The organism is Bacillus salitolerans (assembly GCF_042680805.1).
In the GTDB taxonomy this organism is placed as follows: domain Bacteria; phylum Bacillota; class Bacilli; order Bacillales; family SA4; genus Bacillus_CJ; species Bacillus_CJ salitolerans.
On the sequence record NZ_JBHUEM010000007.1, the window covers coordinates 1 to 115,343 of the forward strand.

General features: G+C 35.7%; 120 protein-coding genes, 6 pseudogenes and 1 other annotated feature (1 of these 127 running past the window's edge). Of the genes and pseudogenes, 17 read left to right on the plus strand and 109 right to left on the minus strand.

Annotation, left to right across the window (positions count from 1 at the left end; translation table 11 throughout):
• Positions 1–736: 736 nt before the first annotated feature.
• From ACFSCX_RS06940 to ACFSCX_RS06955, 4 genes and pseudogenes are all read right to left on the minus strand, one after another.
• The gene (locus ACFSCX_RS06940; protein ID WP_377927450.1) at positions 737–1,393 is read right to left on the minus strand and encodes a Type 1 glutamine amidotransferase-like domain-containing protein; all 657 of its coding nucleotides are present in this window, start codon (positions 1,391–1,393) and stop codon (positions 737–739) included.
• 225 nt (positions 1,394–1,618) lie between these two features.
• Positions 1,619–2,032: a DUF6376 family protein gene (locus ACFSCX_RS06945; protein WP_377927451.1), complete on the minus strand. Its 414-nt coding sequence runs from the start codon at positions 2,030–2,032 to the stop codon at positions 1,619–1,621.
• A 282-nt stretch (positions 2,033–2,314) separates the two neighbouring features.
• Entirely contained in the window at positions 2,315–2,797 is a 483-nt protein-coding gene (locus ACFSCX_RS06950) for a hypothetical protein (protein WP_377927452.1), read from the minus strand.
• Positions 2,798–2,932: 135 nt separating this feature from the next.
• Positions 2,933–3,421, minus strand: a pseudogene (locus tag ACFSCX_RS06955) (GNAT family N-acetyltransferase).
• 613 nt (positions 3,422–4,034) lie between these two features.
• On the opposite strand from ACFSCX_RS06955, the gene ACFSCX_RS06960 reads away from it, so the two are divergent.
• Positions 4,035–5,339 carry a phytoene desaturase family protein gene (locus tag ACFSCX_RS06960; RefSeq protein WP_377927453.1) on the plus strand — a complete coding sequence of 435 codons (1,305 nt, stop codon included), beginning with the start codon at positions 4,035–4,037 and terminating at the stop codon, positions 5,337–5,339.
• Positions 5,340–5,359: 20 nt separating this feature from the next.
• Positions 5,360–5,959 (plus strand): TetR/AcrR family transcriptional regulator, encoded by a 600-nt coding sequence (locus ACFSCX_RS06965; protein ID WP_377927454.1) that lies wholly within the window; start codon positions 5,360–5,362, stop codon positions 5,957–5,959.
• A gap of 182 nt (positions 5,960–6,141) precedes the next feature.
• Here the strand turns inward: ACFSCX_RS06965 and ACFSCX_RS06970 are convergent.
• Positions 6,142–6,456: pseudogene (locus ACFSCX_RS06970) on the minus strand (DUF2199 domain-containing protein); the annotation flags it as partial.
• A 385-nt stretch (positions 6,457–6,841) separates the two neighbouring features.
• On the opposite strand from ACFSCX_RS06970, the gene namA reads away from it, so the two are divergent.
• Positions 6,842–7,858, plus strand: a complete 1,017-nt coding sequence (gene namA, locus ACFSCX_RS06975) for an NADPH dehydrogenase NamA (RefSeq protein ID WP_377927455.1) — start codon at positions 6,842–6,844, stop codon at positions 7,856–7,858.
• Positions 7,859–8,099: 241 nt separating this feature from the next.
• Here the strand turns inward: namA and ACFSCX_RS06980 are convergent, their stop codons facing one another.
• From ACFSCX_RS06980 to ACFSCX_RS07005, 6 genes are all read right to left on the minus strand, one after another.
• Positions 8,100–8,435, minus strand: a complete 336-nt coding sequence (locus ACFSCX_RS06980; protein WP_377927456.1) for a hypothetical protein — start codon at positions 8,433–8,435, stop codon at positions 8,100–8,102.
• A gap of 11 nt (positions 8,436–8,446) precedes the next feature.
• On the minus strand, positions 8,447–8,749 hold the full coding sequence (locus ACFSCX_RS06985) for a YciI family protein (RefSeq protein WP_377927457.1): 303 nt from the start codon (positions 8,747–8,749) through the stop codon (positions 8,447–8,449).
• Between the two features lie 2 nt (positions 8,750–8,751).
• Positions 8,752–9,297 carry a histidine phosphatase family protein gene (locus ACFSCX_RS06990; RefSeq protein ID WP_377927458.1) on the minus strand — a complete coding sequence of 182 codons (546 nt, stop codon included), beginning with the start codon at positions 9,295–9,297 and terminating at the stop codon, positions 8,752–8,754.
• Positions 9,290–10,228: a ribonuclease Z gene (rnz, locus tag ACFSCX_RS06995; RefSeq protein ID WP_377927459.1), complete on the minus strand. Its 939-nt coding sequence runs from the start codon at positions 10,226–10,228 to the stop codon at positions 9,290–9,292. The genes ACFSCX_RS06990 and rnz overlap by 8 nt, the downstream gene beginning before the upstream one ends.
• Before the next feature lie 13 nt (positions 10,229–10,241).
• Positions 10,242–11,492: a DNA polymerase IV gene (locus tag ACFSCX_RS07000; RefSeq protein ID WP_377927583.1), complete on the minus strand. Its 1,251-nt coding sequence runs from the start codon at positions 11,490–11,492 to the stop codon at positions 10,242–10,244.
• Between the two features lie 196 nt (positions 11,493–11,688).
• A complete protein-coding gene (locus ACFSCX_RS07005) occupies positions 11,689–12,156 on the minus strand; it encodes a chemotaxis protein CheW (RefSeq protein ID WP_377927460.1) in 468 nt (155 codons plus the stop codon).
• A gap of 209 nt (positions 12,157–12,365) precedes the next feature.
• On the opposite strand from ACFSCX_RS07005, the gene adh reads away from it, so the two are divergent.
• Positions 12,366–13,886, plus strand: coding sequence for an aldehyde dehydrogenase (adh, locus tag ACFSCX_RS07010; RefSeq protein WP_377927461.1), 1,521 nt, complete (start codon positions 12,366–12,368; stop codon positions 13,884–13,886).
• 1 nt (position 13,887) lies between these two features.
• Positions 13,888–14,247, plus strand: coding sequence for a DUF779 domain-containing protein (locus ACFSCX_RS07015; protein ID WP_377927462.1), 360 nt, complete (start codon positions 13,888–13,890; stop codon positions 14,245–14,247).
• A 25-nt stretch (positions 14,248–14,272) separates the two neighbouring features.
• On the opposite strand, the gene ACFSCX_RS07020 is transcribed toward ACFSCX_RS07015, so the two are convergent.
• The 7 genes from ACFSCX_RS07020 to mce all read right to left on the minus strand — a co-directional run bounded on the left by ACFSCX_RS07020 (position 14,273) and on the right by mce (position 20,348).
• Positions 14,273–15,091 (minus strand): SPL family radical SAM protein, encoded by an 819-nt coding sequence (locus tag ACFSCX_RS07020; protein WP_377927463.1) that lies wholly within the window; start codon positions 15,089–15,091, stop codon positions 14,273–14,275.
• Positions 15,066–15,530: a VanZ family protein gene (locus ACFSCX_RS07025; protein ID WP_377927464.1), complete on the minus strand. Its 465-nt coding sequence runs from the start codon at positions 15,528–15,530 to the stop codon at positions 15,066–15,068. Before ACFSCX_RS07025 ends, ACFSCX_RS07020 begins: the two co-directional genes overlap by 26 nt.
• A 93-nt stretch (positions 15,531–15,623) precedes the next feature.
• A complete protein-coding gene (locus tag ACFSCX_RS07030; protein WP_377927465.1) occupies positions 15,624–16,064 on the minus strand; it encodes an SRPBCC family protein in 441 nt (146 codons plus the stop codon).
• A 42-nt stretch (positions 16,065–16,106) separates the two neighbouring features.
• Positions 16,107–16,904 (minus strand): helix-turn-helix domain-containing protein, encoded by a 798-nt coding sequence (locus ACFSCX_RS07035; protein ID WP_377927466.1) that lies wholly within the window; start codon positions 16,902–16,904, stop codon positions 16,107–16,109.
• Between the two features lie 329 nt (positions 16,905–17,233).
• On the minus strand, positions 17,234–18,352 hold the full coding sequence (locus ACFSCX_RS07040; protein WP_377927467.1) for a tripeptidase T: 1,119 nt from the start codon (positions 18,350–18,352) through the stop codon (positions 17,234–17,236).
• Between the two features lie 20 nt (positions 18,353–18,372).
• Positions 18,373–19,923, minus strand: a complete 1,551-nt coding sequence (locus ACFSCX_RS07045) for an acyl-CoA carboxylase subunit beta (protein WP_377927468.1) — start codon at positions 19,921–19,923, stop codon at positions 18,373–18,375.
• Between the two features lie 23 nt (positions 19,924–19,946).
• A complete protein-coding gene (gene mce, locus ACFSCX_RS07050; protein WP_377927469.1) occupies positions 19,947–20,348 on the minus strand; it encodes a methylmalonyl-CoA epimerase in 402 nt (133 codons plus the stop codon).
• A gap of 228 nt (positions 20,349–20,576) precedes the next feature.
• On the opposite strand from mce, the gene prli42 reads away from it, so the two are divergent.
• Both prli42 and ACFSCX_RS07060 read left to right on the plus strand, forming a co-directional pair.
• Positions 20,577–20,669 (plus strand): stressosome-associated protein Prli42, encoded by a 93-nt coding sequence (prli42, locus tag ACFSCX_RS07055; protein WP_377927470.1) that lies wholly within the window; start codon positions 20,577–20,579, stop codon positions 20,667–20,669.
• Positions 20,670–20,969: 300 nt separating this feature from the next.
• Positions 20,970–21,131 (plus strand): hypothetical protein, encoded by a 162-nt coding sequence (locus ACFSCX_RS07060; protein WP_377927471.1) that lies wholly within the window; start codon positions 20,970–20,972, stop codon positions 21,129–21,131.
• 58 nt (positions 21,132–21,189) lie between these two features.
• Here ACFSCX_RS07060 and ACFSCX_RS07065 read toward each other — a convergent pair whose 3' ends face one another.
• Positions 21,190–22,440, minus strand: coding sequence for an MDR family MFS transporter (locus ACFSCX_RS07065; RefSeq protein ID WP_377927472.1), 1,251 nt, complete (start codon positions 22,438–22,440; stop codon positions 21,190–21,192).
• Between the two features lie 103 nt (positions 22,441–22,543).
• Here ACFSCX_RS07065 and ACFSCX_RS07070 point away from each other — a divergent pair, with 103 nt between their 5' ends.
• Positions 22,544–24,199, plus strand: coding sequence for an ABC transporter substrate-binding protein (locus ACFSCX_RS07070; protein ID WP_377927473.1), 1,656 nt, complete (start codon positions 22,544–22,546; stop codon positions 24,197–24,199).
• Between the two features lie 204 nt (positions 24,200–24,403).
• Here ACFSCX_RS07070 and ACFSCX_RS07075 read toward each other — a convergent pair.
• The 3 genes and pseudogenes from ACFSCX_RS07075 to ACFSCX_RS07085 form a co-directional block, all read right to left on the minus strand.
• A pseudogene (locus tag ACFSCX_RS07075) lies at positions 24,404–24,699 on the minus strand (maltose acetyltransferase domain-containing protein).
• Positions 24,700–24,712: 13 nt separating this feature from the next.
• Complete coding sequence (locus tag ACFSCX_RS07080) at positions 24,713–25,513, minus strand: carbon-nitrogen hydrolase family protein (RefSeq protein ID WP_377927474.1); 801 nt, start codon at positions 25,511–25,513, stop codon at positions 24,713–24,715.
• 76 nt (positions 25,514–25,589) lie between these two features.
• Entirely contained in the window at positions 25,590–26,516 is a 927-nt protein-coding gene (locus ACFSCX_RS07085) for a zinc-dependent alcohol dehydrogenase (protein WP_377927475.1), read from the minus strand.
• Between the two features lie 396 nt (positions 26,517–26,912).
• Here ACFSCX_RS07085 and ACFSCX_RS07090 point away from each other — a divergent pair, with 396 nt between their 5' ends.
• Positions 26,913–28,169: a DUF3221 domain-containing protein gene (locus ACFSCX_RS07090; RefSeq protein ID WP_377927476.1), complete on the plus strand. Its 1,257-nt coding sequence runs from the start codon at positions 26,913–26,915 to the stop codon at positions 28,167–28,169.
• Between the two features lie 260 nt (positions 28,170–28,429).
• A complete protein-coding gene (locus tag ACFSCX_RS07095; RefSeq protein ID WP_377927477.1) occupies positions 28,430–28,591 on the plus strand; it encodes a hypothetical protein in 162 nt (53 codons plus the stop codon).
• A 123-nt stretch (positions 28,592–28,714) separates the two neighbouring features.
• Here ACFSCX_RS07095 and ACFSCX_RS07100 read toward each other — a convergent pair whose 3' ends face one another.
• The 4 genes from ACFSCX_RS07100 to ACFSCX_RS07115 all read right to left on the minus strand — a co-directional run bounded on the left by ACFSCX_RS07100 (position 28,715) and on the right by ACFSCX_RS07115 (position 32,185).
• Positions 28,715–29,665 (minus strand): phosphotransferase family protein, encoded by a 951-nt coding sequence (locus ACFSCX_RS07100; RefSeq protein WP_377927478.1) that lies wholly within the window; start codon positions 29,663–29,665, stop codon positions 28,715–28,717.
• A 248-nt stretch (positions 29,666–29,913) separates the two neighbouring features.
• Positions 29,914–30,564: a zinc dependent phospholipase C family protein gene (locus tag ACFSCX_RS07105; protein ID WP_377927479.1), complete on the minus strand. Its 651-nt coding sequence runs from the start codon at positions 30,562–30,564 to the stop codon at positions 29,914–29,916.
• Between the two features lie 298 nt (positions 30,565–30,862).
• Positions 30,863–31,216 carry a VOC family protein gene (locus tag ACFSCX_RS07110; protein ID WP_377927480.1) on the minus strand — a complete coding sequence of 118 codons (354 nt, stop codon included), beginning with the start codon at positions 31,214–31,216 and terminating at the stop codon, positions 30,863–30,865.
• A 39-nt stretch (positions 31,217–31,255) separates the two neighbouring features.
• Complete coding sequence (locus ACFSCX_RS07115; protein WP_377927481.1) at positions 31,256–32,185, minus strand: RNA polymerase sigma factor; 930 nt, start codon at positions 32,183–32,185, stop codon at positions 31,256–31,258.
• 285 nt (positions 32,186–32,470) lie between these two features.
• On the opposite strand from ACFSCX_RS07115, the gene ACFSCX_RS07120 reads away from it, so the two are divergent.
• Positions 32,471–33,244 carry a Cof-type HAD-IIB family hydrolase gene (locus ACFSCX_RS07120; protein ID WP_377927482.1) on the plus strand — a complete coding sequence of 258 codons (774 nt, stop codon included), beginning with the start codon at positions 32,471–32,473 and terminating at the stop codon, positions 33,242–33,244.
• Between the two features lie 130 nt (positions 33,245–33,374).
• Here the strand turns inward: ACFSCX_RS07120 and ACFSCX_RS07125 are convergent, their stop codons facing one another.
• The 6 genes and pseudogenes from ACFSCX_RS07125 to ACFSCX_RS07150 form a co-directional block, all read right to left on the minus strand.
• Entirely contained in the window at positions 33,375–33,902 is a 528-nt protein-coding gene (locus ACFSCX_RS07125; protein ID WP_377927484.1) for a hypothetical protein, read from the minus strand.
• Between the two features lie 82 nt (positions 33,903–33,984).
• Complete coding sequence (locus ACFSCX_RS07130; protein WP_377927485.1) at positions 33,985–34,497, minus strand: hypothetical protein; 513 nt, start codon at positions 34,495–34,497, stop codon at positions 33,985–33,987.
• Between the two features lie 45 nt (positions 34,498–34,542).
• Entirely contained in the window at positions 34,543–34,989 is a 447-nt protein-coding gene (locus ACFSCX_RS07135; protein WP_377927486.1) for a hypothetical protein, read from the minus strand.
• A 136-nt stretch (positions 34,990–35,125) separates the two neighbouring features.
• The gene (locus ACFSCX_RS07140; RefSeq protein WP_377927487.1) at positions 35,126–35,596 is read right to left on the minus strand and encodes a DinB family protein; all 471 of its coding nucleotides are present in this window, start codon (positions 35,594–35,596) and stop codon (positions 35,126–35,128) included.
• A 150-nt stretch (positions 35,597–35,746) separates the two neighbouring features.
• Positions 35,747–36,582 (minus strand): annotated as a pseudogene (locus tag ACFSCX_RS07145) (AraC family transcriptional regulator).
• An 85-nt stretch (positions 36,583–36,667) separates the two neighbouring features.
• Complete coding sequence (locus ACFSCX_RS07150; protein ID WP_377927488.1) at positions 36,668–36,964, minus strand: hypothetical protein; 297 nt, start codon at positions 36,962–36,964, stop codon at positions 36,668–36,670.
• A 501-nt stretch (positions 36,965–37,465) separates the two neighbouring features.
• On the opposite strand from ACFSCX_RS07150, the gene ACFSCX_RS07155 reads away from it, so the two are divergent.
• Together ACFSCX_RS07155 and ACFSCX_RS07160 are read left to right on the plus strand one after the other, a co-directional pair.
• A complete protein-coding gene (locus ACFSCX_RS07155; RefSeq protein WP_377927489.1) occupies positions 37,466–38,044 on the plus strand; it encodes a sigma-70 family RNA polymerase sigma factor in 579 nt (192 codons plus the stop codon).
• Entirely contained in the window at positions 38,034–39,095 is a 1,062-nt protein-coding gene (locus tag ACFSCX_RS07160) for a DUF3600 domain-containing protein (protein ID WP_377927490.1), read from the plus strand. Before ACFSCX_RS07155 ends, ACFSCX_RS07160 begins: the two co-directional genes overlap by 11 nt.
• A 113-nt stretch (positions 39,096–39,208) precedes the next feature.
• Here the strand turns inward: ACFSCX_RS07160 and ACFSCX_RS07165 are convergent, their stop codons facing one another.
• The 44 genes from ACFSCX_RS07165 to ACFSCX_RS07380 form a co-directional block, all read right to left on the minus strand.
• Positions 39,209–39,697, minus strand: coding sequence for an HIT family protein (locus ACFSCX_RS07165; RefSeq protein WP_377927491.1), 489 nt, complete (start codon positions 39,695–39,697; stop codon positions 39,209–39,211).
• 92 nt (positions 39,698–39,789) lie between these two features.
• Entirely contained in the window at positions 39,790–40,152 is a 363-nt protein-coding gene (locus tag ACFSCX_RS07170) for an NUDIX hydrolase (RefSeq protein ID WP_377927492.1), read from the minus strand.
• Between the two features lie 119 nt (positions 40,153–40,271).
• On the minus strand, positions 40,272–42,014 hold the full coding sequence (locus ACFSCX_RS07175) for a S41 family peptidase (RefSeq protein WP_377927493.1): 1,743 nt from the start codon (positions 42,012–42,014) through the stop codon (positions 40,272–40,274).
• A gap of 95 nt (positions 42,015–42,109) precedes the next feature.
• Entirely contained in the window at positions 42,110–42,457 is a 348-nt protein-coding gene (locus ACFSCX_RS07180) for a hypothetical protein (RefSeq protein ID WP_377927494.1), read from the minus strand.
• A gap of 243 nt (positions 42,458–42,700) precedes the next feature.
• A complete protein-coding gene (locus tag ACFSCX_RS07185) occupies positions 42,701–43,228 on the minus strand; it encodes a GNAT family N-acetyltransferase (protein ID WP_377927495.1) in 528 nt (175 codons plus the stop codon).
• 160 nt (positions 43,229–43,388) lie between these two features.
• On the minus strand, positions 43,389–43,934 hold the full coding sequence (locus ACFSCX_RS07190) for a hypothetical protein (protein WP_377927496.1): 546 nt from the start codon (positions 43,932–43,934) through the stop codon (positions 43,389–43,391).
• A gap of 502 nt (positions 43,935–44,436) precedes the next feature.
• Positions 44,437–45,561 carry an N-methyl-L-tryptophan oxidase gene (gene solA, locus ACFSCX_RS07195; protein ID WP_377927497.1) on the minus strand — a complete coding sequence of 375 codons (1,125 nt, stop codon included), beginning with the start codon at positions 45,559–45,561 and terminating at the stop codon, positions 44,437–44,439.
• 68 nt (positions 45,562–45,629) lie between these two features.
• On the minus strand, positions 45,630–46,220 hold the full coding sequence (locus tag ACFSCX_RS07200; RefSeq protein WP_377927498.1) for a YdcF family protein: 591 nt from the start codon (positions 46,218–46,220) through the stop codon (positions 45,630–45,632).
• A 56-nt stretch (positions 46,221–46,276) separates the two neighbouring features.
• Positions 46,277–46,753 (minus strand): Cys-tRNA(Pro) deacylase, encoded by a 477-nt coding sequence (ybaK, locus tag ACFSCX_RS07205; protein WP_377927499.1) that lies wholly within the window; start codon positions 46,751–46,753, stop codon positions 46,277–46,279.
• A 190-nt stretch (positions 46,754–46,943) separates the two neighbouring features.
• A complete protein-coding gene (locus ACFSCX_RS07210) occupies positions 46,944–47,441 on the minus strand; it encodes a hypothetical protein (RefSeq protein ID WP_377927500.1) in 498 nt (165 codons plus the stop codon).
• 377 nt (positions 47,442–47,818) lie between these two features.
• Positions 47,819–48,457 (minus strand): O-methyltransferase, encoded by a 639-nt coding sequence (locus ACFSCX_RS07215; RefSeq protein WP_377927501.1) that lies wholly within the window; start codon positions 48,455–48,457, stop codon positions 47,819–47,821.
• 46 nt (positions 48,458–48,503) lie between these two features.
• Positions 48,504–48,860, minus strand: coding sequence for a hypothetical protein (locus ACFSCX_RS07220; protein WP_377927584.1), 357 nt, complete (start codon positions 48,858–48,860; stop codon positions 48,504–48,506).
• A gap of 216 nt (positions 48,861–49,076) precedes the next feature.
• Positions 49,077–49,331, minus strand: coding sequence for a hypothetical protein (locus tag ACFSCX_RS07225; RefSeq protein ID WP_377927585.1), 255 nt, complete (start codon positions 49,329–49,331; stop codon positions 49,077–49,079).
• 88 nt (positions 49,332–49,419) lie between these two features.
• Entirely contained in the window at positions 49,420–49,890 is a 471-nt protein-coding gene (locus ACFSCX_RS07230) for an NUDIX domain-containing protein (RefSeq protein ID WP_377927503.1), read from the minus strand.
• Between the two features lie 386 nt (positions 49,891–50,276).
• The gene (locus tag ACFSCX_RS07235) at positions 50,277–50,945 is read right to left on the minus strand and encodes an NAD(P)H-binding protein (protein ID WP_377927504.1); all 669 of its coding nucleotides are present in this window, start codon (positions 50,943–50,945) and stop codon (positions 50,277–50,279) included.
• 190 nt (positions 50,946–51,135) lie between these two features.
• A complete protein-coding gene (locus tag ACFSCX_RS07240) occupies positions 51,136–51,396 on the minus strand; it encodes a hypothetical protein (RefSeq protein ID WP_377927505.1) in 261 nt (86 codons plus the stop codon).
• A gap of 90 nt (positions 51,397–51,486) precedes the next feature.
• A complete protein-coding gene (locus tag ACFSCX_RS07245) occupies positions 51,487–51,669 on the minus strand; it encodes a hypothetical protein (RefSeq protein ID WP_377927506.1) in 183 nt (60 codons plus the stop codon).
• A 31-nt stretch (positions 51,670–51,700) separates the two neighbouring features.
• Positions 51,701–52,123: a DUF5694 domain-containing protein gene (locus ACFSCX_RS07250; RefSeq protein WP_377927507.1), complete on the minus strand. Its 423-nt coding sequence runs from the start codon at positions 52,121–52,123 to the stop codon at positions 51,701–51,703.
• A gap of 65 nt (positions 52,124–52,188) precedes the next feature.
• Positions 52,189–52,569, minus strand: coding sequence for a hypothetical protein (locus ACFSCX_RS07255; RefSeq protein WP_377927508.1), 381 nt, complete (start codon positions 52,567–52,569; stop codon positions 52,189–52,191).
• A gap of 155 nt (positions 52,570–52,724) precedes the next feature.
• Positions 52,725–53,210, minus strand: coding sequence for an NUDIX hydrolase (locus ACFSCX_RS07260; protein ID WP_377927509.1), 486 nt, complete (start codon positions 53,208–53,210; stop codon positions 52,725–52,727).
• Positions 53,211–53,335: 125 nt separating this feature from the next.
• Positions 53,336–53,572 carry a hypothetical protein gene (locus tag ACFSCX_RS07265; protein WP_377927510.1) on the minus strand — a complete coding sequence of 79 codons (237 nt, stop codon included), beginning with the start codon at positions 53,570–53,572 and terminating at the stop codon, positions 53,336–53,338.
• A gap of 68 nt (positions 53,573–53,640) precedes the next feature.
• Positions 53,641–53,955: a YdcF family protein gene (locus ACFSCX_RS07270; protein ID WP_377927511.1), complete on the minus strand. Its 315-nt coding sequence runs from the start codon at positions 53,953–53,955 to the stop codon at positions 53,641–53,643.
• A gap of 199 nt (positions 53,956–54,154) precedes the next feature.
• The gene (locus tag ACFSCX_RS07275) at positions 54,155–54,913 is read right to left on the minus strand and encodes a GNAT family N-acetyltransferase (protein ID WP_377927512.1); all 759 of its coding nucleotides are present in this window, start codon (positions 54,911–54,913) and stop codon (positions 54,155–54,157) included.
• 459 nt (positions 54,914–55,372) lie between these two features.
• Positions 55,373–55,888, minus strand: a complete 516-nt coding sequence (locus tag ACFSCX_RS07280) for a GNAT family N-acetyltransferase (RefSeq protein ID WP_377927513.1) — start codon at positions 55,886–55,888, stop codon at positions 55,373–55,375.
• A gap of 279 nt (positions 55,889–56,167) precedes the next feature.
• Positions 56,168–57,076, minus strand: a complete 909-nt coding sequence (locus tag ACFSCX_RS07285) for a hypothetical protein (protein ID WP_377927514.1) — start codon at positions 57,074–57,076, stop codon at positions 56,168–56,170.
• Positions 57,060–57,602 carry an RNA polymerase sigma factor gene (locus ACFSCX_RS07290; protein ID WP_377927515.1) on the minus strand — a complete coding sequence of 181 codons (543 nt, stop codon included), beginning with the start codon at positions 57,600–57,602 and terminating at the stop codon, positions 57,060–57,062. The genes ACFSCX_RS07285 and ACFSCX_RS07290 overlap by 17 nt, the downstream gene beginning before the upstream one ends.
• Before the next feature lie 683 nt (positions 57,603–58,285).
• Complete coding sequence (locus ACFSCX_RS07295) at positions 58,286–59,467, minus strand: sulfite reductase subunit alpha (protein WP_377927516.1); 1,182 nt, start codon at positions 59,465–59,467, stop codon at positions 58,286–58,288.
• Between the two features lie 264 nt (positions 59,468–59,731).
• On the minus strand, positions 59,732–60,235 hold the full coding sequence (locus tag ACFSCX_RS07300; protein ID WP_377927517.1) for a L,D-transpeptidase: 504 nt from the start codon (positions 60,233–60,235) through the stop codon (positions 59,732–59,734).
• A gap of 56 nt (positions 60,236–60,291) precedes the next feature.
• A complete protein-coding gene (locus ACFSCX_RS07305; protein WP_377927518.1) occupies positions 60,292–61,245 on the minus strand; it encodes an aromatic acid exporter family protein in 954 nt (317 codons plus the stop codon).
• A gap of 160 nt (positions 61,246–61,405) precedes the next feature.
• On the minus strand, positions 61,406–62,128 hold the full coding sequence (locus ACFSCX_RS07310; RefSeq protein ID WP_377927519.1) for an amino acid ABC transporter ATP-binding protein: 723 nt from the start codon (positions 62,126–62,128) through the stop codon (positions 61,406–61,408).
• Positions 62,121–62,783 carry an amino acid ABC transporter permease gene (locus ACFSCX_RS07315; RefSeq protein ID WP_377927520.1) on the minus strand — a complete coding sequence of 221 codons (663 nt, stop codon included), beginning with the start codon at positions 62,781–62,783 and terminating at the stop codon, positions 62,121–62,123. The genes ACFSCX_RS07310 and ACFSCX_RS07315 overlap by 8 nt, the downstream gene beginning before the upstream one ends.
• A 34-nt stretch (positions 62,784–62,817) precedes the next feature.
• Positions 62,818–63,585, minus strand: coding sequence for a transporter substrate-binding domain-containing protein (locus tag ACFSCX_RS07320; RefSeq protein WP_377927521.1), 768 nt, complete (start codon positions 63,583–63,585; stop codon positions 62,818–62,820).
• Between the two features lie 922 nt (positions 63,586–64,507).
• Positions 64,508–64,939 (minus strand): BrxA/BrxB family bacilliredoxin, encoded by a 432-nt coding sequence (locus ACFSCX_RS07325; protein WP_377927522.1) that lies wholly within the window; start codon positions 64,937–64,939, stop codon positions 64,508–64,510.
• Between the two features lie 130 nt (positions 64,940–65,069).
• Positions 65,070–66,149, minus strand: coding sequence for a methylmalonyl Co-A mutase-associated GTPase MeaB (gene meaB, locus ACFSCX_RS07330; protein WP_377927523.1), 1,080 nt, complete (start codon positions 66,147–66,149; stop codon positions 65,070–65,072).
• Positions 66,106–68,274: a methylmalonyl-CoA mutase gene (gene scpA / locus ACFSCX_RS07335; RefSeq protein ID WP_377927524.1), complete on the minus strand. Its 2,169-nt coding sequence runs from the start codon at positions 68,272–68,274 to the stop codon at positions 66,106–66,108. The genes meaB and scpA overlap by 44 nt, the downstream gene beginning before the upstream one ends.
• The gene (locus tag ACFSCX_RS07340) at positions 68,261–70,126 is read right to left on the minus strand and encodes a methylmalonyl-CoA mutase family protein (RefSeq protein ID WP_377927525.1); all 1,866 of its coding nucleotides are present in this window, start codon (positions 70,124–70,126) and stop codon (positions 68,261–68,263) included. The genes scpA and ACFSCX_RS07340 overlap by 14 nt, the downstream gene beginning before the upstream one ends.
• 681 nt (positions 70,127–70,807) lie before the next feature.
• Complete coding sequence (locus ACFSCX_RS07345; RefSeq protein ID WP_377927526.1) at positions 70,808–72,109, minus strand: dihydrolipoamide acetyltransferase family protein; 1,302 nt, start codon at positions 72,107–72,109, stop codon at positions 70,808–70,810.
• Between the two features lie 40 nt (positions 72,110–72,149).
• Positions 72,150–73,133 carry an alpha-ketoacid dehydrogenase subunit beta gene (locus tag ACFSCX_RS07350; protein WP_377927527.1) on the minus strand — a complete coding sequence of 328 codons (984 nt, stop codon included), beginning with the start codon at positions 73,131–73,133 and terminating at the stop codon, positions 72,150–72,152.
• 17 nt (positions 73,134–73,150) lie between these two features.
• Entirely contained in the window at positions 73,151–74,143 is a 993-nt protein-coding gene (locus ACFSCX_RS07355) for a thiamine pyrophosphate-dependent dehydrogenase E1 component subunit alpha (protein WP_377927528.1), read from the minus strand.
• A gap of 67 nt (positions 74,144–74,210) precedes the next feature.
• Entirely contained in the window at positions 74,211–75,632 is a 1,422-nt protein-coding gene (lpdA, locus tag ACFSCX_RS07360) for a dihydrolipoyl dehydrogenase (RefSeq protein WP_377927529.1), read from the minus strand.
• 20 nt (positions 75,633–75,652) lie between these two features.
• A complete protein-coding gene (gene buk / locus ACFSCX_RS07365; RefSeq protein WP_377927531.1) occupies positions 75,653–76,762 on the minus strand; it encodes a butyrate kinase in 1,110 nt (369 codons plus the stop codon).
• A 127-nt stretch (positions 76,763–76,889) separates the two neighbouring features.
• Positions 76,890–77,993 (minus strand): branched-chain amino acid dehydrogenase, encoded by a 1,104-nt coding sequence (bcd, locus tag ACFSCX_RS07370; RefSeq protein ID WP_377927532.1) that lies wholly within the window; start codon positions 77,991–77,993, stop codon positions 76,890–76,892.
• A 25-nt stretch (positions 77,994–78,018) separates the two neighbouring features.
• Positions 78,019–78,921: a phosphate butyryltransferase gene (gene yqiS, locus ACFSCX_RS07375; protein WP_377927533.1), complete on the minus strand. Its 903-nt coding sequence runs from the start codon at positions 78,919–78,921 to the stop codon at positions 78,019–78,021.
• A gap of 157 nt (positions 78,922–79,078) precedes the next feature.
• Entirely contained in the window at positions 79,079–81,133 is a 2,055-nt protein-coding gene (locus ACFSCX_RS07380; protein ID WP_377927534.1) for a sigma-54 interaction domain-containing protein, read from the minus strand.
• Positions 81,134–81,259: 126 nt separating this feature from the next.
• Between ACFSCX_RS07380 and ACFSCX_RS07385 the strand changes: the two genes are divergently transcribed.
• Complete coding sequence (locus tag ACFSCX_RS07385; RefSeq protein ID WP_377927535.1) at positions 81,260–81,499, plus strand: DUF2627 domain-containing protein; 240 nt, start codon at positions 81,260–81,262, stop codon at positions 81,497–81,499.
• A gap of 5 nt (positions 81,500–81,504) precedes the next feature.
• On the opposite strand, the gene ACFSCX_RS07390 is transcribed toward ACFSCX_RS07385, so the two are convergent.
• Positions 81,505–82,236, minus strand: coding sequence for a glycerophosphodiester phosphodiesterase (locus tag ACFSCX_RS07390; RefSeq protein WP_377927536.1), 732 nt, complete (start codon positions 82,234–82,236; stop codon positions 81,505–81,507).
• A 101-nt stretch (positions 82,237–82,337) separates the two neighbouring features.
• On the opposite strand from ACFSCX_RS07390, the gene ACFSCX_RS07395 reads away from it, so the two are divergent.
• Entirely contained in the window at positions 82,338–82,472 is a 135-nt protein-coding gene (locus ACFSCX_RS07395) for a YycC family protein (RefSeq protein WP_377927537.1), read from the plus strand.
• 148 nt (positions 82,473–82,620) lie between these two features.
• Here the strand turns inward: ACFSCX_RS07395 and ACFSCX_RS07400 are convergent.
• From ACFSCX_RS07400 to ACFSCX_RS07415, 4 genes and pseudogenes are all read right to left on the minus strand, one after another.
• Positions 82,621–82,797: pseudogene (locus tag ACFSCX_RS07400) on the minus strand (sporulation initiation factor Spo0A C-terminal domain-containing protein); the annotation flags it as partial.
• Positions 82,798–82,944: 147 nt separating this feature from the next.
• Complete coding sequence (locus ACFSCX_RS07405) at positions 82,945–83,703, minus strand: DUF4145 domain-containing protein (RefSeq protein WP_377927538.1); 759 nt, start codon at positions 83,701–83,703, stop codon at positions 82,945–82,947.
• A gap of 25 nt (positions 83,704–83,728) precedes the next feature.
• Positions 83,729–84,538 carry a HEAT repeat domain-containing protein gene (locus ACFSCX_RS07410; protein ID WP_377927539.1) on the minus strand — a complete coding sequence of 270 codons (810 nt, stop codon included), beginning with the start codon at positions 84,536–84,538 and terminating at the stop codon, positions 83,729–83,731.
• A 204-nt stretch (positions 84,539–84,742) separates the two neighbouring features.
• Positions 84,743–85,312: a recombinase family protein gene (locus tag ACFSCX_RS07415; RefSeq protein ID WP_377927540.1), complete on the minus strand. Its 570-nt coding sequence runs from the start codon at positions 85,310–85,312 to the stop codon at positions 84,743–84,745.
• 219 nt (positions 85,313–85,531) lie between these two features.
• Between ACFSCX_RS07415 and ACFSCX_RS07420 the strand changes: the two genes are divergently transcribed.
• Positions 85,532–86,362, plus strand: a complete 831-nt coding sequence (locus ACFSCX_RS07420) for an NHL repeat-containing protein (protein WP_377927541.1) — start codon at positions 85,532–85,534, stop codon at positions 86,360–86,362.
• Between the two features lie 549 nt (positions 86,363–86,911).
• Here ACFSCX_RS07420 and ACFSCX_RS07425 read toward each other — a convergent pair.
• The 16 genes from ACFSCX_RS07425 to accB all read right to left on the minus strand — a co-directional run bounded on the left by ACFSCX_RS07425 (position 86,912) and on the right by accB (position 103,595).
• Positions 86,912–88,003 (minus strand): hypothetical protein, encoded by a 1,092-nt coding sequence (locus ACFSCX_RS07425; RefSeq protein WP_377927542.1) that lies wholly within the window; start codon positions 88,001–88,003, stop codon positions 86,912–86,914.
• A 113-nt stretch (positions 88,004–88,116) separates the two neighbouring features.
• Entirely contained in the window at positions 88,117–89,097 is a 981-nt protein-coding gene (locus tag ACFSCX_RS07430; protein WP_377927543.1) for a tyrosine-type recombinase/integrase, read from the minus strand.
• Positions 89,098–89,254: 157 nt separating this feature from the next.
• The gene (gene spo0A, locus ACFSCX_RS07435; RefSeq protein WP_377927544.1) at positions 89,255–90,043 is read right to left on the minus strand and encodes a sporulation transcription factor Spo0A; all 789 of its coding nucleotides are present in this window, start codon (positions 90,041–90,043) and stop codon (positions 89,255–89,257) included.
• A gap of 341 nt (positions 90,044–90,384) precedes the next feature.
• Positions 90,385–91,674, minus strand: coding sequence for a SpoIVB peptidase (spoIVB, locus tag ACFSCX_RS07440; protein WP_377927545.1), 1,290 nt, complete (start codon positions 91,672–91,674; stop codon positions 90,385–90,387).
• A gap of 124 nt (positions 91,675–91,798) precedes the next feature.
• On the minus strand, positions 91,799–93,529 hold the full coding sequence (gene recN, locus ACFSCX_RS07445) for a DNA repair protein RecN (RefSeq protein ID WP_377927546.1): 1,731 nt from the start codon (positions 93,527–93,529) through the stop codon (positions 91,799–91,801).
• A gap of 18 nt (positions 93,530–93,547) precedes the next feature.
• The gene (gene ahrC, locus ACFSCX_RS07450) at positions 93,548–93,997 is read right to left on the minus strand and encodes a transcriptional regulator AhrC/ArgR (protein ID WP_377927547.1); all 450 of its coding nucleotides are present in this window, start codon (positions 93,995–93,997) and stop codon (positions 93,548–93,550) included.
• A gap of 116 nt (positions 93,998–94,113) precedes the next feature.
• Positions 94,114–94,959: a TlyA family RNA methyltransferase gene (locus ACFSCX_RS07455; protein ID WP_377927549.1), complete on the minus strand. Its 846-nt coding sequence runs from the start codon at positions 94,957–94,959 to the stop codon at positions 94,114–94,116.
• A gap of 4 nt (positions 94,960–94,963) precedes the next feature.
• A complete protein-coding gene (gene dxs / locus ACFSCX_RS07460) occupies positions 94,964–96,856 on the minus strand; it encodes a 1-deoxy-D-xylulose-5-phosphate synthase (protein WP_377927550.1) in 1,893 nt (630 codons plus the stop codon).
• An 11-nt stretch (positions 96,857–96,867) separates the two neighbouring features.
• The gene (locus ACFSCX_RS07465; RefSeq protein ID WP_377927586.1) at positions 96,868–97,476 is read right to left on the minus strand and encodes a hypothetical protein; all 609 of its coding nucleotides are present in this window, start codon (positions 97,474–97,476) and stop codon (positions 96,868–96,870) included.
• Positions 97,477–98,222: 746 nt separating this feature from the next.
• Positions 98,223–99,116, minus strand: a complete 894-nt coding sequence (locus ACFSCX_RS07470; protein ID WP_377927551.1) for a polyprenyl synthetase family protein — start codon at positions 99,114–99,116, stop codon at positions 98,223–98,225.
• Entirely contained in the window at positions 99,117–99,353 is a 237-nt protein-coding gene (locus tag ACFSCX_RS07475) for an exodeoxyribonuclease VII small subunit (protein WP_377927552.1), read from the minus strand.
• Positions 99,346–100,704, minus strand: a complete 1,359-nt coding sequence (gene xseA / locus ACFSCX_RS07480) for an exodeoxyribonuclease VII large subunit (protein ID WP_377927553.1) — start codon at positions 100,702–100,704, stop codon at positions 99,346–99,348. The genes ACFSCX_RS07475 and xseA overlap by 8 nt, the downstream gene beginning before the upstream one ends.
• A 27-nt stretch (positions 100,705–100,731) precedes the next feature.
• Entirely contained in the window at positions 100,732–101,124 is a 393-nt protein-coding gene (nusB, locus tag ACFSCX_RS07485; protein ID WP_377927554.1) for a transcription antitermination factor NusB, read from the minus strand.
• 166 nt (positions 101,125–101,290) lie between these two features.
• Positions 101,291–101,698, minus strand: a complete 408-nt coding sequence (locus ACFSCX_RS07490; protein WP_377927555.1) for an Asp23/Gls24 family envelope stress response protein — start codon at positions 101,696–101,698, stop codon at positions 101,291–101,293.
• Between the two features lie 25 nt (positions 101,699–101,723).
• Positions 101,724–103,073 carry an acetyl-CoA carboxylase biotin carboxylase subunit gene (accC, locus tag ACFSCX_RS07495; protein WP_377927556.1) on the minus strand — a complete coding sequence of 450 codons (1,350 nt, stop codon included), beginning with the start codon at positions 103,071–103,073 and terminating at the stop codon, positions 101,724–101,726.
• Between the two features lie 12 nt (positions 103,074–103,085).
• Positions 103,086–103,595, minus strand: a complete 510-nt coding sequence (accB, locus tag ACFSCX_RS07500; RefSeq protein WP_377927557.1) for an acetyl-CoA carboxylase biotin carboxyl carrier protein — start codon at positions 103,593–103,595, stop codon at positions 103,086–103,088.
• A gap of 1,152 nt (positions 103,596–104,747) precedes the next feature.
• On the opposite strand from accB, the gene ACFSCX_RS07505 reads away from it, so the two are divergent.
• Positions 104,748–105,371: a methyl-accepting chemotaxis protein gene (locus tag ACFSCX_RS07505; RefSeq protein WP_377927587.1), complete on the plus strand. Its 624-nt coding sequence runs from the start codon at positions 104,748–104,750 to the stop codon at positions 105,369–105,371.
• 47 nt (positions 105,372–105,418) lie between these two features.
• Here ACFSCX_RS07505 and ACFSCX_RS07510 read toward each other — a convergent pair.
• From ACFSCX_RS07510 to spoIIIAA, 12 genes and pseudogenes are all read right to left on the minus strand, one after another.
• Positions 105,419–105,598 (minus strand): annotated as a pseudogene (locus tag ACFSCX_RS07510) (DinB family protein); the annotation flags it as partial.
• A gap of 75 nt (positions 105,599–105,673) precedes the next feature.
• A complete protein-coding gene (locus ACFSCX_RS07515; RefSeq protein WP_377927558.1) occupies positions 105,674–106,666 on the minus strand; it encodes an HD domain-containing protein in 993 nt (330 codons plus the stop codon).
• Positions 106,667–106,678: 12 nt separating this feature from the next.
• Positions 106,679–108,367, minus strand: a complete 1,689-nt coding sequence (gene argS, locus ACFSCX_RS07520) for an arginine--tRNA ligase (RefSeq protein WP_377927560.1) — start codon at positions 108,365–108,367, stop codon at positions 106,679–106,681.
• 43 nt (positions 108,368–108,410) lie between these two features.
• Positions 108,411–108,633: a binding site (T-box leader), on the minus strand.
• A gap of 232 nt (positions 108,634–108,865) precedes the next feature.
• Positions 108,866–110,035: a stage II sporulation protein P gene (gene spoIIP / locus ACFSCX_RS07525; RefSeq protein WP_377927561.1), complete on the minus strand. Its 1,170-nt coding sequence runs from the start codon at positions 110,033–110,035 to the stop codon at positions 108,866–108,868.
• Positions 110,036–110,156: 121 nt separating this feature from the next.
• On the minus strand, positions 110,157–110,762 hold the full coding sequence (locus tag ACFSCX_RS07530) for a SpoIIIAH-like family protein (protein WP_377927562.1): 606 nt from the start codon (positions 110,760–110,762) through the stop codon (positions 110,157–110,159).
• Positions 110,763–111,440 (minus strand): stage III sporulation protein AG, encoded by a 678-nt coding sequence (gene spoIIIAG, locus ACFSCX_RS07535; protein ID WP_377927563.1) that lies wholly within the window; start codon positions 111,438–111,440, stop codon positions 110,763–110,765. It lies immediately after the preceding gene.
• The gene (spoIIIAF, locus tag ACFSCX_RS07540; protein WP_377927564.1) at positions 111,441–112,070 is read right to left on the minus strand and encodes a stage III sporulation protein AF; all 630 of its coding nucleotides are present in this window, start codon (positions 112,068–112,070) and stop codon (positions 111,441–111,443) included.
• A 26-nt stretch (positions 112,071–112,096) separates the two neighbouring features.
• Positions 112,097–113,266: a stage III sporulation protein AE gene (gene spoIIIAE / locus ACFSCX_RS07545; protein WP_377927565.1), complete on the minus strand. Its 1,170-nt coding sequence runs from the start codon at positions 113,264–113,266 to the stop codon at positions 112,097–112,099.
• 26 nt (positions 113,267–113,292) lie between these two features.
• Positions 113,293–113,688, minus strand: coding sequence for a stage III sporulation protein AD (gene spoIIIAD / locus ACFSCX_RS07550; protein WP_377927589.1), 396 nt, complete (start codon positions 113,686–113,688; stop codon positions 113,293–113,295).
• A 5-nt stretch (positions 113,689–113,693) separates the two neighbouring features.
• Positions 113,694–113,900, minus strand: coding sequence for a stage III sporulation protein AC (gene spoIIIAC, locus ACFSCX_RS07555; RefSeq protein WP_377927566.1), 207 nt, complete (start codon positions 113,898–113,900; stop codon positions 113,694–113,696).
• A 22-nt stretch (positions 113,901–113,922) separates the two neighbouring features.
• Positions 113,923–114,438 (minus strand): stage III sporulation protein SpoIIIAB, encoded by a 516-nt coding sequence (gene spoIIIAB / locus ACFSCX_RS07560; RefSeq protein WP_377927567.1) that lies wholly within the window; start codon positions 114,436–114,438, stop codon positions 113,923–113,925.
• A protein-coding gene (gene spoIIIAA, locus ACFSCX_RS07565; RefSeq protein WP_377927568.1) for a stage III sporulation protein AA crosses the window boundary here: on the minus strand, positions 114,435–115,343 show its 3' portion. It continues 24 nt past the right edge of the window; the window shows 909 of its 933 coding nt (coding positions 25–933); its start codon lies beyond the right edge, outside the window; it ends in the stop codon at positions 114,435–114,437. The genes spoIIIAB and spoIIIAA overlap by 4 nt, the downstream gene beginning before the upstream one ends.

Sequence of the window (115,343 nt, forward strand, 5' to 3'; positions counted from 1 at the left end):
AGCACCCTTTAGTTCAATAACAAAAAATTTGTTTAATAGGCTTTTTCCATTAACTCATAAATCTTATTGCTTAAATTTTCTTTCATTTTCCCATGTTCTTTATCGGAGTATTGATATTCAGAATTACGCCACTTTTCACCAGAATATTGCCAAACAGGATAGGGAATTCGTTCTTCAGGTTCCCAATTATATCGAGGAAACACATGGGCATGTAAATAAGCATCTGTATTCCCATATTCCTATAAATGTTTTTTTAATCCTTCTTATTTAACAATCCTGCACCGTTAGCACAGAAGCGACTGCTCTTATCGACAATCACTACCGTTATGGAATTTTATTTTAAGAAATTCCGAAAGACATCAATAATCAAAGGTATTCCACAAGCTACCATCAAAACAAACCCACTATATCGAAATATTACTTCTACATTATCCGTAACGTCTTTCCAAAAGAAAAAATAAGGTATAGGTAAAATCAGTAATACAAAACCAACCATAAACCCATAAAAGAAAGTTCTTTGTTTATCCAAATTTTATTTTCCTCTCTATAATACTCTTCTTCAACAAACCTGCTCCAATAGTTAAATAGCGACTGCTACTTGTTCAGCAATAGCTCTCCGTTAGTAGAAAAAATAAACGCATATTCAACACTCGCGCCAGTTCTCCTTCACTATATTTAAAATAGAGACGGTGCATAAAGAAATTTATTCAATTACGCCATTAGCGATTCGCTACAACTAGAGCGTCTCATCCAATCTCTGAATCTTTGAGTTGGAAATTAAATAAACATTGCCAAAAACGTCGATTTTGTCTCCTTTTACACGTACAGCGCAATCTTTGTTCGACGCATAAATATTTATTTCTTCCGATAGGGGAGATAGTTCGCTTTGAACCAGTGCAATGTTATTTTCAAGATCAAAATGAGACAGGACGGAAAAATTGTCAAGACCGATTCCGTCGTAAACAGAACTTATTTCAATTTCATCTCCAAAGTTTTTCGAGCGTAACCATTTAGCGGACATGTTGATTGCTCCAGCGCTTGCTCCCATCACAACGGCGCTGCTTTTTTTAATCGAATCCGATAATTCATATTCCATCAAAAAACAATTTTGATTAAGAATATTGCCACCCAACAAGAAAATGACGGAAGCATTTTGAATTATCGTTTGGGCATCTTCCTTCTGTACGCGGTAATTAATTAAATGATACTCATCAAACATAATGCCAGCCTGATCGAGCCACGAGCGTTCAGTAGTACCATCATCTTCATAAATAGATGGATTCGAGCTAATCATAACAAGCGATTTTCTATCAGTTATATCCTCTTGTAACACCCTCCCCAGATGCTCTGGAAAAAAATTGTCAAACCAACCTAAATAATAGTGAGTTTTCATAAGTACCCCCTCAGCAAAGTGTAAATAACATTTATTCCTTGCGTCACTCATTCTGTTTTCTGTCACTCTCAATATCCCCGATTGTTAAACATAATTTAAACAACACTCTTCAACTATCCTGCTTCGTTACTTCAATAGGAAGGTGCGAAAATCCTTCATGAAACAACGTTCATGAGCCATCTTTAACTTGTTTCTTTTCCAGTATCAAATATTTTATATGGTGAGTTAAATTATTTTGAACGGCGGTGATATAATCCCCCATAGATAATCTTTTGATAGTTCGGAAATGAATTTTCCACTTTTCATTTCCAGTAAAGATTTATTCAGTAAAGATTCAATAGATCTATTATAGGTAAGTAGAGCGTCATGCTCATTTTTTAAGCCTTCAGGTGGATTTAAACTTTTGAACAGCTCGATTTTTGTTTTCATTTGCTCGATTCTACCTTCAATGCGGTTGATCTTCGACAAATCCCTTTTGTTATTTTGAACAATTTTAGTGATATCTTTTTTAAAATTATCGATCTCATGAAGGTATTCCTCGGCACTTACAAAATAATCCTTATAATCATCTTCGCTTTGACACCCTATAGTAAGTATTGAAAATAATATTAAAACGAATAAAATAAAAAAATTTTTCATTATTAACCCACCTCCGTATACCGTATAATGTTACTTATTAAAGAAACATTCTCCGTTAGTGCAACAAGCACTACTTCGTTAATGTGCATAATTTTAATATACATACATTTTTCGTGAGTATCGATAATGAAAAGACAAACAGTGGTTGCATTATCCTTAATACCATCATATACATTCTTCCATAAAAAAGGGAAGTCCTTAACTGGAAAAAAGCGTTTCATTTTATCAAGCAAAAACTGTGTCATCTGTTTCAAGCGGTCACATTAAGCCTCTATAGTAACATCATAACTTATTTCCTTCTTTATCTAGAAAAAGTAACTCCTTGCTTTTAAAATACTTTTTAGTAGTATTATGAAGTATCCAAACCTGCATACTTGTCCCTTCTAAAAGTATCAATTCAGCTTCATATGTACCTAATTTAACTTTTGAGACGTTTGACATTGTACCGCCCATATAGAAATCTTTACTTCCTACGTAATCTCCTTTTCTAAGTGTCTCTATAGGTCCTAAACCTATCATGTCAGCATATTTCCAACCGTATTTATTTCTATTAAACCTTGCTACTAATACCATATCATCTTCTAATGGGTAAAATACAATATAAGCAGTATTTGTTTCTTCAAGTATTCTTGTTTCGACCACTTCCCCAGCTTCAGCCTTAGGATTACTTATATTTCTGAGAGCCTCTTCTGGAGTAGAGTATGAGTATAATTTTTTATGTACCTCTATAAATATAAAAACACTTGCTATTAAGATAAGTGCCACTGCAATACTCACAATTCCTTTAATAAATATTGCTCCCCTTCCTTATAATTCAAATTTAACATTATGCTTCTATAGTTCAATAAAAGAACCTCTAATCTTTCTTGAATTAGAGTCCCCTATGTTGAATTACTACTTTTATAGTTGAAAGGCTTGAACCAAACATTCTTCTCCATCTACAATTTGCTTTTTTTCTTCAAAGTCTATATTTAACTCACTAAAAATTTTTCTCCAAAATATAATGGCTGGAATATTCTTAGCCAGTACTATAAGAAAGTAGATTCCCTTTTTTTGTTTAAATAATTCTCTTAATAATGAAATTGCAATACCTTTGCTTCTATATTTTTTCAACAAGAAAATATCATTAATACTATAATCATATTCCTTTGTTAAGAAAGGTCTTTCTAAAATTAGTAAAAATCCTACAATTGTTTTATCTTTTTTTAGAAAATATGGTGTCAGCCCTTTCCTCTCCCAAATTAATTCAAATGAATCAAATACGAAGGAACCATCCGTTTATATGTCAAATCCCTCGGTAAACTCCGAAAGATCATGTAAATATAGGGAATATAAATTCTGAAGAATGAGCTTTTCATCTTTGGAAATTGAGTTTAATGAAACCGTCATTGTAATACCTCTTTTACAATCATTTAAAGCTATTAATTGTTTAATTTCTACATAGAGTTTCATTTGTCCTTCTTGCACTAAACGAACCAATAAAGAAATGGGATCAGCCACAGCTGATCCCATTTTGTTATTCAAAATTCGCAACCCGATAGTTTAATAAGTAATTCCACAATTAATATAGTTAAAATTAGTAATTCTAGATATGTATTAATGTATTACTTATAAATTCGCGGAGCATTGAATTTTGTGTTCTTCAATTTAAATCGATATTTCGTTTTTCCAAAGTATAGTACTTAATTTGGTTTTGTATATTTGCATAAAGTTCTATTTTCTCTAATTCTGCTATTGGTATCCATTTAACACCTGTCTGATTAGGGTCAGGATTTTCAGGTAGTTTAGGAAAGGAACCTTTTTGTTTTTCAGATTGATAATATCCTCATGTGGTAACCGGCTCTATAGTAATTCTCCTTATCTAACTTTCCCCTTTTAACAGATTGTTTAATAAAACTGTAATAACAATACAGGTTAATTCATTATATAACTATTAGTTATTGACTTAACTAACTAGTTAGTCTAAATTAAAATTAACAAATTATTCCACGGGGTGATGTTAATGAAAAAGGTTATTGTTGTTGGAGCAGGTTTAGGCGGGTTATTTACAGCAGGTTTATTGGCAGGAAGGGGACATCAAGTCACAGTAGTTGAACGATCACCTATTTTAGGTGGCAGGTCTCACGTCTTAAAAAAGGATGGTTTTACCTTAGGTTATGGAGCCCATGCCATCTTGGCACCAAAAGCACACCCCGTCAAAAGTATCTTCAAAGAGTTAAACATTAATTTAACCTATAATAAAGCAAGTCTATCTAAATTCAAGCTCTTTAAGGATAGCAAATTACTCTCTACCCCTTTAGGATCAGGACTTCTAACATCACCTGCCATTCATGGGATGATGAATCATTTTGTGTTTTTAAAAAAATTCATCCAAATGGTGAAAGCAAAGCCTACGTTCGATCCTAATGTAACAGTAGAGGATTGGATAAACGAAAACATAAAAGATGGAACTATAGCAAAGGTAATCAAGGCATATGCAACTCTATCCGTCTATGATGGAGCATTGGATTGTTATTCCATGAACGCTTTCGTCGAACTTGCAAACTGTGAATATTCAAACATCGAGCCACTTGCATATGCAGCATATGATGAATTATTGGATAAGTTAAAAACACATATTATGGCAAACGGTGGAGAAATCCAATTGGGTTGTAAGGTCGAAGCGCTTATTATTCAAGATGGAAAAGTGGTAGGGGTTGAAACAAATGAACAAAACTTATATGCAGATAATGTTGTATTGAACTTGCCTCCTCAAGCTATAGAGAATATGATTAAAAATGATTCTTTAATAGATGAACTTAGCCCTTATTTTAACCAAACACCACAGTTTGTATATGTTTATGATTTAATGCTATCTAAGCCTTTAAGAAAAGATATAACAAACATATTGGATCTTGACGAAAACGTATATATAAATGATTACACCTTAAATGTTCCTTCATCGGTTACAAATAACGGGCAGCTACTCTCTTGTTTAAAGTTTTTAAGCAAACAGGAGCAGCAAGACGATTGCCATGCAGAGCAGTCCAAAGAATCAGTAGAAAGAATTCTCGATAGCGTCTATACCGGATGGAGACAGCACACTGCCCGAGCAAGAATAATAAATAGGGCTATGGTGAACGGAATTGCAAGACATACTGGTAATAAACTCCTTCCATTTGAAAGTAAGAATGTGGAATCCCTCTATTTTGTTGGAGATTCTACGTCTGGTCGTGGAGGCCTAGGATTGCCAGCATATGAGAGTGCTTGGCTAGTTTCGGAGAAGATTGATATAAAAAATTCAATTAAGCATGTTAGTAATGTCTAATCAAAGGAAGATCAGTACAAATGACAGATACAATTCCTGGTAAAGAAAAGATTTTGGAGACGGCATTAATTGAATTTGCCGATAAGGGTTATGAAGGGGCCAGAGTGGATCGGATTGCAATTGAAGCTGGCGTAAATAAGGCTTTAATTTATTATCATTTTAAAAGCAAAGAAGAACTTTATGTATCAACGATTAACTATTTGTTTAAAAAAGCAGCACCTACAGAATTAAAAATACCCTCTTCTTTAACTGTTAGAGAAAAAATGTTACTTTTAATACGGCACTTCACAACGTTTATTCATTATAACCCGATTTTTGTAAAAATCATGGATCAAGCTGTTAATAAAGGCAATAGCCTTTTTGACAATTTATACGAACAAAACCTCTATTTTCAAATGGTTATGGCATTATACTTTGAGGGAGTCACAAAAGGAGAAATTAGAATCATTGATGAGCCAGTCGATTATTTGGTTTCCCTTTTAGGTTCTTGTTACTTCTTCTATTCCCACCGAAATGCCTTATATAAATTTTATAGTAGCCATTTGGATGAAAAGGAGTTTCTTGAAATGCGTATCCGGACAGTGCAGGATATTGTAGATCGGGTTTTATTTCAAAAATAAAGGATACCCTTGTATTTTTTCCAAACCAAAAGAACGAGAAAAATTAAAAGGCATTATGCATCGAACTGCACCCTGTCAAGTGATCCGTGGAGGCTTCAGCTCTGTTAAAAAGGGCTGAAGCCGTTTAGTTGTTTTTAATAAATTCCCTGATTATTTAATTCTTTAGTCATACCAATTGCAAGTCATTCACTATCGTTATTTTCGCAGTATTGTTCTTCAATCTCTTGAACACGATTAATAGTTAATCCATCTCTAAATTCAATAGCTAAAGGATGTTCAGTTGGTTCAAGTTCAATGTAAGGTCTTACTCCATCTCCTCTATAATGTACTAATGCTTTTAAATTCACAGTTTCAGGATAAAAAGCCAGAGCAGTAGATATCCAACCAAACGTTGGTTCCAATAGTTCTTGGTTATCCCAGTGTTATTCTACCCTGTAAAAGTTATCTCTACTTAATTAAACCCATACACGACCCCATATCAGGTTTTCATCAGTTCCTTTAACTAGAAAGTTCGACTAGCATTTTTAATCACAATTTTTTCAAACACCCTTTAGTCTATTATCAATAATTAATTTTAAAAGCTAATCCTTCCTGAATCAATGCTCCAAATTGATTCCTTCTTCAACTAACCGATCCTATATTTTAAGTACATCTATTCACAATCTTTTTCAAAGTTAACAATTCAGAATAAAGATCATCACACATCAAAAAAGATGTGGTTTTTTATCAAGACTTGTGATGAACGAACAACCTCTATTTATCAATGGGTATATTAGAATAATACACAGTATACTCTCGCACAATTTTTAACAGGCAATATATTCGTTTAAGAAAATGTTAAATGCTATAATTTAGGAAATCGAAATAATTAGGAGGATCCAGGTGGAGACAAAACTATTTAGCCCTTATACAATTAAAAACGTTACATTAAAGAACCGAATTGTAATGTCCCCTATGTGTATGTATTCATCTCATAATCAAGATGGACATGTACAAAACTGGCACTATACCCATTATGTGAGCCGTGCTGTTGGTCAAGTAGGACTTATTATGGTTGAGGCCACAGCTGTCACACCACAGGGTAGAATTTCTGCGGAGGATCTTGGTCTATGGAATGATGAGCATGTAGAAGGACTCAGTAAGCTTGTCGGAATGATTAAGGAACAAGGATCTCATGCAGCCATTCAAATTGCTCACGCCGGTAGAAAAGCAATGGTAGATGGAGAAATCATAGCACCTTCCCCTATAGCGTTTAGTGAAAAACTAAAAATGCCAAGAGAAATGACATATGATGACATTCAAGAAACCATTAGAGCCTTTCAAGCAGGAGCATTACGTGCGAAGAAGGCAGGGTTTGATATTATAGAAATTCACGGTGCGCATGGGTATTTAATCAATGAGTTCCTATCACCACTTGCGAACAAGCGTGAGGATGAATATGGTGGTAGCACAGAAAATCGCTATCGTTTCCTACGTGAAGTCATTGACTCCGTAAAAGAGGTTTGGGATGGTCCACTTTTTGTGAGAGTTTCTGCGCATGATCACCACCCAGATGGTTTGACGGCAGAAGATTATGTTACATATGCAAAGTGGATGAAAGAACAAGGAATTGATTTAATCGATGTAAGTTCAGCAGCGGTAGTCCCAGTTCCGATAAAGGTTTACCCTGGATATCAAGTTGGCTACGCAGAGACGATTAGACATGGTGCAGAGATTCCAACAGGTGCTGTCGGATTGATCACAACAGGAAATCAAGCAGAAGAAATATTACAAAATAATCGTGCTGATCTTATATTCGTTGCAAGAGAATTACTAAGAGATCCATACTGGCCAAGAACTGCTGCCAAACAGCTAGGTGTGTCAATTGAAGCACCTAAACAATATGAGCGTGGGTGGTAAGGTCAAGAGGCAGAGACGAGCTAATTAAGATACCCAACTAAATCACAGGCCCTCATGCAACGTTATGCTGCACTACATCTTGAAGACAGCAGGCAGAGAATATGTTTTATCATAACAAGGCGGTTCGCCCCTTTAATTCGTGGTAGGTTACTAAACGCTTCTAGGGTTACATTCCCAAAACATGAAAATACGAAATAGCCTAATACTAACTTATTTGCTAAAAAGGGAACGGAAGTATATTTTACTTTCGTTCCCTTTTATATTGTTTCCGCTTACCAACATAATGACCAATACCAAAGCTGATTATGGTATTTAGTAAAAACACACTTACGATTCCAAGGTGATTCTTGATATATTCAGTCCCGGTCATAAGGTGTTCTTGCAATCTCAGTGCCGAAAAGAATTCATGGATTTTATCGGCTTCGTATAGATAGTAGAAATAAACAATCAATCCTCCTAGGAGTAAGAAAAACGTCGTTCTTATTAATCTAATTAAGAGAGTATTTGATTTTGGAGAGGATGGTGTACGTTTATTTGCTTTTCCTTTTCTTTTTCGAATGATATGTTGAACTGACATATTCTCACCCTCTACTTGGGTAATGCAATACGAAATGGAAATAATGTTGCTGTCATTATGCCTTCTTTGACCGCTGGGTCTGATTCCATAATCTTAATCGCTTCTTCTTCTGACTCCACTTCAAGAATGACAATCCCGAATCCATCTGGATCCATATTTAATGTTCTACCAGCTAGTGCTACAATCCCTTCCTGACAAAGTAACTGAAGCTGATCGAAATGTTTAAGAACGATGTTATTCTCTTTTTCTGTCCAGTTAGATTCATCTAATAAGCTAGGGATAAGCTTCAATTGATATAGATATTGCTCCTTCATGCCTATTCCTCCCATATACGCTCTACTAGATGCGTATTTTCCTTCATGTTTATCATAAATACATCTGGGTTCGACATTGCTTGCCATTCTTCAAATCCATATTTCTCATCAAACATTCTCAATAGTAAGGTGGTTAAATTTCCGTGACTAACTAAGGCGATATGCTCGTCATTATCCATTACTAATTCCTGAATTAATGACTGCAAGCGAACCATCGCTTCCTTAGAGGATTCACCACCTTCAAAGGAAAGGTTTTCATCGTCAAACGATGCTTCTAAATTTTCTAACCAATTTGAAAGAGGAGGATCGCTCAATATTCGTTCAACTAATCGAGGATCTTCGATTATTGGAATTCCTTGTTTTTCTGCATAAGGTTTGATTGTTTCAACAGCCCTTACATATGGACTAGAAATGATTTTCTTAATCGGGTATTCATTTAAGAATTCTGCTAACTGCTTTGCCTGTTCTACCCCTTCAGTAGTAAGAACCGCTTCCTCTTCCTGTCCCGTCGCCTTGCAATGACGAATAACATAAAGAATTTTATTCACTAGATCCACCCTTCCTTTCTATACGAGTTGTGTAAAAATCATATGCAATATCAACCGTCTGAAAAATTTCCTTAGCTTCCTTTTCTAGTTGAACCGAATCTTCTCTTTGATACCTAGCACTAATATGATTCAGTACTAACTTTTTAGCATTTGCTATTTTGGCTACTTCGGCTGCTTGTGTTGTTGTTGAATGGAAATAATCATGGGCAAGCTTTCCTTCATGGCTAGCAAAGGTTGCTTCATGTATCAACATATCAGCATTTTTTGCAAGCTCGATACTTTTTTGACAATACCTTGTATCACCTAAAATGGTGACAATTCTTCCAGGTTGACTAGGACCAAGATAATCCTTTCCATTTAATGTAATGCCATTCTCTAATGTAATCGTCTCCCCTAATTTTAGCTTCTTGAATACAGGTCCTGGAGTCACACCTAGCTCTATTAAATTGTCTACTAATAATGCACCAGGGAGATCCTTTTCTGTAATACGATATCCATAACTAGGAAGTCCATGATCTAGTAATCCTGCTTCTACTCGAAAATAACGATCTTCAAATAGTATTCCCTCTTCTATTTCTACAATCTTAAGCGGATATTTTAAGTGTGTTTTGCTTATTTTCAAACAAATTTCTATGTAATCTTTAATACCTTTAGGACCATATACGGTTACAGACGTCTCTCCTCCTTGAAATGAGCGACTACCTAATAATCCTGGCAAACCAAATATATGGTCTCCGTGCAAATGCGTGATGAAAATTTTCTCGATTTTTCGTGGGCGAATAGACGTATGTAAGATTTGATGCTGAGTTGCCTCCCCGCAATCAAAGAGCCAAACAGCTCCAATTTCTTCTACTAATTGAAGAGCGATGGCTGATACATTTCTTTCTTTTGCCGGCAAACCTGCACCAGTACCCAAAAAAGTAATCTCCATGTTTCGCCCTCCTTTACCTATCTGTTTTTGGGTTTTGTAAAAAATCCTTATTGAAACTTGTTCCCTTAGTATTGGATTCCTTATCAACAATGGATAATCCTTTTTTTATTGCATGATTTCCATATTTTGATTGTAGCTTCTCGATTGTATCGTATAAAGGCTCATTTTTAGCATCCTGCTCAAACGAAAACAGATCAAGTTGTTTATAAGCATCCTTCTTATCGACAAGATCTTGAGCGGTAACACCTAATAAACGAACAGGATCCTCGGTCCAATGCTTTTTCCATAACTGCTCTATAATATTCATCAAATCAATTGATTCAACGATGGGATTCTCAAGCTTCTTACTTCTTGTGATTGTTTTTCTATCATCGTAACGAATCATTAACTGAACTGTAAGTGCAACCATTTCTTTTCGCTTTAACCTTCTCGATACGGAATCTGATAACTTCTTTAGCACATCGAAGATTTCATGCTCATCAGTCGAATCCTCTCGAAGCGTAGTTGAGTTCCCGATGCTTTTAAACTCATATATGGCATCTGGGTCAACAGGTCTACTGTCAATCCCATTTGCTCGACTCTTTAACCGTTCACCATTTATCCCTAGCAGTTTTTTTAATTGGATAGAATCAGCTTTTGCTAAATCACCAATCGTAAGAATTTGAAATGGTCTTAGTTTCTGGGCTGTTTTCTCGCCTACTCCATGCATTTCTTCTACTGGCAATGGCCAAAGTACTTTTTCTACATCTCTTTTCCTTATCACTGTAATTCCTAGAGGTTTTTTCATATTGGAGCCCATTTTTGCTAGAAATTTATTGGGCGCAATTCCAATACTACATGGAAGAAGTAGGTTTTCTAGCAGTTCGTTTTGGATTTTTCTTGCCACCTCAAGAGGTGATCCCATCCGAAAACATTCCGTAATATCTATGTATCCCTCATCAATTGAAACTGGTTGAACGAGAGGTGTATACGTCCGTAAATAGTCAAACATAGCGAGCGAGGCTTTACGATAACGGTCAAAATTCGGTGTTTTCACGATTAGACCTGGACATAATTTTTTCGCTTCCCACAATGGCATAGTTGCCTTTATTCCTTTAGCCCTTGCCTCATAGCTACAAGTTACAATAATCCCTCTTCGTTCTTCTGGGTTTCCCGCTATTGCGAGCGGCTTTCCTCTTAATGATGGATCATAAGCAACCTCCACCGAAGCATAGAAACTATTCATATCAACATGTAAAATAACCCGTCCATTTTTCGGATACATATTTTTCAAGAAGATTCACCTCAAACCCTATCAATACAAAATGCTACGGACTACTTCTATCATAAATCCTACAATATAATTGATGCAAATATGGAACGATGATGAATAGAAAAATTGGCATACTCCTAGAAATGATACTTAAGACAAATGCTTACTATTATGGTAAACACCAAAAGAAAAAGGCCCTACGCGGACCTTATTTTAAATGTTGCTTTATTTCTCGCATTTCATCTAGTGATTGAAGAAGCTTGGAAGGATCGATTAAAGTAAGCAATCGATTCGTAAGGTTTGCAACACCCATTAAATACGAATTCTGACCATAGGACATTAAGCCTACTTGTTGTATGGAGTCATTTGGAATATCAATTATTTCCTTTGCATCATCGACAATTAGACCAAATGAAAATTCGTTTGTATGAACAACGATCATTCTAGTCTTATCAGATACTTCCGATGCCTTTTTATATAGAACTTGATTCGAATCAAGAATCGGTGTTACATCTCCACGAATTGTCGTTACACCATTCATATAATAAGGCATATTTGGAACAGATGTTAAAGGTTGCATCTTTTCAATCGAAACAACATACTGAATCGGAACACCATACTCTTCTTCCTGTGTTTGAAAAACAACCACCTTATCTAAAGCTACTGCCTCACTCATAAGTACAACCCCCTCATTAATAACTACTAGTTTTATCTATCATACTATATTTTCTCTCTAACATATAGGTTTTTATAGTACAAAATCACTATTCCCTTCCAAGGAATAATTATATTTTTATCACTCTAGTTCTTAAAACTAGTAAAACGCATACATTACTAATACAGACTTAATTACTTCTAGGTAATAATTTCAAGGAGGAATGAAAGATGATTTATGCAACGCCTGGACATGCGGACTCAAAAGTAAGCTTTAAAAAACGCTATGATAATTATATTGGAGGGAAATGGACTCCTCCAGTAAAGGGTGAGTACTTTGAAAATGTAACACCTGTTACTGGACAAGCATTTTGTGAAGTAGCAAGATCTAACGCTGAAGACATAGAATTAGCATTAGATGCTGCACATGAGGCAAAAAATGCTTGGGGAAAGACGTCTGCAGCTGAGCGTGCGAATATCCTTAACAAGATTGCAGATAGAATGGAACAAAACCTAGAAATGTTGGCAGTTGCGGAGACATGGGATAACGGGAAGCCTGTTCGTGAAACGTTAGCAGCAGACCTTCCACTTGCCATTGACCATTTCCGTTATTTTGCAGGTTGCGTAAGAAGCCAAGAAGGAACAATATCTCAACTCGACAACGATACTGTTGCTTACCACTTTCATGAGCCATTAGGTGTTGTTGGACAAATTATTCCGTGGAATTTCCCGCTATTGATGGCGACTTGGAAGCTTGCTCCTGCCCTTGCAGCTGGCAATTGTGTCGTGTTAAAGCCTGCTGAGCAAACACCTACATCCATCATGATATTCATGGAATTGATTGAAGATTTAGTTCCTCCTGGAGTTATTAATATTGTAAACGGTTTCGGGGTAGAAGCTGGTAAGCCTCTAGCATCAAGTAAACGTGTTGCTAAGGTTGCCTTTACAGGAGAAACAACAACAGGTAGATTCATTATGCAATATGCCTCTCAAAACTTAATTCCTGTCACTTTAGAGCTTGGCGGAAAATCTCCTAATATCTTTTTTGAAGATGTAATGGCTCAAGATGACGAATTTTTGGATAAAGCGATAGAAGGATTTGTAATGTTTGCTTTAAATCAAGGAGAAGTATGTACATGCCCGTCCCGCGCGCTAATCCACGAATCTATTTATGAAAGGTTCATGGAACGAGCACTATCTAGAGTTGAACAAATTAAACAAGGTAATCCACTTGATACAGATACAATGATTGGGGCACAAGCTTCTACCGAACAGCTTGAGAAAATCCTCTCTTATTTAGATATCGGAAAACAAGAAGGCGCAGAGGTTCTTATTGGTGGTGACAGAACCTACCTTGAAGGAGAGCTTGAAGGTGGCTATTACGTTAAACCTACGGTGTTTAAAGGACATAACAAAATGCGTATCTTCCAAGAAGAAATCTTTGGTCCAGTTGTCTCTGTTACAACCTTTAAAACCCCAGAGGAAGCATTACAAATTGCAAACGATACTTTATATGGACTAGGGGCAGGTGTGTGGACTAGAGATGTAAATACAGCATACCGATTTGGTAGAGAAATCGAAGCTGGTAGAGTATGGACAAATTGCTACCATGCTTATCCTGCACACGCAGCATTTGGAGGCTATAAGGCATCTGGAATTGGTAGGGAAAACCACAAGATGATGCTAAGTCATTACCAGCAAACTAAAAATCTACTTGTTAGCTATAGCCCTCAAAAATTAGGATTCTTCTAAAATGACTTCAATTGACAAGGTCACTGCAACAAAAGAAGCCCTTCAACTAATTGAAAGACTAAAGGTAAAACATGGTGAGCTACTATTCCATCAATCAGGTGGATGCTGTGACGGAAGTTCTCCAATGTGCTATCCAAAAAGTGAGTTTTTCATTGGTGATGTTGATGTTTTACTTGGATATATCGGCAACTGCCCTTTCTATATGACAGAGGCTCAATATGAATATTGGAAGCATACTCAATTAATAATTGATGTCGTAAAAGGTAGAGGTGGTATGTTTTCATTAGAAGGGCCAGAGGGGTTGAGGTTTTTAACGAGGTCTAGAGTATTCACTGAAGAAGAACAAAGAAACTTAAAATAGATTCCCGTTTAGGGAATCTATTCTTCTAATTGACTGGTGGTAAAAATCCTTCTTTACTAATAAATATAGCTTCATTTGGAAAATATCTTTGTAGTGCTACAACTAGTTGCTTGTACTTCTCACGATTATACCACTCCTGAAGATTCATCTTCTCATATATCTTATATATCCCCATTGTTTTTGTCCTTTTCCCTTCACTTCCATCGCCTTGGAAATAGTCATCAACTGTTATTCGATTGACTACTTTTGAAAGCAATTCTGAAAAAGAATTTGTTGAAGGAAGAAGAGGAGCAATGGCTACCTGTGTTTTGATTCCACTCTTTCCAATTTGATCAATGGCTTTTAGCCTAGCCGATATAGGTGGTGCACTAGGTGAGAAAAGCTTTCGAATATCTTCTCTATCTGTTTCAACTGTCATACTAACTAGCACATTTAACTGCTTTAGTAATTCAATATCCCTTGTCACTAAAGGACTTCTTGTTTGCAAAAATAAAAAATCAGGCGGCTCTTTTACCATGGCTTCGAGGATAGATTTTGTTATTTCATTTTTATACTCAACTGGTTGGTATGGATCAGTACTAGATGACATAAAAATCGAAATGGAAGGATACTTCTTTCTAGCCTTTTTAATTTCAGCTTGATATCTATCTGCAGCATTTGCCTTAATATCAACCCATGTACCCCAGTCTTCTTTTCGGAATAATCCAACAGGGCTTTTTCGAACATAACAATAGCTACAGGCAAAAGCACAACCAGAATAAGGATTTAAGGAAAACGTATATCCTTCAAGAAACCCACTTGCTGGAGTCAACAATTGTTTAGTATGTTTTTCTACGATATTCATGTTTCACCTTCCAATCAGTAAGTAGTCTACTTATGCTCGAGAAAATAAGAAAGCCAATTACGCCACCTGTTGTATTTAAAACAATATCATCAACATCAAATGCTCCCGCTCTTATAAGAACTTGGGTAACTTCAATCGCGAATGAAAAGAAAAAAGATAAACCAACAACCTTCAGGAACTGTTTTTCAATAAAATAAGCGATAAAGAATCCAAAAGGAACAAATGCAAAAATATTGCCAAAAAAGTTATCAGTGAGTAACCTCCAACCAAAACCATTGAAATGCATGATATAATCTGAGATTGACTTAAACGGAATAACATTATAAGCAAGCGTTCCATAAACGGATTGACGATAACTAGATAAAAATAACAAATACATTAGTATGATAAAATTAATACAAAAACAGCCTACCATTATTTTACGAATGAAAATAGTCATTTATAAATCTCCGTAAAAAGAAAAATAAAAAGAAGATGTGCATGAAGCAATTCCTCTTTTAATCTAACATATTTCAAGCAGAGATATCATTTTTTATTTTTGGCTTTCTAGGATTTTCTTGATCGTTACTAGATCCTTCATATTAGCTTTTTTCATCATTGATGACATAAATGGTGTAAAAAGCTTAGAGAATCCAGAAGGGACTCCTTTATTTCGAAGCTTCATTTTTGTTTCATTTTGACCTAGCTTCTCCCACGTATATGTTGTCTCCATTGGAAAGGGTCCATTGGCTGTTCTCATCACTAGTTTTTTCCCAGGGAGCCACTCCACAATTTCATAAATATACGCAAGTTCTCTTCCTAAGAAATGCGCCTTAAATGCCACTTTAGACCCAATCTCTAAAGGCTTTGGTGTTTGCCAAACTGCTGATTTTATATTTACATACCATTCTGGTGCATTATCAGGATTTGTTGCATAGTCAGCTACCTTTTCGATAGGGCTGTTGATTAAAATTTCTGTTTTAACATCTACCATTTTTCTAGCTCCTCTATTTTATTTTAGTTGAATGTTCTGCAATTATTGATTTTCTTTGTAACCTTTCCCATTCTCAACATATGTCTTCAAGAATTTACCTAATAATTCTTCCCATCCATTTCGATGCGCCTCCTCCCAGTTAGGGTCGATGAGACCAACTGCATGGTGTGAAAGCTTCAGAATTGTATCCTCTCCTCTTTCTTCTAGTTTAAAAGAGAAAGCGCTATTTACTGCCCCTTTCATTCCGAGTAAACCATTAAGTCGAATTTCGTATGGAGCATTTATAAAAGTAATAGTCCCCCATAATGCACCATGCTCATGGTCCACAATTTCAACAAACTTCCCTCCTACTTTTGGTTCAAGTGATAGTTTTGAACGATCACCTAGTAAACGATAAGCCCACCAATCATTAATATTTTCAGTCAATGCTCCAAACACAAGATTTATCTTCCCTTTAATCGCAATTTCTTGTTCGATCTCAAATGATTGTTTCCAATTATTTTTACTCATGGTATTATTTTCTCCTTCAATATTTGATTTTAATGTAAATAAGGATTGTGCCATTATAGACTGATATTTTGTCACCCATCTATCTGATAAATATTCAAGAGGAACAATATTGATATAGTTAAGGCGATTTCTTCCCTCTCTTCTAATTAGAACAAGATTGGCATCTACAAGCTGATTTAAATGCTTCATAATCGCAAATCGACTTACTTCATCAAATTGATCACTAATATCATTTGTAGTTTTAGGTCCATTTTTTAGTAAATCAAGTATAGTTCGTCTGATCGGGTGACCTAGTGCCTTAAATAAATCATTTAGATTGTCCTCATTCAATTGGTATCACCTTCTAATTATACATGTTACTAAAAGGTAACATATAATATGTGACCAAATAGTAACATATTTATTTATGTTAAGTCAACAACAGAACAAAAGGCTCAAGGCGCTCCGTTTAGCCTAAGGCAGAGCAAATGTTCCTAAATGAGAGAAAAGGGTGCTTTCCCCTTTTACTCATTTAGGGTTATTTGACTAAGGAAAAAGTGATTTTTCTTTTTCCCTCGAGTGGCTGGGTGCTGGAGCTGGATTCCATGTCACTAGCCCATTCTCTTGCTGTAAACTTAAAAATAATTAAGAAAAGGTGCAGAATCTGCACCTCCGTCACTTTAATTTGAAACTTCTTTAATAATAGATACTACAAGTTCAGCTGTTTTCACTAGCTCTTCAACAGGCATTCTTTCATTTGTTGTATGAATTTCTTCATAGCCAACAGCTAAATTAACTGTTGGAATCCCATGACCTGCAATAACGTTAGCGTCACTTCCGCCTCCACTTTGTTGCAATTCAGAAGTACGGCCAATATTCGCAACTGCTCTACGTGCAATTTCTACTACATGGTCACCTTCTCCAAATTTAAATCCAGGGTACATTACATTTACCTCTACCTCTGCTCGGCCACCCATTTTCGTAGCAGTTTGTTCAAATGCTTCTTTCATTTTTCGAACCTGTTCTTGCATTTTCTCAGGAATCAATGAACGTGCTTCTGCAAGGATATCAACACGATCACAGACGATATTCGTTTGTTTTCCACCTTCAAAACGGCCAATATTGGCTGTTGTTTCCTCATCAATTCTGCCAAGCGGCATGTTGGAAATCGCTTTTGCAGCAATTGTAATAGCTGAAACCCCTTTTTCAGGTGCAACACCTGCGTGTGCTGTCTTTCCAAGTATAGCTACTTTTAATTTTGCTTGAGTTGGAGCAGCAACAATAATATTTCCAACTTTCCCATCACTATCTAATGCATAACCGTATTTAGCCGTAATTTTGGAAGGGTCTAATGCTTTCGCACCAACAAGACCTGACTCTTCCCCGACTGTAATAATAAACTCGATAGTACCATGAGGGATATTATTTTCTTTTAATACTTTGATTGCTTCTAACATAGCCGCTAAACCAGCCTTGTCATCCGCACCTAAAATTGTCGTTCCATCCGTCACAATATATCCGTCTTGAATCGAAGGTTTTATTCCTTTTCCTGGAACTACCGTGTCCATATGAGAAGTAAAGTAGATCGTATCTACCCCTTCTTTTGTTCCAGGTAATGTACAGATTAGATTTCCAGCACCATGTCCTGTGATCTCTGTTGTATCATCTTCAAATACTTCCACACCTAACGCAGAAAATTTATCTTTAAGTACTTTACATATTTCAGCTTCAAATAATGTCTCAGAATCTACCTTTACAAGCTCTAAAAATTCGCTTACTAAACGCTCTTGATTAATCATTAATATTCCTCCTAGTTGTCTTAGAGTGGGATGTTTCCATGTTTTTTTCTAGGGCGGTCTTCTCGCTTGTTTCGTAGCATATCTAACGCCTGAATAATCTTTATCCTTGTTTCTCTTGGGTCAATCACATCATCGACCATACCCATTTTCGCAGCGACATATGGATTAGCAAATTTTTCGCGATACTCCTCAATTTTGTCCGCTCTTGTTTGTTCAGGGTTTTCACTTTCAGCAATTTCTCTTGCAAAGATTATATTGGCAGCACCTTGAGGACCCATAACGGCAATCTCAGCATTGGGCCAAGCAAAAACTAAGTCAGCACCGATAGCTTTACTGTTTAATGCAACATAGGCGCCTCCGTAAGCCTTTCTCAAGATAACGGTTAACTTTGGAACCGTTGCTTCTGAATATGCGTAAAGGATTTTAGCACCGTGTCTGATGATTCCCCCGTGTTCTTGTTTAACGCCTGGGAAGAATCCTGTCACATCTTCGAATGTAATGATTGGAATATTAAAGGAATCACAAAAACGAATAAATCTAGCCGCTTTATCTGACGAATCAATATCTAGACCTCCCGCCATCACCTTTGGTTGATTACAAACTAAGCCTACGACTTCACCCTTTACACGAGCTAGTCCAACAACAATATTCCTAGCAAAATCCTTATGTACTTCTAAAAAAGAATCTTTATCTACTACTTGATGGATCACCTTTCTTACGTCATATGGACGTATCGCATCAAAAGGGATTGTTTCTGTTAACTCAGGGCGATAATCATCCTCTTGATCTGCCTCTTCTAATCTCGGTGGCTTCTCTTCATTATGCTGAGGTAAGTATGAAAGAAGCAAACGAACATGTTCTAAAACGTCCTGTTCAGTTTTCCCAGAGAAGTGAGCATTCCCATTAATAGAATTATGTACAGCTGCGCCACCTAAGTCTTCAGATGAAATCTTTTCCCCTGTTACGGTTTCGATGACCTTTGGACCTGTAATAAACATTTGGCTCGTTTTTTCAACCATGAATACAAAGTCTGTAATAGCTGGAGAATATACAGCTCCACCTGCACACGGTCCCATGATAACAGAAATCTGTGGTACGACACCAGAGTAGATCGCATTTCGATAGAAAATATGGCCATAACCATCTAATGATACCACACCCTCTTGAATACGCGCTCCGCCGGAATCATTTAGCCCAACTATAGGGGCACCGTTCTTCGCTGCTAAGTCCATAATATTAGAGATTTTCTTTGCATGCATTTCACCCAATGCCCCACCAAACACTGTAAAATCTTGTGAGAATAAATAAATTGGACGACCATGAACTTTTCCATAACCCGTTACTACACCATCACTTGGTCCTTTCTTATCACCAAGTCCGAAATCTTGAGAGCGATGCTCAATAAAAGGATTCAGTTCTACAAACGATCCAGGATCTACAAGTAGATCAATACGTTCTCTCGCTGTTAATTTTCCTTTTTCATGTTGCTTTTCAATACGGTCATCTCCGCCGCCAAGTTCAACTTCTCTACGTCTGTCATATAAGTCATTAATTTTTTCGTAAATATCCATGCTGAACACTCCTTTAGTTCACACTACTTTTTCTCACATAGCTCGAGTAATACACTACCTGTTGACTTCGGATGCATGAAGGCAATTTGTGCCCCTCCTGCACCAGGCTTTGCTTGATCATGAATCATACGAATTCCATTCTCTTTCATATAGTGAATTCTTTCTTGAATCGAATCGACTCCAAGTGCAACATGGTGAATACCTTCGCCCTTTTTTTCAATAAATTTCGCAATTGGACTTTCTTCTGTTAACGGCTCTAACAACTCTAGTTTTGTTTCACCAGCTTTTAGAAATGCCACTCTTACTTGTTCCGATTCTACTTCTTCTATTCCTTCTAGTGTAAGCTCTAAAATATCAACGTACAATTTTAATGATTCCTCAATTGAACGAACAGCAATTCCAATATGATCTATTTTTTTTATCATCTAGATCCTCCTCATAAAAAAGAAAACGCATACATCTAATATTAGAATAAATTAGACAAGACTTCTAATGTTATTTCACCAAACTTAGCCATTTTCCTTCCTTTTTTTACTTAGAGACATATATTAGGGTACATTTTACATATAATTGTTTGTAATTACTTCTTGTCCCAAAACATATTTCCACGTTAAAATATATAAAGAGAATTTTATAGAGGGGGAAACGTGAACATGACCCGTAAGACGCAAAAAATTATCGTTTATATCATGATTGCTTCTATGTTATTATCAACTTTATTTGCTGGGGCCGCAATGCTCTTTTAAATCGATAAAAAGCATGCATGAAGAAATTGAAGGTACAATATAGTTAAAAATCAATGTATTCACATAACATATTGTTTTTGAAAAAATATCAATTTAATTAACCTTAAAGTAGAGCTTAGGATTTAACCTAAGCTCTCTTTGATATTCCTTACTGTTCAATTCATTATTGATTCTATCGTTACTAAACGATATTTTACATATCTTCTATAGTAAGCAAAAAAGTTTACGTTAAAGTCTGTAAAAAACAAAATTTAGGTCACACTATACATTGACTCTAGCTTTGTAAAAAGGAGATTATATATGGTAAACCAAGACTTTGACAAATTTAGAAAAGAACAAGAGGAGCATCAAGCCAAGTATATTGGAAGTAACAAGATTCATACCCAATCCTCCAATGATCCGAACTATAATAACAATGAGGAAACGGATAAAGCTCCTGGATTAACGGGTAGAGAAATTTAATTAAAATAGCTTTTCACTATGAAAAAAGAGATTGGGAGGCAACCCAATCTCTTTTTTTTCATGAAACTTTATTTTCTCGACTCGTATTAGAAGCTCTACTACTAATGAAAAAACCAGTATAAATCAAAAACGTTCCTATCATTATGATGATTCCTATATATACTGACATCATCATCGGCATTAAAAAAGCTCCTATAATAATAGTAGATCTTGCAATCAACTCTGCTCCACTAAAAGAAAGATTTGAAAATGCTGAATAGGAACCTCTCTTATCACTTGGTATCATATTTGCCTTTTCTGCCTCCTTAATTGGAGAATAAATAAGCTCTCCTAATGTCGCAATCAGATTAAACAGAAGTAAAATGTACCAAGTATTAGCTGACGTTATGGTTGCATAACCAATTCCATAAAGAATAAGACCAAGTAGTATAGCCTTTCTTTTACTCAATCGATCTGTCAATCGACTAATGAAAAAGGTTAAGCACACAACTAAGAGCATATTCTGGATATTTAGCATACTTAACATCCTAACCCCATCTATTCCAAGATTCCCAATTGTAATTGAATCAAACGTTTCCGCTAATCGAATGCCGATGTAACTGTTCAAAGAGAACTCGGCTGCAAAAATAAATGTCGAACCCAATACAACCTTGACAAATGCAGAATCTTTTATAGCCACATTATAGTTACTGATGAGATCCATAAACAAATTATCATGGGTCTTCTTTGAAAACTCAGTAAAACGATCACGAAGCCAAATCCCATAAGCGATTGGGATAATTGTTGAAGTAAAGGTCAGCAACATGAATAGTTCCTTTTGATAATTTACATATAAAAGTCCACCAAGTGCTGCCCCAATGGCCATGGATAGATTAATAAACCAATAATCCAATGCATAGACTGCCTTTCGATTCTCTGGTGTTGTTGAATCCATTATGATTGCATGCATTGCAGGTCTACCTAAACTACTTGTTATAATAAAGCCAATATACGCGACTGCAAATAACCAGATAATATTTGAAGCAGGTAATAGGCTAAGTGTCATCAAGAAAAACATGAATGCCGAACCACTTGCTGTTAATAAAAGAACTTTTTTTCTAGGAAAACGATCTGATATGTACCCTCCTATTAAATTCACCATAAATCCAATGATCACTGTTAGTATCAAAAACATTCCTGCCCAGACTTTATTTATCTCTTGTGCAAAAAATAGAGCCATAAAAGGCATAACCGCTGATGAAACGGCCCGACTAAAGAAAGATGTAATTAATCTAACTTTAATATTTTGTGGATACTCTTTCCATCCCATGTTGTTCCCTCCCTTTGTCTATTGTAATATTAAACTAGACCCAAAAACTTAAAAATAGACAGATCACAAAAGTGTGTCTACTTTTATTGAAGTGAGGATTAGCATGGACAATAAGTTACTATTGCTGTCTAGATCTTTTCCATCTGGCAGCGTTAAAATCGAAGACATGGCAGAAATACTAGAAATAAGTCATAGACAAACATCAAGATCTCTCAAAAAATGGTCTGATGAAGGTTGGTTGAGCTTTACTCCTGGGAGAGGGAGAGGGAATGTATCTCAATTACTTTGGTTACGAAACGTAGAAGAAGAATATGAAGAACAAGTCATGAAACTTCTCGATACAGAACCGGTTGAACGGATTAGTAAATACTTGATGTTTGATTGGTCTTCGGGTAGCAAAATGAGATTAATCAAAAAGTTTGATACGAAATTTGGTTACTTTACACAAACGAAAGATAAGTTAGTTGTACCAAAAAGATACCCATTTCTAACCATGCATCCATTAGAAGCAGCAGATGCTCATAGTGCCCATTTAGTAGCAAATGTTTTTAATCGTTTAGTGTCGATTACCGATACTGGCAGTATCGTCCCAGAAATTGCGCATAGCTGGGACGTTTCCGACACAAAGCTGAGATTATATTTAAAAAAAGACGTCATGTTTCATGATGGGTCCATTCTAAGTGCTAAGGATGTAGTGGATTGTCTAGAAAAACTACGTGTACATAAGCACTACAAAGCACTTTGGTCGCCTGTAGAGAAAATTGTCGCAACCTCTACCGTAGTAGTGGATCTTCACTATCCTGATGGTTGCAGCTATATTATACAATTATTAAGTATGATGTCAGCCAGTATTTATAAGTTAAACCATGATCGGCTAATAGGAACAGGTGGATTTTTAATTGGAGATAACAATAAGCAGAAGACAACGTTAGTTGCCTTTAAGGAACATTTTGGGGAGAGACCATTATTGGATGTGGTTGAGTTCATCCAAGTACCGAAGGATTTCAAAATGGTGTATCACTCGACAGTTGACCAAGACAATCCAAATTCTACATTTCAAGTAGAGAGTGATTCTGGTTTTGGAGTTGTAATGATGAATACAAACCGTCATTCAATGGTGCAGAATAAAGAAGTTCGCCATTTCCTTCATTATGTTATTGCCAAAAACCGGCATACCATTACTCAATATGAACCTCGGGCATTTCCAAATGATAAGAGCTGCTTCATTGGACAAGATCAGCGGATTCAGGCTCCAACTGTTGTTCGTCCGTCATTTGATGCTCCTATTGTCGTAAGAGTAGCCGACCATACAGAAAGGACCTCTATGTGGCTGAAAGAAACATTAGAGAAGGAAGGCATCCCTGTTGAGATGAAACGAGTAACATTTGAGCAATCCATTCATAATGATGTCATCAATCAAGAGGTTGATCTCTTTGTTCATGGAGAAATATTCGAAGCGAATCAAGATCTTTCTTTTTATAACTTTCTTATAAACGGCTTCTCTCCCTTAATTCGTATATTACAAAAGGATAAACACTGGATTCAGCATTTAGAAACATATAAGCATATTCCGTTTTCGAAGTGGAGATCCCTAAATCTAGTGACCGAGAAAAAATTAATAGAATCATCCATTATGATTCCTCTTTACTACGAGAAACGACAAACCCCGTTTTCTGGAGATATTATGAATATCAAAATCAAGCATTTTGGATATGTAGATTTTTCTAAGTTATGGGTGAGGCCTTCTATTGAAAACTAGAAGAATAAAAAACTGTATTTACTGATGCAACTGTATTCAAATACAGTTTTTTCTGTCAAATTACGGAAATGTCCGGGAAATTGAATTTTTTGGACATTTCATTTCTCTCATCTGCAAAATGTCCGGCGTTAGACTGACTTTTATCGACATTTCCAGCCCGATTTCTTCGCCAAAATGTCTTTGTGATGGCTTGTCTCAGACATTTCACTTCCATTTCTTCACCAAAATGTCTTTGAGGTTGACTCTCTCAGATATTTTTTCTCTCCAACAAATATGTTGTATCCGTAATCGAACCTTTACAATAGGCTCGATAATAACGTTTTTTCCTGTTCTGCCTAACAATTCGTTTAATATTACATTGCGTTTATCTACTTCTGTTTCCGTTGTTTCATTGTACATCCTACAAGTCTTCTTGTGTTTTCTCGGTCCTTTACTAATTTTGGATTTGTCGAGTCATACATTTCACCGTACAACATCTTTTCCGTTACTGTTCTCATCATTGTCTCTCCCTGTTTATATACTTCTCCTTGGATTAGATGTCATTTTTTCAACACTAACTAAATCCGTTCTACTTTGACTTAAATACCAATTTGAAACCTCCATTAAATCAACATGAATTCTTTCAACTGTCTCTTCTATACTATTTAACTGCTTGATTACTTTACCACTAGGTGATACAACCATTGATGAACATCCCTGTTCTTCATGAGCAATGTTGGAAGAAATAATAAATCGTTGATTTTCTGCTGCACGACTTATTAGATGCGCATTCCAAATGGCAAGCTTTTCATGACCGATAACATTGGTTAAATAGAAAATTAATTCTGCACCATTCAACGACAATAATTTCCATTGTTCAGGAAATCTTATTTCTCTACATAGCTGAATCGCGACTTTTACCTTTTTTTCACCAAGTTCAAGATGAAAACAAGACAGCTCCTTACCTGCCTTAAAGAAATCTCTTTCATGCATCGCTAAATTTACTTTCTTATAAATCTGTTTATTTCCACTTGGAGAAATGTAAAGACCAGCATTATACCAATCCCCATCTTCAAAGATACAAGAGCCAAAAATAAGATGTAGCTGATGTTTTTTTGAAACAGCTTGAAGCTTTACGATAGCCTTTTCAACATCTCGAGCAACTTTTTGAGTAAGAAAATCAAAGCGATCGGAATAACCTGATAAACACCCTTCTGGCATAACCATAATATCGTTCTCTTTTTTTGAAGAAAAAACCAATTCTAGCATTTTCTGAAGATTTGCTTCCACACTAAGTGTTGGTTTAAACTGCGCCAATGAAATAGTTATTTCCATTTTCTATACCTCATCCCCTTTATCATTTTAAGCTAGTTATCTATACTTTCTGTCACAAATCCCCATAAGCCCTCTACTAATAGGTAACCAAGACTTTTAATGGATTTATCCTACCTTCACTCAAATCTTCAAAACATTGAATAAGGTCTTGTTTTGAAATTGTTTCTTCAAATAGCTTATGTAAAAAAGGAGTCTTCTTAGTTTGAGTAAAAAACCATTCTGCATGTTTTCTATAATCATAGCCATCACTCGATCCAACTATTTTCAGTTCTTTCTCATAAAAAGCTGGTTCTAATTGGAGCTTGTCTTTATTGCCATCTGAAAGAATACAAATCGAACCATCTTTTACAAGGGAATGTTGAAGCGTCTTAAAAGCATGATGGCTTCCTGAGCATTCTAATCCATATTCATAAAAGATTTCGGGACATTCATCTGAACGACTATATATTTTGTTAGCTCCAAATAATTTGGCTATGTCTCTCCTTGATGTATTTGGTTCTATCACATCAACGTGCTTTACTTTCATGTACTCCTTTAAGAAAAAGACAGTTAAAAGGCCCATGGTTCCCATTCCGGTTACTAATACTTTATCTGTCTCCTTCGGATTAAGTTTAAGAACCCCTTTTCCAGCGTCACAGGACAAGATGGTAAGGAGTGCATTCGAATAATGAATATCATGTGGAACTGGGATTGCTTTATCCGCTTTTATCATTCCATAATCTTTATGTCCATACGATGCGATCACTCTGTCACCTATTGCTAAAGAATTGACTTCCCCACCGATTCCAATTACTTCCCCATAATTTTCATATCCTGTTTCCTTCGGATAACGTGGCACTTCCTCTGTTATGTCTGTTTCCATATACTGTGGAAGCTCTGCTCCTATACTAATCGCACTTGCAATGGTTTTAATTAAAATTTCATCTTTTTTGAGTGGAGGTAGAATTTTCTGAATCCATTTGAGATCTTTTTTTCCGAACAATACAAGTGAATGTTGCTCCATTTCAAATCACCCCTTCTTGAATTAACTTAACACAAATGTTTCAAAAATGGTCCCATTATTCATGCCTCTCAGTAAAACTCTACTAACTCTTCCATGTTCTATTTAGTGATCATAAGGTATTAACTGTCTCATTTAAGAGGACGAGTCGATTATGCCTATCAAATAATCATAATTATTTTGAAAAAGATATAAAACTCGAATTATGAACAAACAGTATTGAAAATGACAAGAGTAAACCTTAATAAAAATTAAAATTGAATGTGATAGATACTAGCCTATGATTATTAATTCGAGTATCTTTTTGGAAACCTTTACCATGTAACGTTTATCCTCATTAACCGTCCAATTAATAAAAGAGGGAAGGTATTCCCCTCCCCGTAAAAATGGAGGAAAATTATGAACAATTTTAAAAAATCGGTTATGGTAGGAACTCTAATAGCCATACTATCCGGTTGTGGTACAGAGGATATGTATGTTCAAAATGTAAATGCACATACAGCTGTGATTGAAAATAACTCGGGTTGGGAAACCCTAGAAGTTATTAGCAACAGACCGATTATTGCAAAATTAGAACAAACCGATAAGAAATCATCTCAACGCGATAAAGAGATTGAAAAGATTAAGGAATCTAACGAATTTAAAGAGGGGTTATTTGGTGAGCCAACTCAAGAGTTAGCAGAATCTCTTTCCATACAACAAGTCGAGGGAAGTATTGTCATTCCTGAACTGATTGAAGTGTATGGAGGGCATGCTGCTTTTAATAAAGAGGGTGTCATTTTCTTTGAAAACCAATCTCAAGGTGCAGAACAATCAGGATTATGGATAGGAATAAAAGCACCTGATGAAAGATTGCATACCTTTATAGATAAAATGCAAAAGAAGGTAGATGCTGGAGAAATAAGGGCTGAGTATATTTTTATTTACTACACGCCGTATACCACTTACGAAAACGAGCAGCTTTCAAACCAAGTAGTAAGTGAAGTTCAAAAAATCGTAAAACAAAATGAGGCTCTTAAACGTGGTTCTTTCGGTATAAATGTGGATACAATAACAGGTCATATAAATATTGATCATAACTTTTTAACCGAAGATTTACAACAAAAACTAGTTCAACTCTTTAAGGATAGGAATGTGAATTTTATACAGAGTGGACCAATGATTCCAAAAGAGGGGGAGTCTGATATTATCAATCCATCCTCCACATATACAGAGCAATTAACGAAGGAAGGCTCCTATGTCTTAGAGGTTAGTAAGGATAAAATCTTAGTTATTGATGCTCAATCAATGAATTATGGTCAAACTGGTGGCGATAGTGAATATTTTTCAGCTATCTATTACCAATTTCCACATTCCTCTGATAAGCTTCGAGTCGGACAACGCGTTAAGGTTGTTCCATCCGGTCCGATCTTGGAATCATATCCAGGTCAAGGCTCTGCTTCATTTGTAGAAATTCTGCCAGAGTATAAGCCACCGGCAGCAGAATTATCAGAATCTCATGTGGTAGCAAGAGCGATTGAAAAGGCAAATGAACATTCTCATGTGGGAATTCTTGCCATTCGTCAAATAAACTACGATGAAGAACTAGATGAATGGACTATACAGTTTAAACCTAGTGATGGAGATTCCTTTGAGGTTCAAGTTGAAGATAAGTAAAAGGATTAAAAAATGTGAAAAAAATTCACATTATCAGATGTATTATGTTTATGTGTCGTACATCCCATTGTTTAACTAACAGTTCGTTAGGTCAAAAGCGTATCTGCTTGTTGTAGCACAACGGCTATTTGAAGATTTTGTTGGATATTATTTATTCAATATTCAACAAACATACTATTTGTTCGTTTTACCATGACTTCATTTGGAAATATATGGTACAATAAGATTAGAGAATCAAATAACCTAAATGGGGGGATACGATGATTTGGTTAATCTTCGTTATACCAGTAGTCATTATTTGCAGTATAGCCATCTATTTCGAAAAGAAATCCGGTGCAGTTCCACCTGATACGAATAAAGGTAATCATAACGCCGAAACAATAGCTTCCAACAATGATAAGAATAATTTTGGTGGTTTGTAATCACTAGAGACAGTTTCGTTATTTTAACGGAACTGTTTTTTCATTTATAGCGCCTCTAACAAAATAGCCTTGAATTTTTTTTAATAGCATCAATCTATAAAAATTCAAAGTGTCCTTCTTAGATCAGCGCACCCGTTTGTTTATTATCTTTAACTCTTCATTTGTTGTCCTTTTGATTTCTTCAATTTTAAACGCTATGATTTTTTGGATTTTCTCTTCCGAAGTATATCCTTGAAAATACTTCTCGATTTCCCAAGCTAACATCATTGCAGTATGGTCAATGTACATATAATGAAAATCATGACTGTAATCTTCAGTATTAAGGTTAAATTTACTGTTATTAAGAATTATTCTATACAAATTTTTTACATATTGAATCAGTTCAGAATCGTATATATCTTGCAACATAATTGTTATATCTCTTAATGGAGTGCCAATAGCTGTCCACTCCCAGTCAATAAACCAAACCTGATCCTCATGGTAAAAAATATTATCCAAATGAGGGTCTCCGTGAGTTAAGACTAATGGGCTCCTTGGATTATAATTTACTAAATCTAATTGCTTATATGAATAATGTAATGTCTCAATCCAATCTGTATCAGCCCACTGATTCCGTGAGCATAATTTATTTAATTGATCTAAGCACCATTCATACCATTCAGAGGTTATTTGGTGAATTGGTAACTCGAATGTATTTTGACTATGATTTATACTATGTATCTCTAAAAACCTCCCCAGAATTTTTTCAATTAGTATTCTTTTATCCTCTTTTGGTAGGTTTTCAAATGCATTTTTTAGAGGTGATTTAAAATCGTACATTAGTATAGCTTGGGGAGAAGTACTCCAAACTTTTACAACTTTATTAAACGCCATTATACTGTCTTTTAAATTCGTATAAATTTCTACTTCATTATTTCGATCAGTTAAAAATTCTTTATAAATATAACTGAATTTTTGATAGTCTTTATCTTGGACATCAACTCTAACTATGTTTCCCGCATGAGCTCCATCTATATTCTCCTCATTAAGGATCTTCATGCCTATCTCATATAACCTTCGGTCTAGATTTGTCATGATAACCTCCTCCATTAAAGGAATTAACCAATTCAACACATATATTTTAAAACAATACAACTTGTTGCCAACTGGAATCTTATATATATATGCGGGTAGAATTTTTTCTTCTTAAACTAACTCTTCCCTATACTTCATCAGCAAAAAGCTCTAATCTTTTAATTAGAGCCTCGTAAAAATACATATCGTAATCTATTCTATTCTAAAATTGTTTATAGCCATAATAATACGACTAATTTACTCTTAAACTAGTTGTATCTCAACTTCTGATTTAGTAGTTCCGTGACCATTTGTACAGTATCTTTTACGAACTCATCAACTTCAACAGCTGAAAGATAGATAAACTCATGTTCATCTGAAATCGTGCTACTCTGATAAAATTTAGTAATATTTCCAATCTGTTCTAATGTCTGCCCTTTTTTAAAAAAATCCAAGTACTCTGGAAAATCGGTTATGTGTTGAAAATCAGTCCAGAAAATATTATCTTTATGATTTTTAAGGTATAAAAAATCTAAACCGTACCAATCTCTCTTAACTAGTCTAGAGTATTCTGGAGTATTTAGTATTTCCTGGTACACTTTTTCCCTTTTCTTTTGCTCGAGGAGCTTAATCCATTCTTCATCAGTCACCAAGTGAATATAGTATCCTAGATAATAAGAAAACTTACGAGACGAGCTTTCATGTTCGTCACTAAGATACTCATTGTAAAAGGAATTAGCGTTAATTTTACCTTCAACCTCAAAATGCGTAATCTCTTTTGGGGGTGTGGGTATACCATTTTCTCCAATAAGTCCACAGTCTGGGCCTATATTACCAACCAAAAATTCTATTGGTGAAACAGGAATATCATTTTTTAATAATTCTTCAGCGATTCTAAAGTGTGTAACCCAAGTAGCCAAATTTCTCACTCCAATATTTGTATATTTGAATATTTACATCAAAATGACTTCGCTATGAGGTTCAAGGATTCCTTTTTTTTGGATACAAAAATATATAATTGGACATTTTTGTTCCTATTCAACTTAGAACATAAAATAAAAAATAAAGGTTTTAACTTCAACATCTGGCGCTTTATTGATATATCAACAAAAAAAAGAGATACTAATCGAAGTCCGATTTGTATCTCTAATTCGTGTGTTTTTAATTGTTTTCTACCTATGTTCCGAGTTCTTTAATCCGAGAAAAGAATATCTTTTATTAACACTTACAAATCATTAAATGATTACCGTCAGGATCCTTGAAATTAAAAAAGTGCTGATGCTGGATCTCTCCTACTAATTCAATGTTCTTATCTTTCATATACTGGTAAGACCTTTCAATATCTTCTGTATTCAAATGAAAGAGCGGCGTGGTTATGATTGCTTCTTCAGAATAAATCTTACTATCAAGCACAATACCAGTACCATTCATTGGTAGTACATATAGGTGTCCGAACAGTATTTCTCCATTTGCTTCTATTCCGAGTAAATCACAATACCAATCTCGAGCCTTTTCAATATTGCTTACAGGTATAAAGACTGTTCCGATTTGATTTAATATAGGGTTTTTCATTCCAATACCTCCATAATATATTTTCAATTCATTTTAGATTTAGCTCCAATTAACGGGTGGCTTTACTAATTGAGCACTCATCCCTAATTCTTTTGCTGCAGCAAAGATTAACTCTTTTCTAAAAAAATAGCTTTTATGACTGACAATTTTATTATTTTCTACTTCTTGAATTTGAATATCATGGATTTCCGGACCATGTTCTTGATCTGCCAACACAATAATAACAGGTCTCCCCCATAATATAAACTCCTTCGCATAATGTCCCGGTAAGCCAAAGCGGAGTGAACCCTTAAGCATTTCTCCCTTTGAATACTCTTGAAACCCTAAAAATGCCTCATTATCGGCATTCTCACTAAATAATGATAATAATCCAGTTAAATCTCCGTTATTAAAGGCTTTTAGGTATTCTTTTATTACAGGATTAGTAACATGTTTAGGTGATTTCTTGTTTTCATAGTCAAGGGTTTTTACTTTCCTTCTAGCCCTTTGCACGGCCGCATACACTCCTCCTGGTGTACTATGTACCATTCCTGCTATTTCATCAGCACTAAACTGAAACACATCAAAAAGAAGAAATGTTGCTAACTGCTTTGGTGTTAACACTGATTCCATTACTAATAAAATTTCTTCAATTATTAGACTGTCGGAAGAATCAGTAGCTTCTTCCTGGACTGAATCTAATGTCCCGACTTCCCGCTTTCGTTTTTTACATTGATCTAACCATGAATTTGTTGCGATTCGAAATAAATAATACTTTTTGTCTGTAATTTCACTCCACCTAAGGGGTAGGAGACCAAATGACTTCAGAAGTGTTTCCTGAAAAAGATCTTCACCGTCCCAAGGTGAACCAGTTAAGTACTTACAAAAGCTCCAAAGATCTTGTGAATACGTGGAAACAATGGCATCAAATTCGTTTTTCACTTTCCTCGTACTTTGTACAAGCTCATTCTCAATTATGTCATTTCTCACAATATACCTCCTTTTCTTTATCTATTAATAAAACGATTTAACTGGAAAGAATTATACTCTTTACATCTAAATTGTTTTAGAAAGGTGTTCTCTTTAATAGGTGTTATTACGTACTATATATCTACTAAATATTAACAAACTATTATTCATTTTGGAATTGTGTAACAATTCAAGAAGCCTAACCTTTTATATCATTATGTTGAAATATTTTCCACTTGCCGATTGCATCTATTAAGTATTAATTGTTATAGTGGAAAATAATTACTGAGAATAAAGGGGATTCACATGGACTATAAAATTGTATTTTTTGATGTTGATGGAACAATCACTCACCATGAGGATGGTAGCATCCCTACAACTACTAAAGAAGCGATTCAATCTTTACTACATAAGGGAATAAAAGTCGTAGCAGCTACTGGTAGGCCGCTATCAATGTGTAAAGAACTTGAAGAGTTAGGTATTGATACGTTTATTACTGCGAATGGAGCTTATGTAAAGCATCAGCAAGATGTTATTCATAAAGTTCCAATGAAGAAATCTATTATTCAAGAAGTCTTTGATTTTGCACAAAAAGAAAATGATGGATTATCCTTTTATACGGAAAGCTTTAGTATGAATGGTGTAAACAATTCTCATATTCTTAAGGCACTAATGGAAACGCTATCCATAGGGAACTATCCTCCAATTCGTTTTCGAATAGACGATGAAGAGGTGTATTTAATGTGTTTATTTGCTTCTGAGGATACCGTCCAAAAATACATGAATACATTCCCGCACCTCATCTTTTATAGATGGCACCCTTTCATTTTAAATGTTTTGCAAGAAGAGGTGTCGAAGTCTCTAGCTATCAAAAAGGTATTAAGATACTTTAACATTCAGCCTGCAGAGGCCATTGCTTTCGGGGACGGAGAGAATGATATCGATATGCTTGAATTAGTCGGTCTTGGTATCGCTATGGGAAATGGAAGCGAAAATCTTATGAAGGTTGCAGATTTCGTCACAAAAAAATCCAGTGAAGATGGCATTGATTATGCATTAAAGAAGTATGAAATTATTTAAGGAAGAGTATAGATGATGATTGTTCTTCACTAGTGGTCAAGTTCAACAATTTTTCTTTACTTAGGGAATAAAAAAATAGTCCCAATATGAGAAGTAATGAATCGGACTATTTTTTAACATATTAGAGTCTTCATATTAATAGATTGTGATGATTTAATAACTTTTCAAGAGAATGATAATCCTGTATTACTGTTTTATAAATCCAAATGTAATGATCCTGAATGAGATATTCAATCACATCAGTTGCTTTATCTCGACCTAAGAGTTGTTTGATTGCACGAATTTCTAGGAAGTTAATAATGAGATGAAGATAGGTAGAAAATTCATCCTTTGCTCCTAAAGGATATCCAACCGGAACCTGTTGGTAATTTTCCTTTAATTCATCAATTACACTTATTAATTGGTCAAAATTCTGCACTGCATACCAATGAATTTGTTCATGAACATACGTGGAAAGTAGAACTCCTTCATTTTTTACATGCCGTGTATTCATGGTTAAAACAGGATGACTATACGAAATCGAGGCTAGCTCATCAACTAGGATGTTACGTGTGAAAATCCACTTTACTATATGCTCATTTTTATTAAACATTAGTAACATTTCTTTTACTTTTAGTTCATTAGTTGAGTTGTTTTTACAATAAATTTGTAGTTGCATGTTGAGCTCCTATTCTATAATCCTATTAAACCTTCAAAACTATTAGTAGTACTTTCATTTGATGGACCTTTTTCATCTGCTCCTAGAATTCTCTTCCTTCTATTAATAGTCTTAAATTACGCTCATTTATCCCGTTTTGACAGAAATGATAGGAAATATTCGTAAGTCTTTTTGAACGATCTACAATTTGACCTAAATGGTAGCCAGTATGTTCCACTAAATGAAAGAGATTGTGAATATCTATTTTAATTGGACTGCACACCGCTTGGTTACCTAGTTCAGTATCAAGTGCATCAAATGAATGTTGGATTATTTCTGTTACCCTTTCCTTTGGAAGATTTGGAACTGGAAAATAATCCTCTATTCCACTTTTAAATCCTTCATGGTTTTTATTCGTATATAGTGCAGTCAATCTATTAATATGTTCACAAATATGAAGAACAATACTGCCAATAGGATTTAAAGATTCCATTTCTTTCTCCCATAAATCTTCATTTTTTATGGATTGAACAGATTGTAGTAATTTAGGAAGATAGTGATTGTACATCCTTCCCCTTGAAATATTTATAAATAATTTTAACGTTTCATTCTCCATATACTCACTCCTATGGACTATCATTACGCAGATTTTCATACATCATCAAATGAAATAAGGTAAGTAATAGATGATACTACTGGCAATACCTACTAATGAAAAAATGATCGTTCCAATTGAAAATGGGTTTAGATTGAAACTGAAGGTTTTTACTTCATTAGGTTCCATTTTTACACCCAAATATTTGTTTTGAATATTGACTCTATTTGTTTCACGATTGGAATACAATGTAAATACCCAAATAAATCCAAAAAACAAGAAGGAACACATAAACAATGCGTCAATGAAAGACCAATTAATTAGTATACTTATTAGCTGTACAATTCCAATTTCCACAGTTAGAGTTATAAAAATGATAATGACAGTTCGTAAGATTGAATTTAATTTATTTAAGGATCCTTCCACTTTTTCGAGACTTTTGCCTATAACATATGAAATTATAATAATTCCAAAAATAGATAAATAAACAATTAGAGCTTTTATAATATTCAATTCCTATCACTCCACTTCTATTGTTATCTATTTAATTACGTATAGCGATGTAATAAGTTCCACCTATAGCAAATATTACATATAGCGTTATTTATTCAACTGATTAGTGGGGAGTTGGTTTTTTTTTGTAAAACTATTAAAACCTAGGTTGTATAGATCTACCAATAAAATTAGCTGTTATAGGCTTCAAGTTTAATTCTCTTGCCCAGACGGAGAGTTGTCCGATATGATGTATTTCGTGAGCAATAATATGGTGTAATATTTCATCTTTTGTATAATTTTCTTGGTCCCATGAAACACGGATAGGCTTATTATCTTTGTTAGGTATAATTACTCGTAAGTAATCTAAAATTTCATTTCTACATGTTTCTGAGAGTGCTCTAACCATTTCAAGAGAATTATATTCAGAATATAGAAATTCAATATCTTCTTTTCCTATGATCCCTCGAAGCCAACTATATTCCACATCCACAATATGAAAGAGAGTATATAAAATACTTCCTGGACCTCCAACCCGCGCTTTCAATAATTCTTCTAACGGAAGTTGATTGCACCAATGAAACCATTCATCACGAACTTGCCAGTTATATTCAAACAATTTCTTCACAGAAAACACTCCCAAAAGAAACATTTTTTACCATACTAGTATCCATGTCTTATAAACATTTTTAAAGACCTAACTTTCTTACCTTTAAAAAAGGAACCCATTAACTTGGAAGTTCAAATCTTATTGCATCATACAATAAATGTTTGTTATTTAAGGTACTACAGGAACCCACAATTCATGTCTTGGTTTGTGTTTTGGAGGATAGTAACACTCGATACATGGAATATCAGCAAGCTCATATCCTGATGTAGGGACCCATTCAGAATACAAGCGCCGCCATGCTTCTACAATGTTTGGAAATACAGCCCATGTCCTATGAGTAATAGTAATCGTCTCCATATCACTTGGGATGTCTCTATCATACCGAGCACCCATAAAATAGATAAACTCCTCATCCATAATGGCTGCTTCTTTTCCACAAACTCCGAGTAGACTTTCGAGAATGCATTTTGGCTCTTCCCATGCCAAATCTATTAGCCTTTGTGTAAATCCATCCTTTTTAGCACGGTTCCAAAGGGTAGGAATGTTACTAAATGCTTTACTCGTTTTTACTACTTGACCTTTACCAACAATTCTTAAATCAAAATCTAAATTCTCAATTCGGTATTCCATTTCAGCATCTCCTTTAATCGAAATCTGAAAAGAGATTCTTGGATAGGCTTTTAGGTTCACACCAGTATGCCGTGCCTCAGAGGGTTTAATACCAAGCGTTTTTTGAAAAGCGCGAGAAAAAGAATCCGCCGATTCATAACCATGGCGATATCAATAATCCGACTCTCACTTTTCTGTATCTCAAATGCAGCAAGCGTTAAACGTCTCCGTCTTATATATTCTGAAAGGGATATACTAGAAATTGATGAAAACATCCGAGAAAAATGATATTCAGAACAACAAGCAATTTGTGCCATCTTACGATAATTAATCTCTGACTCTATATGATTCTCTATATAGTCTAACGCAAGATTCATTCTTTTTAGCCAATCCATTTTCCCTCTCCTTTCTTTTTTAAATGTATAGGAAATAGGAGTTTCATTGTCCGACATTTGATGCACAAAAGTGTCGGGTAGGATGTCATGCCTCTTTTTTTACTAGCTTCAAAATATAAAAGTTACCACAAGTAAGTATAGGAATAAAGAACACTAAAGTAAGAATACCTAAACTCCCAAACACTCCTTCCGCTTGTTTATGAAATGTTTGGACATCTACTTTATAAAGAATGATGGTCATTAATGATAAAAGAAGGGTATTTACAAAAAATGCAATAATCATACATAACCATTTATTCTTTTGTCTTTCAAAAACTAATAAGCAAAGAAACGTTGATAGAATGAAAGAAAAAACGATAATGCATACAAGAACTATATTCAAAATATCCATCCTCTCTTTATGAATGAAAGAAATATATAATTAGACAGAACAAAAAATACGATCAAATCACCATGAAATCTATCTGCGAACAAAAAGAATTTACTCTTCCTATCTATTATGACTAATAATAGCTTCTATGGATTGTCGATTATGTTCGTTTCTCCATTCCCCATGATAGTAGTATGTAAAATGATAATAACCCCTCCATTTTTTCAAGTTAAAAAATATAGATTCCAATTTTCTTAACACAATTTCAGATTTTACCTTTTATACCAAAAATTATGATACTATTTTTGATATTATCATACTATTTATCCATGTCTAGTTTGACTACATTACTTTTTTCGACACTAGGCTTCTTTACTATGTGCCTTTATCATGCTCATACATTTACATTCAACTATGTACTTTGACAGCTATATTCAAGCCAAATAAAAAAAATCGAACGAAAAACTAAAAACTTACCAATATAGAATGTAAAACGAAAAAGGAGGATTGATTATGAAAGATGAAATCGATATAAATCATATTGACCGTGTTCTTGACGGGGATATACAAGCATTTGAAGAATTGTACGAAAATACAATACAAGATGTCTATAAAACGATTCACTTTTTAGTGGACGAAAAAAATGATGTAGATGATATTGTTCAAGAAACCTACATTCAGGTTTATAACAATTTAACAAAATTTGATAGAACTAAAACTTTCAAACCTTGGGTAACAGGTATTGCAATCAAACAACTACATACATATCGAAGGAAAAAATGGATGATGTTAAAAGTTATTCATAAAGCGGTTCAGCACCAAGCACGTTATGAGTTTGATACAGCTAGTGAAATAATTGAAAAAATTAATAATGAAAAATTACTAGAGTTAATCAATCAATTACCCTACAAACTTAAGCAGATAGTTATACTTCACTATTTAAATGAACTTTCTCAAGAAGAGGTTGCTCAAGTTTTATGTATCCCTCTTGGTACAGTGAAATCACGTATAGGCGCTTCACTTAAGAAGTTACGTCAAAAAGGTTATGACCATAAAATTCTTTTTAAAGGAGGAATGTTCAATGAACTTTGAAAATCAGTTAAGACGATCTCTTCAACAAAAAGGAACAGAAGTTACACCTCCACTTGAACTAAAGCAAAAAATAATGAATAAAATCGAAACAAAGAACAGATCAAGTTTGCCAAATAAAAGATTATTAATTGTCCTAATAACCGCAATCTTAATTATTCCAACAAGTGCATTCGCGTACAATGCTTATTTGGCTGATGAATTTTATGGAACCTTTGAAAATCTAAAAAAGCACATAAGCTCTGTAACAAAGGAAAGTTATATGCTATTACATGCTAAATTATTGCAGGCAAAAGGTGATTTAGAAAAGGAAGAATACGAGGAACTAAAAGATGGTCTTAAGGTCATTACAAGTTCAAAAATTATATATGGTGACCAATATGGGAATATAGACTATGATTTAGTACCACAAGATAAACTCTTGGAAATAAGAAATGCCATGATAGAAATTCAGCCCTACATAAATAAATTAAATGATCACAGGTCAAGTAAGGATGTATTATCAGCAGAAGAATATGACATCTATATTGATGCACTAATGACCTATGAGAAAATTTTAGTGCAAAGCAGGATTAATCCAAGCGAAGGGTTTGAAATCGATCAAATAGATCCTGTCTTGCTAAAAGATTTCTTACTTGCAGAAGGAATTATTGAAAATGTTCATAATAAGATTAAGCAGCAGTCAAATGAGGATCAACTCCCTAAACCATCATTTACAATCGATGGGAATATTGCGGAATTCGAATACGGATTACCCTCTCTTTCAGATCATACATCGGAATCTGCTGTAATGAAAGAAATTGATCTATATATGGCCTTTTCAGAATTATTGAAACCTGTTCATGTAACAACTCTTTCAAAAATAGATGTCACCTTTGATCAACAACCCGATAAGCTAGAATATCAACTTTTGAAAAATGATGGAGAAATTTATCGTTCAGGACCAGTGGAAGAATTACAACTTCCAACTGAGAGTGGAGATTATACAATTGTTCTATTAGGAGAATGGAATCATAATCTGATTCCTTATGTGTTTGTGGCAAAAGTGAACTAAAGCATATGAATTAACTTGGTAAGCTCATTAATGTTTCTCTAGTAGGAGTTAATGAGCTTGCCATTTTATCAAAATAGTAACCTCTGATTGCTTTTTTTTGAAGCCATACTCTTTTATTCCTTCCTCTTTTCCTTCAACCAAGACCTTAATAGGTTAGCGTAATATCCACGATCTTCCGGTGCACTTAAAAAACCATGTGTATGGTATAAATTATCTTCAACATAACGTGGATATACGTGGAGATGATAATGCCATACATCTTGACTTCCTCCAGGCTCATTATGTTGACGTGTTGAAATTCCATCACAGTTGTAGCATTCCTTTAAAGCATAGGCTATTTTTCGGGACAAATCATGGATTCTAGTAGCATACTCAATTGGTAAATCAAATATATTTTCAAAGTGTCTGTTTGGGATAATGATGACATGAGCTTTATTGTTTGGCCACCATAAGGTTGCAATTAATGCGGTCACATATTCATCTTTATAAATAATATCATTTTGTTTGGATTGAACTAGCTTATTTTCATCATCTTCAACCCCATCAATAACAAGACAAAAAGGACAAATATAATCAGTTGGCATATGTTTATATTGAGTCAAATGACAATCTCCTTTCTATTAAATAATATTCCTTATTATATTAAACTAGTTTATGTACGTTACGATTACTTATTAAAGAAAGCAATACTAACTTATTCCTTTATCATAGTTGACAATATTGGATACGTATAATCGTCAAACTTCTCCCTATCAGACAAACATATCCAGGCTATATCAACAATATCTTCATTTCCGGGAACTTCTTTGTCCAAGCATAAGCTACCATTGATCACATCAGCCCGGTACGTATATTTGTGTTCACCATGGTATAGCAGCTCTAGTAATTTAATATCGTAGCCTGTTTCTTCTTTCACTTCTCTTATACATGCCTGTTCAGGAGTTTCATTTTCCTCTATACCTCCGCCTGGGAAATTCCACACAATATCTCCCCTTTTAACATACTGTTTTACCATAAGGATGCTATTATTTTTGATTATTATTGCCTGAGAAATCATAAAACACCCCTTACTCTGTTCTTCCTGTTTCAGATATTCATACAATTATTACTTCTATTACATATCGAAGTCTTTACTGAATTATACATTATGTAAAACACTTTGTAGTAAATAATAATTTAACGCTCTTCATTTATAAGTTCTATTGCTTTTTCTAATACTTCGTCTCTCTTTTCTTTTACTCCTTCTATTGTAGGGCGAACAGTCATATTTGGCACAATTCCTACTCTTTGTGTTTCTGTTCCATCAGGATAATATATCCCAGTCCCTGAGATAGTAGTTTCGATTCCACCAGGAAGAGTTATTGTCGAAATGTTCCCATCTGCAGCGGCGGTTGTGCTACCTATCACAGTTGCTCTAGGTGCTTTTTGAAATGCCATTGCTGTAAATTCAGCCTGACTCTGTGTATATTCATTCACAAGGATAACAACTTTCCCTTTATAGTAGCTCTCCGTATAATTTCCAACTGATAATTCCACACTTTCTTTAAACAAACCAGGTGTTTGGATGCTGCCATTTGTAATTTTAGAAAATTTTGTAGGCTCTGGCATAAAATATTCTCCCAGTTTATAAAGGATAAACTCAGCAGGATAACTCCGCAAATCAATAATCACACCTTTTGTATGTTCCAGTTTTGATTTAATTTCTGGTAAATATTCACTTTTTAAGCTTCCTGTATAAATATAACCGATGTCATCACTTAACAGCTCAAAGTAATTCTTATCCTTCTGGAAAGGATTATAATTATTTAAGTGCAAGTTTATAGGATCATAAGCTTTGGCTGTAATGCTTTTAGCTTCACCATCCCTGATAATCTCAATTTCCAAAGTAGAACCGTTCGTTCGTAATAAATTTTTAGCTAATTCCCTTAATTTTGTTGGATAATTTGAAGCTGAAATATACTTTAGTTTTTCTTTTATTAATTCTTCCAAAGACTTATGATCAACTTTCGTAATCACATCCCCTATTTGTAAACCAGACCCTGCTCCTAGCTTTTCGTCATAATAATCGGTTATAACTAGATTGTTTTCTATGAACTCAACAATTACAGGAGCGAAGTTTATTCCCATAAACTCATACAATGCAGGCTCATTTGACGCAATTTGTGCATGAGTATCATTAATACGAGCGATAAGCTCCAATACAGCCACTTTATACTCTTTTTCATCAGATGCTTCAATGAATTTTGGGATAAATTCTTTTAAAACGTGATCCCAATCTTCCCCAATTAAGTATTTATAAGGAAAATAATATTCGATAATGTTCCAGTAGCGATATAATGAAAGTAATCTATATTCTGCACTAGGATAATCCATGGTCGAGTAGGAATCTTCATTATTAAAAATCGGATTTCCAATAGTACGATGCAAGGATACATAACGGTGGGTACTTGTCCTCCTACCATTTTTCACTCCTTTAAGCTTGGCAATTAAATGATTATCTAAATTCAAATTGTCAATCCATCCTAAATCAGGAACTACTTTACTATTAATCAATATATTATTCTCGTTATCTAATAGTTGAAACTCGCCTAGCTCGATAATCCACTCTTCCAGACTTTTGTCACGTTCATGTGAGTTTTTAGCCTGAAGTATCTCAGGTAAGATCTTCATTAACTCTTTATCAAAGTTATATTGTCCAGCTGCAATATTTGGATGATAATACTTTAAGAATCCCCAAATTTTTCCTAACACAAATAAATTGTCAATATCTTCATTATGTAAATGATCTACTGTTAATTCTGCGGTTATATTATTGAAATCTTCATTACTGACTTCTTTCTTATAATTTGTAATATCATTACTGTAACATCCAGAAATAAATAAGCATAACAACAAAAACAGAAGAAAACTTTTTCTCAATTCATTCAAGCCCCCTATTAAGGATATACCTTAATTTTTGCACTCGAATGAATTTACGAATATTCAGATAAAAAAGTTTCAACATTTCAAAAAAATCACTCTAAAAGAACGTAATGTCCATTTTCTACTTGAAAAAGTCGTGCAATTTTGACGACTGAAATGTCTCTGAGCGGGGTTCTCTTAGACATTTTAAGGCGCTTTAACGTGTGAAGCTCTATGGTTCCAATAATAATGACAGTTGTAGTAAATACGGTCATTGCGCAGTATAATATAATCACATAGATTGTCATATGAACCAGAACCTTATTACTCTTAAAATCATTCCAACCATCCTGTAGCTCTCTGAAAATGGATCGCTTTATTGTTTTTTGCTCATTCTCATTGTAGGATTGCTGAACCATAAGGACATAGACCAACGTATACAGGACAATTGTGAAAAGCAAACCTTCTGTTTTATTCAAAAAAATTAGAACAAGTGATAAAAAGACTGGACCCATGATACTGACAAAGGTTCAACAAATGAATATTCGCATTTGCAGATGCAAACAATTCGCTTGGTACAACCGTTTGCTTCCAATACTTAACAAAAAGCCAGCTGATAAAAATAGAGTAATATCCCGGTTAATCCAAATACCTTCTTTATGTTTTCGGTAGGAATCATTAATTTCCATGGTTATCCTTACCTACTATTTAATAGTGATGCCTCCTTCTACTAAAGTTTTATAATAGATAATTGTAGCATCTAGTGTGCCTTCTGCATTTGAAGCATAATTTGGAATCCTACCAGCTTTTTCAAATCCCATTGATAAATAGAGAGTGTTTGACGGGTCCCCCTCTCTAGTATCTAAGACTAATAAAGTCCTTTCAGCTTCTATCGCCACTGCGATTAATTGATTCATTAAAGCTCTAGCAATTCCAAGTCTAAGATAGTCAGGATCGGTCATTAATTTCGCTACCTCTGCCCTATGCTTCCCATTCTGTTTTGTACATAGGTGCAGCTGGACAGTTCCCACAATCCTCTCCTCTTTTTTTGCAACTAAAAGAATCACATTAGAATTAATTACACTTTCCCAATAATGTTTTGCATCCTTTTTATCTATCGGAGGAAGAAACCCAATCGAGGCACCTCCATCAACAACTTTTATCAAAAGTTCTGAAAGCTCATGAATACATTCTTCAGTTGAATCGATTTTTTTAATCTCTAAGTAACCCATATACAAATCCCCTTTGATTCAGTTTAATCGCCTACATCTAAAGTATAATGATTAAAAAAAAATTGAAAAGAAAAAGAAATGTTTTCAACTTTTATAATAAAAAAAGAAGCAACGTGAACAAATCCGTTGCTTCTTTCTTTCGTCCGTATGTATTAAAAATCTATTTCCATATATTTTTGTATTTTTTCTTATATTTGATGTCTTCGACCGTTTCAATTAATTGTTCGGCCATCGTTTTTATATTTTCATCATCCAAGATATCATATAAATTCCGCATGTTCTGTATGATATCTGAACGAATTAATGTATAGTTTTTTTCAGCCTGACAGTGTTGAAACCGTTCAACCATATAGTTCATCACCATGTTTTTTTGTTCCTCACCCGCAATCCCTACTTTCCATATAGATTGCAGGCAGTGTCTCGCGGTTACAAATTTTTCATCTTTTGTGACCTCCCACAACATCGGAAAGTCATTTAATATTCTTTTTTCAGGGTCACTTTTAGATAAATTGGCTAAGTATTGTGATGCTCTAGAGCGCTGATGATTGTCTTTATGTGTTAAATCCTCTAATAATTGGTCCCACACTTCATAAGCCCAGTCCACTTTACTGTCTGTTGCTGCTAATATATTTTGATAGGCTTCATAGCCTTCCTGTTTATCCTTAGATTTTGATCTTTCAAATTCCTTTAATATATCACTATTCACTACTACTCCTCCTGTTAATAAGTAGTCTGCCAAAAAGTAAGGGTGTCATTGTTAAAAATGCCTAAATTTACCTTTATACTTAACCACATGGTTAAGTATAATTCACCTGACACTAATAGTCAACCAATTAGTTAAATATAGAAACTACCCCCCTTACGATGATTACTAATTATTTTCAATTTCCTGTGTATCTTTGAATATCCAGTCATAGACTAAGTGATTCAAGTTCTTTGACATTAAACTTCGTTGCAATGTGTTTGCAACGAAATCTCCCTCACCTACTAAAACCTTTGTATCGTTTTAAAATCTTAGCACTTTATTTAAAGGAGCTACACTCTTTTTATAACTGATTTATTGTATAAGGTGAACGTTTTTGAACTACCAGCTGTATCATGTGTTTCGTGCTTGAGTTAGTAGTGCATTAAACTACAGCCCTTATATGATTACAATTTCATTTGCACGAAATATGACTATTTCAACTACTTACATATGTTAAGTTATTCTAGAACCTGTTAATTTTAAAATGAGATATATCTACATCGTTTTTTCCAGAGTCAATTAAACGACTTAGTGCCTGACCAACAGCACTACTAAATTTGAATCCATGTCCTGAAAATCCTGATGCAATAGCTACATTCGAATATTTAGGGTGCAAGTCAATAATAAATTTATCATCAGGAGTTAGTGTATACATACAGGTTTTACCATATTTCAATTGATTGATTTTAGGCATAAATGTATGTAGAAATTCTTCCAATTCTCTTTTGTCTTCTACTAATTCACCAAACTCCGCTATTTGTTTATCTGGATGTATATCCTTTCCTCCGTCATGTCGACCTACTTTAATGCCTGCACCATCTATACTTGGAAAACCATAATAAAGTCCTCTTGAGGTTGCAAATGCAAAGGCTGGGAATCGATGATGATTATAGATTTCTTCATCTGCATTAAACCAAGCAAATGTCTTTCTAATAGGTTTAAGCGGAAGTTTTAATTCTAACATGGAAAGGATGTCACCTGACCACGCACCCGCTGATACAACTAACGAATCTGAGTAAAATGTTTGTGTATCTGTTTTGATTGTTATGTTATCACCATTGATTTTTATTTCTCTTACTCTACTGTTTGTCTGAATCGTGGCTCCGTTTGATTCAGCAAGCACTTGGTAAGCTTTTATGATTTCCTCGCTTTTTAGTACCCCTGAGGTCGGTTCAAAGCAGCCTACATATTCATTTGGTAGTGTAATACCAGGCCACTTCTTACGGATATCATTTGCTTCCATTAAAGTAAGGGGTAACGAATAATTCCTTGAGCTATTGATGATATTTTGGATAAAATCAGACTTTTGATTACCACTACTTAAAACACCAGTCTGGATAAACAATTGTTTCCCAATCTCTTGCTCTAATTCAGTCCATAATTCTTTAGCCCTAAGAATAAAGGGAACATATTCCTCTCCTTCAGCATAGGCATATCGGATAATCCTCGTATCCCCATGATGACTTCCTTTGTTATGTGGAGGGGTGAATGAATCTAATAGTAAGGTCTTTTTTCCACTTTTAGATAAAAAATATCCTGCTGCCATTCCCATTGAACCTGCACCGATCACAATTACATCATAGTTCATTTCGCTTCCCTCCATAGGATTTATTTATCTAAATGGAATCAAAACTCACATGTTTAATTCAAATCTAGCTATCTAAATGGCATAACCACTATATAACCTATAAAGTAGAACAACTCTCGAAAGAAAAAGGGTGCTTTACTTTTCCATGATTTATACACAGAACTAGGAGTTGGTGAAGAGTATGCCTCTATTTCTAGATCCTTTGCTATAAGCATAGATCTCTTCATATGTAATGGATCACTGATTATAAGTACATTGTTATATTTATTCTCTATTATTATCTGTTTAGCGTATAATAGATTCTCCTCTGTGATTTTAGAGACTGTTTCTATGTGAATATCCTCAGGGTTGACTTTATTTTCTATTGCATACTTTAGTGCTATTTCGGATTCTGCATATCTCTCACCTTCACCCTTACCTCCTGTAAAAATCAGTTTTTCAACAGTTCCATTGTGATAGAGGGATATGGCATGATTTATTCTCTCTCGAAAAACAGGAGAGGGTTTATCCTCCCAAATAGCTGCACCTAATACAATAGCCGCATCAGTTTTAATTGTTTCGTTGACCTCACTGAATGTGATAATGCTATATCCTGTGTAACAGATGAATGCTACTAACATACTAAAGATCACGATTAATAATCTACTTACCATTTTCATATAAAATTCCACCGTTTTCAAAATATATTTCCCTATAATGTTTTTTCCTTTATAAATCAGATAATAATATCTCCAACTCTAGCATCTGTTACAGCTATAAGATCCTCTACCAGTATCTCCATCTGAACACCGATTTTACCACCGCTAACTATTATTAATTCTAAATCAGATGAACTTTGGTCAATATATGTCGGATAAAGTTTTTTCATCCCTATTGGAGAGCAGCCTCCGCGGATATAACCCGTCCATTTTTGAATATCCTTTACCGGTATCATTTCAAGCTTTTTTTCACCTGTTAATTGTGCTGCTTTTTTTAGATTCACTTCTTTTTCAACAGATACCATCAATACATATAATTGCCTGCTCGTCCCTTGTGCAACGAGTGTTTTATATACCTGTTTTGGGTCTCGTCCAATCTTCTCTGCTACTGAAACCCCATCAATTTTTCCATCATTGGAATCATATAACATTAATCTATAAGCTATTTTCTTACTGTCCAACAACCTCATTGCATTGGTTTTAGGTTGTTTCATGGTATTATTCACCTCATAGTTCTAAATTGCCTGATTTGTTATACGTAAGTAACCCCTACTTATTACTTTTCGATTAGACATTTCACACAAACACTTATACATTCCTATTCGATAAAACTTATCTAAACCCTACAAAATAATAAATGATCTCTGCTTTTTACAGAGATCACGCCTACATTCAAATAAAAGATTACTTGACCTCAATAACAAAAGCATAAAAAGCATCGCCTTTCGAAACGTTAGCATTGTTTTGATTTAACCACCAAACACCATAAGAATAATAATAAATTCCCTTCTCAGTAGGTGCCAAAAATTGCTCATTTTTCACTTCAACCTCTTCTTCACTATTATTATGAATTTGTAAAAGGTGAAATTTGTTTGGCTTAGGTTCATAATCCATAACGAAATGTATCTTTTCACCAGCTTTGACTACTAATGGTTTTTTACCTTTTAGAAGGTCAATAGGTCCTACTGTATCAACACATGTTCCCTTTCCTTCTACATGCCAACAATAGGTTCCAAGTGTAGTTTCCAGCCTTGAGTTCCCTGTCTCTATATATACATTAGGAGGCTTTGCTTTATGAACAATCTTATTTTCAGTAATCGGAAGATTTCCCTCTGATAAAACCTCATTTGAACAGCCGATAAGTGCTAAAAGAACAATAACATATAAAAGATATTTGCTCATATACTTCCCTCCATTTATACAATAGACGGACTATATTACATAAAGTTACAAATCCCTTTCCAGTAGGCATAGAACAAAAGGAGCAAGCGCCCCGTTTAGTCTCAGGCAGAGCAATGTTCTGTCATGAAAAAAAGGGTGGTTTTCCCTTATATTCATGACAGGTTATTTGACCAAGGGTAAAGTGATTTTTCGTTTTCCCTCAAGTACGATGAAATGGCTTAGATCGTCGCCAATTCATCTTGGCTGGGAACTGGAGTTGGATTTAGCCGTAACATTGTATAAACTAAACACCAGAAGCTTCCTTACTTACAAAAAAAACAATCAAATTAGGCGATTGCTCGTCGACTCTGTGATTAATACTGCCTGATCACCTAATCCTATTTACTGACTTTTGAAACAGTTAGCCCGTCTCCGATTGGGATAAGAATAGATTCTAGTTGGGGGTGATTCGCAACCGTTTCATTAAATTTCTTCATGACTTCAGTAGAATGTCTTGGTTCAATCGATGGATCTGCTACACTTCCTCTTTGAAGAACATTATCAGCAAGTATAATTGCCCCAGGTTCTGCTAACTTTAGGCAATAATTGAGATAATTTTCATAATTTCCTTTATCAGCATCAATAAAGAAAAAGTCAAAACGCTTATTTTCGTTAACTAGTTTCTCAAGGCTCTCAATGGCTGCACCTGTCATGTATGATACTTGGTCGCCAAAACCCGCTTTAGTAAGATTGTTATAAGCAAGTTGAGCATATTTATCCTCTAGTTCAAGTGAGGTTAATTGACCATTTCTACCAAATCCCCTAGATAGGCAAATCCCACTATATCCTCCTAGTGCCCCAATTTCCAGAACATTCTTAGCCCCTGAAATGGCTACAAGCATAGTAAGAAGTTTCCCAGAAGAGGGCGAAACCGATATAGATGGCATACCGTTTTCTTTTATGGACGAAAGTACTTCTTCCAAAAGGGAATCTTGCTTATAAAATACTGAATCAATATAACTATTAATTTGTTTCATTATCAAAGTCTCCTTTTTTATCATGTACTAATGACTCTTTATTTTTTCATATAGAGGTTTCTTTTTCATTCGAATTTCCTTTATGTAATTCCATTGCTTCACTCTCGTGTATGTCAAATAGTTGAGTAAATTCATTGATTACCAGATCAATGGCCTTCAATTCACCAACTAAAATTTGATGAATTGATTGAAATTCTGGTTCATCTAACTGCTTCTTGATTGTTGCACGCCTAAGATTCATCCTCTCTAAAAATGCTACAGCTCTTCCTCTTCGGAATGTTTTTGGCCCAGGAGGACGTGATCCATCATTATTACCACCTCTATGATGATCTCCACGATGATATCCCTCTTTCTTATCTCTCAATACAAAACCCCCTTTCGTATACAATTGTATACATTTCATTATCATTGTATACATTTGTATACTTTTCATCAAGAGATATGTTCAATGTCAATGTACCCGTTTTGGTTTTCAGCTTATTTTTATCTATCACTGTAGTAAAAAATTGTACAAGAAACATCGAATACGTAAAGCATCGATTACCCAAATAAAAGATTTACATACAAAAAAAAACGAAAACGATTCTTCTATCTCGAAGAATCGCCTTTATTTACATCATCAACATTCCTTCTTATTTTGTTTTCTTGTCTTCATAAAAAAAATAATAGCGATAATTACTTGAATGACTGGAATGAAGTTTACCCAAAAAAATGTCGGATAACCACTAAAATACCATGCATCTGGATAAAGTAAAATTGCACTTAACAACATCCAAAACCAAGAACGACTGATTAGTGCATATACAAAAGTTAAGATTGATGCAATGAGCAAAGGATAAAATAAATCTAATGATCCCAACAAGAGGCCCATCATTTCTTCCAAAGTAATACCTCCTCCGATTTTTAGAACACCTAAATGTGAATATGTCTCACTCTTGCTGTAAGTTACATACCATAAACAGTTAGCTTTTTGTTGAATCATTACTGTCAATGTTTAATGTAGTATCCCACCAAACATCTTCTTTCCCAAGTAAAAACTGTTGAATGAGATTTCTGAATGGGAACGGTTGTAAATTCTTTTCGTCCAATTCTTTTCCACTACACCAGAGGAACTCAAGGTGAGATTCATAGGACATTGGGTTATGAGAAGTAAGCAACTCTTTGCTCTGCACCTCAAAAACTTGGTTAATCTCACAATGTAACATTCCATCTTTCTCCCACTTATGTTCTACTATGCCAAGAAAACGGCCTACATTACAATTAGCACCTAATTCTTCATTTAATTCTCTTTTTAAAGCGACTTTTGCACTTTCACCAAACTCAATATGACCACCTGGCAAAAACGTGTTTATATGACCTTTTGCTTGTGCTATTAATATTTTATCATCTCGAATAATAATTCCTCGTACTAAATGATGAAATAGCTTTTCCAACGTATCTCCCCAATTCTAAAATTATATTACACTTTATACCAATCAACTGTATCTGTCTGTGACAATACATTAATAGATGATGGACAAACGTCGTCATTCCGGATGCACCATGTCCAGATATCCCAATGATCATCCTTTTTTCGCTACTGTAATCCAATTGGCAATCTCTTGTAATACCTTGTCTATATTTTCTTCCATTTACTTTATGAATGAATGCTCCTTTTGCCAAACATGGTACTTTCATTTACATCATCATTTCATAAGTATAGGCACTAATCTATAAGATTAGCACCTGTTTAAATTAGGTATTGTTTCGTTAGCTTAGTATGTATCCGGAACAATTGAGCTTATATGTTTCTTCAACTTATCCAATAAAAATAACCACATTATTGATTGGTGTCAGCTATCTTCTTTATTTGTTCTGCTTCATAGATATAAATCCCGGGCTGGTCACGCTTTGCGGAAAGAACCATCGCTTTTGCAACTGCTAAACTCATAATGGGACTGTATTTTCGAAGCGGTCCTATGAATAGAGGGGAAAGCACATTAAATAGAAGGGATGTAATTCTTTCACCTAACCGAAATTCCTCACGTTCCCCAAGCAATAAAGATGGACGGAAGATGTATAGTGCTGGTAGATCAAGTCCCCGTAACGCCTGCTCAGTCTCTCCTTTAACACGAATATAAAACATTCGCGATAAAGGATTTGCTCCCATCGATGTTACAACCAAGAAACTCCTAGCACCAAATTTTTTTGCCATTCGTCCTAATGATAAGGGATACATGTTGTCTACTAGACGGAAAGCCTCTTGGCTTCCAGCCTTTTTAATCGTTGTTCCAAGGGTGCAAAACACATCTGCCCCACTGAGATTTATGTCGACTTTTTCTAACTGGTCAAAATTGATAATCTTTTCAGAGAGTTTTGGATGTTTTATTCCCGTTGACCTCCGTACGATGAGTGTGATTTCGGAATATGCAGTTTCATTCAACAGCATATTGACCAGTTCTTTTCCTATTAAGCCTGTCGCACCGGCAACAACAGCTGTTCGATTCATGTTCAATCCCCCTCTATTCAATATATTAATACGGTTCGTGTTTTCAGTTTGGATTGCCCTTTGAGGAGAACTTCCTTCACCGCAAAAAATTACTATATATAGTATGATTAAGCCAATATTGGATTTGAATATAAAGGACATGTTCCAGTATAATTTCCAACCTAGATGATAAATGGTATGATTTCCTGACTTATGCCTCTCCCATACCAAAACCTAGCACAAGAAGATAGATAATGGTGAAAAGTGCTAGAGAATTAAGGATTATAACTAACCATTTACTAGGACGATTTCTACTTTTTAATCCAAAAAGAATACCGATTAAAGGTGATATACACATTGAAATAATTACCAATTTTCCATATGAACCGAAGGTTACATGATTAACTATTAACAAAAACAATAATGTGTATATCCCTAAACAAATAAATGAAACCACCATGTTCTTTTCCATCTATTTCCCCCCAATGAATTTGCTTAGCCATCAATTCTGAATGATCTTAAAGAGGATTTTTAAGATTCTTTCTATTTTCATATTCATTTATTAATTTGAACATGCTCTTACTACCAGAACAATTCCAACTATGAGAACGATAGATATTATATTCACTACACAGCCACCACTTGGAGCTCCCGTTATAGCTTGAGCCCAAGCATTATTCAAAGCACCTCCAGGATTTTTCTGTTGTTCCTTAGCTTTTAATCTTTCTCTTTCTTCCTTAGACATAGTACCTCCATTCCCTATTTCACTATCTTTGCTACAATAAAGTAATGATATTTGTATTTCTATTTATTTCTGGAGTTTCTTCCATTACAGAACTCATACTATTTAAAAGCTCCGGGTATGATTTTTTTATTGTGTTATTAAGAAGAATCACATCTTCATCTTTTAGATGCCCTCCCCAATTTACTGCATAAATCTTTCCATGATTTAATTTCTTAGCTAACCGAAAACCAATCTGTTCGATTTCATCAATCCGAAGGTCACGATCTGTATTCTTGTATGCTTCATTAAGTTGCTTATTCTTTGATTTTTCCCATTCAAGTGCAATCTTTGTAGGTTTTAAGCTGGATAAATGTTCTACAAGCTCGATAATCTCAGATTCTTTTTCTATTATCATTTCTTCATCTTGTTGAAAATGAAACGTCCCAAGAAGTATGATTTCTGTTTGATTTGACACATTCTTCCCCCCTTATCTCTCTATTTTACTGATCTTATTCATTTCGGGATTTTTTTAGCTCTCTTTTATGCTGTAGTGATCCCTAATAAATGGTCTGAAAACAGGACAAATTCCTCTAAATGAACAGGGGAATTTAAGGATGAAAAAGGAGTTAATTTAACATTTTTCAAGTAAATACAAGCAGTGGTATTTACTATTTCTTTATCATTTATATCAATCGCTGGATTAAGCTCATATTGCGATAAGGCAGTTCCTAAAATAGGCTCTTGATTTAATGTTTCAGCCATTTGCATCTGTAGATCGGCTTCAATTGTGCCTATTTGTGTAACATAGATTATTTTATTCCTTTCTGGATATCGCTCCTGAAGTTGTTCAATTTTAATTTGTAGCTCAACGATTGTGAGTTTTTTAAAATCAATGGCATCTACTAACTCTTTTCCTTTCATCATAACCCCCATTACATACTTTTTTTACCATTACTTTTATTTCTCCATAGTAACTAATAAAACCTTTTATAAACACATTCCTTTTTTCTAGACTATAAGTACTCATAAAAAAAGAAACTCTAGAGTAGAGTTTCCGGGTCATAATTTAGAATGAACTACTTTCGTTCCCCAATTCCACACTGTATTTTTTTCAACAACGTTAAAAATCCTTTTAAGAAAAAGATTCTTATAGGTGAAACAAATATGGATGATTTTATAAGCTTATTTCTATCCTTTAAGTAGTTCTTTATCTGCTTTTTACGATTTGGAACCATAAGATATGGTAATCTATCCGGGTAAAACCATTGTACTTTATCTGTTTCGATGCCATTTTTGATTGGTGAGCCACTTTTTACCTCTCCTACAAACAAATGCTGCAAATCATCGTATTGAGGTTGAAAGTATTCTCCAACTTTCTGATTAAGGATAGGGATATATCCAGTTTCTTCCTCAGTTTCTCTAACAGCACAGTTCTCTAATAATTCATCTTCCTCAAGCCATCCTCCTGGTAAATCCCATATAGGATAGTCCTTTCGTTTCACTAATAATAGTTTTTCTTCCTTATTAAAAACAATAGTAAAACAGCCCTGTGTCTTTGCCATAAACGTTTTCACCTTCAGCATCTATATCATAATCTTTTTTCCAGTTAAAAGGTATGTACCTACACGTATCAGATACGCACCCTTAGTTCATCATAGTTCTTTGTTTAAGACTTTAACTTTCTCAATTAATAATTTTCAATATGAAAACTGAATGCATCATCACACAGAGCACCTTGTTTAACATATTTAATCACTTTTTCTGCCTCAGCCTCAACTCGTATTCTACCTTTTTCACTAAGAAACCAGTTATCTAATTTTGTAATCCCATCATGTGCTGGACATAGGGTAAACTTTATCCAATTGGGCATATATGTTTTTAATGTCAGGTGCAACCTTTTCATGTGATAGGAATTTGTAACCACTAAAATCCTCTTTATGTTAAATAAGTGAAACTCCCTATCCAGAACCAATAGAGATGCTAGCACATTTTCTAGGGGTTCAATGACAGGGTTTCGATTAATATATCTTTTTCTGGAATTCCTAATGCAATTGCTTTATTTTTTAATAAAACTGCCTCAGTTATGTCACTTCCATCATGTTTACCTCCCCCAGAAAATAAGATCTTCCCTGCTCTACCTTGGTTATATAAATCGATTGCCTTTGGTAATCTGTAATTAACCGCTGTCTTGCTGCCTACAACTAAGATACAATCACCATATTCGCAATCATCATCAATGTCAGTAAATAAAAGATTAGTTATCTCAAGATCTGACAGTTTATCAAAAACTAGCTGAGAAATATTCATGTGTCACCTGTTTCCTATATTATTCAATTAATATCTTTGACAACGTTGTTGACAACATTTAGTTTTAAATTAATTACAAGTCCAATAACAGCCACTCTTTCTTCTATAAAAAAGGCACTAATCCTTTCGTGGGTTAAGTGCCTTGAATCTAAAAATGGTACCTATTCTACTGTAATGACACTCCATTCACAAACTTCTGTCATCCAATTTTCTTATAAACACTTCTAGCTGAAGGATTATTATAAAAAAGATAAGGAAGTTTCCCTTCTTCTAATAACAATTCAAACAATCCTATTAGCACCTCTGTTCCATAGCCTTTATTACGATAACTTGGATTGGAAACTACACCTATGATAATAGCACTGTTTTTATCTTCTATAATCGTAGCACATGAAGATACCATGTCATTATTGATTTCGAGATATACAGTCCGATCACTTGATTCTTGTAATCTCTTGTATTCATTAGCAATATAGATACTTTTGGTTTTAGGAAGGCTGCTTGAAAATTCAGTAGTAGATGATAATAATTCATACTGCATTCCTATTTCTTCCTTTGTTTTAGCCACCTTTATAGAGATTGGTAGTTTTCGTTCGATAACTATATTTTTTACGACGCCAAGATATGACATTGTATTCTCTTTCACTTTAATAAAAGGAATAAATTTTTCCATCAACACTTTTGGTCCAGATAGTTTTGAATAATTTAATTCCCTCAGTAAGCTCGAATATATCCCAATATCTCTATCCTGATTTGAATAATACGTAATATTACGATCAAAATTATTAACTAAAATAGAAACTAAACGATCCTCATCATACTCTCCATATACTTTGAATGTTTTCTCATAGTTACTCGATACCAATCCATCAAGTAAGAAGTAATAGTTCACTATTTCCTCACCAAATAGACGGAGTACTTCTCTATGATTTGAACGGTTGAGTTGCTTAATTTTCATACTACATACCTCCGTATAGTTACTGCGCAAAGCCACGAAGGTTGCATTGTTCATAAATTTCTCAAAAAAAGCAGAGTAACCTCGTAACAAGGAACTCTGTTCGTACAATTCATACAAAACTATGCATCCTCGTAACGGTAAAAAAGACATACTCTTCCCTTGTTTTACATTCTAAAACCAAATAAGTTATGTGTTTCTTAATCCATTACAAGTTTGTTGGCATACTAATTCTCCTTACAATTTTCTACCAATCATTTTACACTTTTCAGAATTATTAATCAACAATCTAAGAAAATGTATTTTTTCAACGCTCTTTAATTTAGTACTTCAACAATAAACGTTCTATTACTAGAAACTAGAATAAACTGCCAATAAATAGAGAATGGTGAGTATCATACCTCCTTTTTCTCGTTGTAATATCCTTTCAAAAAATAGTTGTTCTCATTAGAAAGTAAGACATTAGTCAATGGTCTTTTTCCACTCCATTAAAAACAGGTCATTTTCAAGGCTTTTTACCTTCCTAAAACCACACTTCATATAACTTGAGAATGCTCTATTATTATTTTTTTTCACCTCTAGTACAACCGTTGAGGCATCTTTATTATTACTAAGGTATTGTATCATCATTAGGATCATAGAGGTTCCTATCCCTTTACCCCATAAATGGGTTTCTCCAATAAATTGGTCTATTCCATAGATATTTTGGTTTGCTGTATATCCATAATTCAGTAATTCGGTCTCTTGAATTTCATAGAATTGTATGTAACCTATCGGTTCATTTCTATATTCTACTATACATGGAATAACGTAATGTTTCCCTTCAATTCTAGGAGTGTATTTTTTTCTTACAGTATCTAAACTAGAAGGTTGCTCTTCGTAGAATTCCAATACCTTCGGATCACTTAACCATCGAACCATTGCACCAAAGTCATTGCCATTCATGTGCCGTATAAGAAGTTCATTCTTCTGTATCATACTGATGTACCCCCATTTTGAGAATTCTATAAATATATATTTTTCTCTCGTATGATGAAAATTCATTATTACTAAATCAATCTGATTGTACGTTAATCCAGAATAATTTGTTAGTAAATAATCCCTCTGTTACCATTCTTTAAATGACACACTTCTTGCCATTAACGAGTAAATGTACTACTTTCATAGTTCATATATGTATTTGCACATTTTCTTTCAAACTGAAACGTGCAGTACCCTTTTCTACTGCACGTTGATACAAGGTTATATTTTTTTATATTACTCATCTTGATTATGATAAACAAACTCATAGGTTATTTCTTTTCCATCTAAGGTGATTGTTAATTCGGTTTCCCAAGTTCCATGAACAAATGTATGAGTAAGCCCGTCGACAGTTTGATGTTGCCAATTAAGTTCGTCTTCTATTTTACCTAAGTAATCAGAATATACATTAGACGAAGCGTTCGGCCAGTGATAAATTTCTTTTTCATGAGAAATGGAAACTGGCTCCAATCCAACAGGATACAACAAATCGCCATAACCGTGTTTAGCATAGAGCTGTTTATTATGAACATATGGTTCTTTAGCTTTGAGCTCCAAAGTTGACATTGCGTGAAAAATTTCCGCATATTCAAGCTTGGGATAATCAAATGTTATGTGAATCCATTTCTCATCCGTAAATGCAATAAAGAAGTGATATCGTAACGATACCTCCATCATCTTAACATGCTCAATATACATAGTCATAGGGTAAGGAAAATTCTCAAGCGGTTTTTCCACATACATCGGTAAGCTTTTTACCAGCTCATTTTTCCCCTCTTCCGTAACTTCCTTCACTGTTCCTACTTCAACTGGATTCTCTTTCCGATATAGGAGCATGCTGTCACCTGATTTCACACTGTATACATCATTCAATTTCCAACTGAATTGAGTATAATCAACTGAAGGTTCTTCTGAGGCATTTCGTTGAGTGCTTTCCTGCAGGATTAACAATAAGAAACTTCCGAAAATAAGAAAGAGCAAACATGTAGCTACTATACTTTTCCATTGAAAAAAACGGTTGTAAGAGATACTAGTAGGGGAATGTGCGATGGAATCTAAAATTCTTGTTCTTAAAGCTTCTTTTTGATTCCTTGTTGGTCTTACCTGTTGAAGCAGCTTCCACTGGTCATTAAAAGGTTTGTTCAATATGTTCACCACCTTCAATCCTATGGATTTTTCTTAGTGATTGTATAGCTCTTGATAATGTTTTACGAACTTTTTCCTCGGACCAGTCAAGAATCTCAGCAGTTTCCTTTGTTGAGCATTCCTCGACTTTCCTCAAAGTAATAACTAGTCGAAAATTAGGCTTTAGTCTTTGGATAGCTGTCAATAGTTGGGTTACCAGTTCCTTGTTTTCAATATACTGTTCTACATCAAAGGAAGATTGAATCTCCCTATCTAACGAAAACACTGAAAATATTCTTTTTCGCTTTCTTTTACGAATTTCATCTATGACCAGATGCTTTGCAATGCTGAACAACCATGTTTTGACTTTAGATTGGTTATTAAATCGATCATATGCAGTGTATGCACGTACAAAGGTGTCATGAACTAAATCCTCGCAGCATTGTTTATCACCTATCATAAACGTTATAAAACGAGAAATGTCATCATAATACAATTCGTACCACTCCATCACACGAAGTTCCCTATCTTTATCGTTCAAACTCATCCATCACCACCTACTTCCTTCTTTCTAACTAATTAGTCGCACACAAAGTAAATTTGTGACATCTATTACTCTAATAATTCTTCATTATTTTTTAAACTAAAAAAAGCCCCACTTGTTCTGAGCTGCATCCCTTAAAGTAGATATTGAGAATACACTTTGTCAAGATTAACCTTAAGGAGTGTTTTTAATGACAAAAAAGATTAAGGAAATGGCAATAGGTAATGGAAAGTGGATATTCATTCTTGCTGGTAGTTGAACAATTCATATTCCGAGAGGTGATTCTGTTAAGGAAACAAAAAATGTCCAATAATTGCTTTAATTAAAAGTCATGAAACTAAGTAAGACTAAAAATACAGAATTAGATATAAAGTCACATTTAATGGGATAGAAGAAAAGGATAGGAAGAATACCTGTTCATCTATCCTTTTTATGAAACAAATTACCTTATTTACCACAACAACATTATTATATTGTTGTTCAACAAACACCCCTTTCGATCAAAAGGAGTCTACTTGTAAAGAGTCAAAACTGCCTCATGTCTTTTAAGCGCTTAGAACCTCTCATTTACCCTCATCAATTGAATTGGCTCAATTGCTTGCGTATTGCAAATTACGAAAATTCCTAACAATGAAAAAGCCCCTTATTTACCTAAGGGGGCTTTAAACAAATGAACTCATCTAAAATTAATATACATCACGTTGGTAGCGTTTTTGTTTTTGCATATCATTTAAATACGCTTCAGCTTCTTCTTGAGTCATATTTCCTTCTTGAGCAATGATGTTAATCAATGTTTCGTGGACATCTTTTGCCATATATTGTTTGTCTCCACAAACATAGAAATAGGCTCCATTATTTAACCACTCAAACAATTCCTTGCTGTTTTCAAGCATTTTATTCTGAACATAAACCTTTTCCTCAGTATCACGAGAGAAAGCAACATCTAATTTAGTTAGTATACCATCGTTTCGATAGCCTTCTAATTCCTCTTGATAAAGGAAGTCAGTTGCAGAGCGTTGATCACCGAAGAATAACCATGATCTACCTGTTACTTTATTTACTGCACGCTCTTGTATAAATGAACGGAATGGTGCAATCCCTGTACCAGGTCCAACCATAATCACATCAGTTTCAGATGAGTCTGGCAAATTAAAGTGCTTATTTTGTTGGATAAATACTGGAAGTGTTTCTCCTTCATTTGTACGCTCAGAACATTGAACTGAACATACTCCCTTTCGATTACGTCCATGAGCAGTATAACGAACAGCACCAATTGTTAAATGCACTTCGCCAGGGTTAGCTCTAAAGCTACTTGCAATTGAATATAATCGTGGAGGCATCTTTCTCAGCAGCGACACGATGTCGGCTGCAGAGGCATTCCACGGACCAAAATCACGTAACATATCAAGTAAATCGCGACCGTCTATATATTCCTTCACTTGGTCTGTATTTTCATTTAGTCTTAGTAATTCCTCGTTCTCAGTAAATTGTGCAGCTTGCTGAAGGATTTTTTTTGTTAATAATGTAATTTCAAAATGTGCGGTTAGCGCTTCCTTTAACGGGAGAGTATCACCTTGTTTATTGATTGTTACAGCCTCGGTTTCATCCCACTTCATTTCTTTAAGTAGCATATCAACGAGTTCTGGATCATTTTCAGGGATAATACCTAGACAATCACCTGGTTCATATGAAAGCCCAGATCCTTTTAAAGATAACTCAATATGTCTTGTTTCTTTACTAGAACCTTCTTTATTTAAATTAATATTTGTTAAAACTTTTGCCTGAAATGGATTTGTCCTTGAATAAGGTGTCTGAACAATGTTGTCTTCTTCTTTTGCAGATCCAGGGTTGTTTACTACTGTTTGCATAAATTCTTCACCTCAACATATTAAATAAAACGAGCAAATAAAAATATATGAAAACTTATAAAATCCCTCGTTTACTTATTATTATAACATTCTTTCTCAGTTGTAAGCTATTTTTCATTTACTTACACCTCTTTTCCAATATTTAATAGTGGTTTGTCCCATCATTTAAAAGTGTAGGCACTCGTTTCATTTACATAGCCTGCAAAAGGAAAATTGGATAAAATCATCGATTTTTCATCCTGTCTATTTTTTAAATTGAGTACATTATTTAATTGCCCCTGCTTCTTTTGCCAACTGTTCAAATGAAGTATTACTCTTTAGAATTTTCACCTTAGTTCCTATAGGTATCAGATTAAAAAGCTCTTCCACCTTTTCATTATGCATTCTTACACAGCCTTGTGTTACATAATGACCAATTAAGGATGGGTTATTATTACCATGAATACCAAATATTCTACCGTCCGTACCTTCAGCATCAAATCCCATCCATCTAGTCCCTAATGGATTTTCCCTTGAACCACCAGGAATGTCTTTTTTTCGGTAATACGGATTGACTGCTTTTATCACAATTGTAAATTCTCCCTCTGGTGTTAAATCACTTGTCACTCCTGTGGAGACATCATAAATAGCCTGAATTTCACCATGATGGATATAAGCCAACTTGTTGGTTTCCTTATTTACTATTAAATAAGGGTCGCCTACTAATGGATTTTGTCCTAGGGGCCAAATAGGAGAAATCAATATCAAGAATGAAAGAAGTAACTTCATTTGATGTTCACTCCTTGTTTTATAGGTTCCTTTAGTTTTAGTAGGGAATCATATTCTCATTCATGGTTAGGACGAAAGTAACTTTTAATAATCAAGTATTGTTCCATCTCCTTCAGGAATTGAAACAAGGATGCCCGAGCCTCGAATTCTTCACGAGTTGTTGGTAGATCCATCTCTCTGAATTCTTTCTTAAGGCCCTCTACTTTATCGAGAAATCGCTTTGCTGTATTGCCAGGATGAATCGAATCACTAAGATCTTCAATAAATTCAGCTAGCATTTCTCCTTGTATCCCGGTTTGATCCAAAGAGGTGACAATCGGTAGAATTCTTTCGATAATTTCTAGCTGTTGCTCCCGAATTTTAAAATAAGAATAATAAATGTTTTCATGCCTTAGGAAATGATTTTGAATATCTCTAAAGGCTAAACTCTTTGCGCTTTGGATGATTTGGTGAACTGTTGTAATTTCTTTTCCATCCCAATTACTATCCTTTTGCTTTAAGTAATTTGCTACCTCTTTAAATATGATCGAAAAGTTTGTTTCTATTTCCTTTTGATATAATTTTAGCTGTTTATCCACACTCGGCATATACAAATTCATTATAAGAGCGACTCCAATCCCAATTAATATGAGCGCAAACTCATTAAGAATTAAATGAGGTGAAAAAGTTTGTGTATCGTAAAGATGAAAGATCACAACACTGCTTGTTACAATCCCTTCCTGAATCCTAAAATATACCGTTGTTGGGATAAATAATAAAAGAATGAGGCCAATAGTTAATGGTGTATAACCGATTAATTGAAAGAATACAACAGAATAAACCATAGCAATTGCTCCTGCAACAAATCTTGACCAAGAGCTTTGTAAGGATTTCTTCTTAGTTGCTTGTATACAAAGAATCGTAATAATCCCAGCTGATGCATAGTAATCAAGCCCCAATAAATGCGCGATAAATATAGAGACTGTTACACCTACTGCTGTTTTTAGTGTGCGATAACCTATTTTAAACATAATGAAACCCCTTCAAAAGGAATGTGAAAGTTAAGAAGAAATGAGTACGCTACTGGCCAACCTCTTTGATGTTTATGGTTACCTCGTGTTTTGAACACATAGCACATTTAACGTACATTAAACGTCAAAAATGGTGATCTCATTTGATCACCATTTCATATTATAGCATTTTTTCTAAGAACTCTTGCGCACGTTTACTTTTCGGTGCTGTAAAGAATTCACTCGGAGGTGCATCCTCAACAAGTTTTCCATCATCTAAAAATAACACGCGATCTGCTACCTCACGAGCGAAGCCCATTTCATGAGTGACGATCGCCATTGTCATCCCAGTATGTGCAAGAGATTTCATTACTTCTAGTACCTCTTTTACCATCTCAGGATCTAAGGCAGAAGTAGGTTCATCGAATAACATCACTTTAGGTGACATAGCTAATGCACGGGCAATAGCAACACGTTGCTTTTGTCCTCCAGATAAACGAGTTGGATACTCGTCTGCTTTTTCTGATAAACCGACCTTCTTTAGTAATTCATGACCTATCTTTTCTGCTTCGCCTTTTGACATACCTTTTACGTTGATAGGTGCGTACATGAGGTTGTCTAATACCTTTTTATGAGGAAATAGATGAAAATGTTGAAACACCATTCCAACATTTTGACGTACTCTCATAATATCTACCTTCGGATTTGTGACTTCATCTTGCCCAATCCAAATTTTTCCGCTTGTCGGCTCCTCAAGTAGATTCATACAGCGTAAAAAGGTAGATTTCCCAGACCCTGAAGGGCCTACGATGGCTACAACTGCACCTTGTTCAATCGTAGTTGATATGTCTTTTAATACTTCTAGCTTTCCAAATGATTTATAAAGGTTTTGAACCTTAATCACTTTGTCTCAACCTCCTCTCAATGCCTTTCCCAACAAATGTTAGACCAACGATTAAGAGGTAATAGATAAGACCCACGAACAGCATTGGTTCAAAATATGCATACGTTTTACCACCGACAATGTAGGCTCTTCGCATAATATCCATTGCACCAATTACAGAAACGAGAGCAGATTCCTTTGTTAACGTAATAAACTCATTCATCAAAGCGGGTAAAATGTTTTTAAACGCTTGTGGCATCACAATGTCCCACATCATTTTCTTATATGGAACGCCTAATGCCATCGCAGCTTCTCGTTGTCCCTTATCCACTGCTTGAATACCAGCACGGATAACCTCAGATATATAGGCTCCAGAATTAAGGGCGAAGGCTGAAACCGCTGCTGCATAAGCTGGTATATCAAACCCGGTCATTTGTGGTAGCCCATAGTAAATAATCATTAATTGAAGGATTAATGGTGTACCACGAAATATTGAAGTATAAGCATCGGCTAACCAATGTAATAGTTTTACCCGACTAATTTTACATAGCGCAAGAATAATTCCAAGAATAAATCCAAGTAATGCAGCTAAAGCTACAATTCCTAATGTGACCCATATCCCTTTTAAGATAAATGGGATAGAGGGCACGAGATTTTGTGAAAAATCCAAATTCATGCCCTTTTACATTCCCCTCTATTAACTTTTAATATTATTCTTCCCCACCAAACCATTTTACAATCAGCTTATCAAGTTCACCGTTTTCTTTCATCTCATTTAAAACACGGTTAAACTCTTCAGTAAGGTCACTATCCTTAGGGAATGCGATTGCTGAACCTGCATCACTTTCTCCATCTTCAATTGCAAATCCTACTAATTCAGGATTGTTTTTAAAATGTCCAGCCGCTACTGTATCCTCAATGATTGCAGCATCAAAACGCCCAGCTAGAATTTCCTGTACTAATTCTGGCACACGATTACGTGATTCAATTGTAATATTAACTGTTTCTGCAATTTCATCTGCTTTTCCTTCTTGGATAGATCCAGTTTGAACCCCAACCTTTTTACCTGCTAAATCATCAATTGTATTAATTCCACTGTCTTTTTTAGATACTATTAAGTGCTTTGCAGTAAAGTAAATATCAGAGAAGTCAGCATTCTCAAGGCGCTCTGGTGTAGGAGTCATACCTGCTAGGATAAAATCAGCTTTTCCACCATTCATAGCCGTAATAAGTGTCGTAAAATCCATGTCCACGATTTCTAATTCATACCCTAATTCGTTTGTAATATACTTGGCAATATCCACATCAAAACCAATGATTTCTTCACCTTTTTCTGTATCGATGAACTCATACGGTGGGTAATCAGCTGAAGTAGCCATTACTAATTTCTTACCGTCATCAGCATTTCCACAAGCAGCTAGAAGCCCTACAGTTAATATTGAAATAATTAAACCAAATAATAATTTTGAAGCCTTCATTTAATATTTTCCCCCTTATAATTTTTTATCTTTTTTAAATTATATAAATATTATGAATTAATGCATAAATAAATTCAAGTTCTATCCGCTAAATTCATATATATTCAACAAAATGTATTTTAACACATATTAATAAATATGCAATATTATTATTAAATATTCTTTTATGATCCGTAATAAAGTTATTGTGGAAAACAATCCATGCAATTTTCTCTAACATATATTCTACAAAAACATATGCCTCTTGTATTTTCATCAACTAATTAATATGCCTTTTAATGTAGTAAAATACATGGCTAGTGGATGTTTGATTGACAGTTCAAAATGGGTAGATGAAGCTTTGAACACGTTTATACTCATATATATTTGCTTGTGTTCCTGTGAAGACGGTAGAAATGTATGCAAACTCACTATTTTTTATAATCAATTCTTTATTTTTACTGGATGGGAGCATTTTATCGAAGCTTGTTAGACTATTTTGAGAGAAAATTGCATAATTCACATAAAAAAGATGTTCTCCAGCTATGATTCTCGGCACATATCAGCAACTTAGTTCATTTTATCAGCGACTTCTGAATTTTTATCAGCAACTTCCTTCATTTATCAGCAACTTTTGAAATTTATCATCAACTTTCTTCGGTATCAGCAACAATGCTTAGATTATCAGCAACTTATGATTCTTTATCGGCAACTTTCCTGATTTTATCAGCAACCTCAACTTCTCTTGAGCAAGAGCACATCGGCAGGACGTTATGGGACGCCAGGGGTGTCTTATTTTAAACGTAATAATGAGTACTTATAAGTAGTTTTTAATTCACTTAAAAATTTTATACTTTCCTGATGTATGGAAAATTTCAGGAACAAAAAAGTCCCATGTTTATGCTATTAGCAAAAAAAAAGAAAGCCATATCGGCTTTCTTCACTAAACTTCATCACAATATTGATCAAAGGCTTGCTGCAGTTTATTAATAACCTGCACCGGTTCATGCCCTTCTATTTCATGGCGCTCTACCATTGTAAGGATCTTACCATCCTTTAATAGTGCAAATGATGGTGATGATGGAGGATAGCCTTCAAAATAATCACGTGCTTTTGCTGTTGCTTCTTTATCTTGTCCTGCAAAAACGGTCACTAAGTGATCTGGTCTTTTGTCGTAATGAACCGCATGCGCAGCTGCTGGACGTGCAATACCACCAGCGCAGCCACATACAGAATTTATCATAACAAGCGTTGTGCCCTCTTTTGCAAATGCCTCTTCCACTTCTTCAGGGGATCTTAAGTGTGTATATCCAGCTTCGTCCATATCTTTTCTTGCTTGCTCTACAACATCATTCATAAAAAAATTAAAGTTCATATGTTAGCCTCCTTCACTTCATGCATTCATCTTATCAATCTGCTATCGATTATTCAAATTCCAGGTTTCAGATGTTTACCTTACTGTAAAAAGGGTAGCTACATAGTAAGTTTCTCATCTTAATCCCCCTTTAATAGGATTGGTCATGACCAATCCTCCTTTTTTGAGTAGCGTACAAATCGAATATTTTTCGAGCTCCTAGGCTTGCTGGGACGTTCCCTTCAATTACTTGCCTTTCTAGCTTTGGAAGATGTCCTTTAACTATTTCGTCTGAAAAAAAGGCTGTTTCTAACTCGTCTTTTATTAAGGCATAAAACCAGTCTTTACGTTGGATATTTCTTCTTTCAGAAAATGATCCTACCTTTTGTGTCGTTGCAACAAAATGATCAATCGTTTTCCAGGCTTCTTCGATTCCTTTGCCTAGTAGGGCAGAACACGTTAACGCTTTTGATTCCCAACCTTTTGTTACAGGGGTTAAGAAGTGTAGGATTTTGGAGTATTCCTCTTTTGCTTTAAGAGCTTTCTGTTCATTGTCTCCATCTGCTTTATTAATAATTAGAATATCGACAAGCTCCATTATCCCCTTCTTCATACCCTGTAATTCATCTCCAGCTCCGGTTAAAGCAAGAAGTAAAAATACATCGACCATGCTTCTAACGGCGACTTCACTTTGACCAACACCGACAGTTTCGACGATGATCACATCATATCCCGCTGCCTCACATAGTAAAATGGTTTCCCTTGTTTTTCGGGCGACACCTCCAAGCGTACCAGAAGCTGGTGAAGGTCTTACGAAGGCTTGCGGGTTTCTAGAAAGCTGGTCCATTCTTGTTTTATCACCTAAAATACTTCCACCAGATAAGCTACTTGAGGGATCGACCGCTAAAACAGCAACACGATGTCCATGATCGCATAAGTAGCTACCAAATGCTTCAATAAAGGTGCTCTTCCCAGCTCCAGGTACGCCAGTTATTCCAATCCGAACCGATTTACCTGTTTGTGGAAGGATTTCGTTTATTAAGTTCTGTCCCTTTTCAAAATGCTTGCTGGCATTGCTTTCAATAAGTGTAATAGCTTGTGCTAACAAGGCTCGATTATTATCAAGGATTCCTTCTGCAAGCTCTTTAACCGATTTTTCCTTCCGTCTTACGATCCGGCGGTTTTCATCAGTCATTATTGTCCACCACTTCTTCATAGCCAAGTCGATCATACACTTCTTGTAAAACTTTTTCAGCCGCTACTGGTATAACGGTTCCTGGACCAAATACAGCTGCCGCGCCATGGCTTAATAAATAGTCATAGTCCTTTGCTGGGATGACGCCTCCAATGATGACAACAATATCTTCTCGACCATGCTTCTTTAATTCCTCCACTAGCTGTGGTAATAATGTTTTATGACCGGCGGCTAATGAGCTCATTCCAATTACGTGAACATCATTCTCGACTGCTTGCAGTGCGGTTTCTTCAGGGGTTTGAAACAACGGACCAATATCAACGTCAAAGCCCAAATCAGCGAAAGCAGTTGCAATTACCTTTGCACCACGGTCATGACCATCTTGACCCATTTTGGCAATGAGAATTCGAGGGCGTCTACCTTCGTGTTCCTCAAAGCCTGCAGTCAAATTTCTTACCTTTTGAATCTCTTCTTCGTTTGTATATTCTGAGCTGTACACACCACTTATTGAACGAATCACTGCCTTATGGCGTTTTGCTACTTTTTCAATAGCATCTGAAATCTCACCTAAAGAGGCACGTGCGCGTGCTGCTTCAACTGAGAGCTCTAATAAGTTTCCTTCACCTGTTTCAGTTGCTCTAGTAATAGCATCTAATGCGGCCGTTACTTTCTGTTCATCCCGGTTTGCTCGCAGGTGTTGTAGTCTTTCTATTTGCTTTAACCTAACCATCGTATTATCTATATCTAGCGTATCAATTTCTTCTTCTTTATCTAATCTATATTTATTTACACCGATAATGGCTTCTTTCCCAGAATCAATATGTGCTTGTCTTCTTGCTGCCGCTTCTTCAATTCTCATTTTAGGTAAGCCTGTTTCAATCGCTTTTGCCATTCCACCAAGCTCTTCAATTTCTTGAATATGCTCCCAAGCTCTTTCCACAAGGGCCGCTGTTAAAGATTCTACGTAATAGGATCCACCCCATGGATCGATTACATTACAGATTCCCGTTTCGTCCTGCAGGTATAACTGAGTATTTCTTGCAATACGCGCAGAAAAATCTGTCGGGAGGGCAATCGCCTCATCTAATGCATTCGTATGAAGTGACTGTGTATGTCCTAATGCAGCAGCTAATGCCTCAATGCATGTTCTGGCTACATTATTAAATGGATCTTGCTCAGTTAAGCTCCACCCAGACGTTTGGGAATGAGTTCGTAATGCTAAAGATTTTTCATTTTTAGGATTAAATGGCTTAATTAGCTTTGCCCAAAGTAATCTTGCAGCTCTCATTTTGGCAACTTCCATGAAATAGTTCATCCCAATCGCCCAGAAGAAAGATAAACGCGGGGCGAATGAATCAATATTAATACCTGCCTTTAACCCTGTTCGGACATACTCTACACCATCCGCTAATGTATAAGCTAGCTCTATATCAGCCGGAGCACCTGCTTCTTGTAAATGGTAACCTGAAATACTAATGGAATTAAATTTTGGCATATGTTTGGATGTGTATTCAAAAATATCTGCAATAATCCGCATTGAAGTTTCTGGTGGATATATATAGGTGTTACGTACCATATATTCTTTCAAAATATCATTTTGAATAGTCCCTGTTAGCTTTTCCTTTGGTACACCTTGTTCTTCAGCGGTAACGATATAAAATGCCATTATAGGAAGTACTGCCCCGTTCATGGTCATTGATACAGACATTTCATCTAACGGGATTCCATCAAATAGTATTTTCATATCCAAAATAGAATCAATCGCAACTCCTGCTTTGCCAACATCACCGATAACCCTTGAATGATCAGAATCATACCCGCGATGTGTTGCTAAGTCAAAGGCAACCGACAAGCCCTTTTGGCCTGCTGCTAAGTTTCTACGGTAAAAAGCATTGCTTTCTTCTGCAGTTGAGAATCCCGCATACTGGCGAACCGTCCATGGACGTGTTACGTACATTGTTGGATACGGTCCTCTCGAAAAGGGCGCTATTCCTGGTAAAAAATCAAGAAAAGGTAGGTGCTGAATATCAGTTTTATTATATTTGGGTTTCAAAGTGATCTTTTCATTTGTTTCATATGCTTGATTTAAAGAATCCTTTTTGTGGGTAAAATCTACAGAAAGCTGTTCAAAAGGGATTTCAGCAAAATTAGGCTTTTTCATCATATCCCCCCATTTCCTTTTGCAATGTTAATAAAAACTCGTAGCAGTTCGTATTGGTATGAATAGTACCTGAAAGACCTGCCTTATCATATTCATCTTTTTTAGTAGAATTCAATTTACCCGCTACGTAAATTTTACTAGTTGAATGGAATTTTCGAAGTGCCTCAATAACTTTTACACCCAACCTGTCATACGTTTCATCATTCCCGCACACAATAAGAACTTGTTGATTTGTTTCATGTAATTCTTCTGATATTTCTTCAATGGTTTGAAAGCTAGAACTTTGAGTTACTTCGAATCCGCCAACTTCAAAGAAGCCTTTGATAAAATCGGTACGCGGCTTATGATGAATATAGCTTCCAATGTTCACTAAATGGACAGAGAGTTTGTTACCTGTTAGTTTAGTAAAGCGATAAGCCTGATCCCTTAATAACTCGAATTTCATTGACCATCGAATCGAAGGAATGGGTTCGATTACCTCAATGGATCCTTGAAGAACATTTTTTTCAATCTTAGTTGTTGATAATGGATCTTCATAAAGGTTAGCGTACATATTAGTTCCAACAATGCGTTCCTTACGATAATCGATATTCTCAAATCTTTTTTCCCGTACAGCTTGTATATCTTGTTGTACTTTACCTTCCCTTATAGACGGAACGATACCACCGTTCTTCATGATCTCTTGAAATAATGACCACGCCGTCTTTGAAAGTTCCTCTGTCAAATTTTCAATGTACCAGGAACCACCAGCAGGATCTAACACTTTATTCAAGTGTGTTTCATCTTTAAGTATGGATTGTACATTTCTGGCAATTCTCTCAGAAAAGGCAGACGAACGATTAAAAGGTTCATCAAAAGTTGAAGTTGTAATACTATTTGCTCCTGCAATAACTGCTGCAAAGGATTCAACTGTCGCCCTTAATATATTTACGTACGGATCATATTTTGTTTTCGTTGTTTTAGAAGTATGAGCATGTATAAATGCCTTCTGACTTTCTTCATTACCACCAAATTCTTTTACGATCGCAGCCCATAAAAACCTAATGGCCCTTATTTTTGCTATCTCCATAAACAAATTGGAACCAATTGAATAGGAGAAGGTGAGTTGGGATGCTACGTGATCAATCGATAGACCACGTTCTAAACATTGGTTGATATACTCGACAGCAACCGCTAGGCTGTAGGCGATTTCTTGAACAGCATTTGCTCCACCGTTATGAAAAGCATGGCCTTGTACTAAAATCGTTTTCACTTTTGGTAAATGTTCAATGGCCGATTTCGCGATTTCTACAAGTTCATCAAAATGTACTTGCAATGAATTTTGTAGTGATCCATTCGTAATCCAGTATCCAATCGGATCAAAACCAATTATACCGTGTATGTTCTGTTTATTTTCACCTTTATAAGATGTTAATTCTTCGAAAAAACGTTTAGTTGGTTCGTTAATTCTAAGAGAGGCTCTATCAAATGGCACATCCCTTAGTAGTCTCTCGATATCTTCCTTTGTTTGAATAGATTCAGCCTCTACAATAACAGTCATGACCCCATTATTGATTAGCTGGTGGATGGATTGTGTCAATTCTTCCATCGTATTACCAGATGCATGCTGACAAATTTCCCATGGTTTTTCATAGTTTAAGAAATCTCGATATTCCGTTTGAAGATCAGTTTTTTGATCTTTCCTTGTATATATTGGATTTAACTTAATACCTTCATATGTATTTGTAAATAACTGTTCTAATGGCTTCCCCTTTAGCGAAGCAAGAGCAGCCTCTTCCCACTCAGCATATGAAGGGACATTAAATTCTTTTAAACTTGCAAACAACTCTTGTATTGCTTGTTTTTCTTGCACACCTAATTCCCCCTAATCGGAAACGCTTACAAACTCATCTCCAAAAATACATAGTAATCTTATGAATAAGAAGATTCTTAATTTTATATTAGTATAAATTCATTTGTTTAACAATGATGAGGGATAGGAATCTTCACCATGTAGAATACACACTTTCACCTTCCAAACTCGTATTTTTCTCAATCGAATATTTCTAAAAACCAAATTTCCCTGGATAGCCTCTGGCTAAATGTTCTGAAGGGAAGAGGTAGGCGTATTTTACCTTTTATTCCCTTCAGTTTATTTGACCTAGGAGGACTTGGCCTCTTTTAACATTGAAATTTATCAGCAACTTTTTCATTTTTTCATCAACTTTCAGTATTTATCAGCCACTCTTTGGATTATCAGCAACTTTGCCAATTTTATCAGCAGCTTCTTCAAAGCATTTATCAGCAACTTTAAATGGGATACGGATATCATTAGGTGATGACTACCGATCTATATTAGAAGACATAACTAACCTGATATCAGGGAGTTATCCTCTCTGATACGAACAACAGGCTCAGGGCGCCCTGTTTAGCCTCGTGCAGGGCAAAGCTGGAGCCGGGTTATGCAGGAACATCCTAAAAGGTAAACTCCAAAAACTTAAACTATCTGATAGTATAAAGTAAAAAGGTAGCCGCTTTGGCTACCTTTTAACTCTTAGTAAACAGATGTATTTTCTTTGGACGTATTTTCAAGAATTTCCTTTACTCTTGCCAAGAATCTACCACATACAAGACCATCTAGCACACGGTGGTCTAACGATAAGCAAAGGTTGACCATATCACGTACAGCAATCATACCGCCATTCATGACAACCGGTCTTTTCACAATTGATTCAACCTGCAGGATAGCAGCTTGTGGGTAATTAATAATTCCCATTGATTGAACCGATCCAAAAGATCCAGTATTGTTGACTGTAAATGTTCCACCTTGCATCTCTTCTGACTTTAGCTTGCCGTCGCGAACTTTACCAGCAAGCTCTGTAATTTCACGAGCAATACCTTTAATGGTCTTTTCATCTGCATTTTTAATAACTGGTACAAACAATGCGTCATCGGTAGCTACAGCAATCGAAAGGTTAATATCTTTTTTCTGGATAATCTTATCACCAGCCCACATTGAATTTATTTGCGGGTACTCCTTAAGCGCTTGAGCTACAGCCTTTACGAAGAATGCGAAGAAAGTTAAGTTGAACCCTTCCTTTTTCTTGAATTCTCCTTTAATACTGTTTCGGTATTCCACTAGATTTGTTACGTCTATCTCTACCATTGTCCATGCATGTGGTGCTTCGTGCTTACTGCGAAGCATGTTGGCAGCAATCGCTTTACGAACACCAGATACAGGAATTTCAATATCACCTGGCATAGACTGAACAGGTGCTGCAGCAGGTTTACTTGCGGCAGCTGGAGTAGGAGCTACCGGAGTCTCGGCTGCTTGAGGTGCTGCTGGTGCTTCCTGTACTGCTTTTTCTGGAGCAGCAGTTGGAATTTGGCCTGTTTCTATTACCTTTTGGACATCTTTACGTGTGATACGCCCACCAGCACCTGTGCCTGTTAATTGTTCAAGGTCAATATTATTCTCTTGTGCAAGACGTAAAACAGCAGGTGAGTATCGACGTTTATTTGAAGAGTCTACATTAGCTTGAGCAATAGCTTCTGAAGCCTGTTTAGTAGTCGTTTCTTCTTTTACTGCTTCCTCGGCTGGTGCGGCTGCACCACCCTCAGTTTCTATCGTACAAATTACTTCTCCAACCGCTAATGTTTCATCCTCGCCAGCAACTAACTCTTTTATTGTTCCAGTAAATGAAGATGGAACTTCTGCATTTACTTTATCCGTCATTACCTCAGCAATTGGATCATACTTGTTAACTTTATCTCCTGGTGACACTAGCCACTTGCTGATTGTACCCTCGGTTACACTTTCTCCAAGCTGTGGCATCGTAATCTTTTCAATACCCAATGAGACAACCTCCTTATCAACCATTATTTCACGGTATTTTTTAGAATTCAGCTAGTTCTCGAATTGCCTTTTCAACTTTATCTGGATTAATCATGAAATACTTCTCCATTGTAGGTGCATATGGCATAGCTGGAACATCAGGTCCAGCCAAACGCTTAATTGGTGCGTCTAAGTCAAATAAACAGTTTTCAGCGATAATAGCAGAGACTTCACCCATGATACTTCCCTCTTTATTGTCCTCTGTTAAGAGAAGCACCTTACCTGTTTTAGAGGCTGCTTCCATAATCGCTTCTTTATCAAGTGGATAAACCGTACGTAAATCTAGAACATGTGTTGAAATACCGTCACTTGCTAGCTTCTCTGCCGCTTGAAGTGCAAAGTGTACGCATAGTCCGTAAGTAATAACGGTAACATCTTCACCCTCGCGCTTTACGTCTGCTTTACCGATAGGTAGTACATAATCATCAGTCGGTACTTCGCCTTTGATTAGTCGGTATGCGCGTTTATGCTCGAAGAATAATACTGGGTCTTCATCACGGATTGCCGCCTTCAATAAACCTTTCACATCATACGGAGTAGAAGGCATGACAATTTTAAGACCTGGTTGATTAGCAAAAACTGCCTCTACTGATTGAGAATGATAAAGGGCACCATGAACGCCACCACCGTAAGGAGCACGAACGACAAGTGGACATGACCAGTCATTGTTTGAACGGTAACGAATTCTAGCTGCTTCAGAAATAATTTGGTTAACCGCAGGCATAATAAAGTCAGCAAACTGCATTTCTGCAATTGGTCTCATCCCATACATTGCAGCTCCAATCGCTACACCAGCGATGGCTGATTCAGCTAAAGGAGTATCGATAACGCGGTCTTCACCAAATTGATCATAAAGACCATGAGTCGCTTTGAAAACTCCACCCTTTAGTCCAACATCTTCACCAAGGATGAATACTTTTGAATCTCTTTCCATTTCTTCACGGATTGCCATTGTTACAGCATCGATATATGAAATTACTGGCATTATTTTTTCCCCCTCACTTACTCAGCATATACATGCTTAAGAGCATATTCTGGCTCTGCGTACGGAGCATTTTCAGCATAGTCAGTTGCGTCGTTTACTTCTTTCGCAATTTTATCTAATAACTCTTTATGCTTCTCTTCTGTTAATAACCCAATTTCTCTTAAATACATTTCAAATGCAAATAATCCATCTTTTTTCTTTGCTTCTTCGACTTCTTCTTTTGAACGATACGCGCGATCATCATCATCAGAGGAGTGAGCCGTTAAGCGATATGAAATAGTTTCAACTAATGTAGGACCCTCGCCGCGGCGGCCTCTGTCAGCTGCTTCCTTAACTGCTTTATATACCTCTAATACATCATTTCCATCAACTGTTACACCAGGCATTCCATAACCGATTGCACGATCAGAAATCTTTTCACATGCTACTTGCTTTTCATATGGAACAGAAATGGCGTATTTGTTATTTTCACACATAAAAATTACAGGAAGCTTATGTACAGCTGCATAGTTTGCACCCTCATGGAAATCGCCCTGGTTTGAAGACCCTTCTCCAAATGTTACAAATGTAACTAAGTCTTTTCCTTCTAATCTTCCACCAAGTGCCACTCCAACAGCATGAGGAACTTGAGTAGTTACAGGGGAAGAACCTGTTACAATGCGATTTTTCTTTTGCCCAAAATGACCTGGCATTTGACGACCACCAGAGTTTGGATCTTCTGCTTTTGCAAACCCAGACAACATTAATTCTGTTGCCGTCATACCAAAGGCAAGCACAACCCCCATATCACGATAATATGGAAGTACATAGTCTTTCTCACGATCAAGAGCAAATGCTGCTCCTACTTGTGCTGCCTCTTGTCCTTGACATGAAATAACAAATGGAATTTTCCCTGCGCGGTTAAGTAACCACATACGCTCGTCAATCTTTCGAGCTAAAAGCATTGTTTCATACATTTCTAAAACATTTTCATCACTTAGTCCTAATGCTTGATGACGATTTTCAGCCATTTATTTAACCCCCTAAATTCATAATTAGAGGAAGGATTCTATAAATCCTTCACTCTTGAAAGAGATATTAAGAGTGAATAGCTCTGCCTAATACAGCTAGGGCTGCTTCACCAATTGCTTCTGACAATGTAGGATGTGGGTGGATCGTATGTGCTACTTCCCAAGGTGTTGCATCTAAAACGCGAGCTAAGCCTGCTTCAGAAATCATATCTGTCACGTGTGGCCCAATCATATGAACACCTAATAAATCATCCGTTTCTTCATCCACTACTAATTTTACAAAACCATCAGATTCTCCAAACACTAAAGCTTTACCTATTGCCTTGAATGAAAATTTTCCGGTCTTTACCTTAAATCCTTTTTCTTTTGCTTCCTCTTCTGTATATCCAACACTTGCAGCTTCTGGATTGCTATATATACATTTGGAAACTAGAGTTGGATCAATTGGATGAGTTTCTTCCCCTGCAATGTGTTCAACAGCAGCGATCCCTTCATGTGAAGCAACGTGAGCTAGCTGCAGACCACCAATTACATCACCAATTGCATATATATGTGATTCTTTCGTTTGGTAATATTGATTTGTTTGAATAAAGCCCTTCTCTACTTGAATCTCTGTGTTTTCAATCCCAATACCTTCAACATTAGCTTGTCGTCCTACTGAGACTAGTAGGCGATCAGCTGAAAATGACTTTTCTTCGCCTTTATGTTCAGCCTTGATTGTGATCCCATTTCCTTTTTCAAGAGATTCAGGTAATACTTTTGCACTAGTAACGATTTTCACGCCTTTTTTCTTCATTAGACGCTGCATCTCTTTCGATACCTCTCTATCTTCTGTGGGAACAATTCGGTCAGCATATTCAATAACTGTTACGTCTACACCAAAATCAGAAAGCATGGAAGCCCATTCAATCCCAATGACACCACCACCGACAATAACGATTGATTTCGGTAGGTTTTCTAATTCTAATGCTTCATCAGATGATAATACATACTCGCCATCAATCTCTAGCCCCGGTAGTGTTCTAGGACGTGAACCAGTAGCAATTACGACATTCTTAGGAATAAGCATTTGATTTTCTTCACCGTTATTCATTTCTACAGATATTGTACCCGGCATCGGTGAAAAGATGGAAGGTCCAAGAATTCGACCTAACCCTTCATACACATCAATTTTCCCTTGTTTCATTAAGTGCTGAACACCCTTATGAAGCTGATCAACAATTTTTGCTTTTCTCTGTTGTACTTTTGAAAAATCTAGAGCTACTTCTTTTGCAATAACCCCAAATTCTTCACTATTTTTTGTCGTAGCATAAACCTCTGCACTTCGTAGTAAGGCTTTACTTGGAATACAACCTTTATGCAAGCAAGTTCCACCTAATTTACCCTTTTCTACAATTGCAACTTTTAATCCTAATTGTGATGCACGAATAGCAGCTACATAACCACCCGTTCCACCACCAAGTACCACTACATCATATTCTGTTGCCATTTATATCTCTCCTTTCGAACCTATACTCGAACAACCTGTTGCATGGGTTTCCCAGGGTATTCTTTTGCTTTTTCTTCTCCGCGAAGCACACGCAATGCTCCTTCTGCTAATGCTTGAAGTTCATTTTCTCCGGGCTGTACAATGACATCCGCAATCCACTTTACTCTTTCGGTTATAGATTCAACGAATTCTTTCCCATAGGCTAAGCCACCTGTTAGAATAATTGCGTCTATCTTCCCCGACAAAACTGCCGCTGCAGACCCAATCTCTTTAGCCACTTGATAAGCCATTGCATCGTAGACAAGTTTCGCTTCTTTATTACCTGCTTCAATCATTTTTTCCACTTTTACAGCATCGTTTGTACCTAGGTAACCGACAAGTCCACCTTGCCCTACTAACCTCTTCATAATTTCATCTCGATAATATTCACCCGAAAAACAAAGAGAAACTAGGTCACCAGCTGGAACTGTTCCTGCACGTTCTGGACTAAAAGGGCCATCTCCGTGCAAGCCATTATTCACATCAATAACTCTTCCATTTTTATGAGCTCCGACTGTTATACCTCCACCCATATGAGTAACAATCAAATGGAGCTCTTCATATTTCTTCCCTAAATCCTTCGCCACTCTTCTTGCGACTGCTTTTTGATTGAGTGCATGAAATATACTTTTACGTTCTATTTCTGATACACCAGAAATACGAGCAATTGGATCTAGTTCATCAACAACGACCGGATCAACGATAAAGGAAGGTATATTTAGACCAGAAGCAATTTCAAAAGCAAGAATACCGCCAAGGTTCGAAGCGTGTTGTCCTGAATATCCTTTTCTTAAATCTTTCAGCATTAAATCGTTTACGTCATAGGTTCCGCCCTCAATTGGACGAAGTAATCCGCCACGACCGCAAACAGCACTTAATTTAGATATGTTAATGCCTTCATGATCTAAAGCTTCTAATATTGTTTTCTTTCTAAACTCATATTGATCAATAATGTTTGAAAAAGAAGAAATGATTTCTGCATCATGTCTGATTGTTTTTTCAAAGATTGAAACTTCATTTGAAAAAACCCCTATTTTAGTGGAAGTGGAACCTGGATTAATGACTAGAATGCGGTGTTCATTTTCTTGCAATGTTGAAACCTCCATTTTAGAGGTGAGTTAGCTATGAGGTGAGAGGTGGGATGCTGATAGCTACTATGATGACATACCTCCCACACCTCGGACTTACCTCTGTTAATACTTATTTTTTTGATTACTTTTAACGTCCATTACGACGACTTAAAATATGTCTTCCGTTTTGTAAGAATTGACTTCTAGAGTTTCTCATTGTAGCAATTCTCTCTTCAGCTAAACGGTCAGCTGCAACATAAGTTGGAACCCCATCACGTTTAGAAATGTTGATTACTTGTTCAATGTTGTCATAGATAGTTTCTACTTTCTTCATAGCACGATCACGGTTGTAACCGTAAAGTTCATCTGCTACATTAATTACCCCACCAGCATTAATAACATAATCTGGAGCATATACGATACCCATTTCATGCAGCATGTCGCCGTGACGAGTCTCTTTTAATTGATTGTTTGCAGCTCCAGCAACTACCTTCGCCTTAAGCTGTGGAATTGTATCATCATTAATTGTTGCACCAAGTGCACATGGTGCATATATGTCACAGTCAACACTGTAAATATCATTTACATCTACAGCTTTTGCACCAAATTCTTCGACAGCCTTTGCTACAGCTTCTTTGTTAATATCAGTAACTATTAATTGAGCGCCTTCTTCATGTAAGTAACGGCAAAGTGTATAAGCAACATTTCCAACACCTTGTACAGCAATAACTTTCCCTTCAAGTGAGTCAGAACCAAATGCTTCCTTTGCTGCTGCCTTCATTCCACGGTAAACCCCATAAGCTGTTACAGGTGATGGATTACCAGATGAACCGAAAGCAGGTGAGATTCCTGTTACATAATCAGTTTCTTCATGAATTAAATCCATATCAGCAACAGTTGTCCCTACATCCTCAGCAGTGATGTATCGACCATTTAATCCTTGGATATAGCGTCCAAATGCACGGAACATCGCTTCATTTTTATCTTTACGTGGATCTCCAATAATAACGGTCTTTCCACCACCAAGATTTAATCCTGCCGCTGCATTCTTATAAGTCATACCTTTTGCTAATCTAAGAGCATCTTCAATAGCAGCAGCCTCAGATTCGTATGTCCACATGCGAGTACCGCCCAATGCAGGTCCTAAAGTAGTGTCATGGATACAGATAATTGCTTTCAATCCTGATTCCTTATCCTGACATAAAACTAACTGCTCGTAATCATAAGTCTCCATATACTTGAAAATTTCCATTGTAATTTTCCTCCCCATTTATCCTTTATTTATTAGAAGCAGAGCAAACTGCTAATGCAAGTGAATATAATTTACTTTCCGCAGTATCAGCTCTAGATGTTAATACGATTGGTGCTTTGGCTCCAGCTATAATAGCTCCTACCTTCGCTTTCGCAAAATAAATCAGTGATTTATATAAAACATTCCCAACTTCAATTGTCGGTACTAGTAATATATCTGCTTGGCCTGCAACTTGTCCGGTAATTCCTTTATGTTCTGCTGCATCATGAGAAACTGCATTATCAAGGGCTAGTGGACCATCAACGATACAATCTACTAGTTGTCCTCTAGACTGCATCTGAGTTAATGCTGCTGCGTCTAACGTTGCTTGCATTGCTGGATTTACTACTTCAACTGCTGCAAGTGGAGCAACCTTTGGGACTTGGATTCCAATTGATTTTGCTACTTTTACAGCATTTGTAACAATCTGTGACTTTTCAACCAAATCCGGTGAAATATTCATTGCTGCATCCGTTACAATTGTAAATCGTTCAAAACCAGGTACTTCAAAAACAGCTACATGTGATAATACACTACCACTCCTTAACCCATACTCTTTATTTAATACGGCTTTAAGAATTGTTGAGGTTGGTAAATTTCCTTTCATCAATACATCTGCGTCTTTAGAACTAACAGCTTTAACTGCTAATTCTGCCGCTCTTTCTTTTGTGTTAGCATGATGGATTTTGATGGATTCATGATTTTCTAATCCTTTACTTGATAACAATCTCCTGATTTCTGGTTCATTTCCAAATAGTTGAAAAGTAGCTAAGTTGTTTTCAATTGCTAGGGCTATCGATTCGATTACTTCATCATCTTCAGCAGCAGCGACTGCAACGACCTTACCAGAATATTGGGTTGCTTTTTTTATGAGTGTATCTAGCTTCATGATTGGCTCTCAACCCCATTTCTTTTTAAAATATTTCTCACATTATATTACATGCAAGAATCGTGCCAATTTAATATTATTGAAAACGCTTTATTCATACACATGTGATCTGTCTAAGTGATGCAACTTTTTGCAAGTTATGCATTTTTTTGCACGCTTAATTTTGCATGATCCTGTATTTTTCTAGCTTATAGTACAAACTTCTTAGTGAGATTTTAAGCTGTTTTGCTGTAATGGTTTTGTTACCTTGATTTTCATTTAAGACTTGTCTAAGCAGCTTTGCTTCAAATTCCTCAACCATTTCAGATAATGGCTGCATACTAGCTGTCCTTATCTCAGTTTTACTTTTAGTTTGCCCCTCTTTTTCTAATTTAGGAATGTGATGTATATCAATTTTATTTTCTGTGTGTTTCATAAAAATAACGGCTCGTCCAAGAATATTTTCTAATTCCCTAACATTTCCTGGCCAATCATAGCTTGATAGGTATTCCAAACTATGTGATGTCAACCCCTCAATGATACGTCCATAATCCCTATTAATTTTTTGCAATAGATGAGAACACAATCCAGGTATATCTTGTTTACGTTGACGTAATGGCGGAATATGAATAGGCAGGCGATTTAGACGATAGTAGAGATCTTCCCTGAAGGTACCGTTTGCAATTCCTTTTTCTAAATTCACATTTGTAGCTGCAATCACTCTTACATTGACTGCAATCGGTTTAGTACCTCCGACCCTCACAATCTCATGCTCTTGAAGTACTCTCAAGAGTTTAGCTTGCATACTCGCTGAAAGTTCGCCTATTTCATCTAAAAATATACTTCCATTATTAGCTTCTTCAAAAAATCCTCTTTTACCCCCCCTCTTTGCTCCAGAGAAGGCACCTTCTTCATATCCAAACAATTCACTCTCTAATAGTGATTCTGATATAGCTGCGCAATTCACTCGAATAAACTTGTTATACTTTCGATCACTTCCATTATGTATAGCATGAGCAAATAACTCTTTACCTGTCCCCGATTCCCCTCGGAGCAATACAGTAGCAGGAGTTTTAGCCCCTAATTTTGCCTGTTCAATGGCAAACATCATTTCTTCTGATGTCCCAATAATATCGTCAAAGGAATACTTTGCTTCTAAGGTTCTAATAATTTGTCTAGCTCTTTTCAGTTCATTTGTTAACGACTGGATTTCTGATACATCGTGAATAACACCAACACTACCTTTTAGCTTTCCGTCAACGATAATAGGAGCTACATTTACTATGACGTCACGATGATGAGGACCAACCTTCATTCTCACACCACGAACTGGTCTTCTAGTTTGAAGCACCTGCATATGCATGCTTTCCCCTTCAGAAATATCCGCAGTGGCAGGCTGTCCAACTACCTCTTCCCTAGACAAACCTGTAATTCTCGTATAGGCAGGATTAATTAAAATCCCTTTCCCTTCTTCGTCAACAACGGAAATTGCTTCTTCTGAGGATTGAATAATTGCTTCTAGTTGTATTTGAATATCTTTCAAATTCGTTAGCTCTTCGGCTAAGTTTACTACTTCTGTAATATCCTTAAAAACTGCAAATGCACCGAGCAGAGTCCCTGTTTCTGTTACAATGGGTATTCGAGTCGTAATGATTTTCTTGCCATTTTCAAGTTCTAATTCCTTATTAATCTCTAACTCACGGTGCTTTAACACACGTGGAAGCTGGCTTCCTGGAATGATTTTTAATATATGCTTTCCTAAAACAAAATCTCTGTTTTTTCCGGTCATTCTTTCGGCACTTTTATTAAACAAGACAACAGTTCCATCAATATCAACAACAACCATTCCGTCATGGGTTGAGTTTAATATCAAATCATATTTATACGATTGATTTTTGAGTTCATTAATTAAAAGCTCTTTTTCTTCCATCAAATTTGAGAGAGTATGTGCTACTGAGCCAGGGATTAGAATTGTTTTTTTCTGCTTCTTTTCTCTTATTTGTTCAAAAACAGCATCATTTCCAGTTGCCTCAATAATAATATCAAGATCATAATCCAATAACTCAGACCAGTCTTTACCTGTCAATATTCCATTTGATTTGGCATAAGCTATCCCAGGCGCTGACTCATTGATATCAACAATAGCGACGATTTCCATCGTACTTGTCTCTCTCAAATGCTTAAGTATAGCAGTGCCCCCTTTTCCAGCACCAATAATTAACAATTTTTGCATATTATACACTCCCGTTTGCAAACTATTGCATATTTATCTTACAGGTTATTGCCTAATTTGACAAATCTCTATTTGCTATAATGGTGTATAATAAAAAAATGAATACTTTAGGGAAAGGAATTTTTTATGCAAAGATACCTTGCACTTATCGTTGTAGTGATTCCAGTCATAATGGCTGTTATGGGGATAAAACTAATTCGTGATTTAACTTTTGGAATTTTGCAACCGCCTATCCCATTTTTATGGTTACAATTTTTCATTGGACTGGCTCTCATAGGTGGGGGATTGTGGTTAGTTGGGGGATTTGTCTTTTATCGTGACAAAAAAAGAAATAAAGTCCAACAACGTTTCCAACCAAAAAAATAGACCTCTCATTGAGGTCTATTTTTTGGTTTTAGTAATACTGCTCGCTCTGGAAAATCAGTGAAAAAGCCAGAACAGTTAACTGAAAAAAGCTTTTTCATATCTTCAACTTTATTGACTGTATATGGACGCATTTTGATTCCATTTAGTTGGGACTGAGAAATAATTTCTGGGGGTGCTGCTTTATAGTTAGGATGAAGGGCACCCGCCCCAATTCGTGTAGCGTAGTGCCATGGTTCAAATAGTCCATCACTATATAAGGCACCTATCTCTATGTCTGGGGCAATGTTCCTACATTTTACTAAACTATAATGATTGAATGAAGAGATAATGACTCGATTCTCCATATGATAATTTCGAATAAGTTGGATGACCTTCTCTTCAAGCCCCTCATAAAGAACAACGGTATTTTTCAGTTCCACATTGATTAGCAAAGAATTCGGCGAAGCCCAACTAAAGAGTTCCTCAAGACTTGGAATTATACATCTTTCATTATAGGAGAATTTGTAACTTGCATCTAACTGTCTTAGCTCCTTTAAGGTCAGGTCCTTCACCCAACCTTTACCATCTGTTGTGCGATCTACCTTTTCATCATGGATGATGACCATTTCTCCGTCTTTTGATAACTGAACATCTAATTCAATTCCATCAGCACCAACACGCTCTGCCTCTTGAAAAGACATCATTGTATTTTCAGGATGTGTTCCAGCAGACCCTCTATGACCAAATATTTGTGTCATCTTTGTTTCTCCTAACAAAATATAATTTCAAATACAACTACCTTGTGAAAATGCTGATAATGATATATCCTACAAATGAACAAAATATAAAGGAGAATATTATGAAGCCTCTACAAATATCTGCAGAAACGGCGCAAATGCTTTCAAAAAAACTTGGCGTTCCTTTAGAACAGATCATGCATATGCCTCAACATATTTTAATACAAAAGCTCATGGAATTAGAAAAGGACAAGTAGCCAGGAATCTTCATAATCTAAACATAGGACCCATTATTTTTCCTCGTATATAAGGAGAGAATAGCCAAATGTTTTATCGCTCCAAAAAAGATTCCCAGTAAAAACGCCTCATAATTAGCTTATGAGGCGTTTTTTATTCCTTACCCTCTCATGAAGCCTTATGCTCCAAGCGAAGCTTATCAGCTACCATTGCAATAAATTCAGAATTTGTTGGTTTTGCTTTTGACATGGAAACCGTATATCCAAATAAAGACGAGATGCTATCGATATTCCCACGGCTCCATGCAACCTCAATCGCATGACGAATCGCACGTTCAACACGGCTAATTTTCTAAGAGTAATTCTATTCGGATTTAAGCAATTAAACTTTATCATCTCATATGTATTTGTTGGTTTTCGATTTGAATTTGTTGGTACAAATTAATTATAATTTTAAAAAGTTGAAAAATCAATCATAACAAGTCCACTTAAATTACTTAATGTTATGAAACCTTGTGTTTTTCACCTCATATATTAAATCTAACACTTTCTCAATTATTATAATTGAGTTCTTCAAATCAGACCTTTGAGGTTCAATTATTTCATGTACAGCTGTATTTCCTATTTCTCTTATAGTCTGTAGAATTTTCACTTGTTCCCAAACGATATATCCCTTCTCATAAAGTCCAAAAATTTTTCCTTCTAGAGATGAAGATTTAATTTCTTCCCCTTTTTTATTTAATCTAATTTCACCATCATTATTATATAAGTTTCCTACTGTAATTGATAACTCCCTACATATAGCTTCTATTAATGTTCTTATCCCAGCTGAACATAGCAATAAATAATCAAAGTTATATACATCTACAACTTGGTTATATAAGCCTTCTAGCTTAGGCGGTACATTTGAGAACTCCATTGGCAATCTAGGTGAATAATCTTTGAGAGGGGGTACTTCTTCTTTAGAAGTTGAATAAGAAATAGACCCACCATCTTTATGATGAACTGTGCAAGTGTCAGTCCAGTTTCTATTCCCAGTTTCATCATATTCCCAACAGTCCTCATCTCCATAAATACTCACAAATGATATATTGTCACATCCAAGACAACGTACTATGAAATATTGACTTTGCCATTGGAAATCGTCTGTAGAACTACTTCTTTCTTCATGTTTTGATATTACTTCATGATTCGTATCATGATTACATTTATTACAATAAACTTTCCTATCTAATCTATCCAGAATAATCACACCTTCTAATTTTAAATTCCATGTTTTATATACTTAGATTAGTTCTGTAATGTATCTTTTCAATGTTATCCATAATATGCTTTTTAAACAGTACCTCATCACTTTTTAACCACATTTGGAATAACGTAGGAACTACATCTCTATTTGCATATTTCCCCAGCACATGAACTGCTGATAGCTTTACTTCATCATCTTCATGATTAAGTGACTTCATTGCCGACACAAGTGCATATGTATCATCTACCTCACTAAGATACTGGATTGCTAAATATCTGTCTAACCAATCTCCATTTAAACTTTCATTTCTAACTTCTTCAATGGGAACATCCTTAAACGTATTTAGAGCATGAGAAAAAGGAATAATATCTCCAATATCAATAAGAGGTATTCCTTCTCCATTTACCTTTTCTATCGTAAAGTCACCAAAAATAATATCCACATATCCTCCACTAAGTTGCATTCTAAAATGGAAGTGTTCCTTTTTTTCTACTCTCTTAATCTGTTGAAGCCTAGCTGTATCTTTAAACCTTCCATTGATATACTCAAGTCCATTTTCAGATATGTTTGTTTCAAATAACTTACAATCCAAGAACTTTAGACGATACATATATTTTTCATTAAATCTTTGGTCATAACCAATACTTTCTGGTGAATACCCTTCTGTTAAATTGTAGTCTGCTACCCATTCCCTTTCGCACGACACCACGATTTCAAGTACCTCTTCATTAACAAACTCGATTTTATGTATTGCCCCATCATGAAAATAATCATTACCAATAAAATATCGTAACTCTCTATTTTTGATACTTCCGACTTCATGTACAAAATTATACATTCCTTCACATCCATTTGTTTAATTTTGCTCATTTGCATTCTACAAGTTTTCCTTATTATACCATTATGTTCTATTCACTCGCTTCAAAATTAAGTCATAGTCTGTCTAAAAGTGTATTAGCACCTCGCACAGAACACCAATCAATGATTTTGATGTAAACTATCCCCCACTATAAACAAGACACTCACCTTGATTAGTGAGTGCCTACACAATTGCCTTATTACTTTTCCGCTTCCTTATCTCTCTATACAATGTAGCTTTCGAAACATTTGTCATTTCCTCTATTTCTTTTACCGTGTACTGTTCTGTATCATATAGCTTCAAAGCCTTCTCAATATCCTTTTTATCTTTCTTAGGTCTTCCACCACTTCTACCTCTTGCTCTAGCACTCTCTAGACCCGCTCTCGTACGTTCTGAGATTAAATCCCGCTCCATTTCAGATAAGACAGCTAACATTCTAAACATGGCTTTACCGACTGCGGTGGTGGTGTCTATGCTATCTCTAATACTTACTAATTCTATCCCTTTATCTTGAAGTTCGTCTGAAAGTTCAATCAACCTTTTTGTAGACCTTCCTAAACGGTCTAACTTGTACACCACAAGTACATCACCTTCTCTTGCATACTTCAATAAATCAAGTAGCTGTGGTCTATCATCCTTCATGCCACTTACTTTCTCTTCATAAATCTTTTCACATCCAACTTTCTCTAAAGCATCTAATTGAAGGTCTAACGATTGGTCTTGAGTGCTTACTCTTGCATAACCAATTTTCATTTATGTATCACCATCCATTATTATTTGTTACTTATATTGTATTAAAAAGGGTTATATAAGTAAATAAAGATACAATGTTTTTGAAACGGTTTTTGATACTACATTTCAACTATATTCATATGATTTCTATGAGATTTAAGGATAGTGTCATAAACATTCGTTTTTGATACTCTTATCTGTTGTATAATATTTACAAACGGTATTTTTGGAGTTGATTTAATGGACATTATTGAAACCATTCTGTACTCAAAACAATCTGATGATGACAATGTTAAATTAATTGATTGTGATTGGACAGACAACTATGGATTGATATTAGTCTATAAAGATAATAGAAATATCATAGTTCAAATTGGAGAAAATCAAATTATGCTATCCAATCTTAGTATTACTTGTCCTTATCCTTTAGTTAGATGGATTGACTATAACCGTTTCTTAATTGCTGACGCACGTAATGATAGCAAAACAGACAATGTTTTTATACTTAACCTTGATGGAACTTTACTTAATTCATTTAACTGTGGGGATGCTATTGAGGACATAGTAGTTAGTAACGAAGGTATTTGGATTAGTTATTTTGATGAAGGAGTATTTGGAAGAGGTATTTCAACTGAGGGACTTGTCCTTTTTTCTCATGAAGGCACTCCTTTATTTAGATACCATAGCGATTTATTAGACAGACCACCTATTGTTGATTGTTATGCGATTTGTAAAGGCAAGTCCCCTTCACTTTGGCTTTTTCCTTATACAGACTTTCCTTTACTTAATGTCAATCCTTTTAAAAGAACTATTGAATCTTACAAAGTTCCAAAAGTCTTACATGGGTCAAATGGTGTCTGTGTAAGGGGAAAATTCGCTTACTTTTTTGATAGATATAACTCCCATGGAGAACTTTATTGTTGGGAAATTGGCAAAAACCGTCCACAACTAATAGGTAGTATCAACGGTAATACAAGAGGATTAGATACAAGGGAATCAAATCACTTTCTATCCATAGATGATAGTAATGTGAAGGTTTACAAAATTATAAACCACAAAGAATATTCATGATTGTTGTTTATCGAAGACGTTTTCGGCACTAATGAGTTTTCCCTTTGTTTACAACGGATCTTGCCTATTCCTTATTTTCTCTATATTTTCGAGTGAAAGCTGATAATATATGGCTTTATCAATACAATAATGCTTTCGAATCGTAGATTTATAACAAGAGTTGCTGACTAGAAGTGTTATATAAAAAAAACACCCACAGAAATTTGTGAGTGCCACCTTTACACTTGGAATGATATTTATTTTTAGTTGTCAATGCTGGGAGTGAAGCGACCACATGAACGGAGCAGAGCGGAGTTCATGTTTAATAAATCTTCTTAATCACTCGGGGGGTGCTACCACAAACATTGCATTTATTTTGTGGCTTCGCCCCAAAATGAAATGCAACGCTGTCGATGCACCACCCCCCGAACCCCCCTCACATCGACAAAATGTAATACTTATATAGATTCTTTCTATCATCATATTTGTACACAACCCACTATAGTATATATAAATATTATTACTAGTTTGGGATGTGTACAAAATTGATTCCTTATTATCTTTCATATATCAAAACTCAAAGTCATCATCATAATCTCCAACATAATCTAGAAATTCTTCTTTGGATTTCTTCTTCAGTTCTTTACGTAATAATTCTTCTAATCCATCAAATACTGATTTGTCCTTTAAGATTATTGATAGGATTTTCAACGTATTCATGAGATATGTCCTTCTCCAGAAAGATTTAGTTTCTTTATATTTTTTGCTTTCTTGCCTATTTTGTGCTAACTTTATAAACTTCTTAAAATAAGCTTGGTCAAAATCTTCTTTCGATACTTCTTTTATTACTTTTTCATCTATGACTGAAATGCCTATCGCTTGGTACATATACTTAATGCCAAACTCCATCTCCATTTGTTTATTTACTTCTTCAATGATTTCCTTCATTCTTTCACTTCTATGAGCAAAAGGAAAACTTGCTTGAATATACTGGGTATATTCTATGTCAAATGATTCTACTAATTCCTTTTTAAAAGTTGTTGCTTCTTCATATCTTTCTTCGTCAACTTCCTCATAGTTACCGTCAATAGTCCTAAACATGTAACTTATTGACCTAGTGATTCTTCCTTCCCTTTCTAATCTTCTAAATGAGTTCTCTATAAGTGATTTGTTATAATTGTTAATGGCTTTATGAAACTCGCTCACAATTTCCTTAGGGTTAACAAGAACACCCATATGAAGTTCTTTAATTTCATCCATTAAGTCCTCACTAGAGAATGGATTTCGTTGAAACAATTTAAATTCTTTAATCCATGCACTGTATGGTCGTGCGAAACCTAAACCATCCTTTAAAAGATTATGAAAGAAATATTCTTTCATCGTTTCTTCTTCTTCAGTTGGAACAGTGCCTTTGTAATCGTACTCCCTCTCGGTCATTTCTTCCTTTTTATTTTTAAGGGTGTATTTACGCTTTTTTCCTTTCCCATTTACTTCAACAATATGATATATGGTTTCTAATTTACCGATTAGAGCATCCAGCGTTCTGTTAGTTGACAAACACCCTCTATCTTTCCAGACCTTTGTTTTAAATTCAGAGCCGTTATAACCATGTTGAATAGTGATTTTTATTGCTTCTTCTTCTGTAAATGTATCTTTTTTCATTTGAAACCCCTCGTTTCTAAGCACTATCAAATTTTTATAATTTACATGGTATATCTACTACCATTTTTAACACGAAAAAAGGAAGCAGATACCCGCTTCCATTCTAATAAATTCTACTTTATATTCCATTTGGCTAACGGGCTGTGTTGTTGATACTTTTTAGCAATTTCTTCTCTTGTTAAGTCCATGTAAGATTGTTCAGTCACTGTAACCGAACTATGACCAAGAATCCTCGAAAGAGTGTAAAAATCTCCACCATTCAACAAATAATGTCTTGCAAAATTATTTCTAATTTGGTGAGGATGTATATTTAACCCCACTTGTCTTCCTACTTGTTTTAATTGTTTTTCAAAAGATTGAATAGTAAGTTCTGTATTTCTTGTTGTTGGAAATAGTAAGTCTGTTTCGCTATATCTGTCCTTAAACTTAAGGTGATGTTTTAATTCCCTCGACATTACTTGAGAGAAATAAACATACCTTTCTTTTCTTCCTTTTGTCTTAGTAACTAAAATCATACGATGTTTAAAGTCAATAGCTTCAACTGTTAAAGCTAAACATTCACTAATTCTCATACCAGTGTCTTGAAGGAGCATAGTTACTACTTTATTTCGATAACCATGAAACTTTGTATAATCAAACTGTGAAAGTAATTGGCTAAATTCCTCTTGAGTTATTCCTAATTTTTGTCTTCTTTCTGTTTTTATTTGCTCTATTGTTTGTACTGGATTCTTATGCAGTTCCCCTTCTTGCTCTAACCAATTAAAAAACACCTTGATATTACGGATATAGTTATTGATTGTGACATTTGAAACTCTTTTCTTGTAATCCCTTCTATTTTGAGGGTGATTGATGTTCTTTGATGTTTCTTTATTTACTACTGTATATTTGCCTCTCTCTTGAACATAAGCCACATATTGACGAATATGACCAGCCTTGACCCGTTTTACATCTTCCAAACCATGTTCATTCTTCAAATAAAGAATAAACAGTTTTAATGATTGTTCATAAGATGATAACGTTTTGGGTGAAAGATTTTTGCTTTGACATGCTAATAAAAAATCTTCAAGGAAAAACTCTAATTCAGATAATTTCATACTTAACCTCCCCATCCAGTCAAATACAAAACCCAATAAATCATTTTGATTTATTGGGTGAGATGGGAAAAGTTTATTGGTATAAATCCGTACTTCAAATTAGGTTTTAGAATATTGGTTGGTTTAAGTTCATGCCAATCCCTTATTCCTTACCCTCTCATGAAGCCTTATGCTCCAAGCGAAGCTTATCAGCTACCATTGCAATAAATTCAGAATTTGTTGGTTTTGCTTTTGACATGGAAACAGTATATCCAAATAAAGACGAGATGCTATCGATATTCCCACGGCTCCACGCAACCTCAATCGCATGACGAATCGCACGTTCAACGCGGCTAGCAGTTGTGTTATATTTTTTTGCAATATCAGGATAAAGGACTTTTGTAATAGAGCCTAATAATTCAATATCTTTGTAAACCATTGAAATTGCTTCACGAAGGTAGAGATAACCTTTTATATGAGCAGGAACGCCAATTTCGTGAATGATACTTGTAATATTTGCATCTAAGTTTTTACCCTTATTCTCAGCTTGTGGTCTATATGTATTTACCGCAGCTCTTTTTGGTGAAACACCCTTACCACTTACTTGGCGGATAATACTTGTTAAATTCTCCATATCAAAAGGCTTTAGGATAAAATAAGAAGCACCTAAATCCACCGCCTTTTTTGTTACATCTTCTTGACCGAAGGCAGTTAGCATAATAACGTTAGGTTGCTTATCTTTATTTAGTTCACGCATTTTTTCTAATACAGCCAGACCGTCTAGATGTGGCATAATTATATCTAAGACTAATACATCTGGATCTTTATCAGTTAACAAATTTAAGCAATCCTGACCATTGTAAGCAACCCCGATTACTTCGATATCTTCCTGTGCTGACATATAATCCTCAAGTAACCCAATAAGTTCACGATTGTCATCCACTAAACAAACTTTGATTTTCTTCACTGAATTTCCTCCTACAGTTCGTTAATTAGTCCATGTACCTTACCTTAAAATCGAAAGCATGTTAATAACACGATTTTAAAAATTGTTCGATCTTAATAGGGATTAAAAATAGGAATACAATAAGTTCTATTTCTATTCTAATTGAGATTTTCGACAATGCAACCAAATTTCCTCTTTTTTTTGAAAAAAATAATAAAAATGAGCTATTTTCTCTTAATATCTCCGATTTTCTTCTATTTTCGACGAAATGTGTCATAATCTATAGTGTTTGTCGAAAAATCTTTACCTTACTCTCATTATAACCTATTTCCGAAAGAAAAAAAGAGCATAAGGAGCTATTTCTAGCTCGCTTTACGCTCTTCACTACCTTTTTCATATATATCTAAACCTGCCTCATTAAGCATCCATTCAATGTGGACCCCGTAACCTGAGGTAGGATCATTGACGAATACATGGGTAACGGCACCGATGATTTTTCCATCCTGGATGATTGGACTACCACTCATTCCCTGTACAATACCACCCGTTTTTTCTAACAACTCAGGATCCGTTACTTTAATAACCATTCCTTTTGTTGCTGGAAACTTTTGAGGGACAGTACTAACGACCTCAATATCAAACAGTTGAACCTCGTCATTATCGACAACTGTTAAGATTTTCGCTGGTCCTTCTTTAACCTGATGGGATAGAGCTACTGGCATTGGCTCATCCATAATACCATTTGTCATATCTTTTGAAAGCTTTCCAAAAATACCGAATGGACTGTTTCTAGAAATATCACCGATGATTTCTTTTTCTGAAGAAAATCTTGCATGCTTCTCACCGGGCGTCCCGTTAGCACCTTTTTGAATGGATGTTACAGTAGATCTTATAATTTGCCCATCATCCACTACAATTGGCTTTTTCGTATCCATATCTGAAATAACATGCCCTAATGCTCCATATCTTTTTGATTCGGGATGATAAAATGTCATTGTTCCAATACCTGCTGCTGAATCCCGAATATACAAGCCAATTCTGTAAGAAGGTTCATTTTTATCCTTTAGAGGTATTAATTTTGTTTTAATTTCTTTTTCATCTCTAATAAGGACAAGATCAAGCGGGTCTCCAGTTCTCCCTGCTTCTTGAACAAATGGAGTGACATCACTCATCTTTTCAATGGATTTTCCGTTAATTTTTTTAATAATGTCCCCTACCTGAACTCCTGCTATTTCTCCAGGAGATTGCTTGCCTTTGGAAGTTTCAATTTGATGATGTCCCACAACTAATACACCTAAAGAATTAAGCTTTACCCCTATTGATTGTCCACCAGGAATCACTTTGAAATCCGATAGGACTTTTACATCGACTTTCTTAATCGGTAATCCTGCCATTTCAAGAATCATACTACTATCACCGCTTTCTTTTCCCTCTATAGAAAGCGTGTCGTTACCTTTTTCTAGCTTAATGTTCTCGTTTTCTGATTGAATCGTTGTGGAAGCTGGAATAGCTACTTGTTCCGATTGGTTTTCAAACAGAACAAGCTGGTTTGGAATAAATACATAATGTTGAATCGTCTGTGAAAAACCCATCGCCACTAGTGAAACAAGGAGAAATGCACCTATTATCTTTCTAATTTTATCTCTTGTCATGTTTTCACTCTCCTCGCTCCTACCCACACCATAACCTTTGTTGGCTACATATATAATTTTACCTTTCGACCCGTCATTTATAACCTTAAGTCAATAAAAAAAGCTACCCATTTTGGATAGCTTTTCAAGATGATATCTTTTTCAACTGCTCTGCTAGGATTAGAAGCTCTTTTGAATGTTGAAGCGTTAGCGAAGTTACTTCTACACCTGAAATCATTCTGGCAATTTCTGTTGTTTTTTCTTCAATTGTTAAAGTTCTTACTGACGTTTTAGTACGATCACCTGTTATCTCTTTACTAATAAACAAATGAGTATCAGCCATTGCAGCAACTTGGGGAAGATGGGAAATACATAGCACTTGTGAGTTTGTAGAAACCCGATATATTTTTTCAGCTATTGCTTGTGCAACACGCCCGCTAACTCCAGTATCTACTTCATCAAAAATAATCGACGTTACCCCTTGATGTTTGGAAAAAATTGTCTTCATCGCAAGCATGATTCTTGAAAGTTCTCCGCCAGATGCAATCTTAGATATTGGTTTTAATGGTTCACCCGGATTAGCAGAAATAAAAAATTCAATGATATCCAAACCGTCCTTTTGAAGTTTCGTATTCACTCCATTTACAACAGGGTCTGTATGAGTTCCCTCTTTTCGAGAAAAGTTTATACTAAAATCTGCTTTATCCATGTAGACTTCAGCTAATTCTTTTAGAACCGCCTTCTCTAGAGATTTTGCAGACTTTTTGCGAATGACGGATAAATTTTCTGCCTCTACAAGGAGATCTTCCATTACTTCTGAAAGCTGCTTTTTCACCTTTAAAATATGTGAATCACGATTTACAAGTTCATCAATTTCCTCTTCAATTTTGGAGGCATACTCCAAAATCTCCATGACGGTTTGTCCATATTTTCTCTTTAATTGATTAATCTCATTCAATCTACTTTCAATCATGTTTAGCCGCTCAGGATCATGCTCAAGCCCATCTAATTGATCTCTCAAGGAATAAATGGCATCTTCCAACTGATAAAATGTACTTGATATCGTTTCATACAATTCCTTATAATGAGCGTCAATTGACGCAATGTCTTCCAATTGACTCATGGCCAAACTTATCCAGTCTAAGCCTTTTTGTTCTCCATGTAAGGAGTGATAAGAAGAATGTAAAGCCTTATAAACCTTCTGATAGTTGGAGATTTTTAACTTCTCCTCCATCAACAGTTCATCTTCACCTGGCTCAAGCTTTGCTTGTTCAATTTCTTGATATTGAAACTGTAGTAAATCAAGCCTATGTGCCAATTGCTGCTCATTTTCAGTTAAGTTTTTCAATTGATAGGATAAATTTTGGTATTGTTTAAAAAGATGTGAATACTCTTCAAAGGCGGGTCTTATTACTTCCTCACTAAATTGGTCAAGCAGCTTGATATGCTGATCACTATCCATTAATTGTTGATGTTCATGTTGACCATGAATATCTAATAATGTTTGACCAATCTCTCTTAATATCCCAAGGGTTACAAGCTTTCCATTAACCCGGCAAACACTCTTTCCATTGGAGAGAATGTCCCTTCTAAGCACAATCATATCTTCACTTGTATCTATTCCAAAATCAGAAAGCTTATCAAAGCAAGAATGTGTTTTTTCTTCCATAATAAAAAGACCTTCAATCTCGGCCTTCTCCATCCCAAATCGTACAAATTCAGAAGACCCTCTACCACCGACTAACAATCCAATTGCGTCAATGATGATTGATTTTCCAGCTCCCGTTTCTCCTGTTAACACTGTTAGTCCCTTTTGAAATGAGACGGAAAGTTCTTCAATTATGGCAAAATTACGTATTGAAAGTTCAGCTAGCAAGGAGCATTCACCTCTGTTTTATAGCATATCTAAAAATCGTTTTGTAATGATATCAGTTTCTTCTGGAGTTTTACATATGATTAATATGGTGTCATCACCACAAATTGTCCCTAATATTTCATCCCAGTCGAGATTATCGATGAGAGCGCCAATTGCGTTAGCATTTCCTGGTAGTGTCTTCATCACAAGCATATGTCCTGCTGAGTCTATTTTAACAAAGGCATCCATTAAGGCTCTTTTTAATTTTTGAAGCGGATTAAAACGCTGATCGGCTGGAAGACTGTACTTATATCTCCCATCTAGCATTGGGACCTTAACAAGGTGGAGTTCTTTTATATCTCTTGAGACGGTTGCCTGAGTAACATTAAACCCAGATTCCTTTAGGATGTCTACTAATTCATCCTGTGTTTCTATCTCATTATTTGTAATAAATTCACGTATTTTTATGTGTCTTTGCCCTTTATTCAAAATTGGCACCTCTTTCTAATCGAACTCTCTCTAAGCACTATGTTATATGAAGTAGTATTTCATGTACAAGCCATTTCTAAAAAAAAACACTCAGTTTCTATTTAAACTGAGTGGGATTAATCGATTGGTTGTTCTTTTTGTCCTTGCTTTAAATCATAATGAGCGTTTTGAACCACTTGCTTTGCAGACATCTTTAAGTTGTTTTGACCTGTTTCTTCACCGTTCCAATGAAGGTGGAGAAGAAATTCAATGTTCCCATCCCCACCGGTAATAGGAGAGTACGTTAAGTGTTTTAATGTATAGCCTAATTGCAAAGTATAATCAATCATACCTTGGATAACTTCTTCGTGGACCTTCGGATCACGAACAATCCCTTTCTTTCCTACTTGTTCTTTCCCAGCTTCGAATTGCGGCTTTACTAGTGCAATAATATCACTACCTGGTATAAGAATGGTTTTTAGAACTGGGAAAATAAGCCTTAACGAGATAAAGGATACATCAATTGATGCAAATTGTGGCAACCCTCTTTGAAAATCCTCTGGTTTTGCATAACGGAAGTTAGTTCGTTCCATTACGACAACTCGCTCATCCTGTCTTAATTTCCATGCAAGCTGATTATAGCCTACATCTAGAGCATAGGAAAGCTTTGCACCATTTTGAAGGGCACAATCAGTGAAACCACCCGTTGAGGAGCCTATATCAATCATTACTTTTCCTTCAACAGATATATCAAATTCTTTTAGCGCTTTCTCTAGCTTTAAACCACCACGACTAACATATGGCATAACCTTGCCTTTAACTTCTAGATGAGTATCTCTATCGACTTTTTCACCAGGTTTGTCAATTCTCCCATCACTTGAATAAACTAACCCAGCCATAATGGCTCGTTTGGCTTTCTCCCTTGTTTCTATTAATCCTCGTTCAACAAGTAAAACGTCTATACGTTCTTTTTTAGCACTCATTTTTTTAGGCCCTTTGTTGTTTTTTTAGATGCATAGCTTGTATTTTTAGTACCGCTGTTTCAACAGTTAAGCCAATTTCTTCAAATAACTCATTCACACTTCCATGTTCTATAAAACGGTCTGGTATGCCCATTCGGTCTATTTTTGCTTCATGATAACCATGATCATGAGCATATTCTAATATCGAGCTTCCAAATCCACCTGCGAGCGTCGCTTCTTCAATTGTCAGAATTGGCATTGCGTCATCAAGTAATTTTACTATCATTGATTCATCTAGTGGTTTAATGAATCGTGCATTGACTACTTTCACGGAAATTCCTATTTCTCCAAGTTTTTGAGCAGCTTCTAATGCCATAGGAATTGTAGTACCAAAAGTTAATATTGCGTAATCAGTACCTTCTTTTAAAACTTCCCATGTACCAATTGGAATTGCCTTTAACTCTTCGTCCATTGGAACACCTAATCCATTTCCACGTGGGTATCTGACAGCAATAGGCCCTGCGTCATACTCTAGCGCAGAATATACCATATGCTGTCCTTCATTTTCATCTTTAGGCATCATTAAAACTAAATTTGGTACGTGACGTAGGAAAGAGATATCAAAAACACCATGATGAGTTTCTCCATCAGCTCCTACTAATCCGGAGCGATCAATTCCAAAGAATACATTTAAGTTTTGTCTACAAACATCATGTACGACTTGATCATATCCTCTTTGGAGGAAGGTTGAATAAATCGCTAGAAATGGTTTCATCCCTTGCGTTGCTAATCCGGCAGCCATTGTCGTCGCGTGTTGTTCAGCAATCCCTACATCAAACAAACGATCGGGGAATTCTTGTCCAAATCCCTCTAGTTTTGAACCAGGTATCATCGCAGGAGTAATGGCAACAATACGGTCATCTGTACGTGCCATTTTTCTTACCGTTTCACTTACTACCTTACTCCAGGCAGGCGGTGAACTTACTGGCTTAATAAAATCACCAGATTCAATCTTATATGGTCCTGGCCCATGCCATGTACCTAACCGATCTGATTCAGCAGGATGATAACCCTTTCCTTTTTTCGTAAGGACGTGAACAAGTACAGGTCCCTTCATTTTCTTAGCATATTGAAGATTCTCAAATAAATCATCAAAGTTATGACCATCAACTGGTCCTAGGTACGTATAACCTAGCTCTTCAAAGAACACCCCTGAGACTAGCAAATATTTTAGACTGTCCTTTATTTTTTCAGCCGCATCTGCAAGCTTTCCACCGACTGCTGGGATTTTACGTAAAATATATTCTAATTCATCTTTAACCCAATGATATTTTCCAGCTGTACGTAATCTTCCTAAAATGTTATGAAGCGCACCAACATTTGGTGCGATGGACATTTCGTTATCGTTTAAAATAACAATCATATCTTTCTTTTCATGTCCAATATGGTTTAATGCCTCTAGGGCCATCCCACCCGTTATAGCTCCATCTCCGATAATAGGAATAATATATTCGCCTGTTTGTTTCATATCTCGAGCGATAGCCATGCCCATTGCGGCAGAAAGAGACGTAGAACTATGGCCAGTTTCCCATACATCATGCTCACTTTCGGCCATTTTTGGAAATCCACTTAAGCCTTTGTATTTCTTTAACGTGTCAAATTGTTTCGTTCGCCCGGTTAATATTTTGTGGACATAGGCTTGATGACCAACATCCCAAATAAATTTGTCCTTTGGACTGTCAAAAATTTTATGTAGAGCAATGGTTAACTCAACTACACCTAGATTTGGGCCTATATGTCCTCCAGTTCTTGATGTAACTTCAATTAAGAACTGTCTGATGTCTGCACTTAATTGTTGTAATTCATGTACGGATAAATTTTTCAAGAAAGTAGGGTCTTTAATAGTTGTGAGATCCATGAACGAATCACTCACTTTCGTTTCGTTTTTTTCTTTTTCTTTTCTCGATTATCTTTTATTATTTTTATGTTAAATCGGCTCTCTAGAAAATAAAACACTTTTCCAACCTGGAAAATAATATAAGTCGATAGTTGAATAGCTATTGTTTTACCAATTGACTTACCACCTACTGTTAATGCAGCAACAATACTTGTAAATAGAATAGAGATGATAAATTGATATATGCCATCTTCTTTTAGATTCAATCTTATTGACAATTGGATCAGAACAATGGCTGAGGCAGTCCCACTAATTATACCTGAAATATCACCAATCACATCATTACAAAAATTAGCAAAACGATCGGCGTTTCTTATAATGAGGATTGATTGCTTCGCTCCTTTTACTTTCTCAGAGGCCATTGCATGGAAAGGCGCTTCTTCTGCTGCAGTTGCAGCGACCCCTAGCATATCAAAGAAAACACCTATTAGCACGATGACGAAAACAATAACCATCCCAACCGCCCATGTTACCCCATTTAAAAGGTAAGTGGAAACGATTGAAAAAATAGCCGCTAGCACGAATGTGATAACGGCAATCCCTACACTCCAATGTATCGATTTACGAAAAGTATCTTTTATCATTATCGTCACCTTAAACCTGGCTTATGATTCTCATTCCGATTCATATGTATAAAGGAGTGGCCAAGTAAAGAGTAAAAACTGCGGCTTAGGTCCAGTAGGTTTTCCCAAATGAGTACCAAGCGTCGCCACTCTGGCGGTTTCCCTTTAAACCCATTTTAGCCTTGTCGCCAAAAGCTAGACTGGATTACCACTTAGTCCGCACTATAATCCTCTTTACTTGTCATGCGTTGAACAGTCTAGGAGTTTTCCTCGAGCAGTCTCTAAACGCTCCTTAGCCTCTTTTGCAGTGATGATTTCATATGGGCGAAGGGCTAAAACTAGTAAAAACATCTGCCAATGGCCTTTTGACTGATGTCCCTAAACCATAATCCCCTCAAGCACCACTCAAGGCAGGCTACGCTACTTGTATTATTCCCCATTGCTTATTAATACGAAGTAGGTTTATCACCAGCTTAAAAGCAAAATGCCCGTTAAGCTGGGCCTCCGCGGTAGCAGGGTCAACGCCCACATGCCATTGTGGATCGCCCTACTACCTTTACTTCCAGCATCAACCCAAGGCTGGGCGCCTCGAGCCGACACAAGAAACTTCATCGATGTGCCCTTTGGCGGATTTTTAGGCCCGCCCTCAAGAACGTGAGACCGACTAGAATACTGCACCACTCCATGATAAGCTTAATATATCATATTCTCACGTTTTGCTCAATGAACCACTACATATATAACTATCGCCATGATTAGATCGACTAATGAGTTCTAGTTGCAATAAGTTCGCAAATTTCCTCTAAATAATCATGCATTATTTGGCAATCATAAAGATGTTGCTTGGCGAAATGAATGTGTTCAGACAATTTCTGCTTTGCACCATCAAGAGTCAGCACAGATGGATACGTACTTTTCATATTTCCTTGATCGCTTCCTACTGGTTTCCCAATTTCAGCTTCTGTTCCTTCTATATCTAAAATATCATCTCGAATTTGAAAGGCTAAGCCTAGGTGTTCCGAGAATTTTTTAAGGTTTAAATATTGTTCAGGCGTTGCATTCGAAAGGATAGCACCAGCAACAACAGAAAAGCTGAGCAATTTCCCTGTTTTACGTGTGTGGATATACTCCATTTCTTCTAGCCTAAGTTCTTGATTTTCTCCTTGCATGTCGGCGACCTGTCCTCCGACCATTCCTTCTGGACCTGATGCAATTGCAAGCTCCCGAATTAATCTTATTTTCATTTCATCAGTGATAGCTGAATGCTGCATTTCCGCCATAACCTGGAAGCTATAAGTTAATAGAGCGTCACCAGCTAATATCGCTAAAGCTTCTCCATATACCTTATGATTTGTAGGCTTGCCTCTTCTTAAATCATCATTGTCCATACTAGGCAAATCATCATGGATAAGAGAATAAGTATGGATCATTTCAATGGCAGTCGCAACAGGTAATCCTAGCTCCATCTCTTTATTAAACCCTTTGAGAGTTGCAAATAACAGAAGTGGACGCAGTCTTTTTCCCCCAGCTTGCAATGAGTAATTCATGGCAGCTAGTAAATCATTAGGACTCGAAAGTTCTTTTAGCGCTTGGGACAGGGCAAATTCTACCTTTATTTTATTTTTCATGGAAAACTCTTGAAATGTCATCCTGCCCACTTACCCCTCATCCTCCTGTATTTGAAAAGGCTGCAACTCGCCATTATCTAATAACATTTGATCCATCTTTTTCTCAATGTTTTTTAACTTGTCATGGCATAGCTTCGATAATGACATGCCTTCTTGAAAGTATTCAATTGCTTGTTCTAACGGAACATCTCCCTCTTCTAGTTTTTCAACTAAAACTTCAAGCTGTTCCATTGCTTCTTCAAATGATAATTCTTTTTTTTCACTCATTCTTTTCTCCTCCCGCTTGTCCCATTACCTTACACTCTAATTTTCCATCCTTTAATTGAACTTCTATTTGATCTCCTGATATTACATCTTGAACAGATTTCAAAATGGATTGCTTGTCATCCTTATATACAATACTAAATCCCCGATCCATAATTTTCAGAGGACTTAACGCTTCTAATTTTGAAATAACACCACTAAATTGCTGTTCCTTTTGTTTGAGTAACGTTTGTGTAGATTTTTGAAAATGTTTTGAAAGTCTTTTGAAACGCTCCTTTTGATTTCGAACTTGATTTGCAGGATGGTAGCCAGCTAACTTTGTCTCTGTTTTTATTAAGTTGCTCATTTTTCTTTCCAGAACGTGCTTTGTATTTTTCTGTAAGTCATCTATTAACCGATCTAATTGCTGCTCTTTTTGTTTATGCAATTGTTTTGGATACCTAAAGGCATAAGATTTCTGTATGGATTGTAATCGAGTTCTTTCAAAAGCCATTTTCTCCTTTGTTGCTCTTACTAATCTCGTTTTCCTTTGTTGTAATCTCTCTTGTAGTTCTAATATGTGAGGTACTGCTAACTCAGCAGCTCCCGTAGGTGTCGGGGCTCTTAAATCGGCTACAAAATCGGCAATGGTAAAATCGGTTTCATGCCCAACAGCAGAAATGATCGGTATGTTTGATTGGAAAATCGCTCTAGCAACTTCTTCTTCATTAAATGCCCACAGTTCCTCAATAGATCCTCCACCCCTTCCGACAATTAGAACATCTAAGTCAGTTTGCTCATTAGCTTTCTGAATAGAGCGAACGATAGAAGAAGGTGCATGTTCACCTTGTACAAGTGTAGGAATGATTAGAACTTGTCCGATGGGATAGCGCCTATGAATAGTTGTTAAAATGTCTCGAACGGCAGCACCAGTAGGTGAAGTAATGACACCGATTTTTTGCGGGAACTTTGGAATATTCTTTTTATGCACAGGTGAAAATAAACCTTCCCGTTCGAGTCTCTTTTTTAATTCCTCAAAGGCTAAATAAAGACTACCGATTCCATCAGGCTGCATTTCAGCAACGTATATTTGATAGTTCCCCGTTGATTCAAATACCGATACCTCACCTCTTATTAAGACACGCATACCGTTCTCTGGGGTAAATGGGAGATTTCGATTATTTACGGAGAACATGACTGCTTGAATACGAGAATTTTCATCTTTTATTGTAAAATACATATGTCCTCTGCTATGTAGTTTAAAGTTTGAAATTTCTCCTTTTAGGAATACTTCTTGCATATGTGGGTCTACATCGAACTTTTTCTTTATGTATTTCGTTAAAGCTGTAACGGTTAAATATCGAATCTTCGTCATTTTCCTCCCCCTATGATTGGATCGTATTTAAGCGTTTAGATTATCTTTAATTTTTGACAGTACACTATTTATAAATTTCGACGAGTCATCATCCCCAAATACTTTAGCTAATTCAATGGCTTCGTTCATACTTACATTCACTGGTATCTCATCCAAATATTTCATTTCATACACAGCCATACGCAAAATAGCACGATCGATTTTACCAATTCTCTCCATTGACCATTTCTCAAGGTTATTTTTAATTAAATGATCAATATCAGTTTGTTGTTCTAAAGTACCCAGTACAAGCTGCTCTAAAAATTGATTTGATTGTTCTTCCTCTAGCACATTTTGAATAGCCTCGCGGGGGTCTAATTCATTTAAGTCTAACTGAAATAATGTTTGGATTGCTTTTTCTCTAGCAGTTCTACGGTTCATGTCAATTACTCCTTTATTATTCATTACATGTATGTTTATCGTTTTATTAAAAGTTAACTCCTATATTTAACTTCTTTATTAAACTTCTTTACCTCATTATATATTAAATGAAGCAAAAGAAAAAAACCAAAGGAATTTCCTCTGGTTTTATATAATAAATGTATTCTTAGTATTCTTGGTCAAGCTCAACATCAACCTTTTGACTTTCAAACTGAACTCCTACAACATGAATGTTCACTTCATCCACTTCAAGTGCAGTCATGGTCGCTAATGCTTGACGAATATTATCTTGAATATTTTGGGCACAAGATGGGATAGATACACCAAAGTTCATTACTACATACACATCTACAATAATACCTTCTTCCGTTAGTTCTACTTTTACACCTTTACCGTGGTTCTTTCGGCCTAACTTCTCAACTACACCTGTAGCAAAATTCCCACGCATTGATGCAACTCCATCAACTTCAGAAGCAGCAATACTTGCAATTACTTCAATTACTTCTGGTGCGATTTCTACTTTACCTAAACCAGTATGCCCCTGATTCATCTCTAATACTTTGTTTTCAGTCATGAAAACACCTCCTGAATATAGTTTACTACTTCATGACTTCATATATTTCTAGAAACTTTGTATTGAAGTCACCATCTACAAATTTCTCATGATCCATTAGTTGCAAATGGAATGGAATCGTCGTGTGTATACCCTCAATGACAAATTCACTTAAAGCCCTCTTCATTCGAGAGATTGCTTCTTCTCTCGTAGCACCATATGTGATCAGCTTTGCGATCATGGAATCATAATAAGGCGGAATCGTGTAACCAGGGTATGCAGCTGAATCTACCCTTACTCCTAAGCCACCAGGTGGCAAATACATTTGAATCTTTCCAGCAGACGGCATGAAATTTTTAGCAGGGTTTTCTGCATTGATACGACACTCAATGGACCAGCCTGTAAAAGTTACATCCTCCTGATTTAAGGAAAGCTTCTCTCCAGAAGCAACGTTAATCATCTCTTTAATCAAATCAACACCAGTAACCATTTCTGTTACAGGATGTTCCACTTGAATACGGGTATTCATTTCCATGAAATAAAACTTTTGATTACGGTGGTCAAAAATAAATTCAATAGTACCAGCACCAGAATAGTTTACTGCCTGTGCAGCCTTTACCGCTGCATTCCCCATTTGCTCACGGATTTCACTTGTTAAAGCGGGGGAAGGAGTTTCCTCTACAAGCTTTTGGAGACGACGTTGGATGGTACAATCACGTTCACCTAGGTGAATGACATTTCCATGATTGTCTGCCATAATTTGAATTTCTACGTGTCTAAAATCCTCAATATATTTTTCAATATAAACTCCTGGGTTTCCAAAAGCAGTTGCAGCCTCTTGTTGTGTAATTCGAATTCCCTTTGTCAGCTCTTGTTCATTCTTTGCTACACGAATTCCCTTACCACCACCACCAGCTGTTGCTTTAATTATAACAGGATATCCCATTTCATTGGCAAGAGCGATAGCTTCTTCTTCGTCTTTAATGATTCCTCTTGAACCTGGAACTATCGGAACTCCTGCTTCTCTCATTGTTTCCCTTGCAATATCTTTCGTACCCATCTTGGTGATGGCTTCTGCACTTGGTCCGACAAAAATAATATTACATTCTTTACAGATCTCTGCAAAATCAGCATTCTCGGCAAGGAATCCGTATCCTGGATGTATCGCATCACATCCTGTCAGTGTTGCAACACTGATAATGTTAGTGAAATTTAAGTAGCTTTCCTTTGAAGGTGTTGGCCCGATACAATAAGCTTCGTCTGCAAGTTGGACATGAAGTGCATCTCGGTCTGCTTCTGAAAATACAGCGACCGTTTCGATATCCATTTCACGACAAGCTCGAATAATTCGAACCGCAATTTCCCCTCTATTTGCGATTAGTAATTTTTTTATCATCAAAATCGCTCCTTATTCCGGCTTTACAAGAAACATTGGTTGTCCATACTCAACTAATTGGCCATTTTCAACTAGTATCTCAACGATTTCTCCATTTACTTCGGCTTCAATTTCGTTAAATAGTTTCATTGCTTCTACAATACAAACAACACTATCTGCTTTCACTTTATCTCCTATAGAAACGTAAGGCTTCGCTTCTGGATTTGGAGAAGCATAAAATGTCCCTACCATTGGAGACGTAATTTTATGTAAATTTGCATCTTCTACCTTACTAGCTGGTACATCTTCCAATTTTTCAGCCTTTACTGGCTCTACTGCAGGAACAGTCGGAACGGCAGCCGATTGAACAGGTGGTGCAACTTGTACTGGTGCAGGTGCCTGTTGTGCTTGATTTACAACATTTGTAACCCCATTGTGCTTTTTCATTTTAATCTTTGAGCCATCATGCTCATAGCTAAACTCATCAATAGTCGATTGGTCAACTAACTTTATTAATTCGCGAATCTCTTGAATTTTTAACATTCTAAACTCTCCTTTACCTAATGAGTATGTATATATTATACAATACTTCTACTAATTCTAAAATGAACTATTAATAGGAGGAATTATATCCTGCTACTAATTTAGGTTCATATGCATTATTCTATAAGAAAATGATAATGTATGGCTACTGAAAACTCCACTTTTTTTGAATGCGTTATTTAATAGAATATTCCTATAATTTTCAAAATTAGAAGGATTTTCTTAACCTTTGAAGAAATTTATTTTATTGCCATATCTTTATATTAACAAAGGAGGTTTACTTGGGTGGAGACTCATTCAGTGAAACAATTGTTTGAAGAAGATTTACACCGAAAAAATGGATTAATGTTAAAGGCAACCTTTTTTTCAGTACTGCTAGGTACGATTGTGGATATTGTCTTAAAGAAAGAATTAATGATTATTTTATCTATAATTATTGGGGGAGGGCTCAGTGTTTTATTGGTCGGTATTTTACATTACACCAAAAAGCTAACAAGAGCAATTCCCTATATAGCTATTAGTCTTGTAACAATCGTTATGTTTGTTATTATGACAGGAAATATTTCTCCAACAGCGTACTTCCTCGTCTATTTTATTGTTGCAGCATCAGCTCTTTATATGGATAGAAACGTTTTATTAACAGGGTCTTTTCTTGGTCTTATCCTACTTATTTTATATACGTACTTATATTCGTCTATTATTCCACTTGAAACAAAGAATTACGGTACTATTTTCTTATTATATACTCTTGTATCGGCTCTACTTTTCTTTCAACTGAGACTCTCTAAATTATTATCTCAGAATATCGTCTCCGCCCAAGAAAAAGCAGAGAATATGAATATTGAAAATGAAGAGAGAAAAGAAATACTTGAAAAAAACACAACAGTCTTATCGAAGAATTTTCAGAAAGTATTGGAGCAAAGTGAAGAAAATCATGCTGCATCCCTAAATATGACAGCGAATATCCAAGAGATGGCGTCTACTATGCAAGCTCAAAGTCATAACATCGTTGACATTCATCACACATTAGCTGAAACGAATACGATGGTAGAACAGCTCGTAAAATCTGTTAATCATTTAAAATCTCATTCAAATAAAACGAGATCGATTTCTGAAGTAGGAGAAAATAGAATCAACGATTTACTTTCAAAAATGTCACATTTCCAACAGCAGTTGAAACAAGTGGTAGTGAATATGAATGAGCTAACTGCTAAAGTAACCGAAACAACTAATTTCTCAAATACAATTCAAGATATTGCGACTCAAACAAATCTATTAGCCTTAAATGCATCCATAGAGGCAGCTCGTGCTGGAGAATCTGGAAAAGGTTTTGCAGTGGTAGCAGAAGAAGTTCGCAAATTGGCAGAACTAGCTAGAAAGTCAGCACTCCAAATCTCAACTAATCTAGCTGAGGTCACAGAACAAACCGATAAAACGCGCGAAGACATTCAAGATACAACTGTTCAAATGATAGAAAATGTGGAAGCTGTCAAAGAAACAAGTGATGCATTTCGAGAGATTCGGGATTCTGTAAATGAACTTACTGAAAATATTACTCAATTTGATCATCTTACTGAAACCATTCTTTCTTCCTCTAGAAGTATAGGCAGTTCCGTTAATGAATTTTCAACTGCTATCGAACAATCAAGTCATGCATTAAATCAATTGTCTGCTAGTGTTCAACAGCAATCAGATGAGCATAGTCATTTAGTTCATTCGATTTCCTCAACAAATGATGTCATCCATAACTTATTAAAGTTATATAAAAAGGAATGAAAAAAGAGAAAGCGTTATCCGCTTTCTCTTTTTTCACGTTGCATGTGTTATTTTTTATTTAATATCCCTAAGTACTCTACCCATGGACCAACGTCCTCTCTATATCTATCAGCCATAATCCGAACAATTTGGGAAATGTGTGTTAAATCGTGTACAACCCATGTAGATAGAAGCTCTCTTACCTTTACCTCACCGAATGCAGGATGTATGCCTGTCTTTTCTAGATTAATACATAAATACGAGTAAATTACAAAGAAGTTTCGATTATGAGCCAAAAATCCAGAATTCCCCTTTATCTCATTTTAATTATATTGTCTATTAGGTGATATGATTCTCACGTGCATACCTTGTTTGGCTTTTTCTAAGGCTATTTTGTTCATTTTGCTAACTTCCATTGATAAAGAAGATGCCCTTAAGAATTCGTGATCTTGAAAAACAGTAGGATCAATGAGTCGAATTTTATTTTTTCGGTGTATGTGAAAATGGTGTGTATCCTGAATCACTTTTACGGTGGGATTAAGTTGATCTAATAATGCTAAGATCTCTACATCCTTAGACGTTTTTATTTTTTGGATAACTTCCTCATCTTGACCTAATAAGTCAGCATGACTCAGCAATCCTCTCTCAATGGGAATTTTTAATATTTTTGCTAACATATCGTAACCGTAGATGTTTAAAGGGTCCATAAAAAAATCAATAACTTCCTGATAATACACTTTCACGAACCATTCTGCTGATTTGACCGATTTAAGGTACATCTTTCTATTGTATACAAGTAGATTCTCTAAAAAATCTACTACCTCTGAAAGGGTTATATGTCCATATTGATACATATCACGGAGTGTATAATCCACTCGATCAGCGCATAATTCTGGTGCTGACCTTTCTAACAAAGTCCATCTCTCATCAGCAAACAGAATTTCTCTATAATTGTAATGGTATTTTGCGAGAATAGTAGGGATCTCAGAATTAGTTACTACTGAATGAAAAATCTTTTCATGATAGTCCTCTTCCATATTTGTATAGACAAAATCTATGACATGTGAGAAAGCTGTATGTGAAACATCATGAAGTAATCCTGCAATTTGTTCCTCTATCGTTCCACCGAGTCTCCTAATGAGAAGCATTACTCCAATAGAGTGATCATATCTGGTAACCTTCCATTTTTCATTAACTAAATAACTTGCTCCCCCTTGATGTACTCCTTTCAACCTTTGAATAGGCTTACTATTTATAAGCTCTTCGAATACATCCTCCAACTGAAAATCACCATATAATGGATCTGACACGATCATATTTGCTTCCTCCTACATCTCTTCTGGTGCCTGTAGCCCCAACAAACGTAAGCCTTCTTTTAAAACAACCGTTACTGTATAAACTAGAGACAGTCGACTTTCTTTACCTGGAGTATCCTCTAATATTCTGACGGCACCATAATATTTATTAAATTCCTTCGAAAGATCTAATACGTATTTTGCAAGTAGTGAAGGGTCATACTCTTTCATGGCACGCTCAACGATTTCTGGAAAATCCATTAGATTCGTAATGATTTTCCATGCCTCATCCTCCTCCAGCATAATTTCGGTATTTCCTGCGGAATACTTCCCCTTTCTTAGAAGAGACGAAGCTCGCGCATGTGTATATTGTACATAAGGACCTGTTTCTCCTTCGAACTTCAGCATGTCATGTAAAGAAAACTCAATATCGTTCATTCGGTAATGTTTTAAATCATGAAAAATGACGGCACCAACACCTACCTCTCGAGCGACCTTCTCCTTATGGAACAATTCTGGATTTTTAGTTGAAATATTTTTTTTGGCAAGCTCAATAGCCTCATATAAAACCTCTTCTAACAACACAACCTTGCCTTTACGCGTCGACATTTTTTTCCCATCTTTTAGAATCATGCCAAAGGGAATATGGATGAGTCCATCATGCCACTGATAGCCCATTTTTTCTACTACTGAAAACACTTGTTTAAAGTGGAGGGTTTGCTCATTACCTACTACATATATGGACTTTGCAAAATGATAGGTGTCATGTCGATACGTTGCAGCTGCTAGGTCACGTGTAGCATACAATGAAGTTCCATCACGTTTCTTGATTAAACAAGGGGGTAAATCGTATTGTTGAAGTGAAACAACCTGTGCTCCCTCTGATTCTTCAAGCAGGTTCATATCTTTTAATGTTTGGACAATGTTTTCCATTTTATCATTATAAAATGCTTCACCATGATAGGAATCGAACTTAATACCTAGAAGATCATAGATTTTGGAAAACTCCTTCAACGATTCTTCCTTAAACCAGTTCCACAATCTTAACGCTTCTCCGTCACCTTCTTCTAAACGTTTAAACCATTCACGTGCTTGATCATCAAGTTGTAAATTCTTCTCTGCTTCATCATGAAATTTTACATACAGTGCCAATAGCTCTTTAATTGGATTTTCCTTTACTTTTTGTTCGTCTCCCCACAACTTATATGCGACGATTAGTTTTCCAAACTGTGTTCCAAAGTCTCCTAAATGATTAATACGAAATGGACGGTATCCACATTTTTCTGAGATAAGAGCTAGCGCATTTCCTATCACTGTCGATCTTAAGTGTCCCATCGAAAATGGTTTAGCTATATTCGGAGATGAGAAATCAATCGTTACAACTTCACCATTACCAATTTGATGTCCCCCATAGTGATGCTGTTTTGAGATAATTTCGTTGATGACATTCATGGCAACCATTCTCTTGTTTAGAAAAATATTTAAGTATCCACTCATTACCTCTATCTTGCTTATCAATGGGGATTCTATTTTAACAGCTATTTCCTGTGCAATAATTTGCGGGGACTTTCGATACATCTTTGCTAATTCAAAACAGGGGAAAGCAAAGTCTCCCATATGTGAGAATTTTGGCTTCTCAATCATGTTAAGGACTTTAGGCTGATCTACCTGTCCATCTAGAACTTCGACAATCATTTTACTTAAGTCTTGTTTGTAGTTCATGTTTATCTCCTCCTATAAAAATAAAAAAACTCCCATCTCTTAAAAAAGAGACGAGAGTTAACAAATCCCGTGGTACCACTCTACTTGTTTTATCAACGATAGATAAAGCCACTTTCCTTTGTTAACGAGGATTCCCCCGGCTAACCCTACTTCATTCAGGTAGCATCTCAAAAGTGCGGTTCATTATTGATCCAGCATCAGGCTCCCACCATCCCTGATTCGCTTTTGCCTTCACAAATAACTACTCTCTTTGTCATTGATGATTTGAATATTTCTTATCATTATAGCCAATTTTTCTCAAAAAACAAGTAAAAAATGTAATTTCTTAGAAACTATCTTTTTCGAGATCCATCATGATTGTTTATATGAATCGTAATGAGTACCTTACAACACATAATAAATCCAGCAAATAGAGAAGCAATTAAAAATGTAACAGGAAACAGAATTAAACTTATATACGACGAAATTAGTGTCCAGAAAAGCCAGAAATATAATTCTTTAGCCATTATTATTCTCTTTTTCTTCATTCAATAAGTAATTACTTATTACATTTGCTAGTGCATCAACGGTATTTTTTATTTCCACCATGTCATTATCAACCCCGCCCACTTCAATAAGAATCGAATTATCGGATAAATCTTGGTTATAATGACCGTTTCCTTCAGTAAGTCCCTTTTCAAATACTCCTCTACTAATCCCAGGGTATTGTAATTCTAACTCTTCATGTATTTTGTTAGCAAATAGAAAGCTTTTCTCGTAGTTTTCACTTGCTTGCCCCACTATAAAATACACTCTTGCATAGGGCATGTTGTTAATCGTGATCGTTGTAGTCTTCCTTCTAGCAGAGTCTCTATGAATGTCAATTAAATACTCGATATTATCATTGTTTTCCATAGCAGATTCGACGATTGTTCTAGATACTTCGTACGCCCTCGTCACTCCCCAGTTTCTTCTATTTAATTCTTGCCCTATATTTGTTTGATCAACCGTTACGCCAATCCCTTTCTGTTCTAATTGTTTACCAAGCATTTCACCTACTAGCGTTATATTCGTTTTCGCATCCACCGCTTTGTTTTCATCCGGATCGCCAGTAAGTCCGATTAACGGCAAATAGGATTCATAGCTATGAGTATGATAAATGAGTACCCTTTTCTTTATAGAGGTGCTTACTGGTGGTGTTATTGTTTCTGATTCTCTAATTGTTTCTAATTTCTCCAATTCTATTTTTGATAATTCTCTTTCTTGTAAAAGATCTTCGAGAGGTGGTGAAGACTCATATGGAATGTTTGTATAGTTTGTTCCTAATCCCGGTACAAGAATTTTTGTATCAAAGAAGGCATACCCTGGTAATTCATTACCTATCAAGGTCCTTATATCTCCGAGTTGAATTTGTAGGGTCGTTTCAAATGCCACTTTTGAGAAAGAAATCGGACTCATGTCTTCAAGGAGGTCTTGTTTAAAATAGGTATTTTGAAGGCTTATGATTTCTACCAAAAACTCTATAGGCGCCTTTTGTACATTCTGTTTTACAGGATGAAATGTGAAACTATCTTCTTTCACCATTACAATACTTGAAGCAATGATAAACATCATCAAAATATAAATAATTGGTATGATAAAAAAAATCGGAGTTCGTACCCTGCTATTTTTTAAACTATTATTTCTCACAAGTTACCGTCCTTAAAGTTTTTTATTATGTATATTCCATTTTTTCCAAATATATTAATGAGGAAGGCAAAAAAAACACGATGCAGTATGTTTAATCTCTACACCGTGTAAATCTTTGTATTTATTTTGTAGAAAACTCAACTGCTACTTGCTTTGTTCCTAATTCACCTCTTACAAGTTGAATAATCTTGTTAGCTTCAGCTGGAGAATGATCATTAGCTTTTACAATGATTTGAACCGTCTCACCATCTGCGCGAACTAATACATCTTTATATTCAGGAGATTCTGCCAAAATCAATGTTTCTAGCACTCTCTCTTTTGAAGAGACTGTTTGAACTTCGATCATTTTGTCATAGGCTTGACTCTTTTGTTCTGGAGAAACTTCACTAGAAGCCACCATGTCTTGTAAGTCAGAAACTAATTTACTGCGTTGGTCTTCCATCTCTAAACGAAGTGCTGTAAATAATTCATCACTTGAAATACTCGAGATTACAGTGTCCTCTTCTGTTGATTCAGTAGCACCTTCTGTTACAACTTCACCTTCAGACTCTACTCCTTCTTCGCTCGTTGTGTCAGTATTCATTTCATCTGCTGCAGCCTCTTGATTTTCTTCATCAACAAACGCATAATCTTCACCATTTTCAGGTGACGTTACATAATAAACTGATAGTACCACTACTAAACTCAACATTGTTAATAACCAAACTGTTTGCTTTTTCAATAACATCTATGATTCCCCCTTAGGATTTTTCTTTGGTAATACGGATACACGGTGACTTGGCACATCCAATACACGTGTTACTGCTTCTATAATCCACTTTTTAACTTGAATGTTGTCAGCACCTTTTGCTGAAACTAAAACACCTCTAACTTCTGGCTTTTTTACTTTAACCACGACTGGATTTTCTGTATCTCCATTTCGGATAATGACTAGTTGTTCGTCTTTAGAAGTATCTTCTACTTTCCGCCTCCCCCCTTCCCGATCGGTTTCATCTGTTATTTGCGTATGAGTGATCGTATTTTTTTCGTATACTTTTGCTTCTGTTGCATCTAGGTTTATCATGATTTCTACCTCATCTACACCAACAATTGTCTGCAGTACTTCCTTCAGGTCGCTTTCATACTGGTTTTCAATCTCTTGAAGAAGTCTAGCTGTGTCATCCTCTTTTTGATTAAAAGCCGGTTCATTTTCCTTCTCCTGATTAAAAACTGCAAGATCCTCTTGCTTGTTAGATGAAGAAGAATTTATAAATGAATTGCTAAACAGCATAAAGGTAATTCCGACTATCCCAACTAATATGGCATAGTGGTATTTCGTCAGTTTCTTTTCAGAATTGGACTGTTCACCAGTCGGTTTTAATAAGGACTGAAGCCATTGAAAGAAACTTTTATTCTTTTTCTCCATCTAATCAGCTCTCCCCCCTTCCATCGCTACCATAATTTGTTCATTTTTTAGTTGCCAGGTATTTGCTAGATACGTTACAATTTCTTTTTCTCTACTACTTGTAGCAGATTTTTTTTCAATCGGTTTGTTCGTATCGATTGTCACCTTTGCAACTGCTGGAATGGCGTCTTCTTCATTTGTAACTTCTTCTGATAGCTCTACACTTACGGAGAATTGCTCCGTTGATTCAGCATCAACCACTTTGCTTTCATCAACATCAATGGACACATGAACAACCGTTAAACCATATCTGTTCTTCACCTCGTCCTCTACCTCTTCTTTCATTTGGACAGCCATCTGTTCTAAAATATATGCACGATGTGAGGCTTGTATTTCTTTTTTCTTAAATTCTATTGAATTTTCTATATTTTTTTTTTCAAAAGTGCTCGTAGGTGTTGCTGTAGCAACGATTTCCTCAAAACTGTGACTGAAAAATTTTAATAAAGGAGTTAAAATTATGATAATGAGCAAAAGCCCTGTCACCATTTTTACGTATCTCTGTAAATTCGAGTTTGGTAGTAACATATCCATTATGATTGCTAATAAAATAAATAGGATAATATTCGCAATCCAACCCGTTAAGAAGTCCATCCTTCTCCCCCTTACACCATACTTTTTCACCTCATCATCAGTGTGATATTACCTGCTGCGATAATAATTGTTAAACTAAGAAAAAACATCATCGAGACGATGGCAAGAGCAGCAAAAATATAGATGACACTCTTCCCAATAATATCTAGGCATTGAATAACTGGACCACCACCAAGAGGCTGTAATATAGCTGCAGCAAATTTATAAATGAATGCTAATGACAATACTTTAATTGCTGGAAAGGCTGCAATGAGTAGTAATATGACAACTCCTACAATTCCAACTGTATTTTTTAATAACGCAGAAGCACTTATTACCGTATCTGTGGCATCTGTAAACATTCTGCCGACGACAGGTATGAAGTTTCCAGTTACAAATTTAGCAGTTCGAACGGTAATTCCATCTGCTACAGCGCTTGAAGCTCCCTGGACTGAGATAACCCCTAAAAAAACAGTCAAAAACACACCGAGTAATGCAATGCTTGTCTTACGCAATAAGTCTGCAAGTTGTGTGACTTTGTATTGGTCCGAAAGTGTACTCACAATACTTAACAATGCTGCTAAAAATAAAAGTGGCAGGATCACATATTGGATTAACAACCCACTTGTATTCATTAAAAAAATAATGATAGGGTGAAAGAAAGCTGCTGATATAACTCCACCCGATACTGAGATGAGAGCAAGCAATAAAGGTATTAATGCTATAATAAAACTAATCATTGATTGTATGGCTTCCTCTGTATACGTAATTGCCACTCGAAAACTATTAAGAGCTAGAATAATTAGTACCATATAAATTAATGCGTAGGCGACTTTACTAACTGTGCTTTGTTCAAATGCACTTTGCAGAGACTGTAAAATCATACAAAAAATGGTGAGCATGATTAGCGTTCCTAGAAGCTTTCCATTCGCAATCAGTTCATGAAATAAAAAGCGCAGAATTCCTTTTAACCATTCTTCAGGTGAAAATTTCTTATCACCTTTTACAAAATCTATAAAACTACCTTTTTGGCTTTCAGGTAGATATCCACCATATTTACTCACAATTTCATCCCAAAATTTACTTATTTCTTCTATACCTAAACGATCTAATTGTTCATCAAGCACTTTGTCTTGGATGGATGGAGAAGCTTGTACATTAGTAGGTAAAAAAATGAAAACACTAACGATTAATCCAAATAATAAATGGTATTTCATCCATTCACCCCTCTTTTGAAAAGTACTTACGCAGGTAATAAATCTAAGATTGTTTCAATGATAACGGTTAAAATCGGAATGGCCATTGCCATGATTAGAATTTTTCCAGCCAGCTCAATTTTAGATGCAATAGCACCTTGTCCAGCATCCCTCGTGATTTGAGCCCCAAACTCTGCTATATAGGCAATTCCAATAATTTTTAAAATGGTCTCTACATACATCAAATTCACGTTAGCGTTAACAGCTATTCTTTCTAACATTTGAATGATTCCTTGAATTTGGCCAATTAAAAATAGAAAAATCGTACAACCCACAAAAACCACGAGCATAAAAGCAAACGTTGGCTTTTGTTCTTTCACAATTAGGGCAAGAAAAGTAGTAATTAATCCGATACCAACAATTTGTAAGATTTGAATAGAAATCCCCCCTAACCTTGAAAGAGGAATACAGCCTTTATTTTTTGGAATAACTCATCCATGATGGTCACGACGCGAAAAATGATATATACAAATCCAACGAGCGTGACCCAGTGTGCATAGTCTTCCTTTCCCATTTGCTTCAATACAGTGTGAAGAAAGGCAACGACTATTCCAACACCAGCAATTTGAAAAATGGTACTGACATCTATTGGCATTTCAACTTCTCCCCTCATTCCTTTACATCAGCAAAACAATTAGTAAAAGACCTGATAGAAATCCTAAGCTCTTTATCATTTTTTCATACTTTGCTTGCTTCTCTTGTGCATCCTTTTCTTCCCTGTCTAGATGAGTTAATGCAAGAAGAATGTGTTTTTGCTGGGAAGCTCGATCATGCTGTCCTAACGTCTCACCGAATTGCTTTAGGACTTCAATTTCCCCTTGCTTAAAAGCCGTTAATCGCTTGATATCATGCAAGCTCTCTACCCAGGCATCTCGTACATTTTGGTTTCCCGTTTTAAGCCTTTTAGCAAAATCTTCAAAAAACCAAGATAATGGCTTGTTCATCTGCTTCGCAATATTCGTACATGCATCGTATAGTGGTAAGTGCCCGTACATGATTTCCGCTTCGAGAGATTGCAAAGCAGCCTTTAATTGCCTGAGTTGGCGTGGTCTTTCACTAAACTGTTTTGCTGATTCAAAACCTGTCCAAGTTGTAGCCAGTAGGATAAAAAGTGCTCCTAATATTTTGATCATGTAAATACCTCCATACTATGACCAATTAACTTCCCCGATCCATCTAAAATCTTCTGAAACGTACCGGGACCTTCTTCCCTTGAAAGAATGACAAACCTTGAAAAAATTTGGGCATCTATTAATGGTTTTATACTCGGTCTTTTTAATAAATCAGAGAAGTTAAAACCATGAGCAGTTACCACTAACCTAACACCAGCATTAACTGCTTCCATAATGGCCTCACTATCTTCCTTACTACCAATCTCATCAACAATAATGACATCTGGACTCATAGACCGAATGAGCATCATCATCCCTTCTGCCTTAGGGCAGCTATCTAGTATATCCACTCTGAAGCCAAGGTCGTGCTGGGGAACACCTTTTACACAACCGGCAATCTCTGATCGTTCATCAACAATCCCAACCTTATAGGAGGGAAGATTTCTTTCTTCATCACCAATACTTATTAATCTTGCGATATCTCTTAACAATGTTGTCTTTCCTGATTGTGGAGGCCCGATTATGATGGAGTTTTCCCAGTGATCTGAAGTTGAAAGGTATGGAATTAGTGGGACGGCAACACCTTTACATTGCCTTGCTATTCGTATATTAAAAAAAGTGACATCCCTTATTGCTTTGACTTCACCTTTCTCCGTAATTACTTTGCCAGCTAGTCCAACTCGATGGCCACCTTGAACCGTAATGTACCCTCTTTTTAACTCTTCCTCTAATGTATATATGGAATGTTGACTTAGTCGGTTTAACAAAAATATAGTATCCTCAGCTGTCACTATATAGCTTCTTGGAAACTGATACTTGCTACCGATCATAACTTCTAACGGTCGATTTAGCCGAATTCGAATTTCTTCCATTCTTTCTTGTAAATGAGGAGGGAAGCTTTCGATTATGGATCTTATATTCGGTGA

Coding starts and splice junctions, on each gene's coding strand:
- ACFSCX_RS06940 (WP_377927450.1), bottom strand. CDS start 1,393: ATGAAAACTCACTATTATTTAGGTTGGTTTGACAATTTTTTTCCAGAG.
- ACFSCX_RS06945 (WP_377927451.1), bottom strand. CDS start 2,032: ATGAAAAATTTTTTTATTTTATTCGTTTTAATATTATTTTCAATACTT.
- ACFSCX_RS06960 (WP_377927453.1), top strand. CDS start 4,035: ATGAAAAAGGTTATTGTTGTTGGAGCAGGTTTAGGCGGGTTATTTACA.
- ACFSCX_RS06965 (WP_377927454.1), top strand. CDS start 5,360: ATGACAGATACAATTCCTGGTAAAGAAAAGATTTTGGAGACGGCATTA.
- ACFSCX_RS06980 (WP_377927456.1), bottom strand. CDS start 8,435: ATGTCAGTTCAACATATCATTCGAAAAAGAAAAGGAAAAGCAAATAAA.
- ACFSCX_RS06985 (WP_377927457.1), bottom strand. CDS start 8,749: ATGAAGGAGCAATATCTATATCAATTGAAGCTTATCCCTAGCTTATTA.
- rnz (WP_377927459.1), bottom strand. CDS start 10,228: ATGGAGATTACTTTTTTGGGTACTGGTGCAGGTTTGCCGGCAAAAGAA.
- ACFSCX_RS07000 (WP_377927583.1), bottom strand. CDS start 11,492: ATGTATCCGAAAAATGGACGGGTTATTTTACATGTTGATATGAATAGT.
- ACFSCX_RS07005 (WP_377927460.1), bottom strand. CDS start 12,156: ATGAGTGAGGCAGTAGCTTTAGATAAGGTGGTTGTTTTTCAAACACAG.
- adh (WP_377927461.1), top strand. CDS start 12,366: ATGATTTATGCAACGCCTGGACATGCGGACTCAAAAGTAAGCTTTAAA.
- ACFSCX_RS07015 (WP_377927462.1), top strand. CDS start 13,888: ATGACTTCAATTGACAAGGTCACTGCAACAAAAGAAGCCCTTCAACTA.
- ACFSCX_RS07020 (WP_377927463.1), bottom strand. CDS start 15,091: ATGAATATCGTAGAAAAACATACTAAACAATTGTTGACTCCAGCAAGT.
- ACFSCX_RS07025 (WP_377927464.1), bottom strand. CDS start 15,530: ATGACTATTTTCATTCGTAAAATAATGGTAGGCTGTTTTTGTATTAAT.
- ACFSCX_RS07030 (WP_377927465.1), bottom strand. CDS start 16,064: ATGGTAGATGTTAAAACAGAAATTTTAATCAACAGCCCTATCGAAAAG.
- ACFSCX_RS07040 (WP_377927467.1), bottom strand. CDS start 18,352: ATGATTAATCAAGAGCGTTTAGTAAGCGAATTTTTAGAGCTTGTAAAG.
- ACFSCX_RS07045 (WP_377927468.1), bottom strand. CDS start 19,923: ATGGATATTTACGAAAAAATTAATGACTTATATGACAGACGTAGAGAA.
- mce (WP_377927469.1), bottom strand. CDS start 20,348: ATGATAAAAAAAATAGATCATATTGGAATTGCTGTTCGTTCAATTGAG.
- prli42 (WP_377927470.1), top strand. CDS start 20,577: ATGACCCGTAAGACGCAAAAAATTATCGTTTATATCATGATTGCTTCT.
- ACFSCX_RS07060 (WP_377927471.1), top strand. CDS start 20,970: ATGGTAAACCAAGACTTTGACAAATTTAGAAAAGAACAAGAGGAGCAT.
- ACFSCX_RS07065 (WP_377927472.1), bottom strand. CDS start 22,440: ATGGGATGGAAAGAGTATCCACAAAATATTAAAGTTAGATTAATTACA.
- ACFSCX_RS07070 (WP_377927473.1), top strand. CDS start 22,544: ATGGACAATAAGTTACTATTGCTGTCTAGATCTTTTCCATCTGGCAGC.
- ACFSCX_RS07080 (WP_377927474.1), bottom strand. CDS start 25,513: ATGGAAATAACTATTTCATTGGCGCAGTTTAAACCAACACTTAGTGTG.
- ACFSCX_RS07085 (WP_377927475.1), bottom strand. CDS start 26,516: ATGGAGCAACATTCACTTGTATTGTTCGGAAAAAAAGATCTCAAATGG.
- ACFSCX_RS07090 (WP_377927476.1), top strand. CDS start 26,913: ATGAACAATTTTAAAAAATCGGTTATGGTAGGAACTCTAATAGCCATA.
- ACFSCX_RS07095 (WP_377927477.1), top strand. CDS start 28,430: ATGATTTGGTTAATCTTCGTTATACCAGTAGTCATTATTTGCAGTATA.
- ACFSCX_RS07100 (WP_377927478.1), bottom strand. CDS start 29,665: ATGACAAATCTAGACCGAAGGTTATATGAGATAGGCATGAAGATCCTT.
- ACFSCX_RS07110 (WP_377927480.1), bottom strand. CDS start 31,216: ATGAAAAACCCTATATTAAATCAAATCGGAACAGTCTTTATACCTGTA.
- ACFSCX_RS07120 (WP_377927482.1), top strand. CDS start 32,471: ATGGACTATAAAATTGTATTTTTTGATGTTGATGGAACAATCACTCAC.
- ACFSCX_RS07125 (WP_377927484.1), bottom strand. CDS start 33,902: ATGCAACTACAAATTTATTGTAAAAACAACTCAACTAATGAACTAAAA.
- ACFSCX_RS07130 (WP_377927485.1), bottom strand. CDS start 34,497: ATGGAGAATGAAACGTTAAAATTATTTATAAATATTTCAAGGGGAAGG.
- ACFSCX_RS07155 (WP_377927489.1), top strand. CDS start 37,466: ATGAAAGATGAAATCGATATAAATCATATTGACCGTGTTCTTGACGGG.
- ACFSCX_RS07160 (WP_377927490.1), top strand. CDS start 38,034: ATGAACTTTGAAAATCAGTTAAGACGATCTCTTCAACAAAAAGGAACA.
- ACFSCX_RS07170 (WP_377927492.1), bottom strand. CDS start 40,152: ATGATTTCTCAGGCAATAATAATCAAAAATAATAGCATCCTTATGGTA.
- ACFSCX_RS07185 (WP_377927495.1), bottom strand. CDS start 43,228: ATGGGTTACTTAGAGATTAAAAAAATCGATTCAACTGAAGAATGTATT.
- solA (WP_377927497.1), bottom strand. CDS start 45,561: ATGAACTATGATGTAATTGTGATCGGTGCAGGTTCAATGGGAATGGCA.
- ACFSCX_RS07200 (WP_377927498.1), bottom strand. CDS start 46,220: ATGAAAATGGTAAGTAGATTATTAATCGTGATCTTTAGTATGTTAGTA.
- ybaK (WP_377927499.1), bottom strand. CDS start 46,753: ATGAAACAACCTAAAACCAATGCAATGAGGTTGTTGGACAGTAAGAAA.
- ACFSCX_RS07210 (WP_377927500.1), bottom strand. CDS start 47,441: ATGAGCAAATATCTTTTATATGTTATTGTTCTTTTAGCACTTATCGGC.
- ACFSCX_RS07215 (WP_377927501.1), bottom strand. CDS start 48,457: ATGAAACAAATTAATAGTTATATTGATTCAGTATTTTATAAGCAAGAT.
- ACFSCX_RS07220 (WP_377927584.1), bottom strand. CDS start 48,860: ATGAAATGTATACAATTGTATACGAAAGGGGGTTTTGTATTGAGAGAT.
- ACFSCX_RS07225 (WP_377927585.1), bottom strand. CDS start 49,331: ATGATGGGCCTCTTGTTGGGATCATTAGATTTATTTTATCCTTTGCTC.
- ACFSCX_RS07235 (WP_377927504.1), bottom strand. CDS start 50,945: ATGAATCGAACAGCTGTTGTTGCCGGTGCGACAGGCTTAATAGGAAAA.
- ACFSCX_RS07240 (WP_377927505.1), bottom strand. CDS start 51,396: ATGGAAAAGAACATGGTGGTTTCATTTATTTGTTTAGGGATATACACA.
- ACFSCX_RS07245 (WP_377927506.1), bottom strand. CDS start 51,669: ATGTCTAAGGAAGAAAGAGAAAGATTAAAAGCTAAGGAACAACAGAAA.
- ACFSCX_RS07255 (WP_377927508.1), bottom strand. CDS start 52,569: ATGAAAGGAAAAGAGTTAGTAGATGCCATTGATTTTAAAAAACTCACA.
- ACFSCX_RS07260 (WP_377927509.1), bottom strand. CDS start 53,210: ATGGCAAAGACACAGGGCTGTTTTACTATTGTTTTTAATAAGGAAGAA.
- ACFSCX_RS07270 (WP_377927511.1), bottom strand. CDS start 53,955: ATGAATATTTCTCAGCTAGTTTTTGATAAACTGTCAGATCTTGAGATA.
- ACFSCX_RS07275 (WP_377927512.1), bottom strand. CDS start 54,913: ATGAAAATTAAGCAACTCAACCGTTCAAATCATAGAGAAGTACTCCGT.
- ACFSCX_RS07280 (WP_377927513.1), bottom strand. CDS start 55,888: ATGATACAGAAGAATGAACTTCTTATACGGCACATGAATGGCAATGAC.
- ACFSCX_RS07290 (WP_377927515.1), bottom strand. CDS start 57,602: ATGAGTTTGAACGATAAAGATAGGGAACTTCGTGTGATGGAGTGGTAC.
- ACFSCX_RS07295 (WP_377927516.1), bottom strand. CDS start 59,467: ATGCAAACAGTAGTAAACAACCCTGGATCTGCAAAAGAAGAAGACAAC.
- ACFSCX_RS07300 (WP_377927517.1), bottom strand. CDS start 60,235: ATGAAGTTACTTCTTTCATTCTTGATATTGATTTCTCCTATTTGGCCC.
- ACFSCX_RS07305 (WP_377927518.1), bottom strand. CDS start 61,245: ATGTTTAAAATAGGTTATCGCACACTAAAAACAGCAGTAGGTGTAACA.
- ACFSCX_RS07315 (WP_377927520.1), bottom strand. CDS start 62,783: ATGAATTTGGATTTTTCACAAAATCTCGTGCCCTCTATCCCATTTATC.
- ACFSCX_RS07320 (WP_377927521.1), bottom strand. CDS start 63,585: ATGAAGGCTTCAAAATTATTATTTGGTTTAATTATTTCAATATTAACT.
- ACFSCX_RS07325 (WP_377927522.1), bottom strand. CDS start 64,939: ATGAACTTTAATTTTTTTATGAATGATGTTGTAGAGCAAGCAAGAAAA.
- meaB (WP_377927523.1), bottom strand. CDS start 66,149: ATGATCGACTTGGCTATGAAGAAGTGGTGGACAATAATGACTGATGAA.
- scpA (WP_377927524.1), bottom strand. CDS start 68,274: ATGAAAAAGCCTAATTTTGCTGAAATCCCTTTTGAACAGCTTTCTGTA.
- ACFSCX_RS07350 (WP_377927527.1), bottom strand. CDS start 73,133: ATGCCAGTAATTTCATATATCGATGCTGTAACAATGGCAATCCGTGAA.
- ACFSCX_RS07355 (WP_377927528.1), bottom strand. CDS start 74,143: ATGGCTGAAAATCGTCATCAAGCATTAGGACTAAGTGATGAAAATGTT.
- lpdA (WP_377927529.1), bottom strand. CDS start 75,632: ATGGCAACAGAATATGATGTAGTGGTACTTGGTGGTGGAACGGGTGGT.
- bcd (WP_377927532.1), bottom strand. CDS start 77,993: ATGGAAATTTTCAAGTATATGGAGACTTATGATTACGAGCAGTTAGTT.
- yqiS (WP_377927533.1), bottom strand. CDS start 78,921: ATGAAGCTAGATACACTCATAAAAAAAGCAACCCAATATTCTGGTAAG.
- ACFSCX_RS07380 (WP_377927534.1), bottom strand. CDS start 81,133: ATGCAAAAATTGTTAATTATTGGTGCTGGAAAAGGGGGCACTGCTATA.
- ACFSCX_RS07385 (WP_377927535.1), top strand. CDS start 81,260: ATGCAAAGATACCTTGCACTTATCGTTGTAGTGATTCCAGTCATAATG.
- ACFSCX_RS07390 (WP_377927536.1), bottom strand. CDS start 82,236: ATGACACAAATATTTGGTCATAGAGGGTCTGCTGGAACACATCCTGAA.
- ACFSCX_RS07395 (WP_377927537.1), top strand. CDS start 82,338: ATGAAGCCTCTACAAATATCTGCAGAAACGGCGCAAATGCTTTCAAAA.
- ACFSCX_RS07410 (WP_377927539.1), bottom strand. CDS start 84,538: ATGTATAATTTTGTACATGAAGTCGGAAGTATCAAAAATAGAGAGTTA.
- ACFSCX_RS07415 (WP_377927540.1), bottom strand. CDS start 85,312: ATGAAAATTGGTTATGCAAGAGTAAGCACTCAAGACCAATCGTTAGAC.
- ACFSCX_RS07420 (WP_377927541.1), top strand. CDS start 85,532: ATGGACATTATTGAAACCATTCTGTACTCAAAACAATCTGATGATGAC.
- ACFSCX_RS07425 (WP_377927542.1), bottom strand. CDS start 88,003: ATGAAAAAAGATACATTTACAGAAGAAGAAGCAATAAAAATCACTATT.
- ACFSCX_RS07430 (WP_377927543.1), bottom strand. CDS start 89,097: ATGAAATTATCTGAATTAGAGTTTTTCCTTGAAGATTTTTTATTAGCA.
- spoIVB (WP_377927545.1), bottom strand. CDS start 91,674: ATGACAAGAGATAAAATTAGAAAGATAATAGGTGCATTTCTCCTTGTT.
- ACFSCX_RS07455 (WP_377927549.1), bottom strand. CDS start 94,959: ATGAGTGCTAAAAAAGAACGTATAGACGTTTTACTTGTTGAACGAGGA.
- dxs (WP_377927550.1), bottom strand. CDS start 96,856: ATGGATCTCACAACTATTAAAGACCCTACTTTCTTGAAAAATTTATCC.
- ACFSCX_RS07475 (WP_377927552.1), bottom strand. CDS start 99,353: ATGAGTGAAAAAAAAGAATTATCATTTGAAGAAGCAATGGAACAGCTT.
- xseA (WP_377927553.1), bottom strand. CDS start 100,704: ATGACGAAGATTCGATATTTAACCGTTACAGCTTTAACGAAATACATA.
- nusB (WP_377927554.1), bottom strand. CDS start 101,124: ATGAACCGTAGAACTGCTAGAGAAAAAGCAATCCAAACATTATTTCAG.
- ACFSCX_RS07490 (WP_377927555.1), bottom strand. CDS start 101,698: ATGACTGAAAACAAAGTATTAGAGATGAATCAGGGGCATACTGGTTTA.
- accC (WP_377927556.1), bottom strand. CDS start 103,073: ATGATAAAAAAATTACTAATCGCAAATAGAGGGGAAATTGCGGTTCGA.
- accB (WP_377927557.1), bottom strand. CDS start 103,595: ATGTTAAAAATTCAAGAGATTCGCGAATTAATAAAGTTAGTTGACCAA.
- ACFSCX_RS07505 (WP_377927587.1), top strand. CDS start 104,748: ATGTCACATTTCCAACAGCAGTTGAAACAAGTGGTAGTGAATATGAAT.
- ACFSCX_RS07515 (WP_377927558.1), bottom strand. CDS start 106,666: ATGATCGTGTCAGATCCATTATATGGTGATTTTCAGTTGGAGGATGTA.
- argS (WP_377927560.1), bottom strand. CDS start 108,367: ATGAACTACAAACAAGACTTAAGTAAAATGATTGTCGAAGTTCTAGAT.
- ACFSCX_RS07530 (WP_377927562.1), bottom strand. CDS start 110,762: ATGTTATTGAAAAAGCAAACAGTTTGGTTATTAACAATGTTGAGTTTA.
- spoIIIAG (WP_377927563.1), bottom strand. CDS start 111,440: ATGGAGAAAAAGAATAAAAGTTTCTTTCAATGGCTTCAGTCCTTATTA.
- spoIIIAF (WP_377927564.1), bottom strand. CDS start 112,070: ATGGACTTCTTAACGGGTTGGATTGCGAATATTATCCTATTTATTTTA.
- spoIIIAE (WP_377927565.1), bottom strand. CDS start 113,266: ATGAAATACCATTTATTATTTGGATTAATCGTTAGTGTTTTCATTTTT.
- spoIIIAC (WP_377927566.1), bottom strand. CDS start 113,900: ATGCCAATAGATGTCAGTACCATTTTTCAAATTGCTGGTGTTGGAATA.
- spoIIIAB (WP_377927567.1), bottom strand. CDS start 114,438: ATGATCAAAATATTAGGAGCACTTTTTATCCTACTGGCTACAACTTGG.